This is a genomic window from Streptomyces sp. NPDC001868, assembly GCF_040297125.1.
Taxonomy (GTDB): Bacteria; Actinomycetota; Actinomycetes; order Streptomycetales; family Streptomycetaceae; genus Streptomyces.
In genome coordinates this window covers 1-115343 of record NZ_JBEOYO010000011.1, presented here as the reverse complement: position 1 = coordinate 115343, position 115343 = coordinate 1, and the positions used below count along the sequence as shown (strand labels likewise).

General features: G+C 72.2%; 91 protein-coding genes and 4 pseudogenes (1 of these 95 running past the window's edge). 49 read left to right on the top strand and 46 right to left on the bottom strand.

Annotation, left to right across the window (positions count from 1 at the left end; genetic code table 11):
• The 5 genes from ABT147_RS16040 to ABT147_RS16020 all read left to right on the top strand — a co-directional run.
• Positions 1 to 518 carry the 3' portion of an NAD(P)/FAD-dependent oxidoreductase gene (locus ABT147_RS16040; protein WP_351406195.1) on the top strand. The gene continues 1159 nt to the left of window position 1, outside the view, so 518 of the gene's 1677 nt are visible here — the last part of the coding sequence; its start codon lies off the left edge, out of view; its stop codon occupies positions 516 to 518.
• A gap of 19 nt (positions 519 to 537) precedes the next feature.
• On the top strand, positions 538 to 2034 hold the full coding sequence (locus tag ABT147_RS16035; protein ID WP_351406193.1) for an ATP-binding protein: 1497 nt from the start codon (positions 538 to 540) through the stop codon (positions 2032 to 2034).
• Complete coding sequence (locus ABT147_RS16030) at positions 2031 to 2381, top strand: UBP-type zinc finger domain-containing protein (protein ID WP_351406190.1); 351 nt, start codon at positions 2031 to 2033, stop codon at positions 2379 to 2381. Before ABT147_RS16035 ends, ABT147_RS16030 begins: the two co-directional genes overlap by 4 nt.
• A gap of 218 nt (positions 2382 to 2599) precedes the next feature.
• Positions 2600 to 3595, top strand: a complete 996-nt coding sequence (locus tag ABT147_RS16025; protein ID WP_351406369.1) for a threonine/serine dehydratase family protein — start codon at positions 2600 to 2602, stop codon at positions 3593 to 3595.
• A 76-nt stretch (positions 3596 to 3671) separates the two neighbouring features.
• A complete protein-coding gene (locus ABT147_RS16020; protein ID WP_351406188.1) occupies positions 3672 to 4895 on the top strand; it encodes a 4-hydroxybenzoate 3-monooxygenase in 1224 nt (407 codons plus the stop codon).
• Positions 4896 to 4936: 41 nt separating this feature from the next.
• Here ABT147_RS16020 and ABT147_RS16015 read toward each other — a convergent pair whose 3' ends face one another.
• Both ABT147_RS16015 and ABT147_RS16010 read right to left on the bottom strand, forming a co-directional pair.
• A complete protein-coding gene (locus ABT147_RS16015; protein WP_351406186.1) occupies positions 4937 to 8173 on the bottom strand; it encodes an amidohydrolase family protein in 3237 nt (1078 codons plus the stop codon).
• 150 nt (positions 8174 to 8323) lie between these two features.
• Positions 8324 to 8815 (bottom strand): DUF6328 family protein, encoded by a 492-nt coding sequence (locus ABT147_RS16010; protein WP_351406184.1) that lies wholly within the window; start codon positions 8813 to 8815, stop codon positions 8324 to 8326.
• A 147-nt stretch (positions 8816 to 8962) separates the two neighbouring features.
• On the opposite strand from ABT147_RS16010, the gene ABT147_RS16005 reads away from it, so the two are divergent.
• Positions 8963 to 10675, top strand: a complete 1713-nt coding sequence (locus ABT147_RS16005) for a cholesterol oxidase substrate-binding domain-containing protein (RefSeq protein WP_351406182.1) — start codon at positions 8963 to 8965, stop codon at positions 10673 to 10675.
• Positions 10676 to 10730: 55 nt separating this feature from the next.
• Here ABT147_RS16005 and ABT147_RS16000 read toward each other — a convergent pair whose 3' ends face one another.
• Both ABT147_RS16000 and ABT147_RS15995 read right to left on the bottom strand, forming a co-directional pair.
• Positions 10731 to 11552 (bottom strand): DUF1206 domain-containing protein, encoded by an 822-nt coding sequence (locus ABT147_RS16000; protein ID WP_351406180.1) that lies wholly within the window; start codon positions 11550 to 11552, stop codon positions 10731 to 10733.
• Positions 11552 to 11938, bottom strand: a complete 387-nt coding sequence (locus tag ABT147_RS15995) for a hypothetical protein (protein WP_351406177.1) — start codon at positions 11936 to 11938, stop codon at positions 11552 to 11554. Before ABT147_RS15995 ends, ABT147_RS16000 begins: the two co-directional genes overlap by 1 nt.
• 220 nt (positions 11939 to 12158) lie before the next feature.
• Between ABT147_RS15995 and ABT147_RS15990 the strand changes: the two genes are divergently transcribed.
• The 5 genes from ABT147_RS15990 (at position 12159) to ABT147_RS15970 (ending at position 16871) form a co-directional block, all read left to right on the top strand.
• Positions 12159 to 13082 (top strand): MurR/RpiR family transcriptional regulator, encoded by a 924-nt coding sequence (locus ABT147_RS15990; RefSeq protein WP_351406175.1) that lies wholly within the window; start codon positions 12159 to 12161, stop codon positions 13080 to 13082.
• A gap of 289 nt (positions 13083 to 13371) precedes the next feature.
• Positions 13372 to 13755, top strand: coding sequence for a hypothetical protein (locus ABT147_RS15985; RefSeq protein ID WP_351406173.1), 384 nt, complete (start codon positions 13372 to 13374; stop codon positions 13753 to 13755).
• A 106-nt stretch (positions 13756 to 13861) separates the two neighbouring features.
• On the top strand, positions 13862 to 14179 hold the full coding sequence (locus tag ABT147_RS15980; RefSeq protein WP_351406171.1) for a YkvA family protein: 318 nt from the start codon (positions 13862 to 13864) through the stop codon (positions 14177 to 14179).
• 40 nt (positions 14180 to 14219) lie between these two features.
• Positions 14220 to 15608 (top strand): CAP domain-containing protein, encoded by a 1389-nt coding sequence (locus tag ABT147_RS15975; RefSeq protein WP_351406168.1) that lies wholly within the window; start codon positions 14220 to 14222, stop codon positions 15606 to 15608.
• 138 nt (positions 15609 to 15746) lie between these two features.
• Entirely contained in the window at positions 15747 to 16871 is a 1125-nt protein-coding gene (locus ABT147_RS15970) for a serine hydrolase domain-containing protein (RefSeq protein WP_351406166.1), read from the top strand.
• A 37-nt stretch (positions 16872 to 16908) separates the two neighbouring features.
• Here the strand turns inward: ABT147_RS15970 and ABT147_RS15965 are convergent, their stop codons facing one another.
• The 3 genes from ABT147_RS15965 to ABT147_RS15955 form a co-directional block, all read right to left on the bottom strand.
• Entirely contained in the window at positions 16909 to 19269 is a 2361-nt protein-coding gene (locus ABT147_RS15965) for a glycoside hydrolase family 65 protein (protein WP_351406164.1), read from the bottom strand.
• A complete protein-coding gene (locus tag ABT147_RS15960) occupies positions 19266 to 20006 on the bottom strand; it encodes an HAD family hydrolase (protein WP_351406367.1) in 741 nt (246 codons plus the stop codon). The genes ABT147_RS15965 and ABT147_RS15960 overlap by 4 nt, the downstream gene beginning before the upstream one ends.
• Before the next feature lie 100 nt (positions 20007 to 20106).
• Positions 20107 to 20985: an ANTAR domain-containing protein gene (locus ABT147_RS15955; protein ID WP_351406162.1), complete on the bottom strand. Its 879-nt coding sequence runs from the start codon at positions 20983 to 20985 to the stop codon at positions 20107 to 20109.
• 97 nt (positions 20986 to 21082) lie between these two features.
• On the opposite strand from ABT147_RS15955, the gene ABT147_RS15950 reads away from it, so the two are divergent.
• A complete protein-coding gene (locus ABT147_RS15950) occupies positions 21083 to 21766 on the top strand; it encodes a nucleoside/nucleotide kinase family protein (RefSeq protein WP_351406159.1) in 684 nt (227 codons plus the stop codon).
• A gap of 143 nt (positions 21767 to 21909) precedes the next feature.
• Here ABT147_RS15950 and ABT147_RS15945 read toward each other — a convergent pair whose 3' ends face one another.
• The 6 genes from ABT147_RS15945 to ABT147_RS15920 form a co-directional block, all read right to left on the bottom strand.
• Positions 21910 to 23742: a hypothetical protein gene (locus ABT147_RS15945; protein WP_351406157.1), complete on the bottom strand. Its 1833-nt coding sequence runs from the start codon at positions 23740 to 23742 to the stop codon at positions 21910 to 21912.
• A 49-nt stretch (positions 23743 to 23791) separates the two neighbouring features.
• A complete protein-coding gene (locus tag ABT147_RS15940; RefSeq protein ID WP_351406155.1) occupies positions 23792 to 25510 on the bottom strand; it encodes a hypothetical protein in 1719 nt (572 codons plus the stop codon).
• A gap of 2 nt (positions 25511 to 25512) precedes the next feature.
• Positions 25513 to 26415, bottom strand: a complete 903-nt coding sequence (locus ABT147_RS15935; RefSeq protein ID WP_351406153.1) for a carbohydrate ABC transporter permease — start codon at positions 26413 to 26415, stop codon at positions 25513 to 25515.
• Complete coding sequence (locus ABT147_RS15930; RefSeq protein ID WP_351406150.1) at positions 26412 to 27332, bottom strand: carbohydrate ABC transporter permease; 921 nt, start codon at positions 27330 to 27332, stop codon at positions 26412 to 26414. Before ABT147_RS15930 ends, ABT147_RS15935 begins: the two co-directional genes overlap by 4 nt.
• 128 nt (positions 27333 to 27460) lie before the next feature.
• Complete coding sequence (locus ABT147_RS15925; RefSeq protein ID WP_351406148.1) at positions 27461 to 28783, bottom strand: extracellular solute-binding protein; 1323 nt, start codon at positions 28781 to 28783, stop codon at positions 27461 to 27463.
• 276 nt (positions 28784 to 29059) lie between these two features.
• Positions 29060 to 30181 (bottom strand): ROK family protein, encoded by a 1122-nt coding sequence (locus tag ABT147_RS15920; RefSeq protein WP_351406146.1) that lies wholly within the window; start codon positions 30179 to 30181, stop codon positions 29060 to 29062.
• Between the two features lie 242 nt (positions 30182 to 30423).
• Here ABT147_RS15920 and ABT147_RS15915 point away from each other — a divergent pair, with 242 nt between their 5' ends.
• Together ABT147_RS15915 and ABT147_RS15910 are read left to right on the top strand one after the other, a co-directional pair.
• Positions 30424 to 31338: a BadF/BadG/BcrA/BcrD ATPase family protein gene (locus tag ABT147_RS15915; protein WP_351406144.1), complete on the top strand. Its 915-nt coding sequence runs from the start codon at positions 30424 to 30426 to the stop codon at positions 31336 to 31338.
• 96 nt (positions 31339 to 31434) lie between these two features.
• Positions 31435 to 33345 (top strand): phosphatase PAP2 family protein, encoded by a 1911-nt coding sequence (locus tag ABT147_RS15910; RefSeq protein ID WP_351406141.1) that lies wholly within the window; start codon positions 31435 to 31437, stop codon positions 33343 to 33345.
• Positions 33346 to 33398: 53 nt separating this feature from the next.
• On the opposite strand, the gene ABT147_RS15905 is transcribed toward ABT147_RS15910, so the two are convergent.
• From ABT147_RS15905 to ABT147_RS15895, 3 genes are all read right to left on the bottom strand, one after another.
• Positions 33399 to 35789 (bottom strand): SpoIIE family protein phosphatase, encoded by a 2391-nt coding sequence (locus ABT147_RS15905; RefSeq protein ID WP_351406139.1) that lies wholly within the window; start codon positions 35787 to 35789, stop codon positions 33399 to 33401.
• An 81-nt stretch (positions 35790 to 35870) separates the two neighbouring features.
• On the bottom strand, positions 35871 to 36653 hold the full coding sequence (locus ABT147_RS15900) for a peptidoglycan-binding domain-containing protein (RefSeq protein WP_351406136.1): 783 nt from the start codon (positions 36651 to 36653) through the stop codon (positions 35871 to 35873).
• Between the two features lie 76 nt (positions 36654 to 36729).
• Entirely contained in the window at positions 36730 to 38028 is a 1299-nt protein-coding gene (locus ABT147_RS15895) for a sensor histidine kinase (RefSeq protein WP_351406134.1), read from the bottom strand.
• 170 nt (positions 38029 to 38198) lie between these two features.
• On the opposite strand from ABT147_RS15895, the gene ABT147_RS15890 reads away from it, so the two are divergent.
• From ABT147_RS15890 to ABT147_RS15875, 4 genes are all read left to right on the top strand, one after another.
• Positions 38199 to 38567: a hypothetical protein gene (locus tag ABT147_RS15890; RefSeq protein WP_351406132.1), complete on the top strand. Its 369-nt coding sequence runs from the start codon at positions 38199 to 38201 to the stop codon at positions 38565 to 38567.
• 27 nt (positions 38568 to 38594) lie between these two features.
• Entirely contained in the window at positions 38595 to 39278 is a 684-nt protein-coding gene (locus ABT147_RS15885) for an ABC transporter ATP-binding protein (protein WP_351406129.1), read from the top strand.
• Between the two features lie 154 nt (positions 39279 to 39432).
• Positions 39433 to 41436, top strand: coding sequence for an FtsX-like permease family protein (locus tag ABT147_RS15880; RefSeq protein ID WP_351406127.1), 2004 nt, complete (start codon positions 39433 to 39435; stop codon positions 41434 to 41436).
• Between the two features lie 106 nt (positions 41437 to 41542).
• Complete coding sequence (locus ABT147_RS15875) at positions 41543 to 42226, top strand: response regulator (protein ID WP_351406125.1); 684 nt, start codon at positions 41543 to 41545, stop codon at positions 42224 to 42226.
• A 25-nt stretch (positions 42227 to 42251) separates the two neighbouring features.
• Here the strand turns inward: ABT147_RS15875 and ABT147_RS15870 are convergent, their stop codons facing one another.
• Together ABT147_RS15870 and ABT147_RS15865 are read right to left on the bottom strand one after the other, a co-directional pair.
• On the bottom strand, positions 42252 to 42641 hold the full coding sequence (locus ABT147_RS15870) for a PPOX class F420-dependent oxidoreductase (protein ID WP_351406123.1): 390 nt from the start codon (positions 42639 to 42641) through the stop codon (positions 42252 to 42254).
• A gap of 79 nt (positions 42642 to 42720) precedes the next feature.
• Positions 42721 to 43356 carry an HAD family acid phosphatase gene (locus tag ABT147_RS15865; RefSeq protein ID WP_351406121.1) on the bottom strand — a complete coding sequence of 212 codons (636 nt, stop codon included), beginning with the start codon at positions 43354 to 43356 and terminating at the stop codon, positions 42721 to 42723.
• Positions 43357 to 43657: 301 nt separating this feature from the next.
• Between ABT147_RS15865 and ABT147_RS15860 the strand changes: the two genes are divergently transcribed.
• The 3 genes from ABT147_RS15860 (at position 43658) to ABT147_RS15850 (ending at position 46497) form a co-directional block, all read left to right on the top strand.
• Positions 43658 to 44497 (top strand): SAM-dependent methyltransferase, encoded by an 840-nt coding sequence (locus ABT147_RS15860; RefSeq protein WP_351406119.1) that lies wholly within the window; start codon positions 43658 to 43660, stop codon positions 44495 to 44497.
• Positions 44494 to 45018, top strand: coding sequence for a GNAT family N-acetyltransferase (locus ABT147_RS15855; protein ID WP_351406117.1), 525 nt, complete (start codon positions 44494 to 44496; stop codon positions 45016 to 45018). The genes ABT147_RS15860 and ABT147_RS15855 overlap by 4 nt, the downstream gene beginning before the upstream one ends.
• Before the next feature lie 99 nt (positions 45019 to 45117).
• On the top strand, positions 45118 to 46497 hold the full coding sequence (locus ABT147_RS15850) for a S1 family peptidase (RefSeq protein WP_351406115.1): 1380 nt from the start codon (positions 45118 to 45120) through the stop codon (positions 46495 to 46497).
• 87 nt (positions 46498 to 46584) lie between these two features.
• Here the strand turns inward: ABT147_RS15850 and ABT147_RS15845 are convergent, their stop codons facing one another.
• On the bottom strand, positions 46585 to 46767 hold the full coding sequence (locus tag ABT147_RS15845; RefSeq protein WP_020115084.1) for a hypothetical protein: 183 nt from the start codon (positions 46765 to 46767) through the stop codon (positions 46585 to 46587).
• A gap of 78 nt (positions 46768 to 46845) precedes the next feature.
• Positions 46846 to 48006 carry an ROK family protein gene (locus tag ABT147_RS15840; RefSeq protein WP_351406113.1) on the bottom strand — a complete coding sequence of 387 codons (1161 nt, stop codon included), beginning with the start codon at positions 48004 to 48006 and terminating at the stop codon, positions 46846 to 46848.
• Between the two features lie 160 nt (positions 48007 to 48166).
• On the opposite strand from ABT147_RS15840, the pseudogene ABT147_RS15835 reads away from it, so the two are divergent.
• The 3 genes and pseudogenes from ABT147_RS15835 to ABT147_RS15825 form a co-directional block, all read left to right on the top strand.
• Positions 48167 to 48730, top strand: a pseudogene (locus ABT147_RS15835) (carbohydrate ABC transporter permease); the annotation flags it as partial.
• Positions 48729 to 49478: pseudogene (locus tag ABT147_RS15830) on the top strand (extracellular solute-binding protein); the annotation flags it as partial. The pseudogenes ABT147_RS15835 and ABT147_RS15830, both read left to right, overlap by 2 nt.
• A 29-nt stretch (positions 49479 to 49507) precedes the next feature.
• Positions 49508 to 50710: a Gfo/Idh/MocA family protein gene (locus tag ABT147_RS15825; protein WP_351406365.1), complete on the top strand. Its 1203-nt coding sequence runs from the start codon at positions 49508 to 49510 to the stop codon at positions 50708 to 50710.
• 40 nt (positions 50711 to 50750) lie between these two features.
• Here ABT147_RS15825 and ABT147_RS15820 read toward each other — a convergent pair whose 3' ends face one another.
• On the bottom strand, positions 50751 to 51446 hold the full coding sequence (locus tag ABT147_RS15820; RefSeq protein WP_351406111.1) for a L,D-transpeptidase family protein: 696 nt from the start codon (positions 51444 to 51446) through the stop codon (positions 50751 to 50753).
• 153 nt (positions 51447 to 51599) lie between these two features.
• Between ABT147_RS15820 and ABT147_RS15815 the strand changes: the two genes are divergently transcribed.
• Entirely contained in the window at positions 51600 to 52085 is a 486-nt protein-coding gene (locus ABT147_RS15815) for a carboxymuconolactone decarboxylase family protein (RefSeq protein ID WP_351406109.1), read from the top strand.
• 129 nt (positions 52086 to 52214) lie between these two features.
• On the opposite strand, the gene ABT147_RS15810 is transcribed toward ABT147_RS15815, so the two are convergent.
• The 6 genes from ABT147_RS15810 to ABT147_RS15785 all read right to left on the bottom strand — a co-directional run bounded on the left by ABT147_RS15810 (position 52215) and on the right by ABT147_RS15785 (position 60355).
• Positions 52215 to 53009: an aminotransferase class IV gene (locus ABT147_RS15810; RefSeq protein ID WP_351406107.1), complete on the bottom strand. Its 795-nt coding sequence runs from the start codon at positions 53007 to 53009 to the stop codon at positions 52215 to 52217.
• Between the two features lie 97 nt (positions 53010 to 53106).
• On the bottom strand, positions 53107 to 54294 hold the full coding sequence (locus ABT147_RS15805; protein WP_351406105.1) for an FAD-dependent monooxygenase: 1188 nt from the start codon (positions 54292 to 54294) through the stop codon (positions 53107 to 53109).
• On the bottom strand, positions 54291 to 55880 hold the full coding sequence (locus tag ABT147_RS15800) for a class I adenylate-forming enzyme family protein (protein WP_351406103.1): 1590 nt from the start codon (positions 55878 to 55880) through the stop codon (positions 54291 to 54293). Before ABT147_RS15800 ends, ABT147_RS15805 begins: the two co-directional genes overlap by 4 nt.
• 42 nt (positions 55881 to 55922) lie before the next feature.
• On the bottom strand, positions 55923 to 57527 hold the full coding sequence (locus ABT147_RS15795; RefSeq protein WP_351406101.1) for a benzoate-CoA ligase family protein: 1605 nt from the start codon (positions 57525 to 57527) through the stop codon (positions 55923 to 55925).
• A complete protein-coding gene (gene pabB, locus ABT147_RS15790; RefSeq protein WP_351406099.1) occupies positions 57524 to 59677 on the bottom strand; it encodes an aminodeoxychorismate synthase component I in 2154 nt (717 codons plus the stop codon). The genes ABT147_RS15795 and pabB overlap by 4 nt, the downstream gene beginning before the upstream one ends.
• Before the next feature lie 30 nt (positions 59678 to 59707).
• Positions 59708 to 60355, bottom strand: coding sequence for an antibiotic biosynthesis monooxygenase (locus tag ABT147_RS15785; protein ID WP_502983094.1), 648 nt, complete (start codon positions 60353 to 60355; stop codon positions 59708 to 59710).
• Positions 60356 to 60526: 171 nt separating this feature from the next.
• On the opposite strand from ABT147_RS15785, the gene ABT147_RS15780 reads away from it, so the two are divergent.
• The gene (locus tag ABT147_RS15780; protein WP_351406097.1) at positions 60527 to 61306 is read left to right on the top strand and encodes a DUF3050 domain-containing protein; all 780 of its coding nucleotides are present in this window, start codon (positions 60527 to 60529) and stop codon (positions 61304 to 61306) included.
• 133 nt (positions 61307 to 61439) lie between these two features.
• Here the strand turns inward: ABT147_RS15780 and ABT147_RS15775 are convergent, their stop codons facing one another.
• The 4 genes from ABT147_RS15775 to ABT147_RS15760 form a co-directional block, all read right to left on the bottom strand.
• Positions 61440 to 62246 carry an SDR family NAD(P)-dependent oxidoreductase gene (locus ABT147_RS15775; RefSeq protein WP_351406095.1) on the bottom strand — a complete coding sequence of 269 codons (807 nt, stop codon included), beginning with the start codon at positions 62244 to 62246 and terminating at the stop codon, positions 61440 to 61442.
• Between the two features lie 105 nt (positions 62247 to 62351).
• Entirely contained in the window at positions 62352 to 63281 is a 930-nt protein-coding gene (locus tag ABT147_RS15770) for an SDR family oxidoreductase (protein WP_351406093.1), read from the bottom strand.
• 220 nt (positions 63282 to 63501) lie between these two features.
• Positions 63502 to 64131 carry an MBL fold metallo-hydrolase gene (locus tag ABT147_RS15765; protein ID WP_351406091.1) on the bottom strand — a complete coding sequence of 210 codons (630 nt, stop codon included), beginning with the start codon at positions 64129 to 64131 and terminating at the stop codon, positions 63502 to 63504.
• The gene (locus ABT147_RS15760) at positions 64131 to 65219 is read right to left on the bottom strand and encodes an S-(hydroxymethyl)mycothiol dehydrogenase (RefSeq protein ID WP_351406089.1); all 1089 of its coding nucleotides are present in this window, start codon (positions 65217 to 65219) and stop codon (positions 64131 to 64133) included. The genes ABT147_RS15765 and ABT147_RS15760 overlap by 1 nt, the downstream gene beginning before the upstream one ends.
• A 259-nt stretch (positions 65220 to 65478) precedes the next feature.
• On the opposite strand from ABT147_RS15760, the gene ABT147_RS15755 reads away from it, so the two are divergent.
• Positions 65479 to 66996, top strand: a complete 1518-nt coding sequence (locus ABT147_RS15755) for a rhodanese-like domain-containing protein (protein ID WP_351406087.1) — start codon at positions 65479 to 65481, stop codon at positions 66994 to 66996.
• A pseudogene (locus ABT147_RS15750) lies at positions 66993 to 67749 on the top strand (sulfite exporter TauE/SafE family protein). Before ABT147_RS15755 ends, ABT147_RS15750 begins: the two are co-directional and overlap by 4 nt.
• Positions 67750 to 67809: 60 nt before the next feature.
• Here the strand turns inward: ABT147_RS15750 and ABT147_RS15745 are convergent.
• Positions 67810 to 68097 (bottom strand): metal-sensitive transcriptional regulator, encoded by a 288-nt coding sequence (locus ABT147_RS15745; RefSeq protein WP_351406085.1) that lies wholly within the window; start codon positions 68095 to 68097, stop codon positions 67810 to 67812.
• 71 nt (positions 68098 to 68168) lie between these two features.
• Here ABT147_RS15745 and ABT147_RS15740 point away from each other — a divergent pair, with 71 nt between their 5' ends.
• Positions 68169 to 68744, top strand: coding sequence for a rhodanese-like domain-containing protein (locus ABT147_RS15740; protein ID WP_351406083.1), 576 nt, complete (start codon positions 68169 to 68171; stop codon positions 68742 to 68744).
• Between the two features lie 51 nt (positions 68745 to 68795).
• Here the strand turns inward: ABT147_RS15740 and ABT147_RS15735 are convergent, their stop codons facing one another.
• Positions 68796 to 69215 carry a hypothetical protein gene (locus ABT147_RS15735; protein ID WP_351406081.1) on the bottom strand — a complete coding sequence of 140 codons (420 nt, stop codon included), beginning with the start codon at positions 69213 to 69215 and terminating at the stop codon, positions 68796 to 68798.
• A gap of 148 nt (positions 69216 to 69363) precedes the next feature.
• On the opposite strand from ABT147_RS15735, the gene ABT147_RS15730 reads away from it, so the two are divergent.
• On the top strand, positions 69364 to 71124 hold the full coding sequence (locus ABT147_RS15730; protein WP_351406079.1) for an ABC transporter ATP-binding protein: 1761 nt from the start codon (positions 69364 to 69366) through the stop codon (positions 71122 to 71124).
• Between the two features lie 28 nt (positions 71125 to 71152).
• Here ABT147_RS15730 and ABT147_RS15725 read toward each other — a convergent pair whose 3' ends face one another.
• On the bottom strand, positions 71153 to 72613 hold the full coding sequence (locus tag ABT147_RS15725; RefSeq protein ID WP_351406077.1) for an aldehyde dehydrogenase family protein: 1461 nt from the start codon (positions 72611 to 72613) through the stop codon (positions 71153 to 71155).
• Between the two features lie 186 nt (positions 72614 to 72799).
• Positions 72800 to 73096, bottom strand: coding sequence for a hypothetical protein (locus ABT147_RS15720; protein ID WP_351406075.1), 297 nt, complete (start codon positions 73094 to 73096; stop codon positions 72800 to 72802).
• A gap of 166 nt (positions 73097 to 73262) precedes the next feature.
• On the opposite strand from ABT147_RS15720, the gene ABT147_RS15715 reads away from it, so the two are divergent.
• Together ABT147_RS15715 and ABT147_RS15710 are read left to right on the top strand one after the other, a co-directional pair.
• Positions 73263 to 73628 (top strand): nuclear transport factor 2 family protein, encoded by a 366-nt coding sequence (locus ABT147_RS15715; RefSeq protein ID WP_351406073.1) that lies wholly within the window; start codon positions 73263 to 73265, stop codon positions 73626 to 73628.
• A gap of 291 nt (positions 73629 to 73919) precedes the next feature.
• Entirely contained in the window at positions 73920 to 75152 is a 1233-nt protein-coding gene (locus ABT147_RS15710) for a glycosyltransferase (RefSeq protein ID WP_351406360.1), read from the top strand.
• A gap of 394 nt (positions 75153 to 75546) precedes the next feature.
• Here the strand turns inward: ABT147_RS15710 and ABT147_RS15705 are convergent, their stop codons facing one another.
• Complete coding sequence (locus ABT147_RS15705) at positions 75547 to 76209, bottom strand: TetR/AcrR family transcriptional regulator (RefSeq protein ID WP_351406071.1); 663 nt, start codon at positions 76207 to 76209, stop codon at positions 75547 to 75549.
• A gap of 234 nt (positions 76210 to 76443) precedes the next feature.
• Between ABT147_RS15705 and ABT147_RS15700 the strand changes: the two genes are divergently transcribed.
• The gene (locus tag ABT147_RS15700) at positions 76444 to 77709 is read left to right on the top strand and encodes a YncE family protein (RefSeq protein ID WP_351406069.1); all 1266 of its coding nucleotides are present in this window, start codon (positions 76444 to 76446) and stop codon (positions 77707 to 77709) included.
• Here ABT147_RS15700 and ABT147_RS15695 read toward each other — a convergent pair.
• On the bottom strand, positions 77702 to 79585 hold the full coding sequence (locus ABT147_RS15695; protein ID WP_502983093.1) for a cellulase family glycosylhydrolase: 1884 nt from the start codon (positions 79583 to 79585) through the stop codon (positions 77702 to 77704). The genes ABT147_RS15700 and ABT147_RS15695 overlap by 8 nt on opposite strands.
• A 302-nt stretch (positions 79586 to 79887) precedes the next feature.
• On the opposite strand from ABT147_RS15695, the gene ABT147_RS15690 reads away from it, so the two are divergent.
• Complete coding sequence (locus ABT147_RS15690) at positions 79888 to 80997, top strand: XdhC family protein (protein ID WP_351406065.1); 1110 nt, start codon at positions 79888 to 79890, stop codon at positions 80995 to 80997.
• Between the two features lie 21 nt (positions 80998 to 81018).
• Here the strand turns inward: ABT147_RS15690 and ABT147_RS15685 are convergent, their stop codons facing one another.
• Positions 81019 to 81522 (bottom strand): metallophosphoesterase family protein, encoded by a 504-nt coding sequence (locus ABT147_RS15685; RefSeq protein WP_351406063.1) that lies wholly within the window; start codon positions 81520 to 81522, stop codon positions 81019 to 81021.
• A gap of 12 nt (positions 81523 to 81534) precedes the next feature.
• Positions 81535 to 83955, bottom strand: coding sequence for a SpoIIE family protein phosphatase (locus ABT147_RS15680; protein WP_351406061.1), 2421 nt, complete (start codon positions 83953 to 83955; stop codon positions 81535 to 81537).
• Positions 83956 to 84219: 264 nt separating this feature from the next.
• On the opposite strand from ABT147_RS15680, the gene lanKC reads away from it, so the two are divergent.
• From lanKC to ABT147_RS15660, 4 genes are all read left to right on the top strand, one after another.
• Positions 84220 to 86916, top strand: a complete 2697-nt coding sequence (lanKC, locus tag ABT147_RS15675; RefSeq protein ID WP_351406358.1) for a class III lanthionine synthetase LanKC — start codon at positions 84220 to 84222, stop codon at positions 86914 to 86916.
• Positions 86917 to 87002: 86 nt separating this feature from the next.
• The gene (locus ABT147_RS15670) at positions 87003 to 87119 is read left to right on the top strand and encodes a SapB/AmfS family lanthipeptide (RefSeq protein ID WP_005483995.1); all 117 of its coding nucleotides are present in this window, start codon (positions 87003 to 87005) and stop codon (positions 87117 to 87119) included.
• Between the two features lie 121 nt (positions 87120 to 87240).
• Positions 87241 to 89298 (top strand): ATP-binding cassette domain-containing protein, encoded by a 2058-nt coding sequence (locus ABT147_RS15665; RefSeq protein WP_351406058.1) that lies wholly within the window; start codon positions 87241 to 87243, stop codon positions 89296 to 89298.
• Positions 89295 to 91301 (top strand): ATP-binding cassette domain-containing protein, encoded by a 2007-nt coding sequence (locus tag ABT147_RS15660; RefSeq protein ID WP_351406056.1) that lies wholly within the window; start codon positions 89295 to 89297, stop codon positions 91299 to 91301. The genes ABT147_RS15665 and ABT147_RS15660 overlap by 4 nt, the downstream gene beginning before the upstream one ends.
• Here ABT147_RS15660 and ABT147_RS15655 read toward each other — a convergent pair.
• Positions 91224 to 91724 (bottom strand): annotated as a pseudogene (locus ABT147_RS15655) (LuxR C-terminal-related transcriptional regulator); the annotation flags it as partial. The gene ABT147_RS15660 and the pseudogene ABT147_RS15655 sit on opposite strands and share 78 nt — an antisense overlap.
• A 314-nt stretch (positions 91725 to 92038) precedes the next feature.
• On the opposite strand from ABT147_RS15655, the gene ABT147_RS15650 reads away from it, so the two are divergent.
• Positions 92039 to 94186, top strand: a complete 2148-nt coding sequence (locus tag ABT147_RS15650) for a SpoIIE family protein phosphatase (protein ID WP_351406054.1) — start codon at positions 92039 to 92041, stop codon at positions 94184 to 94186.
• 295 nt (positions 94187 to 94481) lie between these two features.
• Here ABT147_RS15650 and ABT147_RS15645 read toward each other — a convergent pair whose 3' ends face one another.
• Positions 94482 to 95918: a S1 family peptidase gene (locus ABT147_RS15645; protein ID WP_351406052.1), complete on the bottom strand. Its 1437-nt coding sequence runs from the start codon at positions 95916 to 95918 to the stop codon at positions 94482 to 94484.
• Between the two features lie 685 nt (positions 95919 to 96603).
• Here ABT147_RS15645 and ABT147_RS15640 point away from each other — a divergent pair.
• The 5 genes from ABT147_RS15640 (at position 96604) to ABT147_RS15620 (ending at position 103582) form a co-directional block, all read left to right on the top strand.
• The gene (locus tag ABT147_RS15640) at positions 96604 to 96819 is read left to right on the top strand and encodes a hypothetical protein (RefSeq protein WP_033528587.1); all 216 of its coding nucleotides are present in this window, start codon (positions 96604 to 96606) and stop codon (positions 96817 to 96819) included.
• 163 nt (positions 96820 to 96982) lie between these two features.
• Entirely contained in the window at positions 96983 to 97789 is an 807-nt protein-coding gene (locus tag ABT147_RS15635; RefSeq protein WP_351406050.1) for an HlyD family efflux transporter periplasmic adaptor subunit, read from the top strand.
• Positions 97790 to 97857: 68 nt separating this feature from the next.
• A complete protein-coding gene (locus ABT147_RS15630; RefSeq protein WP_351406356.1) occupies positions 97858 to 100023 on the top strand; it encodes an NHLP family bacteriocin export ABC transporter peptidase/permease/ATPase subunit in 2166 nt (721 codons plus the stop codon).
• Position 100024: 1 nt separating this feature from the next.
• Positions 100025 to 102847 (top strand): NHLP bacteriocin export ABC transporter permease/ATPase subunit, encoded by a 2823-nt coding sequence (locus ABT147_RS15625; protein WP_351406048.1) that lies wholly within the window; start codon positions 100025 to 100027, stop codon positions 102845 to 102847.
• A gap of 231 nt (positions 102848 to 103078) precedes the next feature.
• A complete protein-coding gene (locus ABT147_RS15620; RefSeq protein WP_351406046.1) occupies positions 103079 to 103582 on the top strand; it encodes a methyltransferase family protein in 504 nt (167 codons plus the stop codon).
• Here the strand turns inward: ABT147_RS15620 and ABT147_RS15615 are convergent.
• The 4 genes from ABT147_RS15615 to ABT147_RS15600 form a co-directional block, all read right to left on the bottom strand.
• Complete coding sequence (locus ABT147_RS15615) at positions 103516 to 104847, bottom strand: MDR family MFS transporter (RefSeq protein WP_351406353.1); 1332 nt, start codon at positions 104845 to 104847, stop codon at positions 103516 to 103518. The genes ABT147_RS15620 and ABT147_RS15615 overlap by 67 nt on opposite strands.
• A gap of 118 nt (positions 104848 to 104965) precedes the next feature.
• Positions 104966 to 106738, bottom strand: a complete 1773-nt coding sequence (locus tag ABT147_RS15610; protein ID WP_351406351.1) for an ABC transporter permease subunit — start codon at positions 106736 to 106738, stop codon at positions 104966 to 104968.
• Positions 106735 to 108228, bottom strand: coding sequence for an ABC transporter substrate-binding protein (locus ABT147_RS15605; RefSeq protein ID WP_351406044.1), 1494 nt, complete (start codon positions 108226 to 108228; stop codon positions 106735 to 106737). The genes ABT147_RS15610 and ABT147_RS15605 overlap by 4 nt, the downstream gene beginning before the upstream one ends.
• A 74-nt stretch (positions 108229 to 108302) precedes the next feature.
• Entirely contained in the window at positions 108303 to 108890 is a 588-nt protein-coding gene (locus tag ABT147_RS15600) for a GNAT family N-acetyltransferase (RefSeq protein WP_351406042.1), read from the bottom strand.
• Between the two features lie 215 nt (positions 108891 to 109105).
• On the opposite strand from ABT147_RS15600, the gene ABT147_RS15595 reads away from it, so the two are divergent.
• The 3 genes from ABT147_RS15595 (at position 109106) to ABT147_RS15585 (ending at position 111085) form a co-directional block, all read left to right on the top strand.
• Complete coding sequence (locus ABT147_RS15595) at positions 109106 to 110128, top strand: Ppx/GppA family phosphatase (protein ID WP_351406040.1); 1023 nt, start codon at positions 109106 to 109108, stop codon at positions 110126 to 110128.
• Positions 110129 to 110309: 181 nt separating this feature from the next.
• Positions 110310 to 110795 carry an anti-sigma factor antagonist gene (locus tag ABT147_RS15590; protein WP_351406039.1) on the top strand — a complete coding sequence of 162 codons (486 nt, stop codon included), beginning with the start codon at positions 110310 to 110312 and terminating at the stop codon, positions 110793 to 110795.
• A 98-nt stretch (positions 110796 to 110893) separates the two neighbouring features.
• The gene (locus ABT147_RS15585) at positions 110894 to 111085 is read left to right on the top strand and encodes a hypothetical protein (protein ID WP_351406037.1); all 192 of its coding nucleotides are present in this window, start codon (positions 110894 to 110896) and stop codon (positions 111083 to 111085) included.
• A 210-nt stretch (positions 111086 to 111295) separates the two neighbouring features.
• Here ABT147_RS15585 and ABT147_RS15580 read toward each other — a convergent pair whose 3' ends face one another.
• Positions 111296 to 111730, bottom strand: coding sequence for a protease inhibitor (locus ABT147_RS15580; RefSeq protein WP_351406035.1), 435 nt, complete (start codon positions 111728 to 111730; stop codon positions 111296 to 111298).
• Positions 111731 to 112253: 523 nt separating this feature from the next.
• On the opposite strand from ABT147_RS15580, the gene ABT147_RS15575 reads away from it, so the two are divergent.
• Together ABT147_RS15575 and ABT147_RS15570 are read left to right on the top strand one after the other, a co-directional pair.
• Positions 112254 to 113861, top strand: coding sequence for a purine-cytosine permease family protein (locus ABT147_RS15575; protein WP_351406033.1), 1608 nt, complete (start codon positions 112254 to 112256; stop codon positions 113859 to 113861).
• A gap of 128 nt (positions 113862 to 113989) precedes the next feature.
• Positions 113990 to 115159: an alpha-hydroxy-acid oxidizing protein gene (locus ABT147_RS15570; protein ID WP_351406031.1), complete on the top strand. Its 1170-nt coding sequence runs from the start codon at positions 113990 to 113992 to the stop codon at positions 115157 to 115159.
• Positions 115160 to 115343 lie beyond the last annotated feature (184 nt).

Genomic DNA, 115343 nt, shown 5'->3' with positions numbered 1-115343 from the left:
CCGGGCAGGCGGCGATGTACCTGTCCCGGGGCGCCAAGTCGGTCACCCTCCTGGTACGCGGCGACTCGCTGACCGCGTCCATGTCGCACTATCTGATCCAGCAGCTCGCCGAGGCCCCCAACATCTTCGTGCGCACCGGCACGGTCGTGGAGGCCGCGCACGGCACGAACCAGTTGGAGCAGCTGACGCTGAAGGACGTGGCGAGCGGGCGTGAGGAACTCGTCGACGCGCAGTGGCTGTTCGTGTTCATCGGCGCCGAGCCGCACACCGACTGGCTGGAGGGCACCGTGCTCCGCGACGAGCGCGGGTTCATCGTGGCCGGGCCCGACATGACCCCGGACGGGGGTCCCCCGGCGGGCTGGGAGCTGGACCGGCCGCCGTACCACCTGGAGACCAATGTGCCCGGTGTGTTCGTCGCCGGGGACGCGCGGTCGGAGTCCGCGAAGCGGGTCGCGTCCGCGGTGGGAGAGGGAGCGATGGCCGTGATGCTGGTGCACAGGTATCTGGAGCAGTCATGACAACCACCGGGGCCCGGTCATGAGCGGGCAGCCTTCGCCGTGCGACCGGGCGGAGCTGGGCCGTCTGTTCCTGTTCGAGAAGCTGGCCGACGAGCAGTTGGACCGGCTGTGCCGGGAGGGCCGGGTGGAGCGGTTCGAGCCCGGTCCTGTCTACCGGGAGGGCGAGCCGGCCACCTGCTTCTTCGTGCTCCTGGAGGGCACGGTGGTGCTGTCCAGGCAGGTCGGCGACGACGACGTGGAGGTCAGCCGCAGCTCCCAGGTCGGGGTGTACGCGGGCGCCTTCCAGGCGTATCTGGGGGACCAGGCGGACCAGGCCCGCTACAAGGGGTCCATGCGGGTCACGGTCCCGTCCCGATTCTTCGTCCTCCCCGCGGACTCCTTCGCCCGGATCATGCGCGAGTGGTTCCCCATGGCCGTCCATCTGCTGGAGGGCCTGTTCTTCGGCAGCCAGAACACCCAGCGGACCATCAACCAGCGTGAACGTCTGCTGGCGCTGGGCTCGTTGTCGGCCGGACTCACCCACGAGCTGAACAACCCCGCCGCGGCGGCGGTCCGGGCCACCTCGGCACTGCGGGAGCGCGTCGCCGGGATGCGGCACAAGCTCGGGGTGATCGCCGCCGGGCCGTACAAGCGGGCCACGCTGGAGTCGCTGGTCGATCTTCAGGAGCGGACGGCGGAGCAGGTCGCCAAGGCGAGTCCGCTCAGTCCGCTGGAGGCCTCCGACCGGGAGGACGAGCTGACGGACTGGCTCGACGACCACGGCATCGCGGGCGGCTGGGAGCTCGCGCCGAACTTCGTGCAGGCCGGGCTCGACACCGCCTGGCTCGACCAGGTCGCGGCGGCGGTGGACGAGCACACCCTCGAAGGGGCGGTGCGCTGGCTCAACTACACCGTCGAGACCGAGCTGTTGATGAACGAGATCGAGGACTCCACCACGCGTATCACCCAGCTCGTCGACGCGGCGAAGCAGTACTCGCAGCTGGACCGCGCGCCCTACCAGAACGCCGACGTCCACGAACTCCTCGACAGCACCCTGCTGATGCTCTCCGGGAAGATCGGCGACCGGATCGAGGTGGTGAAGGACTACGACCGCACACTGCCACGCATCCCCGCCTATCCGGGTGAGCTGAACCAGGTGTGGACGAACCTGATCGACAACGCGGTCGCGGCGATCGGCAACGCGGGCGGGGCGGGCACGCTGACGGTACGGACGGCACTGGACCACCGGGATCAGGTGCTCGTGGAGTTCCGCGACACGGGGCCCGGAATCCCGGCGGACATCCGGGGCCGGATCTTCGACCCGTTCTTCACCACCAAGCCGGTCGGGCAGGGCACCGGGCTCGGCCTCGACATCTCCTGGCGCATCGTCGTCAACAAGCACCACGGGCACATCGAGGTCCACTCCCGGCCCGGCGACACCCGCTTCCAGGTCTTCCTGCCGCTCACCGCGCCGGCGGCCGACCTGGACCTGACACTCGCCGACGAACCCGACCACGCCCCCGAGGAGGCCTCATGACCCTGCCCGCCGGAATCGATCCCGCCGTCCCGCCGAGCGGTGACGGATGCGTGGAGTGCGACGAGGCCGGGGGGTGGTGGTTCCATCTGCGGCGCTGCGCCCAGTGCGGGCACGTCGGGTGCTGTGACTCCTCCCCCTCCCAGCACGCGACCGCGCACGCGGGGGCCACGGGGCATCCGCTCGTGCGGAGCTACGAACCGGGTGAGTCCTGGTTCTGGAACTACGACACGTCCGAGATGTACGAGTCCGGTCCCGACCTCGCCCCGCCCCTCAGCCATCCCGCCGACCAGCCGACACCGGGCCCTGCGGGGCGCGTCCCGCGGGACTGGGCCCAGGGGCTGCGGTGAGGTGAGGCCGGATCGTCGGGTGCGGGTGCGTGGGGCTTCTCGCGCAGTTCCTCGCGCCCCTGAAAAAGCAGGGGCTGCGCCCCGTGCTTTTTCAGGCCCGCAGGCCCCGTCGCCTTTCAGGCCCGCGGAACCTGAAGCTTTCAGGGGCGCGGGGAACTGCGCGACCAGCCCCCACCGGGCCCGCAGCCGAACGCGAAGAACTTGACGAGGTGGATGTGTTGATCGGGATCTCCGAGATCCAGGACGCTGCCGCGAGGATCGCGGGGCATGTCGTGCGGACGCCGACCGTCCCGAGCCCAGGGCTGGAGGCCCTCCTCGGCACCCAGGTCACCACGAAACTGGAACTGCTCCAGCGCACCGGCTCCTTCAAGGCCCGCGGCGCCACGGCGAAGCTCCTGACGCTGACGGCCGCCGAGCGGGCGGCCGGTGTCGTCGCGGTCAGCGGCGGCAACCACGGGATCGCGCTGGCGCACATGGCCGCCGCGCTGCACATCAAGGCGACCGTGGTGATGTCGAGGACCGCTCCCCGACGCGCCCAGGACCTCGTCGAGGCCGCCGGCGCGTCGCTCAGGCTCACCGACGGCATGGCGGAGGCGTTCGCGCTGACCGAGCGGCTGCGGTCGGAGGGGCTCACTCTCGTCCACCCCTTCGACGACCCGTTGGTGATCGCCGGTCAGGGCACGGTCGGCCTGGAGTTCATCGAGGACATGGAGCAGCTTCGGGACGTCGAGGAGCCGGACGGCCCCGGCGCCCTCACCGACGTGCTCGTCAGCATCGGCGGTGGCGGCCTCATCGCCGGTGTCGCGACGGCGTTCAGGGCCCTGCGCCCGGAGGTCCGGGTCTGGGGCGTGGAGACCGTCGGCGCCACGGCCATGACCGAGGCGTTGGCGGCGGCCGGCCCCGTGACGGTCCCCCTCTCGTCCATCGTCACCACGCTCAGCGCCCCCTCCGCCTCGCAGCTCACCTACGACCATGTGGCCGCCCTGGTCGAGGACGTCCTCGTGGTCTCCGACGCCGAGGCGGTCCAGGGCGTCCTGGACTTCGCCGAGCACGCCAAGGTGTGGACGGAACCCGCCGCGGGCTGCCTGCTGCCGGCGGCCCGGCAGGTCCTGGACCGCGTCGGCGACGGCGCCCGCCTGGGCCTCGTGGTCTGCGGCGGCAACGCGACGACGGCCGACGTCGAGGAGTGGGCGCGGCGGTTCGGGCTGAGGTGACCCGGACGGTCACCCCAACACCCGTGCCCTGCACGTCACTTGAAGCGGCTCACAGGTCACCCGGCATAATGCTCGGGTGACCGCCCCCACTCCCCTCTCGGGTCCCTCCCCGGCCGAGCACACCCCCGTCGTCATCGTCGGCGCCGGACCCGCCGGACTGACCGTCGGCAACCTCCTGCGGGCCGCCTCCGTGGACTGTGTGGTGCTGGAGACGGAGAGCCGGGAGTTCATCGAGCGGCGGCCCAGGGCCGGGTTCCTGGAGGAGTGGGCGGTGCGGGCGCTGGAGCGGCGCGGGCTGGCCGGCCGGCTCGTGGAACGGGCGCCGACGCACACGGAGTTCGAGTTCCGTTTCGCCGGTGAGCGCCGGCGGTTCCCGTACACGGAGCTGACCGGGCACCACCACTACGTCTATCCGCAGCCGCTGCTCGTGACGGATCTGGTCAGGGAGTACGCGGACGTCCGGGGCGGCGACATCCGTTTCGGCGTGCGGGAGGTCGAGCTGCACGACATCGACGGCGAGCGGCCGTCCGTGTCGTACGTGGATCCGGCGACCGGCGAACGACGGCTGCTGCGCTGCGAGTTCGTCGCCGGGTGCGACGGCGCGCGCGGTGTCACGCGGACCGCGCTGCCGCCGGAGCACACGACGGTCGCCCGGCACGACCATGGGGTGGGGTGGCTGGCGCTGCTCGCCGAGGCGCCGCCGTCGTCCGACTGCGTCGTCCTCGGTGTGCATCCCCGGGGCTTCGCCGGGCACATGGCGCGCAGCCCCGAGGTCACCCGCTACTACCTGGAGGTCCCGGCCGGCGACGACCCGGCGAACTGGCCGGACGAGCGGGTCTGGTCCGAGCTGCACGCCCGGCTGGCCGTGCCCGGCGCCCGGCCGCTCACGGAGGGCCCGTTGGTCGAGAAGCGGGTGCTCGACATGCACAACTACGTCACCGAGCCGATGACGTACGGCCGCCTCCACCTCGCGGGCGACGCCGCCCACCTCGTCGCGCCCATCGCCGCGAAAGGCATGAACCTCGCGCTGCACGACGCCCTGCTCCTCGCGGACGCGCTGATCGCCTGTCTGGGAAAGGGCGACGACAGCGGGCTGCGCGGCTACTCGGAGGCCTGTCTGCGCCGGGTCTGGCACTACCAGGAGTTCTCGCAGTGGCTGGCCGAGCTGCTGCACGGGCCGTCGTCCGGCGACGCGTTCCGGGCGGGCGCCGCCACCGCCCGGCTCCGTCGTCTCCTCGGCTCCCCGACCGCCGCGTCGACCTTCGCGGAGCTGTTCATCGGCAAGGACACCGACCACTAGCGGGCCCGGAAGAACCCTTCCCGGGCCCGCCTTCCCTTCCCTCAGTGCGCGTAGTGGCAGCACCCGTCCTGTCGCATCAGCCGGGCGACCTCCAGCCACTCCTCCTCGCTCCCGGCGGCCTTCGCACGCCGGGCGGTGGGCCGGTACGCGGCCACCAACTCCTCGGTGGTGTAAGGGTTTCCGCCCTTGAGGACCGACACCGTACGGATGAGGTCGGCGAAGTCCGTGAAGGGGTCGCCGTCGACGACGGTCAGGTCGGCGAGCTTGCCCGTCTCGACGGTGCCGAGGTCGTCGTCGAGGCCGAAGAGCCGGGCCGGGAGCGCGGTCGCGGTGCGCAGGGTCTCGGCCGGGGTGAGTCCGCCGTCGTGCAGGGCGCGCAGGGCGAGGTGGAGGAAGAGTCCGACGGGGCCGAGCGGCTGGTCGGTGCCGAGGGCGATGATGCCGCCGGCGGCCAGGATCCGCCGGTAGACGTCGGTCTCGGTGCGCAGCGCGGCGAGTTGGGCGGGGGTCGGCGGAATCCCGGCGCCCTGCCGGACGAGGGCGGCGTCCCAGGGCGGCATCACGACCGTGACCCGGGGGTCGTCGGCCAGGGAGGGATCGGCGCCCATGAGGGGTGCGGCCGTGAAGGGGGTGGCGATGAGGGAGAAGTCCACGCCCTCCTTGGCGTAGATCTCGACCACGTCCTCGTACGCCCGGCCGCTCGCGGTGATGGCGTGGCCGAACTCCGCGCGCTGGGTGGCCTGCAGATGGGTCGTCAGGTCCTGGCCGAGCTGGACGCCCGGGGAGAGCAGATGGCCTCCCGTGCGCACGCCGAGGCGTTCGTGGGCGAAGTGGGCGGCCTCGCTCATGACCCAACCGGGCGCCCGCACATAGGTCTTGACGAAGTCCCAGTCGAGCGCCGCGCCGCGTTCCAGGGTGCGGCGCAGTCCCGCCTTCGTACGGTGGGCGCGTCCCATGCTGTACGCGACCCGGGCGCCGTCGAGGAGTTCGCCGGTGGTGAGCAGCCGGGGTCCGGCGAGCCGGCCGGCGTTGACCTCCTCGCGGATGCGGACCTGTTCGTAGGCGAAGCCGCCGAGGGAGACGGCGGTGGTGACGCCGTAGGTGAGCTGGCCGGTGGCCTGGCGGCTGCCGTAGGTGCTGTGCCAGGGGTGGGTGTGGGTGTCCCACAGGCCGGGGATGACGGTCCGCGCGGAGGCGTCGATCCGGCGCAGGGCGGCCCGGCGGTTGCCCCGGTGGGGTTCTACGGCGGTGATGCGTCCGCCGCGTACGACGATGTCGACGTCGTCGCGGACGGTCTCGCCGGTGCCGTCCCACAGGCGTCCGGCGTGGACGACGGTGTCGGCGGGCGCGGGCCGGGTGCGGTCGAGCGGCACCCGGACGGTGCGGGCGTGGTCGCCGGAACCGCCGGAAACATCTACGAGACGGAGCCTGGTGCCGGACTGGTGGAGGAGCGTCTTGGAGTCGCCGGACCAGGTGGGGTGGTCGGCGGGTTCGGTGGTGAGGGTGCGGAGCTCTCCGCGTGGGGTGCCGTCGGGGGTGACGGGCAGCAGGCAGAGGGCGGACTCGACGATCACGGCCATCCAGCGGCCGTCGGGCGACCAGACGGGGCCGGAGTCGTACCGATCGGCGATCGAGGTGTGGGGCGCGACCGCGTGCAGCCGGTCGGCGCCGGTCGTGGTGTCGACGATCCGGATCAGGTTGTAGCCCTCGCGGAAACGGGCGCCGAGCCGGTTGCGATCGCACAGTGCGAGGTATCTGCCGTCGGGCGACCAGCTCGGCCTGCCGGGGAGCCCGCCCCCGCCGAGCGGTGCCACGAGGACACGCTCCTCGCCGCTCGCCAGGTCCCGTACGACGAGCCGTCCGGCCATGTCGAGGCAGGCGAGCCGCTTCCCGTCGGGCGAGAGCGCGGGCATGACCCGGCCGCCGGTGGCGAGGGCGGTCTCCTCGCCGGTGGCCAGATCGTGCCGGTACACACCGAGGAGTCCGTCGCGGTCGTCGGCGTAGACGAGCGACCTCCCGTCATGTGCCCAGCTGGGTGCGAGCAGGGTCCGGGTGGGCGGCGACTTCCGCAGCCTCTTCGGCCTGCGTCCGCCCGAAGTACCGGCCAGCCACAGCGAGTTGAGGGCGGCGAAGGCGATGCTCCGGCCGTCCGGCGAGAGCGCGGGCAGATGGATGCCCCGCACGGGCCGTACGCGCGCCTCCCCGAGGTCGTACTCCTTGATCCGGTAGCGCGGCCGGTCCACCGGGAGCGCGGCCTCGAAGGGGATCGCCTCCGGCCGGGCGGGTTCCTCGGGGCGTACGAGGGTGAACCGGCCGTCCAGGGTGACCAGCAGTTCGCCCGCCGCCGTCCAGCGGGGCGGTACGGGGGCGAGGTCGCCGTCGACCGGGACGGGCCGTCCGGCGACGACGAGGGTGCAGGAGCCGTTCGGGGACGCGGTGGTGCGCAGATACGCGAGGCGGCCGTCGGGGGCGAGGGCCGGGGTCATGACCTGGGCGGCCTCGGTCTCGGTGTGCTCGACGGTCACCGGTCCCGTGCCGTCGGCGGCCACGGCGGCGACGGTGCGGGACTCGACGGTCGGGGTGGTGCCCGTGGTCACGACCTTGGCGCGGACGAACAGCAGCCGGGTGCTGTCCGGGGACCAGGTCGGGTCGAAGTCCTCCCAGCCGCCGTCCTGGAGGGGGCCGTCCTGGTCCGGGAGGCCGGTGACGGGGGTGATGTCGCCGGTGCCGAGGTCCAGGACGTGGATGCGGTAGGGGCTTGCGTGGGAGGCACCGCCGGGGTCGCCGCCGCGTTCGGAGCCGAAGGCGAGCCGGGTGCCGTCGGGCGACCAGGCCGGGGCCCGGTCGTCCCAGGGGCCGTCGGTGCGCTGCTTCAGGTCGGAGCCGTCGGGGCGCACGGTCCAGAGGTGGAAGCCGCCGCCCTGGTAGGCGCAGAACGCGACGAGGGTGCCGTCCGGGGAGTACGTGGGCCGGTTGGGTTCGAGGCCGGCCGGGGTGAGGGGGACGGCCGTGCCGCCGGTGCGCGGCAGGGACCACAGGCCGCTCTGGATCTCGGCGATGAGCCTGTCGCCGGCGGGCGCGAGGGTCGCCGAGCCGTTGGTGGCCCGGGTGAAGGTGAGGGAGAGGCCGGTGCCGGGGGCGCGGGGCCCGGCCATGGCGGGTGCGGCGGCGCCGACGGCGACGGTGCCGAGGACCGCGGCGGCCCCGGTGGCACCGGTGGCGGCGAGGAGTTGACGGCGGCTCAGGGGCGGGATGCGGCGACTCTGATCACGGTCCATGACACCGCACGCTCGCGCACCACACGGCCCACCGGCAACACCGCCATTCACGCCATCGGGGGCTGTCACCCGCCGGTGGGACGGCGGCCGGGATCACGCGCCGGCGTGACGGGCGCCCGGGGTCGCCGCGGGGTGTGACGGCGCCCGGGGTCACTCCCCGGCGCGGCGGCCGCGGATCCACGCGGGCAGCGCGAACCAGCACAGCAGGTACCACAGGAGCACACAGCCCACCAGCCACGGCACGTACTCGTCGTGGGTGGCCACGCGCAGGATGAGCAGCAGTGCCGCCGTCATCGTGGCGAGGAGCAGGATCAGGCCCGCGACGGTCAGCCGGCCCGCCCAGCGCACGGCGGCCGGTTTGATGCGGCGGCCGGCGACGATGCGGTGGAAGGAGACGGGCCCGATGAGGGCGCCGGTGGCGGCGGCGCCGAGCATGACGGTCACGATGTAGATGGTCTTGTCGGCCTGCGCCAACTCTTCGTAGCGCGGGGTGAACACGACGGTCAGCAGGAATCCGAAGAGGATCTGCACCCCGGTCTGCGCGACCCGCACCTCCTGGATGAGTTCGTTCCAGCGGCGGTCGGCGCGTTCGTCCTCCGTCTCGTCGCGGCCTCGGTCCTGGTTGCCGTGCGCCTGGGTCACGGGTCCTCCCGGTCGGGTCGATGTCCCCTTCCCTGGATGGCGCCGCGTCGCCGACGACCAACCACGCACCCCCACCCCTTCACTCACACGAGTGAATCCAGTTGGCGCATCGGTCACTTGTGCCAATTCCGGCCTAGCGTGACCGCCGTGACCGACTCCTCAGAAACGTCCCGCCGGGGCTTCCTCATCGGCGCCGCCGCGCTCGCCCTCACCCCGCAGTTCGTCCGCCAGGACCCGGCCGCCGCCGCGGCCGAACTGCCCGGCTTCCCGGCGGATGTCGAGCTGTACAGGTCGGCGTACCGCAACTGGGGCGGGGAGATCACCGCGTCCGGGCTGTGGGCGTGCGCGCCCGCCGACGCGGACCAGGTGGTGGCGGTGGTCAACTGGGCCCGGCGGCAGGGCTGGACGGTCCGGCCGCGCGGCCTCTCCCACGGCTGGTCCCCGCTCACCGTCACCGCCGGCACCGACTCCGGCGCCCCGCTGCTGCTCGTCGACACGACCGCGCACCTCACCGCCATGACGCTGGAGTCCACCGGCCCCGCCGCCGTCCGGGTGGGCTCCGGCGCCACGCTGGAGGGGCTGCTGACCTTCCTGGAGGGCCACGGCCTCGGGGTGACGGCCTGCCCGGCGCCCGGTGACCTCTCGATCGGCGGCGCCCTCGCCGTCGACGCGCACGGCACGGCCGTACCGGCGGACGGGGAGACACGGCTGCCCGGTCACACGTACGGCTCGCTCAGCAATCTCGTGCTGTCGCTGACGGCGGTGGTGTGGGACGAAGGCAGCGACGCGTATGTGCTGCGGACCTTCACCCGGGACGACGCGGACGGTGCCGCGCTGCTCACCCACGTCGGACGCGCGCTGGTCACCGAGGTCGTGCTGCGGGTGGGGGCGAACAGCAATCTGCGCTGTCTGAGCCGGACCGACATCTCCGCCGGGGAGCTGTTCGCCGCGCCGGGTGGTGACGGGCGTACCTTCGCGAGCTTCCTGGACGAGGCGGGGCGGCTGGAGGCGATCTGGTTCGCGTTCACCGAGTTCCCCTGGTTCAAGGTGTGGAGCGTCCGGCCGACCCGCCCGCTGACCTCCCGGCGCGTGACCTCGCCGTACAACTACCCCTTCTCCGACAATGTGCCGACCGTCGTCGCCGACCTCGCCGGGCGGATGGTGTCCGACGCCGCCTGGTATCTGGCGCCGGTGCTGGGGAACGCGCAGCTGACCACGGCGTCGCTGGGGCTGACGACCACCCTGTCGGCGGACATCTGGGGGCCGTCGAAGAACACGCTGCTGTATCTGAAGCCGACGACGCTGCGGGTCACGGCGAACGGGTACGCGGTGCTCACCTCGCGGGACCAAGTACAGCGCGTGGTCTCCGAGTTCGCCGCGTTCTACCGCGCGCGGCTCACCGCGTACGCGGCCGAGGGGCGCTTCCCCGTCAACGGCTCGGTGGAGATCCGGGTGACGGGCCTCGACGACCCGGCGGACGTCGGTGTGGCCGAGGCGCGGGCCCCGCTGCTGTCGGCGCTGCGGCCCCGCGCCGACCGGCCCGACTGGGACACGGCCGTGTGGCTGGACGTACTGACACTGCCGGGGACACCGGACGCCGAGGCGTTCTTCCGGGAGCTGGAGCGGTTCCTGCTCACGACGTACGACGGCGGGCACGCCCTCACCCGGGTCGAGTGGTCCAAGGGCTGGGCCTACACGGACGAGGCCGCCTGGAGCGACGAGGAGGTCATCGGCACCGTCGTACCCGAGTCCTTCGACGACGGCGCGGGACCCGACTGGGACGGCGCGGCGGAGATCCTCGACCGGCTCGATCCACATCGGGTGTACGGCAACGCCTTCCTCGACCGACTGTTCCCGTGAGCGAATCCAGTGCCCGGCCGGAGGCGGCACGCCTCGTCCTCCGGCCGGCCCGGCGTCACACCTTGCGCCAGCGGGCCATGGCGAAGGAGAACAGCCCGAACAGCACGAGCCCGACCGCGACGCACGCGAGGAGCGCCGGGCCGACGGGGGACTCGGCGAAGGAGCGGAGGGTGTCGTCGAGGCCCTTGGCCCGGTCCGGTTCGTACGCGATGGCGGCGCGGACGGCGAAGACGCCGGCGGTCGCGAACACCAGGCCACGCGCGAACCCGCCCGCCACCCCGGTCACATCGACGGCGCGACGGGTCCGCCGGGACATCTCGCCGAGTCGGAGGTGCTTGTGGTACGAGCGCATCAGGGCCCGTACGCCGATCCACACGCCCGCCGCGATCACACCGACGCCCGCCGCGCCCACGAGCCACTGGCCGCCGGGGAGTTCGAGGGCCCGGGCCGTCACGTCCCGGGACTGCTCGTCGCTGGAGCCGCCGCCCCCGCTCGACTCCCCCGCCGCGAAGGCCAGCACGGAGTAGGCGACGAAGCCGTAGAACACGAAGCGCGCGGCGGACGCGAGGCGCTTGGTCGCCTTGCCGCCGTCCGGGCCCGCCGCGCCGAACACGGCCTCCGACAGCCGCCACAGCGCCATGCCCACGAGGCCGACGCCGAGGGCCCACAGCATCACGGAGCCCAGCGGCTTCTCGGCGATCTCCTCCAGCGCGCCCTGCCGGTCCGCCTGCTCCGAGCTGCCGCCGAAGGCGATCTGCAGGGCCAGCGCCCCGACCAGCAGATAGATGACACCGCGCGCGGTCAGCCCGGCCCGGGCCGCGCCCTCCGTCACCGAACTCCGCGCGGCATGTCCGCTCCCCACCCCGAGAGTCGTCATCAGGCGCGTCCCTCCCGCCCCTCGACCCGCAGCTGGAGCTGAACCTCCTGGTCACCGGCGTCCACGCCGACCTGGCTGACGGCGTACGTCTCCTCCAGGGCCTCCCGGAGCAGCCGTACTGCGGGCGGGCTGCCCTGGACGTCGACGGTGACGGGCGCGGACAGGGGCTCGGGGGTTTCCCCGGCCCCGGTGGGGACGACGGCCGTGTCGTACATGCCGGTCCACATCGTCGGCCGGTCGGTGCCGGTCTCGTGCGGCGGGTCGTCGGGGCGCCGGTCCGACTCGAAGTGGGCGCGCAGACAGGCGAAGACACGTTCGGCGTCCTGGGCCGAGCAGTCGCAGACCACGACCTCGACCTGGGACACGGGCAGACTGGGCAGGGTCACGAGCCTTCTCCCTCGGGTGGACGATCAGCGTGCGGGCACCCCGAGTACCCCCATGGTGTGCCCGAAACGGGGTTCTCGCAGGTCGCGCGAGACGGCACCCCGCCGGCGAAGGGACCCACCGGGCCCCACCAGGCCTCCCCGGAGCCTGGCCCGATCCGCCCGGTGGCACACGGGCCGTGGGCTATGTTGAGTGCTCGTGGGAGACGAAGGAGGCACGCGGGTGCCATCGCCGCAGCAGGCACGTGCGCAGGCATCAGCGATCACGTCCGGGCGGACCGCCCCGGAGACCGAGCAGTCGCCCACGTCCCGGCTCAGGGAACTGTTCGACGGCCCCCGGCTCTCCCCCGGGCAGCGGCGGATCGCCCAGTACCTGATCGAGCACATCACCGAGGCCGCGTTCCTGTCGATCACGGACCTCGCGGAGCGGGTCGGCGTGAGCCAGCCCTCGGTGACCCGGTTCGCCGCGGCCGTCGGCTTCAGCGGCTACCCGGCGCTGCGCGAGCGGCTCCAGGCCATCGCGCTCGCCACCCTCGGCAGCGCCCCGGGCATCACGGCGGCGGACCGCAGCAACGAGCTCCAGGCCGCCGTGGACGCCGAGATCGAGAACCTGGAGAACCTGCGGCGCGACTTCGCCGACCCCGACCAGGTCATCGAGGTCGGCCGCGCCCTGTCCCGCTCGGCCCCGCTGACCGTCCTCGGCCTCAGGATCTCCGGCGCGCTCGCCGAGTACTTCGCCTACGCCGCCCGCCGTATCCACCCCGACGTCCGGCTGGTGACGAAGGGCGGCACGGTCGCGTACGACGCCCTGCTGCAGTCCCGGGAGGCGGGCGGCACCTGGGTGCTGGCGTTCTCCATGCCCCGGCACGCCCAGGAGACGCTGACCGCGCTGCGGGTCGCCCACGGGGCCGGGCTGAAGGTGGCCCTGGTCACCGACCTGGCGCTCGGCCCCCTCGCGGCCGAGGCCGACGCCGTCTTCGCCACCGGCACCGGCTCACGCCTGGTCTTCGACTCCTACGCCGCCCCCGTGATGATGTCCTCCGCCCTGCTCCAGGCCATGACCGACGCCGACCCCGAGCGCACACAGGCCCGGCTGGAGGCGTACGAGCAGGTCTCCGAGCAGCATCAGTTCTTCCTCAGGGACTGATCCCATGTGACCGTTCCCGTTCTCCCCACATGGCAGGACAGCGGCGGATTCTTCCCATCTTTCCCGGCATGAATTTTTACATGTTCTTGCAAACTCATCGGTATATATAAATACTGCTCGCGGATCGTGACCCGGGGGACTCCGGGTCACGACGTCCACCCGGGTCCGTCCGCTCCTACCCGCCACGGCGCCCCGGGTGAGGCGGCCCCGGTCATCCCCTATGCCGGGGCCGCCCAGACTCTCCACCCGCTGCACCCAATGGCGTCGATGCAAGACCGGAGCGTTGAACATGGCCCTCACCTCCTCGCCCATCCGCACGGACTGGCCGTGTCAGGTCAAGACACCCGGCAGTTACGACTGGGAGAGGTCCGCGGCCAAGTGGCTGCGCGAACTGGTGCCGGCCCGTTACGGCAGCTACCCGGCGATGATGCGCCACCCCGTGCTGCTCGCCCGGCACGCCCAGATCCAGGTCCAGCACGAGATCCGGGTCGCCCGCACCGCCCTGCAGACCGCCCGCTCCGAGCTGCCCAGCCTCGGTATGTCCGAGTCGGTCATCGAGCACACCATCAAGATGTACGCCGCCGAGGTCATGCAGCTGAACCACATGGCCCGCTCCATCCGGGCCGTCAGCCAGGCCCTCGTGGACCACAACCTCGCCCGCGCCTCCCACTGACCCGGCCGCGCCCCCGCGCGGCGCGGTACACGGCGCCCGCGGAGGGAAGACGATGGGCAGGACACCGGCCGGGCACACCGCCCGGCCCTACTGAGGGGCGGGACCGATGGACTGGACATGGGGTGTGATCCTCGCGATCGCGCTGATCGCGGCCGCCGTCCTGGGAGTGGCCGTCTGGCTGCTCCTCCGACTCGTCCGCACCCGGCGCGAACTGAACCGGGCCGGCCTCCCCACCGGCCCCAAGTGGGTCTTCTGGGGCGCCGTCCTCTATCTCGTCCTCCCGACCGACCTGGTACCGGACCCGGTCTACCTGGACGACATCGGCGTCCTCCTGCTCGCTCTCAAGACGATGCGCTCCGGGCGTCAGGACGCCCTGGCCGCCGCCGAGCGACAGGAGGGCTCGGGAACCGCCCTGCGGGGGTGAGACGTTGTCGGGCTGACGGTCACTGCGACGGACGGCACCGATGAACGAGTTGGTACCTGGGGGCAACCTCCCCCTGCCGGGCGGCACCCTGACGATCAGGGTGCCGGGCCCCTTCGACGTCTCCGCCCTCGTCACCGACGACACCGGCAAGGTCCGCGGCGACGCGGACTTCGTCTTCTACAACCAGCCGACGGCCCCCGGCGCCCGCCTCACCGGCGGGACACTGACAGTGACCCCGACCGCCCTCCGCCCGGGCGCCACCCGCCTCACCCTCGCGATCAGCCCGGCCGCCCCCGACACACCGTTGGGCCACCTGCCCGGCCCGACCCTGCTCGTCACCGGCTCCGACGGCCGCCCGATCGCCCGCTTCACCCCACCGAGGCCCACACGCGAGACCGTACTGCTATTGGCGGAGCTGTACCGCAAGGGCACCGCCTGGAAGCTACGGGCACTGGGCCAGGGCTACGCGGACGGCCTGGCGGGGGTGGCGAGGGACTTCGGAGTGGACGTACTGGAGGACACGCCGACGAGCCCGCCCACGCAGGCGCCCGCGCCAGGACCCCGGCCCCCATCAGCGCCCAATCAGGGGCGCGGGGAACTGCGCGACCAGCCCCCACCGACCCGCACCCCCCACACAACCCCAGCCGCCCCCACCCCGAACGGCTTCCTCGGCCTGGTCAACGCCGCCCGAGCCACCGCAGGCTCCCCACCCGTATCACTGAACCCCCGACTCACGGCGGCAGCCCAGTCCCACGCCACCGCGATGGCCGCCCAGGGCCGACTCGCCGCCGAGGGCAAGGACGGCGTCTCCGTCTACCAACGCGTCACCACCGGCGGCTACGCCTACCTCACCATCGGCGAACACCTGGTCTCCGGCCCCCGCACCCCCGCCGAGTTCGTGGACTACTGCCGCTCCGACGAGCAGGCCGGACGCACCCTCCGCGAGCCCACGTGGAGCGAGACGGGTCTCGGCCACACCACCGACCCCCGCTCGGGCACCGTCTTCTGGGCAGCACTCTGGGCGCGCCCCTTCTCCCCGGCCGGCCTCCACGCGACCGCCACCGAAGTCATCGCCCTCACCAACACCGAACGAGCCGGGGCCGGTCTCCCGCCGCTCTCCCCCGACCCCCATCTCACCGTCGCCGCCCAGGCGCACAGCGCCGACATGGTGGCGCGGGCCTTCTACGCGCACACCTCCCCCGACGGCGGCGAACCCTGGCACCGCGCGGCGGCGGCCGGCTCCACCCGGCGGTCCATCGGGGAGAACATCGCGTGCGGGCAGCGTTCCGCCGCCGAGGTGGTGCGGGGCTGGATGAACAGCCCCGGGCACCGGGCGAACATCCTCAAACCCGGCTTCACCCATATAGGTATCGGCTTCGTCGGCGGCGGCGCGGCCGGCACGTACTGGACCCAGCTCTTCGGCGGCTGAAACCGACCCACCACGACTGTCCCTCTTTCGAGTCGCTCAACTCGCCCCCACACCTGGCTACTTGACTCTCCGTGACCACTCGACTCCAATGCACCTGTCGATGACGGCAGGCAACGGGAGACGAATCGGATGGTTCAGATGGTTTCGAGAACGGTGGGCACGGGTGTGGCGACGCTGGGCGCGGTCGTGCTGTCGCTCCTGACGGTCCCCGCCCAGGCGGCTCCGGCGGCCCCGGCGGCGGGGCCCGACACGACGGGTCTGCGAAAAGTGCTGCGCACGGCGCTGACCCAGGGGGCGCCGGGCGCGTTCGCGAGGATCGACGACAACGGCAAGGTGCACCATCTGGCGGAGGGCGTCGCCGACCGGTCCACCAAGCGGGCCCTCGGCACCGGGGACCGCATCCGCGTCGGCAGTGTCACCAAGACGTTCACGGCGGTGGTCCTGCTGCAGCTGGTCGACGAGGGCAAGCTCAAGCTCGACACGTCGGTCGACACGTATCTGCCGGGGCTGCTGCCCGACAAGAAGATCACCGTGCGTCATGTGCTCAGCCACCGCAGCGGGCTGTACGACTACGCCAACACCCTCTTCTCCCCCAGCGTGTCGGGCTTCGAGAAGGTCCGCAACAAGGTCTACACGTACCGCCAGCTGATGGACCTGTCGCTCGCCAAGCCCCTCACCAACAAGCCGGGGGCGTCCTACGCGTACTCGAACGCCAACTTCGTGGTCGCGGGCATGCTGATCGAGAAGCTCACCAAGAAGCCGGTGGCGACGGAGTACCAGAACCGGATCATCAAGCCGCTGAAGCTGGCCGACACGTTCTACGTCCACCCGAAGAACACGATCCCCGGCAAGTTCTCCCGCGGCTACATGACCGTCGACTCGACCGGGAAGAAGCTCGACTCGACGCTGCAGACGACCTCGTGGGCGCAGAGCGCGGGGGGCCTGGTGTCCGGCGCCAAGGACCTGAACAAGTTCATGTCCGCGCTGGTGCAAGGGAAGCTCACCTCGGCCGCCCAGTTGAAGGAGATGCTGAAGTGGACGCCGGTGAACAGCACCCAGGCGTACGGGCTGGGGCTGCGCCGGCGTGATCTGTCGTGCGGTGCCACGGTGTACGGGCACACGGGGACCGTGCAGGGCTACTACACCTGGGCGTTCACCTCGAAGACCGGCAAGCGCAGTGTGACGTCGTTCGCCAACACCTCCAACAACGGCACGGTGTACGCGACCGTCAACCGCACGCTGGAGAACACGTTCTGCGGCTGACGGAAGCGCGGCGTACGACCTCGACCCGCCCGGCGTCTCAGCCCCTCCGCCTGCGGTGACGGCCGGGGCGCCGGTGCGGGGGCTGTTCCGGCGCCGGGCCGGGCGGTTTCGGTGCCGGGATGTCCAGGCGGCGGGGTTTGTCGCCGTCGAGGGTGACCGGCGCGCCGTGGTGGCGGATCGTCAGGGAGTCGCCGGAGAGCAGTTCGTAGGTGGCGTACCGGGGTTTGATCTCCACCCGCAGACAGGTGCCGAGGAGCCCGACGCGGAAGGCGAGCCTGCTCAGGCGCTCGGGCAGGCGGGGTGCGAAGCCGACGGTCGTGCCGTGGTGGCGCATCCCGCCGAAGCCCGCGACCAGCGCGGTCCAGGTGCCGGCGAGGGAGGCGATGTGGAGGCCGTCGCGGGTGTTGTGCTCCAGGTCCGCGAGGTCCATCAGCGCCGACTCGGTCAGATAGTCGTGGGCGAGGTCGAGATGGCCGACCTGGGCGGCGATGACGGCCTGGCAGCAGGCGGAGAGTGAGGAGTCGCGGACGGTGAGCGGCTCGTAGTAGGCGAAGTTGCGGGCCACCTGGTCGGCGTCGAAGTGGTCGCCGCACTTGTACATCGCGAGGACCAGGTCCGCCTGTTTGACGACCTGTTTGCGGTAGAGGTCGAAGTAGGGGAAGTGCAGCATCAGCGGGTACCGGTCGGGCCCGGTGTTCTCGAAGTCCCAGCGCTGGTGGCGGGTGAACCCGGCGTGCTGTTCGTGGACGCCCCGTTCGTGGTCGTAGGGGATGTGCATGGCCTGGGCGGCGTCCCGCCAGGCGGCGCTCTCCTCCGCGTCGACACCGAGGTGCTCGGCGCGGTCGGGGTGGCGTTCGACGGCGTCGGCGGCGGCCAGGAGGTTTCCGCGGGCCATGAGGTTGGTGTACGTGTTGTCGTCGACGACGGCGCTGTACTCGTCGGGGCCGGTCACCCCGTCGATGTGGAAGGCGCCGTGGTGGTCGTGGTGGCCGAGGGAGCGCCAGAGCCGGGCGGTCTCCACCAGGAGTTCGACGCCGGTGTCGCGTTCGAAGGCGGTGTCGCCGGTGGCGGTGGTGTGACGGACCACGGCGTCGGCGACGGCGGCGTTGACGTGGAAGGCGGCCGTGCCGGCGGGCCAGTACGCGGAGCGCTCCGAGCCGTCGATGGTGCGCCAGGGGAACGCGGCGCCCTTCAGGCCGAGTTGGGCCGCGCGGGCGCGGGCGGCGGGCAGGGTGTTCTGGCGCCAGCGGAGCGCTTCGGTGACCGCGCCGGGCGCGGTGTGGGTGAGCAGCGGCAGGACGAAGGCCTCGGTGTCCCAGAAGGCGTGGCCGTCGTAGCCGGAGCCGGTGAGGCCCTTGGCGGGGATGGCGCGCTGTTCGGCGCGGGCGCCCGCCTGGAGGACGTGGAACAGGGCGAACCGTACGGCCTGCTGGATCTCCTCGTCGCCGTCGACCTCGACGTCGGCGCGGGCCCAGAAGTCGTCGAGGTAGGCGCGCTGTTCGTCGACGAGCCCCTGTCGGCCGCCGTACAGGGCGGCGGAGAGCGCGGCGTCGACCTGGTCGGCGACGGCGGGCAGCGAGCGGGTGCCGGACCAGCCGTAGGCGACGGTCTTCTCCACCCGCAGCCGCTCGCCGGGCTTCAGGACGGTGGTGGCGGTGAGGCGGGCGACGTCGTCCCTGCTCTCCGCGCCGGTGGTGATCTCGCCGGGCCCGGTGAGGACATGGTCGGCGGCGGCGCCGACGCGCAGTCCGCTGCGCCGGGTGCGGTGGACGAGCCGGAGCCGTGTCCCGTCCGCGAAGTGTTCCTCCGGTTCCAGTGGTGCCTTCAGGGCGATGGCGGCCCGTGGGTCGCCGTTCCGTTCGGGCAGTTGCTCGTTGGCCACCAGCTCCGACTGCACGACGATCCGGGCCTCGCCGTCGACGGCCTCGACCTCGTAGGCGACGGCGGCGATCGCCCGCTGGGTGAACGACACCAGACGGGTGGAGCGCACCCGGACGGTCGTCCCGGTCGGGGAGGTCCACTCGCAGCTGCGGCGCAGCACGCCCGCGCGCAGGTCGAGGACGCGTTCGTGGGAGTGGAGGCGGCCGTAGCGCAGGTCGAAGGGCTCGTCGTCGACGAGCAGACGGAGGATCTTGCCGTTGGTGACGTCGATGACCGTCTGCCCGGACTCGGGGTAGCCGTAGCCGGCCTCCGCGTACGGCAGCGGGTGGAGTTCGTGGACGCCGCCCAGGTAGCTGCCGGGCAGGCCGTGCGGCTCGCCTTCGTCGAGGTTGCCGCGCCAGCCGATGTGCCCGTTGGCCAGGGCGAACACCGATTCGCTCTGTGGCAGGACGTCGAGCTGGAGGCCCTGTTCGCGCAGGGCCCAGGGGTCGACTCCGTACGAACGGTGGGTGATCACGCCCAGTCCCCCAGGTCGGTCAGGTCCGGTACGACGATGTCGGCGCCGTGGGCGCGCAGGGCGTCCGCCCGGCCGACGCGGTCGAGGCCGACGACGTGTCCGAAGCGGCCCGCGCGGCCGGCGTCCATGCCGGCGAGGGCGTCCTCGAAGACGGCGGCCTCGGCGGGTTCGACGCCGAGGTCGTGGGCGGCGGCGAGGAAGGTGTCGGGGCGGGGTTTGCCCGGCAGCCGGCGTTCGGCGGCGACCACGCCGTCGATCCGTACCTCGAAGAGGTGCTCGGCGTCGATGGAGCGCAGGACGTCGCGGCAGTTGGCGCTGGAGGAGACGACGGCGGTGCGCAGGCCGTGGGCGCGGACCTGTTCGAGATAGCGCAGGGTGCCGTCGTAGGCCTCGACGCCGTCGGTGCGGATCAGGTCCAGCAGGATGTCGTTCTTGCGGTTGCCGAGGCCGTGCACGGTGGGGGCGTCGGGCGGGTCGTCGGGGGTGCCCTCGGGGAGGTGGATGTTCCGGGAGGCGAGGAAGGTGCGGACGCCGTCGGCGCGGGGGCGGCCGTCGACGTACTCGTCGTAGTCGGCGGCCGGGTCGAAGGGCCGGAAGGCGTCGCCGTCGCGGCGGCGCAGGAACTCGTCGAACGCCCGCCGCCACGCGGCGGCGTGCACGACGGCCGTCTTCGTGATGACCCCGTCGAGGTCGAAGAGGCAGGCGCGGATGCGGTCGGGCAGGCCCAGTTCGGTCACCTCGGGCCCGTTGGCCGTGTCGGTCGTGTCGGTCATGGGGGCGGGGTTCCCCGCGCGGCGGGAGTCAGTGGGCCGGGCGGGTGAGAATCCGGTCAGCGGCTCATCGGCGGCTGATGCTGTCGCCGCCGTGGGCGCGGCCCAGGGTGTGGAGGTGTTCCAGGGCGTCGAGGACGACCGTCCGGTCGTACCAGGCCAGCCACTCGCCGGTCTCCGCGGCGGCGACGGTCAGCGCCTTGAGCTGGGCGCGTGTCAGGCCCCGCAGCGGACGTTCGAAATGGGCGGAGACCATGCCCACGCACCGTCCGGAGGCGGTGGTGAGCGGCACGCTGTGGCAGGCGCGGCTGCCCGCGCGGAGGATCGTCGAGCGGGCGTCCTCGGCGAACACCGGGTCCGTCGCCACGTCCTGGACGGTGACCTGGGCGACCTCCCGGGCGGCCTTGGCGCAGGAGGTGCCCTCCTCGCCGACGTACGCGAAGAAGTCCACGAACTCCGCCGGGTGTCCCGTGTGGCGTTCGATGCGCAGTCCGCCCTCGGTCCGGTCGGCTGTCTGGACGTTGCCCATGCCGGTGCCGACGACGGCGAGGGTCTGGCTGAGGACGGCGGTCAGGACCGCGCTCCGGTTACCGCGTCCGACGTGGCGCCGGCGTGCCTCCTCGAAGCTGAGGGGCGGTTCCGCCTGCCGGGCCCGGCCGGGGAACCACAGGGTGCTCCGGCCGTCCGGGCGGGGTACGCTCACCGCCGCCTCGGCCAGGGTGCGCAGCTTGACGTTGTACTGCTGCGAGGCCCGCTGGAGCAGCGCGAACGCGGTCTCGGCGTCCGGCAGCGCGTAGCGCTCCCGCAGCATGCCCTGGGCCTGGGCGACCAGCGGGCGGCCCTTCATCCGGGTGCGCAACTGGTGGATCTCCGCGCGCAGCCGTGCCAGTTCCTCCCGCACCGCCTCGCCGTCGCCGTCCGGCTCCGACCAGGGTCCCTCCGCCATCCCGCACCTTCCGCTTCGCTCGCTCCGATCGACAGCAGGGCTCGTCTGCCCGGTCCGGGCCCGAGTACGCCGGATCGGGTGGTCTACCGTCGTCCGCATGTCCCTGACCTTCGACGACCTGCTGCGGCGGGCCGCCTCCCTGGCCCGCCCCGGCCGCCGGGCCCTCCTCGGCATCGCCGGTGGCCCCGGTGCGGGGAAGACCACCCTGGCCGAACGGCTGACCCGGGAACTCAACGGCGACGGCGAGCCCTGGGTCGCCCATGTCCCCATGGACGGCTTCCACCTCGCCGACGCCGAACTCGACCGGCTCGGGCGCCGCGACCGCAAGGGGGCGCCGGACACCTTCGACGCGGCGGGGTACGCGGCCCTGTTGGAGCGGCTGCGCGGTGACGAGGAGGGCGTCGTGTACGCGCCGGGGTTCGAACGTGTGCTGGAGCAGCCCGTCGCGGGGGCGATCCCGGTGCCGCCCTCCGCCCGGCTGGTCGTCACCGAGGGGAACTATCTGCTGGTGGACGAGGGGCCCTGGCGGCGTGTCCGGTCCCGTCTCGACGAGGTCTGGTTCTGCGACCTCGGCGAGACGGAGCGTGTACGTCGCCTGGTCGCCCGCCACGAGGAGTTCGGCAAGGGGCATGACGAGGCGGTCGCCTGGGTGCGGGGGACGGATCAGCGCAACGCGGAGCTGGTGGCGGCGACTCGGGGGTTCGCGGATCTGGTGGTGCCACCTGTGGCGATGCCTCGGCTTCAGGGCTGGGCCGGCGGTTCCCAGGCACCCGGCGGCTGAGGCCGGCCGAGGCGGGTTTAGCTCACCGGCGCTCGCCGGGTGCCGCCGCGCCCACCTTCCCCCATCGCCCCAGCGGTACGACTGCCCGCAGCTGGGTGGACGGCACGACAGCTGCGCGGCTGCACGCAGCCACGCCGCTTCCGTCATCCCCTCAGCGTCAGGATCGGTTCGCCGTGTTCGTCGCCCGCGGGAGCGCCGAGCACCGCCGTGAACGACTCCGTGCGGACGCGTAGGCCCTCCGAGACGCGGGTGAACGTGGGGTCGAAGACCTCGCCGGAGGTGCCGTGACGGACGGCGAAGACATGGAGGTCGTCCGGGGCTCCCGGGGCGGGTGTGGCCTCGATGGCGGTGGAGGCGATCAGGTGGGACCAGCCCTCGTCGGGGTTGCCGTAGCCGCGGGGGTCGGCGGCCAGGGCGAAGGCGGCGAGCTCCTGGGTGGTGTCGGCGCGGGCGTCGAAGAACTCCGGGCCCTCGCCGGCCGGGTGGGTCAGCCACAGGTCGCCCGCGGAGGCCACCTCGGCGTCCGCGATCCGGCGCAGCCGGTCCCCGTCGTCCGCCACGTACGGCAGACCGGCCAGCAGGTACGGCTCGCCCGGGAGGCGTTCGACGGCGACCGTGGTCCACAGGCGGGTGCCGTCGGTGACGTACAGGGACTGCACATGCCGCAGGACGTGGTCGCGGGTGACGACCGGCTTGGTGACCAGCTTGGCCGTGAGGCCGTCGGCCCGGACGTCCCGGACGCGGGTCTCGCCCATGGGGCGGCAGAGCAGGAAGCCGTCGACGACCGGCCCGAAGCCGTGCTGGCGGTTGACGGCGGCCGGAAGGAAGTACGTGCCGTCGGCCTCGACGAGGGACGGGGTCATCTTGGAGTCGAAGGCGACCGAGACGCCGCCGGAGCGGAGTTGGTGGCGGACCGGTTCCGTGGACGGGGTGCGGTGCCAGGGGGTGGTGTCCTGGATCTGCCAGACCAGCATCCACGCGAAGTGGCCGTCGACCCCGCCGTCCGGTTTGACCGCGTACCGGCCCCATCGGGTGTCGCCCCGGTAGCGGCCCAGGTCGGCGCCGATCCGGTGACCGAAGTAGCGCAGGCCGAGCACCGACTCGAAGCCGGAGTGCTGCTCGCTGTAGCGGGGGCCGCCGCAGTCGAAGCCGCCGCTGGTGAGGCGGGCGTCGAGGTAGCGGGCGACCGCCTCCCCGTCCTCGGCGAAGATCTCCTCGCCGCTGATCCGGTGGGCCTGGGCGAGGAAGGACAGGGAGATCGGGCCGTAGTTGTTGTCCCAAGCGCCGCCGTGCTCCGGCGGGAGCAGGGCGCCCCGGTCGCGTACCCGGTGGGCGCGGATCTCCTCGACGTAGAGGGCGATCGCGCGGGAGCGGACCTTCTCCCCCTCCTCCGGCGGGAGGTGGCGGGCCAGCATCAGGCCGCCGACCACACAGCCGATCGCCTGGTTGCCCGCCTCCTGCGGGTTGAAGAAGGTCGCCTCGGTCAGCCAGCGCCAGTAGCCGCGGCTCATCTCCCGCAGGGCGTCGGTCTGTTCGTCGGTGAGGAGGCCGTCTGCGAGGTCGAGGAGGTCGACCGCCTGGAGCAGCGCCCACACCGTGCTCGGCCAGTCGCCGATGGGGTGGGCGCCGGGCGCCAGTGTGTAACGGGCGTACGGGAAGCCGGAGTCGCGCAGCCTCAGGTTGGGGTAGCCGGGGTTGTCGTCCGTGTAGACGCGCTCCCTCAGGTGGAAGTCAGTGCTGCGGGCGACCGCCTCCGGCAGGCGCGGGTCCTTCCCACGCTGCCAGGCGAGCGCCAGCAGCGAGGTGATGCCGAGGGAGGTGTCGCCGATGTCGTCGACGCAGTCGGGGTGTTCGAGGCTGCCCTCGGGCGTGAGGCGAGCGAGGGCCTGCTCGGTGACGTCGGCGAGCACGGCGTCGTACGCCTCCGGAGTGTCCGGCAGGTCGTGCAGCGAACCGAGCTGGCGTGGGAGGTGCACGGGATCAGTCCTTCATGCCTGGGGTGGCCGTGGCGGGGTTCGTCGGAGATCACACGACGGGGGCGGGGCGGCGGGCGCGCAGGGCGAGGGTCAGTGTGTGCGGGCCCTGTCCACCGAGGTAGACGCGGTTCCCGGTCGTCGCGTCGGTGCCGCCCACCACGGTGTAGTCCTGCCCCGGGTCGTACCCCAGGACCTCGCTCCGGTCCGGCCCGGCGAGCGGTTCGCCCGTCTCGACGTCGGCCTCGACCCGGATCTCGTCGTCGCCGACCCGGTAGGTCATCGGCCCGGTCGTCAGGCACCAGCGTCCGTCGCCGAGCGGTACGGCGCCCTGCGGCTCGCCGCCGGGCCGGAAGGTCAGTTCGAGGGCCCAGGGCACCGGTGGTCCGCTGATGTCGATCCGCAGCTCGGCCCCGTCCTCCCGCAGGTCGACCTCGACGCGGGTCGTGTGGGTGACCTCGTCCCGAGGCCGGTCCGGGAAGGCCATCGAGGCCGAGTAGCGTCCGTCGTCCACCAGCCGGTAGACGCCGTCGTCCCGCCTGAGGTCCTTCGGGAGCGGCTGGTAGTAGGCGGCCGTGAGGGTCTGGGTGAGCCGGTACCGGTTGTCGGCGAGCTGTTCCATGTCGGCGGCGCGGAACGGGCCCAGGTCGAAGAAGCCCCGCGAGAGCCGGACCGCGTCGAGGACGGCGTCGCCGGCGAACAGGCGCAGGAAGGTGGGGTTGCAGGCGAGGCCCGAGCGGATGCGCCGGTGCTCGGGCACGTCGGAGCCGCCGTACACCACCGTGTGCGCGGTGGCCGAGGCGCGGGCGGCGAGGCGCGCGGTGGTGAGGTACCGGTCGCGCGGAAGGTTCTCCGCGGTCGGGGCCGGCAGGGCGCGGCACAGGTCCGGGGTGAGGAGGGTCTCGGCGAGCAGGTCGGGGTCGTCGATGCCGCCGGCGGCCGCCAGCCGCGCCACGCGGGCGAAGTCGCCCCGGCCGGTGCGGATCGCGAGGAGCCGGTAGTGCGGCAGGTAGGGCGCCAGCGGGAACGGGTGGTTCTGGTCCTGCCGTCGCGAGTGGACGGTCTCCACCGTGCCGTCCGGCCTGATCAGGTCCAGGGTGGTGGCGAGATTGCGTTCGACGGCGTACAGCAGGTCGGCACGGCCGAGCACCTCGGCCAGGAGCAGCAGCGACGGGTTGGACACATGGGCCGCGTAGTTGGCGCTCCGCTCCGAGTACAGGCCCTCCGCGTCGATGTCGACGCCCTCGGCGAGCCACTGATCGACGCGGTCGAGCAGCCGGTCGTCCGGGAACGACCGGTGCAGCCGGGCCAGCGCCGCGCACAGTTCCCAGCGGTGGTTCGGGGTGTGCACCCCGCCCGTGAGGAGGCTGTCGATGGCGGCGCCGGCGATCTCGGCGAGCGCGGCCGTGACGTCGCGCAGTTCCGGGCCCGCGTCGGCGGCGAGGAGGTGCGCGTCGCACACGTCGTTGACGGTGAAGCCGGAGTCCGGCGGCGACTGCACGTTGTCGCCGCCGGCGAAGAGGCCGGTGGTGGTCTGCGTGGCCCGCAGCGCGCGGAGGTGGGTCAGCGCGGCGGCGACGGCCCGCTCGCTGCCGTGCAGTGCCGAGTCCGGGGAACGGTAGGCCGCGACCAGGGTCTTCACCCGCCGCGCCAGACCACGGTGCGGCACACCGGCGGGTTCCTCGTCGGGGCGGGCCGCCAGGGGGACGGCCGTCCGGTCGGCGGCGCGGGCCGCCGACCGGACGAACTCGTGGTCGAGCGGGGTGGGCAAGGTCAGTCCTTCAGTCCGGCGTTGATGTCGGCGTTCATGACGTACTTCTGGAACACCAGGAAGACGACGATCAGCGGAACCATGGAGATGACCGATCCGCCGAGCAGCACCGACCAGTTGATGTTCTGCGCGCCGACGAGGCTCTGGATGCCGATCTGCACCGTGAACTTCTCGGGGTCGTTCAGCATCAGCAGCGGCCAGATGTAGTCGTTCCACCTCCACTGGAACGACAGGATGGCGAGCGTCAGCATGATGGGCCGGGAGAGCGGCACCATGATCCGCATGAAGATCGACAGCTCTTTCGCGCCGTCGATGCGGGCGGCCTCGATGAGTTCGTCGGGGACCGTCAGGAAGAACTGCCGGAACATGAAGCACCCGGTCGCCGTGAGCAGGGCCGGGAGGATGATGCCGGAGAGCGAGTTGTAGAGGCCGAGGTCGCGGACCACCAGGAACAGCGGGGCGAGCATGACCTCGGCCGGCAGCATCGTGGTGGCCAGGATGCAGACGAAGAAGGCCTTGAGCCATTTGTTGTCGTACTTGGCCAGCGCGTACCCGGTGCAGCAGCTGACCCCCACCGTGAGGATCGTCGCGATCACACACACGATGATCGTGTTGATGAAGTACCCGGAGAAGTTGGCGCTCGCCCACGCTTCCTTGTAACCCGACACGGTGGGGTCGTCCGGGAACAGCGTCAGCGGAAGGGAGAACAGGTCTCCCGCCGGCTTCAGGGAGCTGAGGACGAACCACAGCACCGGCAGCCCGTAGAGGCCCGCCAGGACCCACAGCAGAGTCGTCGGGGCGATCGCGCGCCGAAGCCCTCCGGTTGCCGAGCCACGGGGCCTCTTCTTGGAGACGGCCCGTACGGAGTCGGCGTCGACCTTGCGCGGCATGTCTGTGGTTGTCATCGGTTCTCCACCCGCCGGTTGACCATCATCTGGATGATCGCGACGGCCATCAGGATGAGCATGAGCACGAACGACGCGGCGCTCGCGTAGCCGATCTGGCCCGACTTGAACCCGGTCTGGTAGATGTACTGGACAAGCAGGTTGTTCGACGTTCCGGGTCCACCGTTGTTGAGGGAGGCGAACACCGCGTACTCCTTCATCGCGTGGATCGTGTTGAGCAGGATGACGATGAAGGACGTGGGAGCGATGCTCGGCAGGGTGATGCTGATGAACTGGCGCCACGGGCCGGCGCCGTCGAGCGCGGCCGCCTCGTAGTACGACGTCGGTACGTTCTTGATCGCCGCGATGAACAGCAGCATGGAGAAGCCCGTCCAGGCCCACGCCGCCGCCACCACGACCACGAGCAGTGACAGGTCCGCGTTCGACTGCCAGGGAACGGCGCTTCCGCCGACCTTCTCTATGAAGTAGTTGACCAGTCCGAAGTTCTCACCGAACAGCCACCGCCACAGGACACCCACGATGATGGGCGACAGCAGCCACGGGATGAAGAAGAAGATGCGGGCGACCGACGCGCCCTTGGCGTGCTTGCTCACCAGCACGTTGGCGATGAGCAGCGACAACACGAAGTTCAGCGGGACGAAGAGCACGGTGTACAGCAGCGTGCGGGTCGTCGCGGAGTAGAAGGTCGAGTCCCCGAGCAGCTTCTGGTAGTTGTCCAGTCCGACGAACTGGAACGACCCCACACCCGTGTAGTTCGTGAAGGAGTAGACGAGCCCGATCACCGCCGGCCAGACGAAGAACAGCGCGAAGAGCACGACATTGCCCGTGATGAGGACGAGCGGTGCGAGGGTGTACTTGCTTCGTCTCCTGGGCGGGCTCACGGACACGTCCGAAGCGTCCGGGGCGCGTTTTGTCATCTTCCTGACTCCGTGCTGGTGGATTGGATCCGGGGGGCTCAGGCCATGAGCCCGGCATCACGTGGGTGGGGTCCGCGGGCCCGGGCGGCGGTGTCTCGACCCCGCCGCCCGGGACTGTCGGCCTGTGATCAGCCGCCGACCTGCTGGTTGTAGCCGTCCACGATGTTCTGCAGGGCCTTGTCGGCCGACTGCTCGCCGTTGATCGCCTTGCCGAGCTCCGCCTTGGTCGGGTCGTCGGCGAGGCTCTTGCCCTTCAGCACCCAGTTCGTCTGCGCGCTGTTGAAGTAGCCGGAGATGGGGTCGTACAGCGGGATCGACTCGTTGTAGAGCTTGAACGCCGCCTGCGCCGCCTCGGACTTGAAGGGGTACTTCGGGGTCAGACCGGTCTCGACCGGCAGGAAGCCGGAGGCCTCGCACAGCGCCTGGTAGTGGTCGGGCTCGTACAGCCAGGACAGGAACTTCTTCGCGGCGCCGGCCGCGTCGGCGTTGTTGTTGAAGCCGACCGTCATGCCGCCACTGTTGACGTCACTGGCCTGCACCGGCTGGGCGGGGGTCGGGACGCTCGCCCACTCGAACTTCGTGATGCTCTCCGCGTAGGCGGCGACCTGCCACACGCCGGACCAGTAGGCGACGACGTCACCGCTCTGGAACATGGCCGACGGGTCGGCGCCGCTGGTCCACACCGACTTCGGCATGGTCTTGTCGTCGTTCCATCCGACGAAGGTGTTCACGGCCTTCTTGGTCGCCGCGTCCACCGAGAACTTGCCGGAGTCGTCGGCGTGGACGTACTTCCCGCCCATCTCGTACACCATGGCGCGCAGCCGGGACGGGGACTGGTCGAAGGTCAGGGAGTACTTCGCCTTGGTCTTCTCCCGGACCTCGTTCGCCGCCTTGATGAACTCGTCCCAGGTCCAGGTCTTGTCGGGCGAGGTCGGGTAGTCGACGCCGGCCTTCTCGAAGAGCGACTTGTTGATGAACATGCCGGACGCGGTGACGTCCGAGGGGATGGACAGCACCTTCCCGGACGAGTCCTTGGCGACGAAGTTGGCGTTGATCTTGTTCGTCTTGTTGTTGGCGATGTCGCTGAGGTCGATCAGCTTGTTCGACCAGATCGGGTCCAGCGCCGGCACGGCCGCCACGTCGGGCAGCGAGTTCGCCTGCGCGGAGTTGCGCAGCTTCGTCGCGTAGCCGTCGTAGGGGATGTTGACGAGCTTGACCTTGACGCCGGTCTCCTTCTCGTACTGCGCCACCATCTTCTTCCAGCCCGCGTCCTGCCCCGGAACCGTGGAGATCCAGAACGTCAGCGACTTGGAGGTACCGCCCGAGTCGGAGCCGCCTCCGCAGGCGGAGAGCAGCAGGGCGGCCGCCGAGACACCGGCAGCGAGGGGAGCCAGGCGGCGCATACCGCCGCGGCCGAGTCGGCGGGAGCGCCGCACACCCACAGTGGTCATCTTCGATCCCTTTTTTTCGGTAGGGGACGGAGCACGGCGCCGACCGAGGCGGCACGGGTGCATTTTGCAGGAAAGCTGCTTTCCGGGGGGCACGGCCTCGCCCGGCCGCGTCGTCCACGCGGGGCGGGATCCCCGGCCGTTCTGGCCGTCACCGCACGGGCACGCCCTCGTGCGGTTGCCGTACGTCGAGTACGGGCGGGAGGCTCGCCCCAAGCCGGCGTCCCGGCCGACTTAGAAAGCGCTTGTCCGGACATTGGCAGATGCCGGTGGAGTCCGTCAATGCTTCACCACCGCCCCTCCGGTCACGGTTTGGATTCCCCGGGCCACGGCCAGACGGCTGGCCCCCACGACGGTGCCGCTGTCGCCGAGCGCGCTGCTCACGACCTCGGTGGGCCAGCTCAGCCGGGCCAGTTCCGCGCGTACGCCGGGCAGCAGCCGGGGCTTGGAGCCGACGGCGCCGCCCAGCACGATCAGGCCCGGGTCCAGGACGGCGGTGGCCGCGGCGGCGAGTCTGCCCACGTCGGCGGCGTGCCGGCCGACGACCGCGGCGGCCGTGGTGTGTCCGGCGTCGGCCAGCGCGAACAGCCCGTCGACGGTGTCGGGGCACGGGTCGTCCAGGCCCCGCCAGGCACCCTCGGCCCGGCGCAGCAGGGAGCCCGCTCCTATGTGCGCCTCCAGGCCCTCGTGGCGCGGTTCCCGGTCGGCGTCCCACGGGTAGGGCAGCCGGGCCACCTCACCGGCGGCGCCGTTCGCGCCGCGCAGCACCTGGCCGCCGATGACGACACCGAGGCCGATACCGACGCCGATCCGCAGATAGCCGAAGGTGTCCCGGCCCCGGGCGGCGCCCTCGTGCAGTTCGGCCAGGGCGGCGCAGTTCACGTTGTTCTCGACGTGGACGGGCACTCCGGGCGGGAGCGCCACGGTCAGGGCGTCGAAGATGGGGCCCGCCTTGGCGGTGGCGGGGCGCACGGCCGTGCCCTCCCGGCTCTGGGTGGTGACGTCGCCGACGGCCACGACGATGGCGCGCAGCGGCGCGCCGGCCGACAGCCCCGCGAGGGCGTCCGCGACCACGTCGACGGTGTCCGCCCGCAGTCCGGTGCCCTCGGCGAGCAGGGTGCCGTCCAGGGCGCAGACCCGGACCCGGGTGACGCTGGGGCCGAGGTCGACGGCGAGGACGGCGCCGGCGGCGGGTCCCAGATCGTATACGGCCGCTGACCTGCCGGTTCCGCCGTTGAGGGTGCCGGAGCGGGCGGCGAGACCGGCGGCCTCCAGCTCCGCCACGGCGGTGGAGACCGTCGGCTTGGAAAGGCGTGCCCCGGTGGCCAGTTGGGGGCGAGTGGCGGTGCTCGACGCGGCCAGTACGGCGAAGACAGCGCGGGCGCTCTCGCTCAGTTGCATGCTCTCCCCAGTCGTGCCGTGATCATCCAGCCGCACGGTCGTGCGGTATCCGGGTCCGAACCCTTGACGCACCCTTATTCGTTAGTTAATTTCCTAACGAAGTCAAGCGGTACTCGCCTGCCGCTCCCGCAGAGGCCCGTCCCGGGGCTTCCCTAGCACCCCCCACAGACTCTGTGTGTCCAGGCACGGTTTCGCCCAGCCGTCGCTGCGCCCTCGCAACGCAACGACGAAAGAAGCCTCACGTGCAGGACTCACGGCCCGTCGCGGTCGGTATCGACGTGGGCGGCACCAAGACCCATCTCCGCGCTGTCGCGGGGACGGACTCCGTCGCCGATCACATCCGTACGAGCCGCGGCTGGCGGCCGCACGACCCCGCGGCCGCGACCGCATGGCTGGCCACGCTGGTCGGGGAGGTGCTGCCCGCGCACATCCGCCCGTCCGCCGTGGCTGTCGGCGCCCATGCCTGCGAGACGCCCCGGCAGTGCGAGGGGATACGTCTCGCTCTCCAGGAACGGCTTCAGGTGCCGTGCCTGGTGGTGGGGGACGCCGAGCTGCTGGCGCCCGCCGCCGGTTTCGACCGCGGGGTGGGCCTGGTCGCGGGCACCGGTTCGGTGGCCGTCGGCCGGTCCGCCGACGGTGCCCCGGTGCAGGTCGGCGGCTGGGGCGCGGTCCTCGGTGACGAGGGCGGTGCCGCCGGTCTGGTCCGTGAGGCGGCCCGTGCCGTGTGGGCGGCGCACGACCGGGGCGAGGCCCCCGACGCGCTCGCCGACCGGCTCACCGCCGCCTTCCGGGTGAGCGAAGTCCCGGCTCTCGGCGGGGCGTTGGAGTCCGCCACGGATGTGTCCGCCGACTGGGGCCGGCACGCGCCCGCGGTGTTCGAGGCGGCCGAGGAAGGCTCTCTTCTCGCCCAGCGGGTGATCGCCGAGGGGGGTCGCGCCCTCGGCGCGCTCGTGGCACGGCTCGCCGCCCGCGGAGTTCCCGTCGACGACGTGGTGGTGGCCGGCGGCACGATCCTCTCCCGACCCGCCCTGTACTCGGCATTCGCCGAAGCACTCCTCGACGCTGTACCGTCCGCGCGACCGCATGTGCTCCAAGTGCCGCCGGTCGAAGGGGCGTTGGCACTCTCACGAACTCTCCTCCGACCGGTCACCCGCTGATCACCCTCCGGTCGCCGACCGGACACCGACCGGTCATTCGTCAACCCCACGCTCACCCCGCAACCGCTGATCACACCGCGAAAGGAGCGGCGCTCCATGCCGTCATCTGCCGGGCACCACAGACTCAACCGCCGTGTCTTCCTCAAGAGCTCCCTCGGCGTCTCGGCCGGCCTGATCGCCGCTCCGACCCTCGCGACCATGTGGCAGGCCTCCGCGGCCGAGGAGAAGGCGGCGACCGCCTTCACCCCGTTCGTGGACGACTACACCACCAACATCACGGCGAACCAGACCCCCGAGACCAACGCCGTGGTCCGCGCGCTCGGCGGCTTCGCCGAGATCTGGAAGACCGGCGGCGCCTGGAACACCGGCACCCCGCTGCTCCCGGAGATCCTGCGCGCCAACATGCGCTACTGCGCCCGCCTCACCGGCCGCCGTACGGAGGCGCAGGCCCGCGAGGCGTTCGTCTACGACCGGCAGCACCAGAGCTACGCCATGATCAACGCGCTCGGCCCGCTGGCCGAGCTGTACCGCTCGGGCGCCAAGGCGGTCACCTCGATCACCGCCGCCCCCGACGGCATCCCGGCCGCCAAGATCAACGACGCCGTGCCCGCCGACGCGCCCGCCGGCTCCGCGCTGGGCGCCGGCTCGTACGACTCGGACCTCGGCCAGGTGGCCAGGCTCGTCGACACCGTGCGCGGCCCGTTCGCCTCGGGCAACCCCGCCAAGTTCACGTTCCAGTACCCGCGCCCCTGGCGGATGAACGAGGACAGCGAGGTCGTCGACACCGGTAAGAAGGACGAACTCGGGTTCCCGGTCTACGAGTCCGACGTCATCGTCGTGAAGCAGCTGCTGCGGCAGCGCGGCGAGAACCCGGCCGAGGACGGCGGTTTCCCCAGCGGCCACACCAACGCCTTCCACCTGGCGGCACTCGCGTTCGCGTACGCGGTCCCGGAGCGCTTCCAGGAGATCGTGACCCGCGCCTTCGAGCTGAGCCACACCCGGATCATGTCCGGTATGCACTCCACGGTCGACGTCCTCGGCGGCCGGGTCATGGCCACCGCGCTGGCCGCCGCCGCGCTCGCCGACCCGAAGAACGCCGCGCTCAAGGCCGCCGCGCGCAAGCAGGCCGCCGAGTACTTCCAGGCGAAGACGGGCACCACCGCCGACACGCTGTTCGCCCACGCGCACTCGGACGCCGACGACCCGTACGGCGACCGCAGGGCCAACCTGCGCGTGGTCGAGCCGAAGCTGACGTACGTGCTGACCCGGCGCGGCAGGTCCACGGACCTGACCGTGCCGAAGGGCGCCGAGGTCCTGCTGGAGACCCGGCTGCCGTACCTGGACGCGGAGCAGCGGCGCGAGGTGCTGCGCACGACCGCGCTGCCCTCCGGCTATGTCCTGCTGGACGGCTGGGAGCAGTGGGGCCGCCTCAACCTGTTCGCGGCGGCGGACGGCTACGGCGCCCTCGACACGGATGTCACCGTCACCCTGGACGCCGCGCTCGGCGGTTTCCACGCGGCCGACACCTGGCGCAACGACCTCGACGGCGCGGGCCGCCTCGTCAAGAAGGGCAGCGGCACGCTGACGCTGGCCGGCGCCAACGCGTACACGGGCGGCACCGTCGTCGAGGCCGGTGTCCTCGCGGCGGGCTCCAAGGAGGCCTTCGGCCGGGGTGACGTCCGGGTCGAGGGCGGCACGCTCGCCACGGGCGACCACACCGTCCGGATCCGCGGCGGCTACGTCCAGGCCGGTGCGCTCGATGTGACGCTGGACCGGGGCGACGCCCCGGCCCTCGTGGTGGACGGCCGCGCGGTCCTGGAGCGGGGCAGCGAGCTGGTGGTCCGCTTCGACGCCGACCAGGCGCCGCGTCCCGGCAGCACGGTCGCGGTCATCGGGGCCCGGTCCCTGCAGGGCCGGTTCGCCGAGGTCTCGGTGGCCGTCGAGGGCTGGACGGCCGAGCAGGTCTTCACCTCGCGCGGTGTCTCGGTGCGCCTGCGCAAGAAGTGACGTCGTAGTTCGCGGGGCTGTCGGGGGTGGCGCGAGCCGCCCCCGACAGCCGTTCACAGACTCGGCGGCAGGGCCTGTTCGGCCCAGATGGTCTTGCCCGCGCCGCTCGGGCGGCTGCCCCAGCGGTCGGTGAGCTGGGCGACCAGGAGCAGGCCGCGGCCTCCCTCGTCGAACTGGCGGGCCCGGCGCAGATGGGGTGAGGTGCTGCTGGCGTCGGAGACCTCGCAGATGAGGGTGCGGTCGCGGATCAGGCGCAGTTGGATGGGGGCGCCGCCGTAGCGGATGGCGTTGGTGACGAGTTCGCTGACGACGAGTTCGGTGACGAAGGCGGCCTCCTCCAGGCCCCAGCGGGTGAGCTGGTCCGTGGCGAGCTTGCGGGCGTTGGCGACCAGCGCCGGGTCGTCGGTGAGGTTCCAGACGGCCACCTGTTCGGCGTCGAGGGCGCGGGTGCGGGCGAGCAGCAGGGCCACGTCGTCGGCCGGGGTCTCGGGCAGCAGTGCCTTCAGTACGGCGTCGCAGGCGCTCTCCAGATCGCCCACCGGCCCGCCCAGCGCGGCGCACAGGGCGGCGGTGCCGGTGTCGACGTCACGGTCGCGGGCCTCGACCAGACCGTCGGTGTAGAGGGCGAGGACCGAGCCCTCGGGCAGGGCCAGCTCCGTCGCCTCGAACGGGAGTCCGCCGACACCGAGCATCGGCCCCGCCACCACCTCGACGACCTCCACACCGCCGTCGGGCCGCACCACCACGGGCGGCACATGCCCGGCCGAGGCGATCGAGCAGCTGCGGTCCACCGGGTCGTACACCGCGTACAGACAGGTCGCGCCGATCTCGCCGTCACCCGTGCCGTCACCGGCCGCGAGATGCTCGACGAGGTCGTCCAGATGGGTGAGGAGCTCGTCCGGCGGCAGGTCGACGTCGGCGAGCGCCCACACCGCCGTGCGCAGCCGGCCCATGGTGACGGAGGCGTGGATGCCGTGGCCGACGACGTCCCCGACGACCAGGGCCACCCGGGTCCCGGACAGCGGGATCACGTCGAACCAGTCGCCGCCCACCCCGGCCTGCGACAGCGCGGGCAGATACCGGGAGGCGAACTCGACGGCCGCCTGTCCGGCGACCGTCTTCGGCAGCAGGCTGCGCTGGAGCGCCAGCGCGGTGGTGCGTTCCTTGGTGTAGCGGCGGGCGTTGTCCACGCAGACCGCCGCCCGGCTGGAGAGCTCCTCCGCGAGCGCCACGTCGTCCTGGTCGAAGGCGTCGGGGTGCTCGGGCGTCAGGACACGGACGAAGACGGCCACGCCGAGGGTGGTGCCGCGCGCGACCAGCGGTACGGCCATCAGGGACAGGTCGTGCTGCTCGGCCTCCCGGAGCTTGGCGGAGCGGGCGCCGTGCCCCGCGAACCACGAGTCGAGGGAGTGGTCGCCGGTGCGGGTGAGGACGGGCTCGCCGGTGAGCAGGGCGCGGGCGGGCGGCGAGGCGGGCGGGTACACATCGGCGGCGCCCAGGGCGATCGCCGCCTCCGGGACACCGGGCGTACCGGAGTGGTGGGCGGCCCGGCGCAGTTCCACACCGCCGTCCCCGGGCACCGTCTCGGGTTCCTCGCCCCGCAGGACCGACTCCAGGAGGTCGACGCTGACGAAGTCGGCGAGCCGGGGGACGACCAGTTCGGCGAGTTCGCGGGCGGTCTGGGCGACGTCGAGTCGGGTGCCGATGGACCCGGCGGCCTCGTTCAGCAGGGCGAGGCGCTGGCGGGCCCAGAACTGCTCGCTGCTGTCGAACCCGGCGAGCGCGGTGCCGATCAGTCCGCCGGAGCGGTCCCGCAGGGGCCACATCTCGAAGCTCCAGGCGTGCATCCGGCGGCCGGACGGCGACCTGGTCCAGCTCTCGTAGTGGACCGGCCGCCCGGTCTCGGCCACGATCTCCAGATGGCGCAGGAAGCCCCGGCTGTGCTCGGCGTCCTCCACGGTGTCGGGGAAGTACTGGTGCCGGAACTCCTCCTCGGGCTGGCCCATGACCTGGCACGCCCAGTCGTTCATCCGCAGATAGCGCTGCCCGGTGTCGAAGATCGACATGGACATCGACGCCTGCTTGAAGGCCAGCTCGCCGAGGCCCCGCTCGCTCTGGTCGGGGGTCGCCTGGACGACGAACCGCCGTCCCTCGCCCGCCCCGCCCCGCAGCGGGCAGATCCGCAGCGCCACCTTCTGCCGCCGGCCGTCCCGGTAGCGCAGGTCCACGACCGCGTCCCCGTACGTCAGCAGCGTCCGCCACACCGCCGCCGCGTCCCCGTCGACGAGGTCCGCCGCCGGCCGCCCGGTGACGTCCCCGGCGGTGTACCCGGTGAGCCGCCGGGCCCCCTCGCTCCACCCCGCGACGAGGCCGCGCGCGTCGACCACCGCCATCGCCTCACCGGCCGTGGCGGCCCGCGACGCTCCGGACGCCTTCGTCACCATATGGCCAGGATGGTCCGTCCCAGGCGGGGCAACAACCCGGATACACCGGTGACGTACCGGGGGTGGAGCCCCGCCACGGGACTAGAGCGGGGTGCGGGATTCGAGGTCCTGGCGGGTGTCGTTGCCGTAGACGCCCGTTTCGTCGCCCCGGATTCCGTACCAGAGCTGGAAGCGCGCCACCGCCTCCTTCAGTACGGCGTCGTACTCGCCCGAGGTGGAGCCGTTGTCGTACACGTTCGGGATACGGAGCAGCCGTTGCTGGAGTTCGGAGACCTCGGCGCCGCTGTCGCCCTCGCGCAGGGTGCCGGCGCCGTCCGGGTCGACGGCGTCGTTCTGGGCGGGGGCGGGGGCGGAGGCCGCGGGTGCCGACGGGGTCGGGGGCGGGGTGACGGTGCGCGCCTCCTTCTCCGTGTCGCCGCCGGGCAGCAGGAGCGCGGCGCCGAAGCCGAGAAGGGCCGCCGCGCCGACACCCACGACGACCGCCGCGCGCTTCAGGCCCGAGCCGCCGCCGGGCACCGCGCGCCGCCGCTGCCGCCGCTCACCGCGCGGGACCGTGTCGGAGCCGAAGTCCTCGCCGACCATGACCGGCGGCAGTTCCTCGGTCTCGTACTCCGTCCGGGGCAGGATCCGCTCGGGGGCGGGCTTCGGTTCCGGCGCGGGCGGCGGAGGCGGGGCCGGCCTCGGCGTGGGCGTCGGTGGGACGGCGACGGTCTCGTACTCGTCGTTCGTTGTGTCCGTCCCCTTGTACTGCTCGAACTCACGCAGCAGCTCGGCCAGGGCCTCGGTCCTGCGCCGGCGCATGACGTAGGTCGGCTCGATCGTGGGACGCTTCGCCGTCCGGCCCGGTTCGGGCGGTTTCGACACGCTGTTCTCCTTCCGTGCACGCGGTCTCCCGCCATCCCCGAGAGGAGATACGGGAAGCCGGGCCGGGAGGTTCAGCTCACCGGGCGGCCGGCGGCGCGGCCGGGAGCACGGCGACGACCTCCCAGCCGGGTCCGTCCTCGCGCGGCCTGGCCAGGATCCGGCCGCCGAGCGCGGTGACGCGTTCGGTGAGACCGACAAGACCGAAGCCGCCGCCCCGGGCCGCCTCCGGCAGCCGGACGCCGCCGCGCCCGTCGTCGCGCACCGAGACCTCCAGGTCACCGCGGGCGTAGCGGAGGGCGACGGTGACCTCAGTGGCGTCGGCGGCGTGCCGGCGGACGTTCGTCAGGGCCTCCTGCACCACCCGGAACGCGGCGGCCTGCACCTCGTGCGGCAGGGCGTCGGGGACGGAGGGGTCGCGGCGGAGCACGGCCGCGCGTCCGTCGACGCCGCCGACCCCGTCGAAACCGCGCACCAGTTCGTCGATGCCCGCCAGATCGCCGACCGGGCGCCGGTCGGCGGCCCCGGCCCCGGCCGCGTCGTCGTCGTGATCGCGCAGTACGCCGACCGTGCGGCGCATCGACGCCAGCGCCTCGGTCGCGGCCCGCTCGATGGCCGCGAGGACGGGGTCGAGCCTCCCCCAGACTTCGTCCGGGGGTACCCCCATCTCGCTTCGCTCGGGTTCGGTGGTCGCCATCATCCGCGCGACCTGCGTCTGGACCAGGATCCCGGTGACATGGTGGGCGACGAAGTCGTGCAGGTCGGCGGCCATGGCGAGGCGTTCCGACCGGCGGGTCTCGGTGACGACCTGGGTGCGGCGGTGGTCCAGGGTGCGCAGGTAGGCGGCGATGGCGGCCGTGACCCCCGCGATCAGTGTCTGTACCGCCGCGACGCCGAGGATGCTGGAGTCCGGCTCGACGGCGTAGTACGGCAGCGGCAGCGCGAGCAGCACGAGACCGTCGAGGAGTCCGCAGGCCAGGGCCCAGCCGGGCGGGCAGGTACGGACGGCGATCACCAGCAGGCACAGCAGCACGACCGCCTGGCCGGGGCCGAAGCCGCCCTTGTGGTGGGTCACCAGCAGGGTCACCACATTGGCCAGGGCGGCGAGGGCGGGGGCTGCGGTCCGCACCTGCGGGGTGAGCCACGCGGGCCGGCGGTGCTCGGGCCACAGCAGCGCCGCGAGGCCGACGGCCAGGGCGAGCAGGTGCAGCCACAGATGGGCCGTGTCCTCCTCCGTCCCGAGGACGAGGAAGTCGGCCACGCAGGCCAGGAGCAGGACCACGATCCCGCCGACGCGTACACAGCCCGGCCTGGCGGGACGCACCGGCCGTCCGGGGGCACCGCCCGCGGGTTCCTTGGTGTCGAGCACGAGGTTCACCCGGATCACAGTAGGCAGCCCCGCCGTCCCCGGTATCGGCCGTACGGCTGAGGCGGCGGATCCGGCGGGCCGTGAACCCTGGCCGTTCGGCCGAGGCGGGCGCCTCCGCCGCCGGGAGAGGTTGGGTGCCGCAACACCATCCCTCTTCCTCTCTCCACCAGGAGCACCTCATGGAACGCAAGCCCCTCCTCATCACCGGCGCCGCGGTGGCGGCCGTGGCCGTCGGCGGCGGAGCCCTCACCTACGCGATGAGCGGTACGGAGTCGACCACCGGGCTCGACAAGTTCAACACCGTGACCGTGGACGGCCGGAAGGCGCTCAGCGGGAACATCGTCGCGGGTCGCACCGAGTCGAAGTACAGCCCGCTGCCCTGGATCGGCGGCGAGACGTCCGACCTCAAGTGCCCCGACCTCAAGGCCGTGGCCGGCGCGAAGGTGACGTGCACCGCGAAGGACGGCGACGGCAAGGACCTCTCCATCCCCGTCACCGTCGTCAAGGCCGACGCCTCCAGCGTCACCTGGACGTTCGAGCGCGCCTAGTCCGACCGGAAAGGACCCGTCATCCTCATGAGCACCGTCCTGGCCGGCAACGGCCTCGTCAAGAAGTACGGCCCCACCGCCGCCCTGGCCGGCGTGGACGTGGCGGTCGCCGAGCGCGAGTCCCTCGCCATCATGGGCCCCTCCGGCTCGGGCAAGTCGACCCTGCTGCACACCCTCGCCGGGATCATCCGCCCCGACGACGGCCAGGTGCTGCTGCGCGGCGAACGCGTCGACCACTGGGGGGAGAACAGGCTCAGCGCCCTGCGCCGCAAGCGCTTCGGATTCGTCTTCCAGTTCGGCCAGCTGCTGCCCGAGCTGCCCGCCGAGGAGAACGTCGCCCTCCCCCTGATGCTGGAGGGCGTGCCCCGCCGCGAGGCGGTGAAGCGGGCCCGCCGCTGGTTCGCCCCGCTGGGCCTCGCAGGCCTGGAGCACCGCCGCCCCGGCCAGCTCTCGGGCGGCCAGGCCCAGCGCGTCGCCATCGCCCGCGCCCTCGCCGTGGAACCCGACGTCGTCTTCGCCGACGAGCCCACCGGCGCCCTCGACCAGTCCACCGGCGAGGAGGTCATCCGCCTCCTCACCTCGGTCACCCGCGAACAGGGCGCCTCCCTGGTCATGGTCACCCACGACGCGGAGGTCGCCGCCCACTGCGACCGCGTCGTGCAGGTGAGGGACGGCCGCATAGCCGGCTACAGCCAGTACACGGTGGCCTGACCGAAGACCCCCGGCCCGCCCATCCAGGGGCGCGGGGCCGTGTCGATATGCGGCTCCGCCGCGTGGGCGCGACAAGCCACGACCGACGCGCACCAGCCGTCCAACCGATCCGACCGAGCTCTCAGGCACCCGAAAACCCCCGGAGACAAAGAGAATGCGCTCCCCCGTCCTCCCCCTCACCTGGCACCTGGCCCGCGCCTCCGGCAGGCGCGGCCTGCAGAGCCACCTCCTCTCCGCCGCGGCCGCCGCGGCCGGCGCCCTCGTCCTCCTGACCCTCCTCGCCGCCTACCTCGGCGCCGGCACCCGAGCCGACCGCACGGCCTGGCGCACCCCCGACGCCGTGGCGGCGGAACAGGCCACCGCCGTCCAGACCCTCGGCACGACCTACGTGGACCACCGCCCCGTCACCGTCGTCTCCCTGGCCCAACTCCCCAACCGCCCCGCGACCCCCGCCCCACCCGGTCTGGACCGCTTCCCGGCCCCCGGCCGCACCTACCTCTCCCCGGCCCTGGCGAAGCTGATGCGCGAGCTGCCCGCCGGGCAACTCGCGAACCGTTTCCCCACCGGCACCGACCACGGCACGGTCACCGAGGCCGGTCTCGCCGCCCCCGAGGAACTCGTCGCCGTCATCGGCCGCACCCCCACCGACCCCGCGATCACCCGGGCCGCCGAGGGCAGCGCGCTGGACACCCTCGCCGCCCGCGCCCGCGTGAACGGCTTCACCGGGACCCGACCCAGCATGTTCACCTCGTTCGACCAGCAGGCCGCGGTGCTCGGCGGCGGCCTCCTCGTCGTCCCCGTGGTCGTGCTGGCCTCGGCCGCCGGACGTCTCGGTGCCGCCCGCCGTGAGCAGCGGCTCGCGGCGCTGCGTCTGGCGGGAGCGACACCTCGGCAGATCCTGGCGATGACCGGCGCCGAGTCGGCGGCGGTGGGTCTGGCCGGCGGTTTCCTCGGCGCGGTCGCGTACACCCTGCTGCTGCCGGTCCTCGCGCGGGTGCCGTACGGCATCGGCACCTGGTACACCGGGCAGTTGTGGGTCGGTGTGGCCTGGCTGCTCACGGTGGTGGCGGTCGTTGCCGTGCTCACCTCGGTCAGCGCCATGACGACACTGCGCGGGGTGGCCCGCTCCCCGCTGGGCGTCGCCCAGCAGGCCGATCCGCGCCGGACGAAGCTGATCCGCCTGGTGCTGTTCGTCGCCGTCGGGCTGTATGTGACGGTGACCGCCCACGGCGGCGGGCTGGACACGGGCCAGTCACTGGCGCTGATCGTGCTGGTGTACGGGGCGTTCTGGACCCTCGGCCCCTGGGTCGTCGACATGCTGGGCCGGCTGCTGAGCCGCTTCGCGCGCCGCCCGGCGACACTGCTCGCCGCGCGCCGGCTCAGCGACGATCCGCGCGGTGCCTGGCGCACGGTCAGCGGTCTGGTGCTCGCGGGGCTCGTCGCCGGGTTCTTCACCGTGGGGCAGGTCGGCATCGTGGGCTACGACTATCCGGGCCAGGTGGCGGTCCGCGCCGAGCACGGCGACCCGCGCGAACTCGCCGTACGCGCAAGGGAGTTGCTCGCCGAGGCGAAGGTGAGAGCGACCGTGGAGACGGTGGACACCGAGGTGTGGGACGGGATCCTGAGCGGCGACAAGGGTGTCGTGGTCCATGTGCGCGGCGGCCAGGAGCAGGTGGACACCGCGTCGACCGCGCTGTCGGACCTCTCCCCCGGCAACCTGCCCTTCACCCAGGACTACGTCAACGCCGATGGCGACATCACGACCCGGCTCATCGGTGAGATGGGGCTCGCGGTGCTGGGTCTGGGCTTCCTGGTCGCCGCCGCCTCCGCCGGGCTCACCGCGGCGGCCACGGTGCTCGACCGGCGCCGGGTGTACGGGCTGCTGCGGCTGGCCGGTACGCCGCTGAAGGTGCTGGACCGGGCGCGGACGCGGGAGACCGCGCTGCCGCTGGTGGTCCTCGCCGGCGGTACGACGGCGACCGGGATCTACGCCGGGATGAAGGTCAACGAGATGTTCCACCTGGAGCCGGACGCGTCGGGCGCCGTACGCCTCGCCCTCTGCGTCGGCCTCGGCGCCGTCACCATGTTCGCGGCGCTCGCCGGGAGCAGGCCGCTGCTGCGGAAGGTGACGGCGGAGCGCACCCAGGACCCCGACTGACACACCGCGACTGGCACCCCCGCACACCGCGACGGACGCACCCCCGTCGCTCCCTCCCCCTCCTCCCTTCCTCATATCTCCCGTCTCCCTCAGGCATGATGCGCCCATGAACGACCGCAGCCCGATCCGGGTCCTGATCGCCGACGACCAGGACATGGTCCGCACCGGCTTCCGTTTCTTCCTCGACGCGCAGCCCGACATCACGGTGGTCGCCGAGGCGGCCGACGGCGAGAGCGCCGTGCGGCTGGCCCGGGAGGTGCGGCCCGATGTGTGTCTGCTGGACATCCGGATGCCCAAGCTGGACGGCCTGGAGGCGACCCGGCTGCTGGCCGGTCCGGGGGTGGCCGATCCGCTGCGGGTGGTCGTGGTGACGACGTTCGACCTCGACGAGTACGTCTACGGGGCGTTGCGCGGCGGCGCCTGCGGGTTCCTGCTCAAGGACTCCGGGCCGACCCTGCTGGCCGAGGCCGTACGGGCGGCGGCGGTGGGCGACTCGCTGGTGTCGCCGTCGGTGACGGTCCGGCTCCTCAAGCACGTCACGGCGGAGAAGGAGGCCGCTCCCGGGCCCGAAGTACCGCGCCCCCAGGAGCCGTTGACCGACCGTGAGCTCGATGTCGTACGGCTGGTCGCGCTGGGGCACACGAACGCCGAGATCGCCGCGTCGATGTTCGTGTCCCTGTCCACGGTGAAGACCCACCTCGGGAGCATCCAGCTCAAGCTCGCCGCCCGGAACCGGGTGGAGATCGCGGCGTGGGCCTGGCGGACGGGGCACGCGGGCGACCGTTCGTGACGGTCCGCGCGCGCCCGACGGAGGCTCAGTCGGTCAGGGTGACGCGGATGCCGACCGTGCCGTCGGCGCCCCGGCGCAGCCGACTGCCGAGGAGGGTGAGGCGGCCCATGACGCCGTACTTGCGGGCGATGAGCCCGCGGTAGGCGGCGGAGCCGGCCGCGTCGAGGATCTCGGCGCGGGCGGGGACGGAGTCGCCGGTGGGCCTGCCGCGCACGTCGCAGGGGCCGACGAGGACGTCGGCGCGGTTCCGGATGCGCTTGACCTTCCAGGAGTCCGCGACCGTCCAGATGCCGAGCGCGTCCCCGTCCCGGACCACCCACACGGGCGTCGGGACGGCGGTGCCGTTCTTGCGGTAGGTGGTGATCAGCAGGTAGCTGCCCGCGCCGAGCGCGTCGAGCGTGGTGTCGTCGGCCATGGCGGGAGTCTAGGTCCAGGTGTACGGCCGCCGGCGGGAACCGGCCGCCGTACCCCCGGGAACGAACGGTGGAGCGGCGTCAGTCGAGGAGCCCGTCGTAGTCGGGCAGCTTGTACGTCCGCTCGGCGTGGCCGCCGACGAGGTCGGTGGTGTTGTTGCCGACATTGGCGATGATCTTGTAGCCGTCGGACTCGATGTCCGCGCGCGAGGCGGTCTTGTACGCGGAGACCTCGGCGAACAGATCGGGCAGGTCACGCACGTAGAGGCCGTCGACGGGGTAGCCGACGCTCTCCAGGTTCCACTCGGTGACGCTCTCGATGATGCCGGGGCGGGCGGTGACGAAGAAGACGGCCACCCCACGGGACTTGGCGTACTTGGCCAGTGCCAGGGAGGGCTTCAGCGCCGGGGTGGGGAGCTTGTACCAGGGCGTGTAGTGCGTCTCCAGCGTCGTGTTGTCGATGTCGAAGACGATGGCGAGCTTCTGCCCCGAGGAGTTCGCGGTGCGCTGCTGTATGTAGGGAGTGGCCGTGTCGATGACGGCCTTCACGTCCGTCTGCCAGGTCGCGTAGTCCACCTCGGCGGCAGCGGCCGCGCCGACCGCGGCCTCGCTCGGCGCGGCGACGGCCGGAACCGCGGCGGTCATCGAAGCGCCCAGACCCAGGACGGCCACCGCGGCGACCGTCGTGACGCGGCGTCCCACACCGCTTGCTGTCATGTTCGTCCCCTTTTTTCTCATGTGAAAGCGGCGAGGTCGTCATGACCTTCGCCGCGCTCGTCATGGTCATGCCCATTGGTGGCCGGGAGACTACCTAAAAGTTACTGATTAGTAGAGGGGTCTCGACGAACGTTGTTCGGCGGCTTCGCGGGGGCTCTCGCGCACGGCCGGACGGCGCTCGGGACCACCGGACGAACCCGGCTCCTGTGAAGATCGCCGAAGTGGAGGCGAACACCGACCGACGGGTCTACATTGCCCGTTGGATGAAGCACCTTCACAGAAGAGCGCAGGAGTTGACGCCGTGACGGACAACCCGGCAGCCTCGGACTTCCCCTCGTCGTCGCTGAACAGCCGCATCGTCACCACGCGGCCGGCCGCGGCGCGGATCTGGAACTACTGGCTCGGCGGCGGGGACTACTACGAGGTCGACCGGAAGGCCGGGGACGAGATACGCCGGCTGCATCCGCGCATCGAGGACTACGCCCGCGCGGACCGGCAGTTCCTGAGGCGGGCCGTGCGCCATCTGACCGCCGACGTGGGGATCCGGCAGTTCCTGGACATCGGCGCCGGGCTGCCGACCGCGGAGAACACCCACGAGGTCGCCCAGGACATCGCCCCGGACGCCCGGATCGTCTACGTCGACAACGACCCGCTGGTCCTGGTGCACGCCCGCGCCCTGCTGACGAGCTCGCCCGAGGGGTGCACGGACCACGTCGACGAGGATCTGCGCAACGTCGAATCGATCCTCGAACACGCGGCGCACACCCTGGACCTGACCCGGCCCGTCGCGCTGCTGCTGCTCGACGTGCTGGCCTTCATCCGGGACGACGAGGACCCGAACGGCATCGTGCGCCGCCTGATGGACGCCCTGCCCAGCGGCAGTCATCTGGTGCTGTCGCACACCATCACCGGCCCGGAGTGGCCGGACGTGGACATCGCGGCCGCCTGGTGGAACGAGCACGGCATCCCGTCGCTGACCCAGCGCACACCGGAGGTCATCGCCGGGTTCTTCGACGGCCTCGACGTCCTCGAACCGGGCATCGTCTCGTGCACCCGCTGGCGGCCGGAGACCACCGGCGACCCCGCTTCCGGGGAACCGGCGGAAGTCCCCATGTACTGCGGAGTGGGAGGCAAGCGTTGACGACGATCGAGTGGGTCCGGCTCCAACTGGACGTCACCGACTTCGACCTGGCACGTTTCCAGCCGTACGTCGACAAGTGCCGTACCTCCGGCATCCGGCTGACGACCCTCTCCGAGCTCGGCGACACCCCGGAACACCGCCGGGAGTTGTATGAACTCAACAAGGAGTGCTCGGCGGACATCCCGGGGCGCGGCGCCTTCTTCGCGTACGACGAGTACCACCGGCTCCGCTTCGAGGTGCCCGCCTACGATCCGCGCGGGGTCGTGCTGGCCCTCGACGGCGACCGGTGGATCGGCATGGCGGCCACCTCGGACCGCCGGAGGTCCGGATTCGTGTTCAACGAGATGACCGGCGTACGGGCCCACCACCGGGGCCGGGGCATCTCGGTGGCCATGAAGACCTTCGGCATCGGGTTCGCCGGGATCTGCGGCGTGAGCACCGTCCGTACGGTGCACCATCCGGCCAACACCCGCGCGATCGCCATGAACCGGACGTTGGGATACGTCGACGCCGACCGGTGAACACGTGCCGTCCACGGCACGTATGAAAGGAAGGGCGCTCAAGGACCGGACGCCCTCGCGGTGTTGACACCGTGTCGGACGGGGTTCGGGAGCCAGGCAATGAGGCACGCACGACGGCGCGTCGTGAAGCGGGTGGCGCGGCTGACGGCCGCCGGTGGACTGATCTGCGGGGCCCTGATGGTCACGCAGGCGGCGATGGCGACCGAACCCGCCGTCACCCCGCCCGCGGACCGAAGCGCGGTGTTCGCCGCGTCCGACACCGGAACCGGGCTGGTGACCGAGCTCGGTTCCGAGCGTACGGCGGGCTCCTGGATCGCCGAGGACGGCGAGCCGGTCGTCGCGGTCACCGACGAGAAGACCGCCGCCGAGGTCAAGCGGGCGGGTGCCCGGCCCAAGATGGTCGAGTACAGCGGCGACGACCTCAAGTCCGCGACGGAGGCGCTGCGTTCGGCGCCCCGGGTGCCGGGCACCTCGTGGGCCATCGACCCCTCGTCCAACGAGGTCGTGGTGCGCGCCGACAGCACGGTCTCCAAGAAGGACTGGGCGAGCCTGACCGACCTCGCCGAGGAGATCGGCGGGTCCGTGCGGATGGAGCGCACCGAGGGCGCGTACACGATGCGACTCAACGGCGCCCAGCCCATCTTCGGCACGGGCGGCCGCTGTTCGATCGGCTTCAACGTGACCGACGGCGAGAACGACTTCATGCTGACCGCCGGGCACTGCGGTCCCTCCGGTTCCGTCTGGTTCGCCGACAACCAGGGCCAGCAGGAGATCGGCCGGACGACCGAGACGAACTTCCCCGGCGCCGACTACTCGCTCGTCCAGTACCTCCAGGACGCGCCGAGCAACAAGACCAACGTCGTCTCGGTCGGCGACGGCCGAGGCGTGCGCATCACCTCCGTCGGCGAGGCGACGGTCGGCCAGCGGGTCTTCCGCAGCGGCAGCACCAGCGGCTTCCGCAACGGCGAGGTGACCGGCCTGGACGCCACGGTCAACTACCCCGAGGGCACGGTCAGCGGTCTCATCGAGACCACGGTCTGCGCCGAGCCGGGCGACAGCGGCGGCCCGATGTTCTCCGAGGGTGTGGCCCTGGGGGTGACCTCGGGCGGCAACGGCGACTGCGAGCAGGGCGGTACGACGTTCTTCCAGCCGCTGTCCGACACCCTCGACGAGCTCGGTGTCCGGCTCAACGGCCTGCCCCAGTCCGCCGCCCAGCCCACCGCCGCGGCCGACGGTTCCTCGGACGACGACTCCCAGGGCGCCGCCGCCCCCGGCGCGGCCGAACCGGGCTCCGTGGAACCCGTCGAGTCCATCGGCGCCGCCTCCGACCTCATCGACCGCCTCGCCGACCCCCGCAACGTCGGCCCCGGCCTCCTGGTCATCGCCGGCAGCATGGTCGCCCTAGCGGCAACCCGCTTCATCCGCACGGAACAGGACAGGCAGGCATACCGCCGCCAGTACTCACAGAGTTGGAGTTAGGGGTTCGCTCCACGCCCGGTGATCCGCGCCCCGTCAAGGGGCGCGGGGAACCGTGCGCTCAGCCCCCACGGGCCCGCGGCCGACGAACTACGAGGCGGCGGCCCACTCAAGAACAAGCCGCTCGTACTCGCTCCGCTGCTCCCTGTTCAACGTCCCACCACTCCGGAACCAGAGCGCCCGGATCTCCTCGTTGACCTCGGCGGCCGTTCGCGCCGGTACTTCCGCTCTTTCCAGGACGACATCAGGGGTAGTGGACATGGTGTAAACCATATGTCCTCGAACGTGAAGCCGATGTGAGTAAAGGTCCCACTTCAGACATTACGGACCGTGAAGCTGATCACTCTGCGTTTATGGCTCCATGGTCCCGAGCACGAGCACCTGAATGGCCAGCACGGCGGCCCCGCGCGCCCAGTCATGGAAGTCGGAGACCTTCGTCTCCAGCGGGACGGGCGCGGCCAGCGGATGCCGGTTGGCACGGACGGCCCTCTCCACCGACTCCCCCGCCACCTCCATCAGCCCGACGCCTTCGCCGGCGAGCAGGATCTTCTGCGGCATGACGAAGTTGGAGATCTGGGCCACGAGCGTGCCCAGGGCGCGCCCGGCCTCGCCGATGACGCGCGCGCGCATCGGATCGCCCGCCGCCGCGCCCGCGAGGATCTCCTCGTACGTCACCGCGCGCCCGGTCGCCGCCTGGACCTGGTGGCGGATGCTGGGGATGCTCAGCATCGAGACGGCGCTGCCGCGTTCGCCGTCGGGGGTGAGCGGGCCGGTGGGGTCCACGATCCAGTGGCGGCCGAAGCCCCGGTCCTCCTCGGCGCAGGACACCCGCCGGCCACCCAGGACGAGCCCGTAGCCGACGCCCGCGCCGATGGTGAGGACGACGAACCGGTCCAGGCCACGTCCCGCGCCGAACCAGGTCTCGGCCTCGACGAGCGCGGCGACGTCGTTCTCGACGACCACCGGCAGTCCGGTGCGCTCCTCGACGAGCTCGGCCAGGGGCACGTCGCGCCAGGACAGGAAGGGTGATTCCCCGACCACCGCCCGGTGCTCGACGAGGCCGCCGACCCCGATGCCGATACCGGCGAGGGAGGGATGGGCACGGGCCAGCTCGCCGGCCATCTCCGCGAGCAGGTCGGCGACCCGCTCCGGCTCGTGCGTGGTGAGCGGGCGGTCGTGGCGGGTGACGATCTCGCTCCGGAGCGTGGTGACCACGCCGTAGACCATGTCGTCGGTGATCTTGAAGCCGACGAAGGTGCTGGACTCGGCGACGATGTCCAGCGGCTGCGACGGGCGCCCCTGACGCGCTTCGGGCAGTGCGGTGCCCTCGGCGGCCTCGATCAGCAGCCCCGCCTCGATCAGCGGTTTGGTCAGCCGGGTGAGGCTGCCCGCGGACAGGCCGAGGCGCCGGGCGAGTTCCGTGCGCGAGAGCGGGCCGTGCACGAGCACCTCGATCGCCACCGCGCGTTCCCCGGGACTGAGCGGCAGCCAGCTGGCAGCGAGTGCGGTCATGAGGGTCAGACTCCCACACCGTGTTTCTTCCGTCATGGAAACAATAGACCCGCTCCAGATCCGTCTTCACCCTCCCCAAAGGATGTCCGCACGCCTCTTGACGCCATAATTCTTTTGCGGCAAAAGTAAGTGCGGCACTGTCGCCGACGAGGGAGCCCCCATGACCGTCGCCTCCAGCAGCCAACCGTCCCGGGGTGGCGACGGCGTCCTGGCCGCCGTGTTCATCGCTCCCGCGATGCTGGGCTTCCTGGCGTTCCTGCTCTGGCCGACCCTGCGGGGCATCTATCTGAGCTTCACCCGCTTCAACCTGCTCACCCCGGCGGAGTGGGTGGGCCTCGACAACTACGTCCGCATGGTCAACGACCCCATCTTCTGGAGCTCGTTGGGGGTCACGGTCGAGTACGTGGTCATCAACATCGGTGTGCAGACGGTCGCGGCGCTCGCCGTCGCCGTACTCCTGCAACGGCTCACGCAGTCCGCCGTGCTGCGCGGGATCGTGCTCACGCCGTATCTGATGTCCAATGTCGTCGCCGGTCTGGTGTGGCTGTGGATCCTCGACACCCAGCTCGGCATCGGCAACGAGATCATCGGGGCCCTGGGCGCCGACCGCATCCCCTTCCTCGCCGACGAGACCTGGGCCGTCCCGACCATCGCCCTGATCAACGTGTGGCGGCACGTCGGCTACACCGCGCTGCTGATCTTCGCCGGTCTCCAGGCGATCCCGGGACAACGTGAAGGTGTACGGCCTGGCCGGCAACGGCGGCGGTTACGCCGACGGGCAGACCCAGTGGAGCCCCTTCACCGGCTCGGCCGGGTGGAGCTACACGGACAAGGCGCGCTGGGGCACGAAGTACCAGTACGACAGCGAGACCTTCCAGTCCGTGGTCAAGTGGTACTTCGGCCTGGCGGAGAAGGGCTACATGGTCCCGTTCTCCGACTACAACGTGCAGTCCAACCAGGCCAACACCCAGGTCGCCGCGGGCAAGGCCGCCGCCACCTTCGACGGCGCCTGGATGATCTCCACCTACGACGGCTTCAAGGGCATGGACATCGCCGCCGCCGTCACCCCGGCCGGCCCGACCGGCAAGCGCGCCACCATGATGAACGGCCTCGCCGACTCCATCACCAGGGCCTCCAAGAACAAGGCGGGCGCCCGGAAGTGGGTGGCGTATCTCGCCTCGGACAAGTGCCAGACCGTCGTCGGCCGGTACGGGGTCGTCTTCCCCGCCACTCCGGCCGGCACCGACGCCGCCGTCGCCGCGTACGAGAAGAAGGGCATCGACGTGTCGGCGTTCACCGAACCGGTCGCCGACAAGCAGGGCTTCCGGACCTTCTCCTACCCGATCACCAACTACGCGGCGGACGTCACCGCGCTCATGCAGCCCGCGATGGAGGACATCTACGGCAACGGGGCGCCGGTGAGCGGCCTCGACGAGACCAACGACCAGATCAACCTCATCCTCTCGCAGTGATATCCCGATCCATGAAGGGCATCCCTTACATGACGTTCTCCCTCGGCATCGTCGGCGCCGGCCAGTTCTCCGGCCAGTTCGCCACGCTGTTCCAGGCCCACCCCGGCGTCAGCGACGTCTACGTCACCGATCTGCTGCCCGAGCGGGCCGAACAGCTCGTGGCCGCCCAAGGGCTGGCCGGCACCTTCCCTTCGTACGAGGCGATGCTGGAGTCGCCCGCGGTCGACGCGGTCGCGATCTTCACCCAGCGCTGGACGCACGGGCCGCTGGTGCTCCAGGGCCTGGGCGCCGGCAAGCACGTGTACTCCGCGGTGCCCATGGCCATCACCGCCGACGAGATCGCGGCGATCATCGACGCGGTCAGGGCGACCGGGCTGACATACATGATGGGTGAGACGAGTCAGTACAACCCGGCGACCGTGCACGCCCGGAACCAGATAGCCGAAGGCGCGTTCGGGCGGCTCTTCTACGCCGAGGGCGACTACGTCCACGACATGGATCTGGGGTTCTACGAGGCCTACCAGTACAGCGGCGGCGAGGAGTGGAAGCGGACGGCGAGCTATCCGCCGCTGCTGTACCCGACGCACTCGGTGGGCGGGGTGCTGGGGGCATGGCAGACGCACGCGGTGAGTGTGTCCGCGATCGGGGTCGTGGACGAGCGCGGGGACGGGGTGTTCGACAAGGAGGTCAGCCAGTTCGGCAACGACTTCTCCAACGCGACCGCGCTGTTCGAGGTGGCCGGCGGCGGTTCGTTCCGTACGAACGAGTTCCGGCGGGTCGGCTACCCCTCGCAGATCCGGGAGTCGCGTTTCCGGTTCTTCGGCACGGACGCCAGCATGGAGCAGCTCGCCACGGTGGCGTTCTGGCAGGACAAGAAGGGGGTGAAGGACATCAGCGAGCTCCTTGAGCCGAAGCCCACCCTGTCCCCCGACGATCCCTCGCTCCAGCACATCGCGCCGGATCTGCGGGCCGCCTTCACCTCCGGGTCGGCGCCGGTGCACGACCGGGCGCGGCTGCCGCGGGAGTTCGACCACCTGCACAACGGCCACGAGGGCAGCCATCACTTCCTGGTGGACGACTTCGTGACCGCCGTCAACACCCGGACGCTGCCGTCGGTGAACGCCTGGGTGGCGGCTCGCTACACCCTGCCGGGCATCGTCGCGCACGAGTCCGCGCGGCAGGGTGGGGTACGGCTGGAGATCCCGGACTTCGGGGACGCGCCCGAGGCGTGACGTTTCGTCACGGTCGTCGAGCCGGGCTCCTGGCCGTCTGTCAGGTGCCCGGCTTGCGGCCGTACACGTAGACGTCGTCGCCCTTCTTCAGCAGCGACCAGTACTTCTTGGCGTCGGTCTTGGTCATGTTGGTGCAGCCGTGGGAGCCGGGCGGGTTCCACATGCTGACGCCGACGGAGTGGAAGGCCTGGCCGCCGTCGAAGAACTGGGCGTAGGGCATAGGCACGTGGTAGATCGACGAGACGTGGTCGATGTTCCGCCAGTAGATCTTCTTCAGGCCGGTGCGGGTCTCGTAGCCGTCGCGGCCGGTGCGGACCGGCACGGGCCCGTAGACGAGCTTGCCGCCGTCCTGGATCCAGCTCAGCTGGAGGGTGAGGTTCACACAGGCGATACGGCCCTTGTCGGTCGGGCACTTGCCGGCCTTGTTGGGGTTCTTGCCGACGGCCTTCTGCTTGTTCATCAGGTCCATCACACCCCAGGTGACGGAGCCCGCGTAGCCGATGTTCGGCGTGATGCCGTGCTTGGTCTGGAAGGCCCTGATCGCCTTGCAGTCGGCGTCGGACTGCTTGCCGTCGACCGGACGGCCGAGGAACTTCTCGACCTGCTTCTGGTACGGCCCCGCCGATGTCGAACAACCCGCCGCCTGCGCGGGCGCGGTGCCCAGCGCGAGCGCGAGCGGTGCCAGCAGTCCGGTGACCGCGAGCGCGACAGCGCCTCTTCTGCCTATGTCCCCCATGGCGAACCTTTCCCCTTCATGCGTTTCGCTGGATCCCTGCGTTTCGCTGGTCCTGCCTGCCTAGACAGCCGACCGGGGGCAACGGTTGTGGGACGGCCCACGTCGAGACGAAACAGTTACACAGCCCGGGAATTCGGATATAGAGTTCTCCCCATGAGCAACAGCGATTCCCCCTCTCGTGTGGCCCTCAAGAAAATAACCCCCGATGTGTCCGGAGCGATGGGCGCCCTGCACGGCGCCGCCGTTTCCGCGGCCCGGGACGCGAAGGTCGAGCCCGAGATCCTCGAACTGATCAGAATTCGCGCCTCACAGATCAACGGCTGCGCGTTCTGCCTGGACATGCACACCAAGGACGCCCGCGCCCAGGGCGAGACCGAGCAGCGGATCTACGCGCTCAGCGCCTGGCGCGAGACCCCCTTCTTCACCGAACGCGAGCGCGCCGCCCTGGCGTTGACCGAGGCCGTGACCCTGGTCGCCGACGGTCAGGTGCCCGACGACGTCTACGCCGAGGCGGCGGAGGTGTTCGACGAGGGGCAGGTCGCGGCGCTGATCTGGGCGGCCACCGTGATCAACGCGTACAACCGGATCGCCATCGCGACCCGGATGGTTCCGGGGGCTTATCAGCCCGCTCAGAAGTAACCCGAAACCCCCGAATCCTCGGCCGAATCCCTCGGCAACAGATTTCCAGAGAATTCAGAAACGACTTTCAGCGCCGGGCCGGATTTCCTTCGGCCCGGCGCTTCGGCGCGCCCGTATATCGTGGTGAATTCAGTGGTCCGGCAGCGGCTCCATGAGACCGTCCAGCCATGTCCGCCATTCCGGGGCATGGACGGCCGGGCCCGGGGTCATCGGGCGCCCGGTCCAGGCGGCGACGGGGCGGATGCCGTGGAGGGCGTTGACGAGCCACACCTCGCGGCCGTCCAGCTCGGCCAGGGAGCGTTCGCGGTGGGAGACCCGGACGCCGGTGCGGGCGGCCCGCTCCTGGACGAGGGCCATGGTGACACCCGCGAGGAGCGGCAGCCGGGGCGGCGGCAGACAGAGGGTGTCGTCCTCCCACCAGAAGAGACTGGAGTTGGCGGCCTCCAGCACCAGACCGGAGGGCGCGATGAGCACGGCCTCGTCGGCGTCGGCGCCGGCCGCCCGTCGGCGCACCCGGGCCAGGGCGTCCAGGTCCGGCCCCTTGCGGCGGGGCACGGTACGCGGGTCGGGCTGGCCGGCCGCCCACACCCGGACCTCGGCCGTCAGGGGCGGGGCGTGCCGCAGCAGGAGCCGCAACTCCAGTGATCCTGCAGCGAGTTCGACCCGGGGGAACCACTCCCCCGTACGCGGCAGGGCGCGGGTCATGTCGTGCCAGAAGTCGACGACCCGGCCCAGGGGCGGTGCGCCGCACTCGCCGCAGGACCGCAGGAACCGCTCGCGGTGCCGGTCGAAACCGCGCACCCGTCCCTCGCGCAGCAGCCATGAGTCCGCGACGAGGAGGCGTCCGCCCTGTGCCTGGCCGGGGACGAGGCCGTGTTCGGGTGACCAGGTCAGCAGACCTTCCGCGATGGCGGGTTGTGTCACTCGGTGCTCCTGTCGGTCTTTCGGTTCCATACGTGCGCGGCTCACTCCTCGCGGCCGTCCCGTACGTGCTGCCAGTTCAGTATTTGCGGCCGGTTGTTCAGTACTTGCGGCCCGCGACGGCCGGGGCGCCGTGCCGGGGGCCGTAGGGCGCGTGCTCCAGCCAGGCGCCGCAGCGGGGCATCACGGGGGCGAGGGCCGCCGCCGCCCGCTGTTTGACGCGGACGATACGGCGCCGGGGCCGCAGATGGTCCAGGGCCGTGCCGGCGGCGGCGCTGTTGAACAGGCCCGCCGAGCGCCGGACTTCGGCGAAGGAGGCGACCGCCTCGGGGGTGCCGGCGGCGATGGCGCGGGCCGCGGCGACGGCGTCCGCGATCCCGCTGTTCATGCCGCGCGCCCCGAACGGCGGGAAGAGATGGGCGGCCTCACCCGCCAGCAGCACCCGGCGGTGCGGGTCGGTGAAGGCGGCGGCGACCTTGCGCAGGAAGCGGTACGTCGACACCCACAGCACGCGTTCGCCGTAGCCGTCGCCGACGACCTCCGGAAGCCAGCGCCGTACGGCCTCCTGGGTGCCGAACTCCTCCGTCGCGTCGTCGTCGCGGCACTGGAGGTCGAGCTGGAATCCGCCGGTGAACGGGACCCGCATGACACTGCGGCCGCCGAGCGCCGGGTGCTCGTAGTGGAAGACCCGTTCCAGGGGCAGTTCGGCGCCGGGGATGTCGGCGATGTCCGCGACGACATGGAAGCCCTCGCCGTGGGTGCCCTCCATCGGGATGCCCAGTTCCCGCCGTACGGCCGAGCGGGCGCCGTCGGCGGCCACCGCGTGGGTGCCTGTCCAGGTGCGGCCGTCCTCGCCGGTGAGCGTCACCCCGTCCGGGTCGGTCCGTACGCCGGTGATCCGGGCGTCCCACACGAACTCCACGCCGGCGTCCCGGCAGGCGGTGAGCAGGAAGCGCTCGGTGTCGACCTGGCGGAGGCTGGTGAAGGGCGGGGTGCCGGTGGGCGGCGGGAAGGTGCGGGCGTACACCTCGCGGCCCCGGTAGAGGGTGCGCTTGGTGTGCCAGGTCTGACCGAACGCGGCGATCTCGACGGCGAGACCCCGATGTATTCCCTCCAGCAGTTCCAGGGTCTCGCGGTGGACGAACAGCGCGCGGCTGCCGGGGCGTTCGCGGCCCTCGGGGTCGGCTTCGAGCAGGGTGACGGGGAGGTCGTGGGCGCGCAGGGCGAGGGCGGCGGAGAGGCCCACGGGGCCGGCGCCCACGACGAGAACGGGGACGGGGGTGGTCATGCGCGGGTGCTTTCGGTGAGCATGCGGGTGATCTCGACGCGCTTGACCTTCCAGGTGGAGGTCATCGGCAGTTCCTCGAACCGCCACTGCCGGGGCTCCGCCATGGTCGGCAGGTCGGCCGTCGCCTCGCGCCAGCGGCCCGGGTCCAGGGGGCGTTCGCCGCGTACGCAGACCACGGGGACGGGTTCACGGTCGACGCCGGGGACGATGACGACCTCGCGCAGTTCCTCCAGCCGGGACATCAGGGTGTCCTCGACCTCCAGGTTGCTGTGCACGGAGTCGATCTGGTCGATCTCGCGGTCGATGAGGTAGAGGGCGCCCCAGCGGCTCTGGTAGCCCATGTCGCCCATCTGCCACCAGCCGGCGTCGAGTTGGCGCAGGTAGCGGTCCCGGGCGCCGAGGTAGGTGAGGATGCGGCCCCGGGTGCGGGCCTCGATCCGGCCGGCGGTGCCGGGGGCGACCTTCCGCCCGGCGTCGTCGGCGACCCGGACGCGGGTGAAGCCGGGGATGCCGATGCCGACCCGGCGGCCGTCGGCGCGGGCGGCGCTGCGGCGGGTGAACCACTGGAAGGCCACCGGGCCCGTCTCGCTCTGCCCGTACAGCTGGATGAGCCACGGCGAGCGCCGCTTGGACGCGTCCAGCAGCCGCTGCACGGTGCGCGGGTGGATGGCGTCGAAGGTGGAGCCGTACGAGCGGACGCGGGACAGCGGTGCGCCGGGCGCGTCGGCCAACTCCTCCCACAGGACGAAGGTGTTGGGGTGGGTCTCGACGATGCCGGGGCGGTGGCGGGCCAGCAGCGGGCCCACGTTCGAGGGTTCCGGGTCGATGATCAGGACCAGCGGGCTGCCGAAGTGCAGCAGGACACCGAGGAGATGGTAGAAGCGCGAGTGCACGAACGACATGTGCAGGGCGGCGGTCTCACCGCGCGTGGGCCAGCCCATGGCCTTCTGCGGGACGAGCCGGTTCCACATGGTGTTCGGGCAGTGCACGGCCAGCTTGGGCAGGCCGGTGGTGCCGGAGCTGTGGGTGATCAGGGAGGGATCACGGGGGTGGAGGCGGACCGCTGCCGGGGTCGGGGCGCCCGCGTACTTCTGGAGCGGTTCCGCGCCGGGGGCGTCGTCGACGGAGAGCGTGGTCCGTACGAGGCCGGTGAGTTCGACGTCGCTCAGGGCGCCTTCGAGCTTGGCGCGGTCGGTGATCAGCCAGGGCCTGTGCAGGCGTTCGAGGAGCTGTCCGACCACCGGGCCCGCGAGGCCGGGCGACAGCAGTACGGGGACGGCGCCGATACGGGAGAGCGCGCAGGTCAGCAGCACGATGTCGACGTTGTCCGTCTTGTGGACGACGACTTCCTCGGAGGGGCGTACGCCCGCTTCCCAGAGGCGGCCGGAGAGTTCGTCGACGAGGTCGGCGAGGGCTGTGTAGGAGAGGTCGGTCCCGATCTCGGGGTTGACGTCCAGGGGCCGGTCCAGGGTGACGAAGACGTGGCCGTGGCGGTCGGCGGCCTCTCTGAACATCGAGCCCAGGTAGAAGCCACGGCCGGCGAGCGGGTTGACGGGCTGCCGGTCGGCCTGGAGCTGGTCGCGCATGGGACCGGACCTTTCTGCGGGGATGAGGGTGTCGGCCACGGTTCACCACGCCCCTTGGCGGACGAGATGCCGGCGGAGCTTGCCGGTCGCGGTGCGGGGCAGCGTGGGGACGAAGCTGACGCTGCGGGGGACCTTGAAGGCGGCGAGCCTGCCGCGGGCCATACAGATCAGCTCGGCCTCCAGGCCCACCCCGATGGGCGGGACGGGGACGACGAAGGCCCGTAGCCTGCTGGCGCCGCGCTCGTCGGTGACGGCCGCGACGGCGACGTCCCGGACCCCGGGGTGGGTGCGCAGCAGGGCCTCCACCTCCAGCGGGGAGACGGTGATGCCGCCGACCATCTCCATGTCGTCGGCCCGGCCCAGATGCCGGTAGCTGCCGTCGGGTTCGCGGACGGCCCGGTCCCGGGTGTTGAGCCAGCCGCCGACGAGGGCGCGCTCGGTCTCCTCGGGCCGGTTGAGATAGCCGGGTGTCACCGTCGGGCCGCGCACCCAGAGTTCACCGGTCTCGCCGTCCGCGACCTGTGCGCCGGCGCGGTCGCGGAGTTCGACCTCGAAGCCGGGGACCGGGCGGCCGACCGTGCCGGGGTGGTTGTGGTCGAAGCTGTTGGCGCAGAACGCGTGTCCGGCCTCGGTGGAGCCGATCTGTTCGAGGACGGGGGCGCCGAGCAGTTCGGTGACCTGCTTGCCGAGTCCGGCGGGCATGCCCTCGCCGGCCGACACCGCCGCGCGCACCGAGGCGAAGCAGTCCTCGTGGCCGTTGGCCCGGTCCGCCACCAGGGCGGCGTACGCCGACGGCACCGAGTAGAGGAGGGTCACGCGGTGGCGGGCGACGAGTTCGTCGACCGCCGCGGGGGTGGGACGGCGGTCGGAGAGGACGGCGGAGGAGCCGGAGAACAGCGGGAAGACGAGGGCGTTGCCGAAGCCGTAGGCGAAGTACAGCCGGGAGACGGACAGGGTGACGTCGTCCGCGGTGATGCGGAGCAGTCGGCGGCCGATGAGGTCGTGGTACGTCTTGGGGTCGCCGTGGACGTGGACGACACCCTTGGGGTGGCCTGTGGTACCGGAGGTGTACTGGATGTAGAGGGGGGTGTGGGCGTCGACGGGATGAGCGTGCGGCATGGGGTTCGCTGTCGTGCTCAGGGCCATCAGTTGGTCGGAGCCGAGGCGTGGCGCTGCGACGGCGGTCTTCACAGTGCGGGCCGTATGTGGCTGGTCGCGCAGTTCCCCGCGCCCCTTACGGGGCGAGGGGATCAAGCCGTCCAGCCCCGGTCCCGTCACCCACAGAACAGCCTCGGTGTCCTGTGCCATGAACTGGAGTTCCGGCGGGGTGAGTTCGGGGTTGACCAACACCGCTACCGCGCCCAGGCGGGCCAGGGCCAGGAAGGTGGTGACCCAGGTGACGGAGTCGGGGAGGGCGAGCAGGACGCGGTCGCCGGGGCGGACTCCGTGGTCGGTGAGGACGGTGGCGGCGCGGGCCGCGAGGTCGTGGATCTCGCCGTGGGAGTAGGCCCGGTGGCCCTGGTGGAAGGCGGGGCGGTCGGTCCAGCCGCGGCGTTCGGCGAGGGCGGCGAGATGGGCCGCGACGTTGCCGGGGGCGCCGGCGTCGGCCGGGAGCCGGGTGGGCCGGCCCGTGGTCGTGATCGTCATCGCGTCGGCTCCTCGGTGACGGCCGGGGCGGAGGCGTGCTCCCGGTGGGCCCGCATGAGTGCCGCCGTCTTCAGCAGCATCTCGTCGTACTCGGCGGCCGGATCGGAGTCGAGGACGATCGCGCCGCCCGCGCCCAGATGCATACGGCCGCCCTGGAACACGGCGGTACGGATGACGATGTTGAGGTCCGCGCCGCCGCTGCACCCGAGATAGCCGAGGGCTCCCGAGTACACGCCTCTCGCCTCGGTCTCCAGCGAGTCGATGATCTCCATGGTGCGCAGCTTGGGCGCCCCGGTCATCGAGCCGCCGGGGAAGCAGGCCCGGACGCAGTCGACCGCGTCGGTGCCCTCGCGCAGTCTGCCCTCGACGGTGGAGACCAGCTGGTGCACGGTGGCGTACGTCTCGGTGGCCATGAGGCGGGTGACCTTCACCGTGCCGGTCCGGGAGACCCGGCCGAGGTCGTTGCGGAGCAGGTCGACGATCATCAGGTTCTCGGCGCGGGTCTTGGCGTCGGCGGCGAGTTCGTCCCGTAGCCGGTCGTCCTCCTCCGGAGTCGCGCCCCGGGGCGCGGTGCCCTTGATGGGCTTGGCCTCGGCGACGCCGTCCCGGGTGATCCGCAGGAAGCGCTCGGGGGACGAGCCCGCGATGTCGAGGTCACCGAACCTGAGGAAGGCGGCGTACGGGGCCGGGTTGATGCGGCGCAGCACCCGGTAGAAGTCGTACGGGTCGTACGGTGCCGGTAACCGGACCGCGTTGGTGAGACATACCTCGTAGCTCGTGCCCGCGTTCAGCTCCGCCTTGCAGGACTCGATGTCGGCGAGGTAGGTGGCGCGGTCGCGGACGAGCCAGGGCTCGGCGGCGCGCGGGTAGGGCGGGGTGCCCGGCCGTAGCGGGACCGTGGCGTCCGAGGAGACGAAGGTCAGCTGGGCCAGCGCGGTGTCGAGCCAGTCGCCGGCCTCGCGGGACGCCGCCGGGGTGTCCTCGGACAGACAGACGGCGTAGGTGAAGCCCTCCTCGTGGTCCACGGCGATCAGCCGGTCCGCGAACAGCCAGGAGGCGTCCGGGGTTTCGGCCTTGTGGCGGTTCGCGGAGCCCGTGTCGGCCTTGAGTTCGTAGCCGAAGTAGCCGACGTAGCCGCCGGTGAAGTCGAAGGGCAGGCCCGTCGCGTCGACCTTGCGGCTGGCCAGCTGCCGCTTCAGATAGTCGAAGACGCTCGCCTGGACGCGGCGGGTGGGCCGTCCCTCCCGCTCGATCTCGCACAGGCCGCTGTCGACGTCGTAGCGGACGATCTCGGCGAGCGGACCGCTGCCGTCACCGAAGAACGAGAACCGTGACAGGCCGGGCTCGACGCGGGAGCTGTCCAGCCAGAACGCGTGGGGGGCGTCGGCGTACATGCGGGTGAAGGCGGCCTCGGCGTCGATCGCGCCGGCGATACGGCGGGTGTGCAGCCGGTACGCGGGCCCGGGGGCTCGCCGGGGGCGGGGGATCGCGGCGGTGAGCGGGGCCGCCGCGGTCTGGCGCGTACCGGCGACGGGGGCGACCGCGGTGTTCTTGCTGCGCGGGCTGCCGGCGCGTTCCGCCGTGAGGTTACGGAAGTTGACCAGCAGACGGTGGCCGTGGTCGGTGAGGATCGACTCGGGGTGGAACTGCACGCCCCACAGCGGCCGTTCACGGTGGCGCAGGCCCATGAGGACGCCGTCCTCGGACCAGGCGGTGGCCTCCAGGGTCGGCGGCAGCGGCTCGCGCACGGACAACGAGTGGTAGCGGACGACCGTGAAGTTCTGCGGCAGGCCGTGGAACAGGTCACGCCCGTCGTGCCGGACCGTGGAAAGGTGCCCGTGGCGGGGCCACGGCGCGGGCTCGACATCGGCCCGCTCCCCCACCGCGATGCCCTGATGGCCCAGGCAGACGCCCAGTACGGGGATCCTGGCCTCGGCGATCACCTGGGCGGCGATGCCGAAGTCACGGGTTTCCGAGGGGTGGCCGGGGCCCGGCGACACCACCACATTGTCGAATTCCCGCAGCTCCGGAATGCCGTCGGCCGGGGCGTCGTTGAGCACGACCACCGGTTCCTCGCCGTTGACCTCGGCGATCAGCTGGAACAGGTTGTACGTGTACGAATCATAATTGTCGATGAGCAGAGTTTTCACCCGCCCACCCCCCTCTGATCGTTCTCGGACCTACGCGGTCCGTCGTTTGTGCCGGCCGCGCAGCGCCTGCAGCGGCGGGTACAGCCATTTCTTCAGGAAACGCTGGAGTCTCGGCATGAGAATCCAGGTGACGATGGCTGTCACGGACAGACACAGCAGAAGTGTACGGAAAAGCGGATTCAGGTCGTTGAGATAGGGAAGTATCGCCAGGTTGAATAAGAGCACGGGCGGGAAGACCGCGCTCATGTTCACCAACCACAGTTTCCATTTCGGGGGTGGCCCCGGGGGAGCGGCCGGTGCCGGGGCCCGGGTGGTCTGGGAGTCGAACCAGGCCCTGGACCCCACGATGCTCCGGCGGCCGGTCTCCTGGGCCAGTCCATCGACACGGGCCGACCACTGGGCCCAGACCACCGAGTTCTCCCAGGTCCGGACCGAATCCTCGCTGTCGAAGCGGTAGACCACATGCCACTCCGCCTCTCCGTCGACGAGTACGCCACCCCCCAGAAAGCCCGGTTGCTGCGCACTCGTACGCAGCGCGGCCCACCCCCACGAGTGGAAGTCGGCCTCGCGCCCCGGCACCACGTGGTACGCGACGGTGACGGTAACGGGATTCCTGCTCACGCCGTCGAATACGCGAAGCACACAGACCCCGTTCAAATCTTCAACGAACTTTTTCAAGCTGTCCGGATCGTGCGTTTATGACGGTCTTTCAGCTGCCTTGACGCCTTTCGTCGAGTATTACGGTCGGGTAACTTCCGGCAATTCCCGGAAGCGGTTGCCGGGGCGAGCGGAACAGGCGCACCATCGCCAAGAGGAGCGGGGGGAATTGCACGAAAGTGAAGGAGAGTCATGTCCAGGTACGACTGGGATATGAACCACGAGGGAATCGACCGGGCGCGCGCCGCGATCGAACCCGTACGGAAAGAAGTCACCACGCATCCGATCTATCAGCGCATCGAAAGCCGCTCCGATATGGCGGTGTTCATGGAGCACCATGTCTTCGCGGTGTGGGACTTCATGTCCCTCCTCAAGTCCCTTCAGCGGGACCTGACATGTGTGGACGTTCCCTGGGTGCCGCGCGGGTCCGAGGTCAGCCGGCGGCTCATCAACGACATCGTGCTGGTCGAGGAGAGCGACGAACTGAACGGCGGATTCACCAGTCACTTCGAGCTGTACCGGTCGGGCATGGGCGAGGCCGGGGCGGACACCTCCCGCCTCGACACGTTCCTCGGGCTCATCGGTGAGGGCCACGAGGTGCCGGCGGCGCTGCGGGTCGCCCAAGTGCCCGGTCCCGCCGCCGAGTTCGTCCGGACGACCTTCGAGATCATCGGGGAGCGGCCGCTGCACTGCCGGGCCGCCGCGTTCGCGTTCTCCCGGGAGGATCTGATCCCGGACATGTTCGACCAGGTCATCAAGAAGGAGGGGACGGAGCGGTTCCCGTTGTTCTGCGACTATCTCGCGCGGCACATCGAGGTGGACGGGGAGGAGCACACGCCGATGGCGATGGCGATGGTGGCGGATCTGTGCGGTGGGGTGGAGGGGCGGTGGGAGGAGGCCGTGGAGACGGCCGTGCTGGCGTTGGAGGCGCGTTCTCGTTTCTGGGACGGGATTGTGGCTGCGATGGGGTGAGTTCACAGCGCCATCGGGGTGGGGGACGGTGGTGTGCTGACGGTCGTCCGTGGCCGGTCGCGCCCACGCGGCGGCAGACGCATGTCAAGCACAGCCCCGCGCCCCTGTCGGGGCGCTGCGGGGGGACTGGGTTCTATGCCTCTGTCTCCTCCCGCCAGGCTCGTGCCGCCCTGTCGAACGATGTGTTGACGGCCAGCAGGCCGCCGTCCACGCGCAGGGTCGTGCCGGTGATCCAGGACGCGTCCCGGGAAGCCAGGAAAGCCACGGCCGCCGCGATGTCGGTCGGTTCGCCCACGCGGCCCAGGGGGTAGATCTCGGCGAGGTCGTCGAGGTGGGACTCGCGGCCCGCCCAGCCGGGGGTGCGGATCGTGCCGGGGGCCACCAGGTTGACGCGGACGCCCCGGGGCGCGGCATCGCCGGCGAGGGTGCGGGTGAGGGAGACGAGGCCGGCCTTGCCGGCGCTGTAGGCGTGGTTGCCGAAGTCCTGGAGGCCGTTGACGGAGCCGATGTTGACGATGGCGCCGCGTCCCGATGCCACCAGGTGCGGCAGGGCGGCGCGGGAGCAGCGGAACGCGCTGGTCAGGGTGAGGTCGAGGTCGCGGGCCCAGGTCTCGTCCAGGGTGTCCTCGAAGAGCGGCACGTCCGGGGTGCAGCCGAAGGCGTTGTTGACCAGGACGTCGAGGGAGCCGAGGGCCGTCACCGCGTGCGCGACCGCCGCCTCGACGGACTCCCGGTCCCCGACGTCGCACCGGTACGCCTCGGCGGCCAGCCCGTCGCCCCGCAGCTCCGTCACGGTCCGCTCGGCGGCCGGCAGGTCCACGTCGGTGACGAGCACCCGGGCCCCCTCCTCGGCCAGCCGCCGGGCCGTCGCCGCACCGATCCCACGCGCCGCGCCCGTGATGAGAACCCCGTACCCGTCGAAGCGTCCCGTCGCATCCATACGGCAGAACGTACTGCGGGGCCGATCACCGGGACAGATGCGACGCGATCTCTACGGCTACGGCTACGACGCCCGCGTCCCCGTCGAGTGGCTCATGAGGACGGTTCAGCGGTAGCCGGTCGTGTCCGCCGGCTTGCCCGTGTCCTGGACCTCGACGACATAGCGCCAGGCGTCCGGCCGACTGCCGTCGAGGTCGGTGAAGCCGTACGTCCGGGCGAGGGAGCCGCTGGAGAGGGACTCGCCGTTGAAGCGGGCCACGTCGGGGTCGGCGGCGAGGGCGGCGACGGCCCGGCCGACGTAGCGGGGTGTCTCGGAGATGGCGAAGTGGGGGACGCGGTCGAGGGCGTCGCGCCAGTTCTCCTCGGTGACACCGTACCCGTCGAGCATCATCTCCGAGCGGAGCCAGCCAGGGGTGAGGGCGACGGCGGTGGCGCCGCGCGGGCCCAGTTCATGGCCGAGGGCGAACGCCATGCGCAGGACGGAGGACTTGGCGAGGTCGTAGAAGAAGGTGGCCCGGTAGTTGGCCGCGTTGTACTCGGCCGTGCCGTCCGTCATCTCCACGACCAGGCCGCCGGGGTGGCGCAGCAGCAGGGGCAGAGCGAGGTGGTTGGTGATGGCGTGGGTCTCGACGGCGAGGCGCAGCAGCCGCAGGCCGTTGTCGAGGTCGTGCTCCCAGACCGGGCTCTCCCACTCGAAGAGCTTCTCGCCGCCCCAGATGTCGTTGACGAGGACGTCGAGCCGGCCCTGTTCTTCCGCGATCCGGTCCACGAGGGTCTTGACCTGGGCCGGTTCGAGGTGGTCGGTGGGTACGGCGATGCCGTGGCCGCCCGCTTCGGTGACCAGGTCGGCGGTGTCCTCCAGGGTCTCCGGGCGGTCGTACTCCGAGCGTCGCTCGCGGGTGGAGCGGCCGGTGACGTAGACCGTCGCGCCGGCCGCGCCCAGTTCCACGGCGATGCCGCGTCCTGCTCCGCGGGTTGCTCCGGCGACGAGTGCGACCTTGTTCTTGAGCGGCTTGTTGTTGGGCGGTGTCGACATGTCCGGCCTCCTGGGTGTACGGGTCACCTTGGCGGGCGTCGGGATGTGTTCCGGCGTCCTTGAGATGAGGGTGTCTTGGAAGCCGGACATCTTCTGTCGGGTTTTCGGCGGGGCGCCGAATAGCTCGGTCGTTTGGGTGAATGGGCGGCCGCGGGTTCGTTCGGGCTGCTCGCGCGGTTCCCCGCGCCCCTTGAGGGCGCGGGGTGCTGGGCTCTGCTGATCAGTGGCCGCGGTTGATCCAGTCCTCCAGGTGCGGGGCCTCCGCTCCGATGGTCGTGCTGTCGCCGTGGCCGGTGCGGACGGAGGTGTCGGGTGGGAGGGTCAGGAGGCGGTCGCGGATGGAGTCGATGATCGTCGGGAAGTGGGAGTACGAGCGGCCGGTGGCGCCGGGGCCGCCGGCGAACAGGGTGTCGCCGGTGAAGACCGTGCCGAGGCCCGGGTCGTACAGACAGACCGCGCCCGGTGCGTGGCCGGGGGTGTGCAGGACGGTCAGATCGGCGCCGGCGGCCTCGATGACCTGGCCGTCGGCCAGCCAGTGGTCGGGCAGCCGGTCGGGGTGGGTCTGCTTCCACAGCGGCAGGTCGTCCGGGTGGAGCCAGATCGGCGCGCCCGTGCGCTCGGCGAGCGCCGGGGCGGCGTCGATGTGGTCGTTGTGGGCGTGGGTGCACACGATGGCCCGCAGGGTGCGGTCGCCCACGGCCTCGGCGATGGCGTCGGCGTCGTGGGCGGCGTCGATGACGACGACCTCGTGGTCGTCGCCGACGAGCCACACGTTGTTGTCGACGTCCCAGGTGCCGCCGTCGAGGCTGAACTGCCCGGAGGTGACGAGGTGTTCGATGCGGGCGGCCATCAGAGCGTCACCACCGAGCGCAGGACGTCGCCGCCGTGCATCCGCTCGAAGGCCTTCTCCACGTCGTCCAGGGCGATGGTCTCCGTGACGAACGCCTCCAGGTCCAGCCGGCCCTGGAGATAGAGGTTGATCAGCATGGGGAAGTCGCGGTCGGGCAGGCAGTCGCCGTACCAGGAGGACTTCAGGGCGCCGCCGCGGCCGAAGACGTCGAGGAGGGGGAGTTCGAGCTTCATCTCCGGGGTGGGAACGCCGACGAGGACCACCGTGCCGGCCAGGTCACGGGCGTAGAAGGCCTGCTTGTACGTCTCCGGGCGACCCACCGCCTCGATGACTACGTCGGCGCCGAAGCCGCCGGTCAGCTCACGGATCGCCTCGACGGGGTCGGTGTCCTTGGAGTTGACCGTGTGGGTGGCGCCGATGCCCTTGGCGGTGGTCAGTTTCCGGTCGTCGATGTCGACCGCGATGATCTTCTCGGCGCCGGCCAGCCGGGACCCGGCGATGGCCGCGTCCCCGACGCCGCCGCAGCCGATGACGGCGACCGTGTCGCCCCGGCCCACGTTGCCCGTGTTGATCGCGGCACCGATGCCGGCCATCACCCCGCAGCCCAGCAGTCCGGCGACCGCCGGGGCGGCGGCCGGGTCGACCTTGGTGCACTGCCCGGCGGCGACGAGCGTCTTGTCCGCGAAGGCGCCGATACCGAGCGCCGGGGACAGCTCCTGGCCGGTCGAGGCGACGGTCATCTTCTGGGTGGCGTTGTGGGTGTTGAAGCAGTACCAGGGGCGCCCACGCCGACAGGCGCGGCAATTGCCGCACACCGCACGCCAGTTGAGGATCACGAAGTCGCCGGGGGCCACGTCGGTGACGCCCGCGCCGACCGACTCCACCACACCGGCGGCCTCATGGCCGAGCAGGAAGGGGAAGTCGTCGTTGATGCCGCCCTGCTTGTAGTGCAGATCGGTGTGGCACACCCCGCACGCCTGCACCTTCACCACGGCCTCCCCCGGCCCCGGGTCGGGTACGACGATCGTCTCGATCCGCACCGGCTCGTTCTTGCCCGGTGCGATCACGCCGCGTACTTCCTGCGCCATGGTGAACCCTTCCGTCGATCCGAGATCGGGCGGTCTCCCGCCCATGGTCACCCTACGGAGTGACCAGCGAGTAGGGCCTCCTGGGCGGGCGGAGCCGTGGCCGAAAAGGTCGCCCACACCCCCTGTACGCGGGCCGTTCCCGCCCGCCGACCCGAAGCTCATGGATACCCCCCTGGGTATCTCTGCTACGGTGACCCATATACCCCCGGGGGTAATTTCGAACGGCCGAGGAGAAACGACCGAGGAGAGGAGTGCCGCCATGTACTTCGTCGACACCATCGAGGTGCCGGGGCTGGGCAACCGCAGCTATCTGGCGGGCGGTCCGCGCGGTGCCGTGGCGGTCGATCCGCCGCGCGACATCGACCGGGTGATCGCGGCCGCGGCCCGGCGGGGCGTGCGGATCGCGTACGTCGTCGAGACGCACGTCCACAACGACTACGTCACCGGCGGGCTGGAGCTGGCCCGGCTGACCGGCGCCGCCTATCTGGTGCCCGCCGGGGCGCGAGTCGCCTACGAGCGGGTGCCGGTGCGCGACGGCGACACGGTGGAGATCGACGCGGGTCTGACGCTGCGGGCGGTCGCCACGCCCGGGCACACCCCGCACCACACCGCGTACGTGCTGGAGGAGGCCGGCGGGGCGGTGGCCGTGTTCACCGGCGGCTCCCTGCTGATCGGTACGGTCGGGCGCCCGGATCTCGTCGAGCCCCGACTGACCGGTGAGCTGGCCCGCGCCCAGTACGCGTCGGCGCACCGGCTGGCCGAGGAGCTGCCGGACGAGACGGCCGTCCTGCCCACGCACGGCTTCGGCAGCTTCTGTTCCGCCGGGCCGCCGGCGGGCGACACGACGACCGTCGCGCGGGAGCGGGCCGGCAACGAGGCCCTGGTCAAGGACGCGGACACGTTCGTCGCCGACCTGCTGGCCGGCCTCGACGACGTACCGGCGTACTACGCGCACATGGGCCCCGCCAACGCGCGGGGGCCCGCGCCGGTGGATCTGACGCCGCCCAACCCGGCCGGCGCCGAGGAGATCGCCGCGCGGCTGGCGGCGGGCGAGTGGGTGGTGGATCTGCGCCACCGGGTCGCGTTCGCCGAGGGGCATGTCGCCGGGGCGGTGAACTTCGAGGCGGAGGGGCAGCTCGCCACGTATCTGGCCTGGCTGCTGCCGTGGGGCAGGCCGGTGACCCTGCTCGCCGACTCGCCGGACCAACTCGCCCATGCCCAGCGGGAGTTGGTGCGCGTCGGCATCGACCGTCCGGCCGCCGCGGCCACCGGCTCACCCGCCGACTGGCTGCGCGAGGGCGAGCGTCCGCGCTCCTTCCCGCGCGGCATGTTCACCGACCTGGCCCGGGCCACGGCTCAGGACGACGGCCGGATCGTGATCCTCGACGTCCGCCGCACCTCCGAACGCGCGGCCACCGGCCACATCGACGGGTCGGTGCACATCCCGCTGCACCACCTGCGCGACCGGCTCACCGAAATACCCGACGGCACGGTCTGGATCCACTGCGCCGGAGGCATGCGCGCCGCCATCGCCGCGTCCCTGCTGGACGCGGCAGGCCGCCAGGTGGTGGCCGTGGACGACGGCTTCGGGGCGGCGGCGACCGCCGGCCTGCCCATGACGAGGACGGCACCGGTTGCCGGGCCGCGCGCGACCGGAGCCGGCCCGGTGGGAGCACCCTCGACCGGCACCGCCCCGGCGGCACCCGCGTCCGCTGCCACCCCGGCACCGGATGCCCCCCTCGCTGCCGCCGCTTCGACCGGTGTCCCCGTCGGATGAGCGCTCTCGTTCTCGCCCTGTTCGCCGGGGGCGTGATCGGGGTCTCGTTGGGGGCGCTGGGTGGGGGTGGGAGTGTGCTCGCGGTGCCCGCGTTGGTCTATCTGCTGGGGTTCAGCCCGGACTCGGCGGCCACCGCGAGTCTGGTGATCGTCGCAGTCACCTCGGCGACCGCGCTGGCCGCACACCTCCGGGCGGGCACGGTCCGGCTGCGCGGCGGAGCCCTGTTCGCGGCGGCGGGACTGGTGCCCGCGGCGCTGGGCGGGGCACTGTCGGCGGGACTGCCGCCCACCCTGCTGACCGGGGCGTTCGCCCTGGTCGCGAGTGTGGCCGCGTACCGGATGCTGCGCCCCTCGGGCACCCGGCGGGAGGCGTCGACCGTACGGCCGGGCCGGGTCGCCCTGTCCGGCGCGGGACTCGGCGGGGTCACCGGCCTCCTCGGGGTGGGCGGCGGCTTCCTCGCCGTGCCCGCCCTGGTGAACGTGGTGGGCCTGCGCATGCGCGACGCCGTCGGCACGAGCCTGCTCGTCATCACCGTGAACTCGTTCGCCGCGCTTGCGGCCCGGACCGGCGCCGCCGAGGGACTCGACTGGACGGTCGTCGCCCCCTTCGCCGGGGCCGCCATCCCTCGGCGCCTGGGACGGGCGACGGCTGGCCGACAAGGTCTCCGGGGACACCCTCCGGCGGGTCTTCGCCTGGGTACTGCTGGCCGTCGCCGCGTTCATGCTGATCGACGCGATCACGTCACTCAGCTGAGGCAGGGCCTGGCCCACCCCGCGAGCCCGGGGCCAGCCTCACCCCCTCCCCGCACACCCCTCACGCCAGCGACAGGAACAGCTTCTCCAGTCGCGCCCGCATCTGCTCGTTCGTCTCCCCGTTCCGCCCGTCCTTCTCGGCGTCGGTGAGGCACTGCTGCAGTCCGGTGGCGATGATGGCGAAGCCCGCCCGGTCCAGGGCTCGGGAAGCCGCGGCGAGCTGGGTGACGACGTCCTCGCAGTCGCGCCCCTCCTCGATCATCTTGACCACCCCGGAGATCTGCCCCTGGGCCCTCCGCAGCCGGTTCAGCACCGACTTGAGCTCATCGCCTTCGAACCGCAGCTCCACGACCACTCCACTCCTCTACATACCCTTGGGGGTATTTTACCGCCCCCCGCAGGAAAGGATCGCAAGCCACCATGTCCGCTCCCCTCGCTCCCCCTTCCCTCAGCGTCGACCAGGCCCGCGCACGGCTGGCCGAGCTGACCGTCGTCGATGTCCGCACCCCCGGCGAGTACGCCTCGGGACATGTTCCCGGCGCTTTGAACGTCCCGCTCGACCGGCTGGAGCGCGCACTGCCCGTCCTCAAGGAGTCCGCCGCCGAACTGGTGGTGGTCTGCAGGTCGGGCAACCGGTCCGCGCGGGCCTGCGCGCTGCTCGCCGAGCACGGCGTCACGGCGGCCGACCTCACCGGCGGTACGAACGCCTGGGCGGCCGGCGGTCATGAGCTGCACCGGCCGTCCGGCGGCGCGCGGGTCGGCTGGGCCATGGAGCGTCAGGTCCGGTTCACCGCCGGCGCCCTCGTGCTCGTCGGGCTGGGCCTCGGCCTGCTGCACCCGGCCTGGCAGGTGCTGTCGGCCGGGATCGCGGGCGGCCTCGTGTTCTCGGCGCTCACCGACACCTGCGGCATGGCGGCGATCCTGAGCAGACTGCCGCACAACCGCCCACGCGCGACGGACCTCGACGCCACACTCGCCGCGCTGGGGGCGCGGTAGCCGACCGGCAGGGGCGCGGGCCACCACGGCTCGCGCCTCCCACCGCTCCCGTCAGCGCACGAAGTCCCGTACGGCCTGGGCGATCCCGTGCTTGTCCAGGCCGTCCGCGTCTCCCAGGGCCAGCAGGCGGTGCGGTACGTGGACGAGCGTCTCGGCGACGTGACCGGCCGAGGCGCCGGGCAGACAGGGCTCGACGAGAACGACGTCGGCGTGGTCGGCGGCGAGGACGGCCGTGCGCAGGCCGATCTCGTCGAAGGGGCGGAGGGTGGCGGTCTCCGCGCGGGCGAAGCCGGTCGAGGCGGAGGCGGCCGAACCGGAGTTCTGGGTACGGGAGTTGCGTGATCCCGTGCGCTTCTCGGACGCGGTCGACCTGTTGCGCCGGGAGGGCGTGGAGACGTACCTCGAACTGGGTCCGGGCGAGGTGCTGGCGCGGATGCTCGACGCGTATCCGCCGCCCGCCGACGGCGGCACGGACCGCACCCCGGCCGTGCTCGCCGTCGCCCGGGACCGGGGGGTGCTGCTGGGCGGTTGAAACCCGCTCCCGGTGGCGTGCGCCCCCGACGTAGGCTGAGGCTCCGCGCCCGGTCCCCACTCCCCGACCGACCTGCCGAGGAGCCTCGTGAGCACCCCTGAGACCACGGCCGAGCGGCAGCCGCCCACCTGGCGGCTGCTGCTCGGTTATGTAAGGCCCCATCGTTGGACGCTGCTGCTGGGCGCACTGCTGTCCCTCGTCACCGGCGCCACCGGGCTCGCCCTGCCGCTGGTGGCCCGGGAGCTGATCGACGACCTCTCGCACGACCGGACGATCACCTGGGCGCTGGTCCTGATGTCCGTGCTGGTCGTCACCAACGCGGCCGTGGGCGCGGTGGGTTCGTACGTGCTGCAGCGCACGGCCGAGTCGGTGGTGCTCGGCGCGCGGCGCGCCCTGTCCTCGTATCTGCTGCGGCTGCGGATCACGGCGGTGGACCGCAGTGAGCCGGGCGATCTGATGGCGCGGATCACCTCCGACACCACCCTGCTGCGCGAGGTCACCACCGACACCCTGGTGGGTCTCGGCACCGGCGGACTGACGCTGGTGGCGACGGTGGCGCTGATGGGTCTGGTGGACCCGGTGCTGCTGGCGGTGACGCTGGGCGTGATCGTGGGCGCGGGCCTGGTGTTCGGGGTGATCGTGCCGCGTATCAACAAGGCCAGCCGGGCGGCGCAGGACGCGGTCGGCGCGATGGGCGCCTCCCTGGAGCGGATCCTCGGCGCGCTGCGCACGGTGAAGGCGTCCGGTGCCGAGCATCGCGAGGAGGAGACGATCCACGCGGCGGCCGAGGAGTCCTGGCGGCAGAGCGTCCGGGCCGCCAAGTGGTCGGCGGCGGCGGGCAACACGGCCGGGCTCGCCATGCAGATCGCCTTCATCACCGTGCTGGCGGTGGGCGGCGCCCGGGTCGCGACCGGCGCGATCGACGTGGGCACGCTGGTGGCGTTCCTGCTGTACGTCTTCTATCTGATGTCGCCGATACAGCAGGTCGTGGGCGCGATCACCCAGTACCAGACCGGTGCCGCCGCGCTCTCCCGCATCCAGGAGGCGATGCGGCTGCCCGCCGAACCGGCCTCGCGGCCCGCACCACTGCCGTCCCCGGACACGGCACCCGCGGCGCTCGCCTTCGACGAGGTCCGCTTCCGGTACGCCGACGATCTGCCGTACGTCCACCACGGCGTGACCTTCGAGGTCCCGGCCCGGGGCATGACGGCGTTCGTGGGACCGTCGGGCGCGGGCAAGACGACGGTGTTCTCGCTCATCGAGCGGTTCTACGACCCGGAGGCGGGCCTCATCACGGTCGACGGCCGTGATGTCGCCGAGTGGGAGCTGTCCCGGCTGCGGTCCGCGATCGGCTATGTCGAGCAGGACGCGCCCGTGCTGTCCGGGACCCTGCGCGACAACCTGCTCCTCGGCAACCCGAGCGCCGACGAGGGCGACCTCGGGCGGGTGCTGAAGACGACCCGCCTGGACGGTCTGATCGCCAAGCTCCCCCAGGGCCTGGAGACCCTGGTCGGCCACCGGGGCACCAAGCTCTCCGGCGGTGAGCGCCAGCGCGTCGCCATCGCGCGGGCCCTGCTGCGCCGACCGCGTCTGCTGCTGCTCGACGAGGCGACGAGCCAACTGGACGCGGTGAACGAGGCGGCGCTGCGTGACACGGTCGCCGATGTGGCCCGTACGACGACGGTGCTGGTCGTGGCCCACCGGCTGTCGACGGTGACGATGGCCGACCGCATCGTGGTCATGGACGCGGGCCGCGTTCGCGCGGTCGGCACCCACCGGGAACTCGTGGCCGCCGACCCGCTGTACGCGGAGTTGGCGGCCACCCAGTTCCTCGCGACGGCCGGATAGCCGGGACCTCGTTGAGTCCCCGGAGGCGTCAGAAGGGGAAGTGCGCCTGCTGGCCGGCGATGGTCACCCAGCGGGTGTTGGAGAACGCCTCGATGCCCCAGCGACCGCCGAAGCGCCCGTAGCCGGAGGCCTTCACACCGCCGAAGGGGGCCATCGGCTCGTCGGCCACGGACTGGTCGTTGATGTGCACGATGCCCGTGCGGATCCGGCGGGCGACGGCGAGTCCGTGGGTGGCGTTCTCGGTGATGATGCCGCAACTCAGGCCGTTGTCGGTGTCGTTGGCGACGGCCACGGCCGTCTCGTCGGCGGTGAAGGTCTCCAGGACGCAGAGCGGACCGAAGGACTCCTGGTAGTACAGGTCGGCGTCCTTGGGCACGTCGGTGAGCACGGTCGCCGGGTGCACCGCGCCCTCCGGCTGCCCGCCGCCGGTGAGCACCGTGGCGCCCTTGGCGACGGCGTCCTTCACCAGCGCCGCGATCCGCTGGGCGGCGTCGGCGCTGACCAGCGGGCCGACCACCGTGTGCGGGTGGTTCGGGTCGCCTGCCTGGAGGGTGCCGACCTTGGCGGTGAACTTCTGCGCGAACTCCTCGGCCAGCGACTCGTGGACGAGGATCCGGTCGCCGGACATGCAGATCTGCCCGGCGTTCATGAACACACTGAAGGTGACGGCGTCGACCGCGTAGTCCACGTCGGCGTCGTCGAGCACGATGACGGCGTTCTTGCCGCCCAACTCCAGTACGGCGGGCTTGAGATGACGGGCCGCGTGCTCGCCGATGATGCGGCCGACGCCGGTGGAGCCGGTGAAGTTCACCGCGCGCACCCGCTCGTCGGAGATCAGCGCCTCGGCGATCTCCGCCGCGTCCTCGGGGGCGTTGGTGACCACGTTGAGCACGCCGTCGGGCAGTCCGGCCTCCCGGAACACGTCCGCGACCAGCAGTCCGCAGGCGATCGGCGCGTCCTCACTGGGCTTGACGACGACGGTGTTGCCGGCGGCCAGCGGTGCCGCCACGGCCCGTACACCGAGGATGACCGGCGCGTTCCACGGCGCGAACGCGGCCACCACGCCCAGGGGTTCACGCACCGCGAGGCCGAGCGCGCCCTCCTTCTGGCTGCTGAGGACCTCGCCGCGCGGCGCGGTGATCGCGGCCGCCGCCTCGCGCAGGATGTTCGCCGCGAGCGCCACGTTGAAGTACGCCCACGGCCGGGTGCCGCCCGCCTCGCGGGCCATGATGTCGGCGACCTGGTCGCCACGGCCCTCCAGCAGTTCGGCGGCCTTGAAGAAGATCGCCCGCCGGGCGAAGGGGGTGAGCGCGGCCCACTCCTCGAACGCGGCGTCGGCGGCGTCCACGGCCCGCCGGACGTCCTCCGGACCGGCCGCCGCGACCGTCGCGTACACCTCCCCCGTGTACGGGTCGAGGTCCTCGGCGGTGCGGCCGGACGTGGCGGGCACGTCCTTGCCGCCGATCAGAAGGTCACGGGTGATGGCCATGATGCGGCTTCCTCGGGGTACGTATCGACGACAGTACGCGATCGAGCATGATCGCTCTTGAGCGTTCTTAGTGCGAAATTCAATTACGTTACTGTTCCGTGATGCTCTGCCCGGCCTCCGGGAATGTCAAGAGCCCCACCGCGGTGTCCGCGCGGCGGGGCTCCCGGCCTTGTCCGACCGTTTTCGCTACTCGATGGCGCCCAGCAGACCGAGGGCGGGCGCGGCCATGTCGGTGACCTGGTGCAGCTCGTTCAGCCGGTTCAGCTCGTGGACCTGGTTGAGGCTCTTGAGCTGCTGCGAGGGGCGCGGCAGGGCCGCCTTGTGCTCCTCCGGGAGGTCGCTGACGGCGAGCGAGTCCAGCGTGGTCATCGGGTTGAGCTGGGTCGCGTCCGCCGTGGCGTCCGCGTTCGCCATCGGTGCGGCCAGGCCCGTGACACCGATGGCGAGACCCACGGCGGCGACGATGCGTCGAGTTGAGATCATGCCCTCAGCAACGGTCCCCGGCCCCGGACGGTCACGGCCGCTCACCCGGGAGGCGCACGGCTCCCGCTGCGCTTGCCGGGCCCCGCGCGGCGGAGGAGCCTCGTAGGAAAAGGCCTTTCACGGCCCGCTCCCCTTGCCGGGCCACGGCCTTCGAAGGAGGTCACCCATGGGCACCTCGACGAGCCCCGCCTTCGATGTCGAAGCGCTGCGCCGGGGCACGGAGGAAGCGAACGCGGCGACACTGACGTCGCTCTACGCCGACGACGCCGAGCTGCGCGTCGTCGACCGCAACACCCAGCCCAGCCACCCCAAGGTCATGCACGGCCGGGACCAGATCGCCGCCATGTACGACGACGTCTGCAGCCGGGACATGACCCACAAGGTCGAGCAGTGCGTCGTCCAGGGCGACCAGGTCGCCTTCACCGAGTCCTGCCTGTACCCCGACGGGGTACGGGTCCTGGCCAGCTCGATGATCTCGCTGCGCGACGGCAAGATCATCGACCACACCATGATCCAGGCCTGGGACGAGTAGCCGGTCCGCCGGCGAACAGGCGGAGCCGCCAGGGCCCAAGAGGCACCTCGACACGGCACCCGGGCCGGTCACGGCGGCGGGACGACGGCTGTCGGCCGCGCTGGTCCGGGCGGCGCTGCGAACGAGGGGCGCCGTCACGGAGTTGTCGCCGACCGGGGGTATGCCCGGCCCTCAGTGACGGGGGGCCGCGCAGGCGGTTTCGGACAGGGGCTCTTTCGGGTCATCACGGTCCGGTCCCCCTGCCTCCGCGCGTCCGGCGCCGCCATACTGACGGGCGTGCGCGTAGCGATCATGACGGCGGGTTCCCGGGGTGACGTGGCCCCGTACACCGGACTGGGACACGGACTGGTGCGGGCCGGGCACGAGGTCACGCTGGTGACGCATGCCCGGTTCGAACCGCTGGTGGCGGACTCGGGGGTCGCGTTCCACTCCATGGCCGTGGATCCGCGGGAGGAACTGGAGTCGGAGCGCGGGCAGGGACTGCACCGTAGTTCCACCGGGGCCGGGAAGCTGTACCGGGCGGTGGAGATGGCCCGGAGCCTGGTGGGGCGGATGGCCGGCGATCTGGTGGCCGCCGCGCGTGCCAGTGATGCCCTGCTCCTGGCCGGCACCCTGGCGCCCATCGGCCACACCATCGGCCAGGGACTGTCGATCCCGAGCCTGGGGGTGAACCTCCAACCCCTGGCGCCCACACGGGAGTTCGCGCCGCCGATGACCGGGGTCCGCTCCTGGGGGCCGGTCGGCAACCGGGCGGCCGGGCACGCGGTGAACGCGGCCGTCGAGTGGATCTTCACCGAGGAGGTGCGCAGGCTGCGTGCCGAGTACGGGCTTCCACGCACCGGCCGGGTGGCCGCGCGCCGCACCCGGGAGAGGCTGGCCTGGCCGGTGTTCCACGGCTTCAGCCCCCGGGTGGTCCCCCGCCCCGGTGACTGGCGGGCCGGGCTGGACATCACCGGCTACTGGTGGCCGTACGACCGCGAGGACCGGCTGCCCGGCCCGCTGCTGGACTTCCTCGACGCCGGGCCGCCCCCGGTCTTCGTGGGCCTGGGCAGCGCGACGGTGCCCGATCCCGGGCGGATGAGCGGCGAGGTCGTACGGGCCCTGCGGGCGGCCGGGCTGCGCGGGGTGATCCAGCGGGGCTGGGGTGAACTGCGCGGCGAGGGCGAGGACATGTTCACCGTGGGCGAGGTGCCGCACTCCCTGCTCTTCCCGAGGATGGCCGCCGTCGTCCACCACGCGGGCGCGGGCACCACGGCGGCCGGTCTGCGCGCCGGCGTCCCGGCCGTGCCGATCCCCGTCCAGTTCGACGAGGGCTTCTGGGCCGCCCGCCTCGCCGCCCTCGGGGTATCCCCCGGCGCCGTACCACTGCGCGGCTTCACACCCACCGCACTGGAGACCGCCCTCCGACAGGCGACCGGCGACCCGTCATACGGCCATCGCGCCCGAGCCCTGGCCGAGCACCTGCGCACCGAGGACGGGGTACAGCCGGTCCTGACCGCGGTGAACCGACTGGCGGACCGATAACGCGGGGCGGAGCCAGCAGCCGGCGAAGTCGACAGCCGGAGCCTGCCCGCCGCTGAACCGGCCCTCGGCAGCACCAGCCCCGACGCGGTGCAGCCGCTCCCAGCCGCGGTGAACCGGCTGGCGGGCCGACAACGCGACGGAAGTCCGCAACCAACGGCCTGCTCGCCGGTGAACCGGCCCTCGGCACTTCGACGCGAGCACATCGCCCGCCCCGATGCGATACCACTCCTCGGCCCGCCGACGCCCCCACCCCGACCCATCGCGGCGCACCCGGGCCGCCCCCCTCCGACAGCACCGCCCCCGCGCCGGGCCGCCTCGCACACCGACGACCGCGCGGCGCCGCCTCGCGCGCCCGTCGTCGTGGCGACGGCCGCCGTCCGCCCCGAGCCGCTCCTCACTGCCCTTCCGGTCGCCACCCCGCCGGCCGCAGGATTCCCAGCAGCAGTCCGACGAGTTCGTCGACGACCTCGTCGAGAGGGGCGTCGACCCAGCCGGCCTGCCAGTCGTGGAGGAGGCCGTTGACGCTGCCGATGAAGGCCGTGGCGGCGATGCGGTAGTCGCGGTGGACGGCTTCGCCGCGCTCGGCGGCGGCGGTGGCCTCGGCGCAGATGAAGTCGATCCAGCGGGAGCGGCGTTCGAGGCGCTGGCGCTCCAGGCGGGGGCTGACGCCGACGATCTCGGTGAAGGTGATGCGCAGTCGGCGCGGGTCGCCGGTGACGTTCGCGGCGTAGGCGCGGAACGCGGCGGTGGCACGCGCGGCGATCGGCTGTCCGTCCATCGTGGCGAGGCCGGTGAGCGCGGCCTCCTCCGCCCAGTCGTTGACCTGGAGGTGGAGGGCGGCCAGCACCTCCTCCAGACTGCTGAACTCCTCGTAGAACTGCCGGGTCGACAGTCCGGCGGCCTCGCTCAGCCCGGCGATCGTGGTTGCCCGGAATCCGGGGCTGTCGCCGAAGAGCTGGAGGGCCGCGTCGAGGAAACGGCCTCGGCGCTCGGCCCGGCGGTCCGCCGCGGACCTGCCCCCGTACCGGCCGGTGGGCTGTTTGAGCCTGCCCGCCACGCTGCTCCTCCCGACAGAACCTGCCCCTGTGCGACGACCGGTTCGGGGCCGTCGGTTGATTTTGTCGTATCCCCGGTCTTGTGGTGAAGCACGACCGTTCCTTACTTTCCAGTAAGTCAATTCTGAACGCCGACCTGTTCAGACTTGACGCACCCTTTCTCCACCCTCGCTTTCGTGATTCCTCGTTGTCCCGAGCCGCCTTGTCATGCCCCAAGCAAGCAGGAGGAACCGACCATGACCGTCTCCCCCGGCGCCCGCCGTCGTAGAACCCGGAACCTGGGTGCCGTCGTCGCCGCTCTCGCGCTGACCGCCTCCGCGGCCGCGACCGCCACCCCGGCGACCGCCGCGGCCGATCTGCGGGAGGTGATGTTCGTGGGCAACAACTGGGAGGGCACCGCCGACGTCATCAAGGCCTCCGGCGACTTCGCGAAGATCGGCCGGATCAACGTCATCCCGGACAAGGACGCGCGGATGGCGGAGATCAACGCCGATCCCATCCGGTGGATCGCCTTCATGACGATCCGGAACAGCGTGGGCGAGGGCCACGACCAGTTCGTGGACGACATGTACGCCACCCCGGACGGCTCGTCGATGGTCGTCTCCCGCCCCAGCTTCGCCGACGTGGTCTCCATCGACGTCAGGACCGGCGACATCAAGTGGCGCTTCCCCGTGTCGGGTTACCGCTCCGACCACATGGCGGTCTCCCCCGACGGCAAGCGGGTCGCGGTGTCCGCGTCGACCGGCAACACCGTGCACGTCCTGGACATCGTCACCGGCCGGCAGCTCGGTTCGTTCAAGACCGGCGACAAGCCGCACGAGAACATCTTCACCAGCGACGGCAAGTACGTCTGGAACATGGCGATCGGCGATGTGAACACCCAGACCGACGCGCCCTGGCTGGACTGGACGAAGGGCGACCGGAAGATCACGGTCGCCGACGCGAACACCTTCCAGCAGGTCAAGGTGATCGACATGCGGGAGCGGCTCAACGCCATCGGGCTGAGCGACTACTCGGACGCGGTCCGCCCCGCCGCGTTCTCGCCCGACGAGACCAAGCTGTACTTCCAGGTGTCGTTCTTCAACGGCTTCTTCGAGTACGACATCGCCACCGACAGGATCACCCGCACCAAGACCCTGCCGAAGTCCCCCGGGGTCAGCGACGACCGCACCACCTTCGTCAACGACTCCCGCCACCACGGTCTGACGATGAAGCCGGACGGCACCAAGCTGTGCATCGCGGGCACGATGGACGACTACGCGACCGTCGTGGACCGCGCGACCCTCCAGGAGGGCCCGCTCGTCCCCGTCTCCAAGCCGTACTGGTCGACCGTCAGCGGTGACGGCAAGTCCTGTGTGGTCTCCGAGAGCGGCGCCGACCAGGTGACGGTGATCGACTTCGCCACCGGGCGGAAGACCGTGTCCGTGCCAGTCGGCGACCACCCCCAGCGGGTGCGGCTGGCGAAGGTGCCCGCCGACTGGACCGGACCTTCCGCTAACTGAACCTGGCGGTCAGCCAGTTCGACAGCTCCGTCCGTGCCGCGCTCAGCTGCGTCGCGGACGGGGCTGTCGCGCCGTTGGTGACCAGGGCGTAGTGGAGCTTGCCCGTGTCGGCGGCGGTGAGGAGGAGACGGCGGCTGCCGGTGCCGCCCGGTTCCTTGGCGGCGGCGATCGGGGTGGACGTGGTGTACGCCGGCGGCGTGGCGGTCACCCCGAGGTCGGACACCACCGTGGTGGACGCGGTGGGGAAGGACGCCGGGAGGTGCAGCTCGGTCGGTTCGGTGCTGCCGTCCGAGCGCCAGACCAGCAGGGAGTACTGGCCGGAGCCGACGAGCGAGGAGACGTTCGGCAGGGAGCTGGGCACCGGGTTCCACGTCAGCGTCGTGGAGCCGTCGCGCGAGCGGTCCTCGTAGGTGAAGGCGACCGCGCTGCCCGCCGTGGCGCTCGGGTAGATCCGGTCGAGCATCCGGGCGTCCTGGCGGAGCACGGCCGTACCGGAGTCGTCGAGGCGTACGGCGGAGAGGTCCTCACCGTTCCAGGCGTCGCCCTCGACCTGCACCTTGTCGGGGTTGTCGTTCATCAGTTCGCGGTGGCGGCCCCAGTAGATGTCCCACTGCCACTGGGAGCCGGAGAGGACCGGGCCGGAGGAGGCCGGGTTCGCCCACCAGTTCGCGCCCTTCACCCGGGAGTCGAGCGCCTGGTACATGGCCTTGTAGACCGTGGGCGCCTTGTCGGAGACCGAGCCGGCGAGCGGGTGTCCGAACTCGCTGATGATCGCCGCGGTGCCGCCGGCGGTGGCCCGGTCGCGCACGGTCCCGAAGTCGTTCACGTACTGGCCGTCCTCCGCCTTGCCCCACATGAAGACGCCGGAGATCGCCTTCTGGTCGTAGAAGTGGGTGTTGAAGACGAAGCGCGGTCCGATCGTGCCCGCGTCGAGGAGGCCGCCCTCCTGCTTCTGGAAGTCGATGTTGGCGTTCCAGAAGAGGTTCGGTTCGACCATCGCCGGCTTGGACTGCCAGCCCGCCGCGTCCATCCGGGCGCGGAACTTGACGTAGAACGGCCACAGGACGTCCTTCTCCCACGTCCGGCTGGTCTGCCCCGAGTCGAGGACGCCGGGGTGCGGCTCGTTCCACGGGTCGAAGCCGACGACGCCCTGGAACTGGGCGGACGTGAGGTTGGACTTCACGTACGTCATCGTCTTCTGCGCGGTGTCCAGGAAGGAGTCCTGGAGCCCGTAGGTGTTGTGCCAGAAGTCGTACGTCGACTCCGTCACCGCCGCGTTGGAGGTGATGTTCTGGCCCCAGAACGGGCAGATGCCGCAGTACTCGTCGGGGTAGTCGCCGAGGTCGACGGCCCACTTGGGGGCGCCGTCGCCGGTGTACCAGCTGTCGGAGTCGAACAGCCAGCGGGAGTACAGGTCCTGGTGGAAGTCGGGATAGACCTTGATCCCGGCGTCCAGGAAGGCGCCCATCTGCGCGGTGGCCGCCGCCAGGTAGGAGGTGCTCACCTGCCCGCGCACCGGTTCCGCGTACGCCCAGGACAGCAGGAAACGGACGGAGTTGCCGCCGCCGAGCGCCCTGAGCGCGGTCGCCGACTTCTTCGCGTCGGCGACCGAGGCGAAGGGCAGACCGTTGTTCTCCTTGAGCTTCGTCTCACCCGAGACGTTGTAGCCGCGCAGGACGACCTCGCGGCCGAGGCCGTCCTTGAACCTGCCGCCGTCGACCGTGAGCGTGGCCGCGGCCTGGGCGTCGAACCAGAGTTCGTCAGTGAGAGCGGAGGCGGGCTGGGTGGGGCCCGCCGTGGTCAGGAAGCCGGTGACGAGGATCAGGACACCGAGCAGACGAGTGCGCAATCTTGACATGTCCGCCACATTCGACATGTGCACTACCGTCCCAATGGGCAGGCGGGCCGTCAATAGCAACTGACGCACGAGTAAGTACCCTTTTTCGCAAGACAGTTCACCTCTCACAGCTGATTCTTTGCCCTGTACGCCCCCGGAAGACCTTGAGGGGCCTTGTGCGCTCGCGCGGGGACCGGGTAAAGGGCCGCCGCGCGCGCCCACCCGCCGGGTCAGGGCTGAGGTCGCTCCGGGCAGCCACCGAACTCCGGGGGGATGGGACGGGCAGGGGCGGCGGGGGCGCGAAAACTGTTGGAGGGTGGAGTGAGAGGAGGTGGATGCCCGTGCGGGAGATCCTTTCGGCGCTCGGCGAGTGGTACGCGGACGGTTCCCCCTTCGGACTCGCCACCGTCGTCACGGTCACCCGGAGCGCACCCCGCGGCCCGGGCGCGGCCATGGCGGTCGGCCCCGCCGACGAGGCCGTGGGCAGCGTGTCCGGCGGCTGTGTGGAGGGCGCGGTGTTCGAGCTGGCCCAGGAGGTCGTGGCGTCCGGCGAGCCCCGCCTCGCGACCTTCGGGTACAGCGACGAGGACGCGTTCGCCGTGGGCCTGACCTGCGGCGGGGAGATCACACTCCTGGTCCGGCGGGTGACACCGGCCGAGGACCCGTCGTTCGGCCGGGTCGTGGAGTCGGTGGGCGCCGGGCACCCGGTGACCGTGGCGACCGTGATCGACGGCCCCGCCCCGCAGGGCGCCACCCTGGCCGTGTGGCCGGACAGGACCTCCGGCACCCTCGGCTCGGCGGGGCTGGACGCGGCGGTCGCCGCCGACGCGCGGGGCGAGCTGGCCCAGGGTGCCACGGGGCAGCGGCACTACGGTCCCGGCGGCGAGCGGCGCGAGGACGCGGTCACCGTCTTCCTGCACTCCTTCGCGCCCCCGCCCCGCATGCTGGTCTTCGGCGCGATCGACTACGCGGCGGCGGTCGCCCGGATCGGGGACTTCCTCGGCTACCGCGTCACGGTGTGCGACGCCCGCCCGGTCTTCGCCACCGCGAAACGCTTCCCCGCCGCCGTGGAGGTCGTCGTCGACTGGCCGCACCGCTATCTGCGCGGCACCGCCACCGACGACCGCACGGTGATCTGCGTCGTCACCCACGACCCCAAGTTCGACGTGCCGCTCCTGGAGGAGGCGCTGCGCCGCCCGGCCGCGTACATCGGGGCGATGGGCAGCCGCCGTACGCACGAGGACCGGATGCGGCGGCTGCGGGAGGCCGGGCTCGACGCGTCGGAGCTGTCCCGGCTGCGCTCCCCGGCCGGCCTGGACCTCGGCGCCCGGACGCCGGAGGAGGTGGCCGTGTCCGTCGCGGCGGAGATCGTCGCGCTCCGGTGGGGCGGCAGCGGGGTGCCGTTGACGGCGACGACCGGGGTGATCCATCCGCCGGACCCGACCGGTTGAGCACGGCGGCGGGCGCTCGGCTCAGGTGCGGGGCGGCAGTCGGTGCAGATGTACGTCCGCCAGCCCGCCGTCCGTCACCGTCGCCGTCATGTACGTGCGGTGGGGCTGACGGCGGCGGTCGGTCGGGGAACCGGGGTTGAGGAGCCGCAGTCCGGTGGCCGTGGTCGTGTCCCAGGGGATGTGGCTGTGGCCGAAGACGAGAAGGTCGGTGTCGGGGAACCGGGCGGCGCAGCGGGGCTCGCGGCCCTGGGCGGGTCCGGTCTCGTGGACGACGGCGAGCCGCAGCCCGGCCAGGTCGGCGCGGGCCACCTCCGGGAGGCGGGCCCGTAGGCCGGGGCCGTCGTTGTTGCCGTACACGGCGATCAGCCGGCGGGAGCGGGCTTCGAGGAGATCGAGGGTGTCCTCGTCGACCCAGTCACCGGCGTGGACGACCACGTCGGCCTGCGGGAGTTCGGCGAGAAGCTGCCCGGGCAGCTCCTTCGCGCGCTTGGGCAGGTGGGTGTCGGACATGAGCAGCAGGCGCACCCGGCCAGGGTGTCACTCGATGGGGATCTCCGCCCACACCTGCTTCCCGCCACTGACCGGGACGGTGCCCCATGCCGAGGACATGGCCTCGACGAGGAGGATGCCCCGGCCGCCGGTGGCCTCCCAGCCGATGATCGTGGGTTTCATCGGGGTGCGGGGGGAGGAGTCGGCCACGGCGACACGGAGGCGGTCGCCCAGGAGGGTGAGGTCGAGGCGGACACGGCCGTCGGTGTGGACGAGGGCGTTGGTGACGAGTTCGGAGACGATGAGGAGCACGGTGTCGGCCGCGGACTCGACGTCCCAGCGGCGCAGGACGCGCCGGGTGTAGCGACGGGCCTGGCCCACGGCCTGGGGGACGCGCCACACGCTCCAGTTCTCGCGCTGGGGGCGCAGTGCCATGCCGTCGTAGCGGATGAGGAGGAGGGCCACGTCGTCGTCGCGGTTGGCGCCGCCCAGCAGGGTGTCGGCGACCACGCCGAGGTGGGCGGGCTCGGCGGCGGACAGTTCGGCGGCGAGGTGGGCGAGGCCGTCCTCGATGTCGACGTCGGCGGACTCGACGAGGCCGTCCGTGGTGAGGGCCAGCAGGGTGCCGGGGGCCAGGCGCAGCGGGCTCATCGGGAAGTCGGCCTGCATGACGACGCCGAGCGGCGGTCCGCCCTCCGTCTCGCTGATCTCGGTGGTGCCGTCCGGGTGACGCAGCACCGGCGGGATGTGCCCGGCGCGGACGTACCAGGCGGAGCCTTCCTCCATGTCGATGTCGACATAGCAGCAGGTGGCGAAGAGGTCGGTCTCCATGTCCATGAGGAGCCGGTTGGCGTGCGAGACGACGACGTCCGGGGGGTGTCCCTCGACGGCGTAGGCGCGCAGGGCGGTGCGCATCTGGCCCATGAGGGTGGCGGCGCCCGCGTTGTGGCCCTGGACGTCGCCGATGACGAGGGCGACGTGGTTGTCGGGCAGCGGGATGACGTCGTACCAGTCGCCGCCGACCTCCAGACCGGCGGTGGTGGGCAGATAGCGGGCGACGGCGACCGCGCCGGGGAGCTGGGGCAGCCGGCGTGGGAGGAGGGTGCGCTGGAGCATGCCGACGAGTTCGTGCTCGGCGTCGAAGGCGTGGGCGCGCATCAGGGCCTGTCCGGCGAGGCCCGAGGCGGCGGTGAGCAGGGCCCGCTCCTCGGGGCCGAAGTCGTGGGGGTTGTCCCAGCCGATCAGACAGGCCCCGGCCATCCGGCCCCCGGCGGGCAGCGGGAGGACGGCGAGACCGCCGGGGCCGACGTCGGCGAGCGCGGGCTCCAGATCGGCTCCGGCGGGCCAGATCCCGGCGCGTCCCTCGCGGAGCGCGGTGGCGAGGGTCGGCATGGTGCGCACGGGCGCGTCCGGCCATTCGGAACGCCATTCGGAACGCCACACCTCGGGCCAGACCTCCGGCTGCGGCGGGTCGAGGACGGTGACGACGAGACGGTCGCCCTCCAGCTCGGCGAGGGCGATCCGGTCGGCCTGGAGCGGTTCGCGCAGGGCGGTCACCACGGCCTGGCTGACGTCCCGGACGGTGCCGGCGGTGGCCAGGGCGGCGGCGAGGCGCTGGATGCGGGCCACGTCGCCGCGGCCGGTGCGCAGGGTGGAGGCGTCGGCGACGGTGCCGACGAGCCGGGCGGGCCGGTCCTCGCCACCGGGCAGGATCCGGCCGCGCAGCCTGAGCCAGCGCTGCTCGCCGGAGGGCTGCAGGATGCGGAACTCCAGCTCCCGGTCGCCGATGGACATGTGGTCCGCCTCCACGACGGACATCAGCGCGGGCAGGTCCTCGGGCACGGTCAGCGCGATGAGGGTCTCGACCCGGCCGTCGAAGTCGTCCGGGCCCATGCCGAACAGTTCCAGCAGCCCGTCGTCGACCTCGACCCGTCCGGTGTCCATGGCCAGGTCGAACGAGGCGCCGGGCCCGGCGGGCCGGGCGGGCGCGGCGCTGGTGACCGCCTCCGCGAGCAGGTCGAGGCAGTGCCGGTCCTCGGCGTCGAAGGCGTCCGTGCCGTCGCCGACGGCGACCAGGCAGCCGCGCTCGCGCAGCGGCAGCACGCCCAGCGTGAAGTCCTCGGTGTGGGCGCGGCGGACGTCGGCGTCCCGGTCGAGGTCGGCGGAGGCGAACCAGTGTGGCCGTCCGGAACGGCAGGCCTCGGCGACCGGGGCGCTGCCCGCCGCCGGATAGCTGTCGAGGAGCCCGTACAGGCTCCTCGGTACGCCGGCCGCGCCGATCAGGGACAGCGCGTCGCCCTCGCCGTCGGGGACGTACACGACGGCGACGGTCGCACCTGCGAAGACGAGCACCTGTTCGAGGATGGCGTGCAGCCGCTCGTGCGCGTCGAGATCGCCGCGGAGCGTCTTGAGCGCGAGTTCGGCACGCAGAGTCCTCGTTCCGGGTTCCGCCGCGCCCTCACTGACCACGTCCGTAATTACAGCGCTTCCGGCACGGTCGCGCAGCCCCTGGGACCGTTCCGCGAGGCCGGGGCCCTGCTCCGCGAACCCGTCCGGGTTCGAACGACGCCGAACAGATCTTTACGTATGCGTTCCGCACGGTGGGCGCGTGACAGGCGTGACGGGTTTCTGGTGACAGCCGTGACTGTCGGGCTCTCCGGCGGGCTGGAAGGCTCGTCCTCACCCGGCCCAGGGGGCGACGGCGGCGACGAGCACACGACTCGGGGGGACTGCATGGACAAGCGGTACGAGGCGTACGCGCTCGCCGACCGACACTTCTACGAGACACCGGACCGGCTCTCGGCCGGTGACGGCGCCGGCTCGGCGGCGACCGGCTACGAGACCGCCGGACGGGCGGTCCCGGAGGGCTGGCGGGCCGCCCGGATCGGGGACTGGCTGACGCTGACCCCGGTCGACGACGGCGGGCGGCCCCGTCCCGGACCCACCCAGGGATGGAAGGTGCACGCCTCCGCCACCCGGGGGAACGCGGACCGGATCGCGGCGATCGTGTGGGACTACTGCGTGCCCCGGAACATCCCGTTCAAGTTCGTCCCCGGCCCGTATCTGCTGCATCTGCGCAACGCCAAGTACGCGGCCCGCGACACCAGCGGCAAGTTCGTCACCGTCTACCCGGTCGACGAGGAGCAGCTGCACCTCGTCCTGCGCGAGCTGGGCGCCCTCCTGGAGGGCTTCGACGGGCCGTACATCCTCACCGACCTGCGCTGGGACGAAGGGCCCCTGTACGTCCGGTACGGCGCCTTCGCCCGGGCCTTCGTCGTCGACGAGCGCGGCACGCTCGTCCCGGCCGTCCGCGACGGCGAGGGCACCCTGGTGCCGGACCAGCGGAAACCGACCTTCCATGTCCCCGACTGGGTGACGCTGCCCGCGTTCCTGGAACCGCAGCTGGCGGCGCGCAACACGACCACGGTCGGCGAGCTGCCGTACCGCATCGAGAAGGCGCTGCACTTCTCCAACGGCGGCGGGGTGTACGTCGGCACCGACACCCGTGACGGCCGCCGGGTGGTCCTCAAGGAGGGGCGCCCGCACGCCGGGCTGGCCGCCGACGGGGCCGACGCGGTGACCCGGCTGGAGCGGGAGAAGGACGCGCTGGAGCGGCTGGCCGGGCTCGGGGTCGTGCCCGAGGTGCGCGACTGGTTCACCCTCGGCGACCACCGCTTCCTCGTCATGGACTTCGTCGAGGGCCGCCCGCTCAACTCCTACGTCGCCGAACGGCACCCCCTGCTGGCCGCGGATCCCGAGCCGGGCGCGGTCGCCGCGTACACGGCCTGGGCGTTGCACGTCCACCGGGCCGTCGAGGAGGCCGTCGAGGCGGTGCACGCCCGCGGGATCGTCTTCAACGACCTGCACGTCTTCAACATCATGGTCGCGCCCGACGAGCACTCGGTCTCCCTCCTGGACTTCGAGGCGGCGGCCCCGGCCGAGGAGAACGGCCGCCAGATCGTCGCCCACCCCGGCTTCCTGGCACCCCCGGACCGCACGGGCCCGGACGTCGACCGCTACGCCCTCGCGTGTCTGCGCCTCGCGCTGTTCCTGCCGGTCACGTCCCTGTTCGTGGTGGAGCGGGAGAAGGCCGCGCATCTGGCGTCGGTGATCGCGGAGCAGTTCCCGGACGTGCCGCGCGCGTTCCTCGACGAGGCGGTCGCGGAGATCGGCCGTGGGAGCGGTACCGCAGCGCCCGCACGGGTGGCGGGACCGGCCACCCCGGGGAGCGGCTGGTCCCTCGCCGAGCCCGGCGACTGGCCGTACAGCCGGGACTCGATGGTCAAGGCGATCCTGGCCTCGGCCACCCCGGAGCGCGACGACCGGCTCTTCCCCGGGGACGTCGCCCAGTTCTCCGACGGCGGCGGACTCGGCCTCGCGCACGGCGCGGCGGGCGTCCTGTACGCGCTCGCGGAGGTCGGCGCGGAGCGTTACGAGGAGGGCGAGCGCTGGCTGCTCGACCACTGCGCCCCGGTGCCGATCGGGACCCCGCTCGGCCTGTACGACGGTCTCGCGGGCGTCGCCCACACCCTGGACCGGCTGGGCCATCGGCAACGGGCCCTGGACCTGGTCGAGCAGATCCTCGGCGAGAAGTGGCACAAGCTCTCCTCCGACCTGCGCGGCGGGCTGGCCGGGCTCGGCCTGGTCCTCGACGAGCTGGCGCGGACCACAGGCGAGTCCGGGCTGCGCGAGCACGCGGCGGAGGCCGCGCGACTCCTCGTACGCCGCCTCGCCGAGCCCCGCCCGGCACCGCCCCGCCGGCGCGCCGGCCTGCTGCGCGGCGCGAGCGGGCCCGCGCTGTTCCTGCTGCGCCGGTACGAGGCGACGGGCGACCGCGCGCTGCTCGACGCGGCCGGCGAGGCGCTGCGGCAGGACCTGGAGTGCCTGGTCGAGCAGAAGAACGGCGGGCTGGCCGTCGACGAGGGATGGCGGACGATGCCGTATCTCGGGGACGGGAGCGTGGGCGTCGGCTTGGTGCTCGACGACTACCTGGCCGCGACCGGGGTCGGAGCCAGTACTGGCCCTGACGCCAGTACTGGCCGTGCCCCTGGCACCGACACCGACACCGACGGGTTCGCGCGGATCTCGGACGAGTTCACGCGGATCCGTGCGGGTGTCCTGACCGCCGCGGCCTATCGCTTCTACGCGCAGCCGGGGCTCTTCGAGGGCCGGGCCGGGATGGTCCTCCACCTCGCCCGGACGGGTGCCCCGCGCGAGCGGCTGACGGAACAGATCGCCGCGCTCGGCTGGCACTCGATGCCGTACCAGGGGCAACTGTCCTTCCCCGGCAACCACTTGATGCGGCTCTCCATGGACCTCGGTACCGGAACGGCCGGCTGCCTGCTGGCGCTCGGCGCGGCGCACGCCGGCGCCGACGACGCCACGCCGCACCTTCCGTTCCTGCCGCCGTTGCGACGGCGGCCCCAATGACGCGGTTCCGCCGCCCGGTGGAGTCGTGACGCAACACCCCCGTCCCCAACGGCCCCTCGACGGGCCGACGATCGAAAGGAATCGACATGGCACTTCTCGACCTGCAGACGATGGAAGCCGACGAGACGACCGGCACCGGCGGCCCCAGCTCCCTGAGCGTGCTGTCCTGTGTGAGCGCGGCCAGCATCACGCTCTGCCTCTGATCCGAGGCCGGCGGCTCCGGACGGTTCCTCCCCCTCGGGGGGAGGGGCCGTCCGGGGCCCACTCGTCCAAGCGTTCGCCCAAGACCAGTGATCCACCCGGTCATCCCATGTCAGGACGGGTATGACGACCCTCACCGAAGCCGGTGCCTCCGGCCCGGCAGCCGCGTCCGTCCCCCTGCTGCGCTCCACCGTCCGGTACTCCGGCCCCCGCTGTACGGCCCTGGCGCTCGTGGCCGTGGCCGCGACGGGGGCGAATCTGCTGCTGCCGGTCACGCTGGGGCGGGCCCTGGATCTGCTGCTGGCCGGTGACCCGGCCGGCTCGCGCTGGGTGCTGTGGTGCACGGGGCTGGTGCTCGCCGTGGCCGTCCTGGACGCGGTGGAGACCGTGCTCGGCGGGACCACCAACGCCCGGGCCACCGCCTGGCTGCGGCACCGTCTGGTCGGGCATGTGCTGGCCGTGGGGCCACGGGCCGTCGGCCGGTTCGGGCCGGGGGATCTGGTGGCCCGGCTCGTCGGGAACGCGGCCCAGGCGGGCACGGCTCCCGCCACGGTCGCCGCGCTGCTCGCCGCGCTCGCCGGGCCGCTGGGCGCGGTGGTGGCGCTGGGGCTGATCGACCTGTGGCTCGTGGTGGTGTTCCTGGTCGGGGCCCCGCTGCTCGCCCTGGTGCTGCGCGCGCTGGCCCGGGACTCCTCCGCGTGTGTGACGCGCTACCAGCGGGCCCAGGGCCGTATCGCGGGCGGGCTCGCCGAGGCCGTCGCCGGGGCCCGCACGATCGCCGCCGCCGGAATCGCCGACCGTACGGTCGCCCGTGTTCTGCGCCCCCTGCCCGAACTCTCCCGCGAGGGGCACCGCATGTGGCGCGTCCAGGGCCGGGCCGCCGCGCGGGCAGCCGCCGTGGCCCCGCTGTCACAGCTCGCCGTCGTGGCCGGCGCCGGTGTCCTCCTCACCCAACAGCGCCTCTCCGTAGGCGAGTTGCTCGCCGCGTCCCGCTACGCCGTACTGGCCGCCGGCATCGGCGTCCTGGTCGGCCACCTCTCGTCCCTGATCCGCGCCCGGGCAGGCGCCGCCCGCCTCACCGAGATCCTGACCGAGCCCGCACCCACGTACGGCGACCGGCTGCTCCCCGGTACAGGCCAGGGGTTGCCGGAGCCGGGGCGCCCGTCCGGGCAGGGGCGATCCGAGCGGGGTGCCTGGGGACTGAAGGGGGACGGCACCCCTCACCGGGGAGGGCGGGAGCCGGGGGGCGCCTCCGGACGGGGCGCGCCGGAGCCGGACAACACCGCAGGGCCGGGCGCGCCGGAGGCGGACGACATGTCCGGACCGGGGCCTCTGGAGCCGGAGAGTCTCTCCCCGCGCAGGCGGCGAACGCCGGACACCCCTGCCGGGCAAGGGCGGTTGGAGCTCTGTTCCGTGACCGTCCGGCGTGGTGGGCGTGCTCTGCTGGACGGGGTCGATCTGGTCGTGCCGGGTGGGAGCACGCTGGCTGTCGTCGGGCGTTCGGGGGCGGGCAAGTCGCTGCTCGCGGCCGTCGCCGGGCGGCTCGTGGACCCGGACGAGGGGGAGGTACGGCTCGACGGGGTGCCGCTGTGTGAGCTGGACCGCCGGGAGCTGCGCCGGGCGATCGTCCACGCCTTCGCCCGCCCGGCCCTGCTGGGCGACTCCGTGGAGGACACCATCGCCTTCGGCGCGCCCCGCCCCTCCCCGGCCCGGGTACGGGAGGCCGCCCGTGCCGCGCACGCCGACGCCTTCGTCCGCCGCCTTCCCGACGGCTACGCCACCCCCTGCGCCGACGCACCCTTGTCGGGCGGCGAGGCCCAACGCCTGGGCCTCGCCCGGGCGTTCGCCCGTGACAGCCGTCTGCTCGTCCTCGACGACGCCCTTTCCAGCCTCGACACCGTCACCGAGCACCGCATCACCGACGCCCTCCTCCGCCCCGCCACCGGCGGCACCCGCCTGCTCATCGCCCATCGCGCCACGACGGCCGCCCGCGCGGACGCGGTGGCGTGGCTGGACGGGGGGAGGGTGCGGGCGGTCGGGCCGCACGCGGAGCTGTGGCGGACGGCGGGGTACCGGGAGCTGTTCGGCGGGGCGGCGGCCGCCGCTCGTGTGCCGGAGCCGGACGCCGCGGACCCCGGCTGCACCGCGCCGTACGGCGCTCCGGGCGGAGGGGGCCGATGAAGGGGAGCCAGGGACAGCACTCGCCCGGCCTCCCGCGTCGCGGGCTCCGGTTTCTGCGGGGGCGCGCCCGTGTCGTCGTACGGCTGGTCCTGTGGTCCGTGCTGGAGACGGCGCAGACGTTCGTGATGGGGTACGCCCTCGCGCGGGCCCTCGACGACGGGTTCCTGGCCGGGCGCGCGGGCGTCGGGCTGGGGTGGCTCGGGGTCGCGGCCGGGGCGGTGGTCGTGGGGGCGTTCGGGACCGGGCGGGTGTACGGGTGTGTGGCGGGGCTGGTGGAGCCGTTGCGGGACCGGCTGGTGCGGGGCGTGGTCGGACGGGGGGTGCGGGAGGCGGACGGCGGGGCCCTGTCCGGGCTGACCCAGCAGGTGGAGATCGCCCGGGACACCTTCGCCGGGCTGGTGATGGTGTCACGGTCGTTCCTGTTCACGGCTGCCGGGGCGCTGGTCGGGCTCTTCTCGCTGGCCCCGCCCCTGCTGCTGGTCGTGGGCCCCCCGCTGGCCGTCGGTGTGGCCCTCTTCCTGGCGACGCTCGGTCCGCTGGCCCGCAGGCAGGAGACCTTCCTGGTCGCCGACGAGGTCCTCGCGGGCCGGCTGGGCGCCGTCTGCCCGGGGCTGCGGGACATCACGGCGGCCGGGGCGGAGGACCTGGTCGCCGCCGACGCCGGCCGGTGCGTCGACGCCGAGTACCGGGCCGCGCGCTCACTGGCCCGCTGGGGTGTCGTACGGGTCGCCGCCCTCGCGATCGGCGGCCAGCTGCCCGTCGTGCTCCTCCTGGCCACCACGCCCTGGCTGCTGGACCGCGGGGTCACGGCGGGCGCGCTGATCGGCGCCCTCGCCTATGTCACCCAGTCCCTGCTGCCCGCCCTCCAGAACCTGGTCCACGGCCTGGGCACCAGCGGCTCCCGGCTCGCGGTGGTGCTGCGCAGGCTGGCCCCGCCGCACGCGCCGACACCCGCCCCGCAGCCGGGACCGCCGCTGGCGGCCGCACGTGGGAGCGGCCGATCCCCCGACGCCACGCCCCCGCCCCACCCCGCCACGTCCGACGCGCTCGCCCTCTCCTCCGTCACCTTCGCCTACGGCGACTCCGGCACCCCCGTCATCGACGGCCTCAGCCTCCGTGTCCCGCACGGCACACACCTGGCCGTCGTCGGCCCCAGCGGCATCGGCAAGTCCACCCTCACCGGGCTCGTCGCGGGTCTCCTGCGCCCCCGGCACGGCACCGTCCACTTGTGTGGGCGGCCGGCATCCCGGGCCACATCCCGCGCACACCGGGTGCTCATTCCGCAGGAGGCGTACGTCTTCGGGGGATCCCTCGCGGAAAACCTCGGCGAACTACGGCCGAAACCCGTGCCCGAGGAGGAGCTGTGGGCCGCCGCGGAGGCGGTGGGGCTCACCGGAGTGATGGTGCGGCTGGGCGGTCCGGCCGCCGAGGTCGACCCGGGCGCGCTGTCCGCCGGGGAGCGGCAGCTCGTCGCACTGGCCCGGGCGTATCTGTCGTACGCGCCGGTGGTGATCCTCGACGAGGCGACCTGTCATCTGGACGCGGAGGCGGAGGAACGCGCGGAGCTGGCCTTCGCCCGGCGGCCGGGCACGACCCTTGTGGTGGTCGCCCATCGCGTCAGCTCGGCCCGCCGCGCGGACCGGGTGCTGGTCATGGACGGGCGGTGCGTCGCGTACGGGGAGCACGACGAGCTGCTGGGCCGCTCGTCGCTCTACCGGGACCTGGTCGGCGCCTGGTCGCCCCGGCCCCCGGAATCGGCCCCGCCGACACCGTCGACACCGCCGCCCCGGTCCCCCGTATCGGCCACGCCGGTCGCGCCGTCCCGGGCCGGCGGGCGTTCCTCAGAGCCAGCCCTCTCCCTGCGAGATCCGGATGGCGTCGATCCTGTTGCGCGCCCCCGTCTTGCGGGTGATGGCGGCCATGTAGTTGCGCACGGTCCCATGGGAAAGGTGCAGGCTGCCGGCGATCTCGGCGACGGAGGCGCCCTCGGCGGCCAGGGATAACACGCTCAGCTCACGGCGTGTCAGCGGCATCTCGGCGGCCTTGAGGAAGCCGAAGCCGAGGGAGTCATCGACGAAACGTTTCCCTTGAGCGACCTCGCGGATCGCGGACACCAGCCGCTGCGGCGAGCCCTCCTTGTCCACGTAGCCGAGGGCCCCGGCCTCCGCCGCGCGTTTCAGGAGGCCGGGTCTGCCGGCGTGGGCGAGGACCAGGAGGCCGGGGGCGGGGCCGCCCGTGCCGCGCAGGTCGGCGAGGGGCGGGATGCCGACCGCGTCCGCGCAGTCCAGGTCCGCCGCGCAGACGTCGGGCCGCAGGGACCGTACGCGCCCCGGCGCCGCGCGCCAGGACGCGTCGTACACCGTCAGGCCGGGTTCCCCGCGGAGCCACTCCGCCAGGACCGACCTGACCAGACATTCGTCGTGCACGAGCAGTACCCCGATCACGTGTGTCCTCCGCCTCCCCGTCACCGGTGTCCGCCACCGATGTCCTCCGCCTCAGCGCGTGCCCATTGTTGGCGTCTCCGACCACGCCCGGGCGCGAAGAACCAGCCATCGGGGTGCGAGGGGGCGCACTCACGGCGCCCGTGCGCGATGCCGCGCATCATCAGGAGGGCATGGCCCGTACGAGAGGGGGTACAGCGGTTCGTCCGCAGCACCGCGCTCGCCGTGCGCGGGCGGCCCCCACGGGGGAGCCTTGACCCTGGGGCCCGTAGCGGGGTCGTGCGAGGAGGTGGTCGGCGATGTCCGACGTCCACGCGTCCGGAGGGCGGACGACCGTCGAGACGGCCCGCGTCGGTCATCCGCTGCTGTCCCTGGCGCTGGCCGCGATGATGGACGACGTCGAGGCCCACTCCGGCGCGGTGTATCTGCTGACGCCCGACGAACCGGTCCTGGAGATGGCGGTCATGGCGGGGCTGCCGAGGTCGTTCGCCGCGCCGTGGGAGCGGGTGGGGCTGAGCGCGCCGGTGCCGGTCTCCGAGGCCGTCCGGGCGCGGCGGCTGGTGTGGGTCAGCGGCGAGGAGCAGATGGCCCGCCGCTATCCCCGGATCGCCATGGTCCTGCCCTATCCCTTCGCGCTCGCCGCCCTGCCGGTGGCGACCCGCGACACCGTCTACGGCGCCGTCTACCTGACCTGGCCCGGCTCGCACCCGCCGGAGCTCAGCGACCGCGAGCGTGACCATCTCACCGCGGCCTGCGACCGGCTCGCGAAGCGGCTGCGGCGCGCGGAGGAGGAGGGCCGGCCGGTGCTGCCGGAGCCGGACCTGTCGGCGCCGTCGGCGACCATGGTCGCCGGGACGCTCGGCACGGTGGAGGCGGCGCGGATGGTGGCGCGGCTGCCGTACGGGATGTGCGCGCTCGATCTGCACGGGCGGATCACCTTCGCCAACGCGGCCACGGCCGAGCTGCTCGGCATCCCGGTGAGCGGGCTGCTGGGCACCCAGCTGTGGGCGTCGGTGCCCTGGCTCAACGATCCGGCGTACGAGGACCGCTACCGGGCGGCGCTGATGAGCCAGCACGTGACGTCGTTCGTGGCGCTGCGACCGCCGAGCGACTGGCTGTCGTTCCGGCTGTACCCGGGGTCGAACGGGCTGAGCGTACGGATCTCCCGGGCCCGCGCGGTCGCCGAGGCCGAGCACGCCGCGCGGCTGGAGGGCGAGGGGCCGGGCCGGCTGGTGACGATCAACCATGTGCTGGCGCTGGCGAGCGCGCTCACCGAGGCGGTGGGGGTGCAGGACGTGGTGGAACTGGTCGCCGACGAGATCGCCCCGGCCATCGGCAGCCAGGCCCTCGTGATGTTCGGCTCCCGCGCGGGGCGCCTGCATGTGCTCGGGCACCGCGGCTACACCGATCCGCACCTCGTGGAACGCTTTGACGGCATGCCGCTGACGGCACCGATGCCCGGGGCGCACGCCCTGACCACCGGGGTGCCCGCCTTCTTCGAGTCCCGGCAGCAGCTGGAGCACCTCTATCCGATGCGGCAGGACAGCCCGGACGGGATGGGCGCCTGGGCGTACCTCCCGCTGATCGCGTCGGGGCGGCCGGTGGGCACCTGGGTGCTCGGGTACGCGGACCCGCATCCGTTCCCGGCCGACGAACGCGCGGTGCTGACCAGCCTCAGCGGTCTCATCGCCCAGGCGCTGGAGCGGGCACTGCTGTACGACGCCAAGCACCAGCTCGCGCACGGGCTGCAGCAGGCGCTGCTGCCGCACTCGCTGCCGTCGATCCCGGGGATCGAGGCGGCCTCCCGGTATCTGCCCGCCACCCGGGGCATGGAGATCGGCGGCGACTTCTTCGACCTCGTCCTCTCGCACGGGCGGGCCTCGGCCGTGATCGGCGACGTACAGGGGCACAACGTGACGGCGGCGGGCCTGATGGGGCAGATCCGTACGGCGGTCCGCGCGTACACGACGGTCGGGCAGGCGCCGGAGGAGGTGATGAGCAGCACCAACCGGCTGCTGATCGACCTGGGTTCGGAGCTGTTCGCCAGTTGTCTGTATCTGCGGCTCGACCCGGAGCACGGGACGGCCGTCATGGCGCGGGCGGGGCATCCGCCGCCGTTGCTGCGCCGGCCGGACGGGAAGGTGCGGGTGCTCGACCTCGCGGGTGGGCCGCTGCTCGGCATCGACGCGGGGGCGACGTATCCGACGACCGAGGTGGCGCTGACCGAGGGGTCGGTGCTGGCGCTGTACACCGACGGGCTGATCGAGTCGCCGGGGGTCGACATCGAGGACGCGTTGGCGGATCTCGGGGAGCGGTTGTCGGCGGCCGGGGAGAGGCCGTTGGACGCGCTGGCCGACAGTCTGGTGCGGGAGATCGAGGCGGCGGAGGAGCGGGCGGATGACGTGGCGTTGCTGTTGCTGCGGGCCACCGGCTCCGCCGGCGGGTGACTGACGTTGCGGTGTTGAGGGTTGTTCGTCGGGTGCGGGTGCGTCGTGGCTGGTCGCGCCCACGCGGCGGAGCCGCACATCGATACAGCCCCGCGCCCCTGGAAGGAGGGGCTTCGCCCCCTTCCATAGGCGTCTCTCGACGCGAATCGGTCCGACCCTCCCGCCGGAGGGCCGGACCGTTTCCACCTGTGTGCCGGAACCGCTGTGGTGTGGCCTACGGGTGGGTCGTGGGGCGACGGCCCGGGTCAGTGGCCGCTGATCCCGGGGCCGTCGTCCACGTACTCGGGGCGTTCGCCTACTGCTCGACGCCCTGCTCGTCGACACCCTGGTCGCCGATGCCCTGCTCCTGCTCCTGGCCGGCGCCTGCGGCGGCACCGCCGTCGGCCGCGTCGCCCGCACCGGCGTCCCCGGCGTCACCGGCACCGGCCACGGCGCCCTCTTCCTGGCCCGCACCGGCCGCGCCGGCGCCTTCTTCCTGGCCCGCGCCCGCTGCCGCGGCGCCCTCTTCCTGACCGGCACCGGCGGCGGCACCGCCGTCGGCCTCCTCGCCCGCACCGGCGGCGGCGCCGCCCGCGGCTTCCTCACCGGCGCCCGCGCCGGCGTCGCCGAGGGTCGCGCCGACCGCCGCGAGGGCGGTGGTGACCGGCTGGAAGAAGGTCTCGCCGCCGACCGTGCAGTCGCCGCTGCCGCCGGAGGTCAGACCGATGGCCTGGCCGTCCTCGGTGAACAGCGAGCCGCCGCTGTCGCCGGGCTCGGCGCAGACGTTGGTCTGGATGAGACCGGTGACCGTGCCCTCGGGGTAGTTCACCGTGGCTTCGAGGCCGGTGACCTGACCGTCGGCGAGACCGGTGGTGCTGCCCATGCGGAAGACCTGGAGGCCGACCGCGGCCTCGCCGGCCGCGTTGATGTTGACCGTCTGGCCGTTGCCGAGGTCGACCGTGCTGGCCGCCTGCGTCGCCGGGTCGTTGTAGTTGACCAGGGCGAAGTCACCGGTGCCGGGGAACGTGGCGGTCGCCGCGTCGACGGTACCGATCGGGGCGCCGCCCTCCTCCTCGGACCACTCGGCCTCGGCGACACCGCAGTGACCGGCGGTCAGGAAGGCCGGGGCGCCTTCGGCGTTGACGACGTTGAAGCCGGCCGAGCAGCGCGCGCCCCCGCCGAAGATGGCGTCGCCGCCCTCCAGGAAGGGCTTGAACGTGCCGGCGGACTTCTTGATGGTCGCCATGCCCGAGCCGAGCGACTTGACGGCCGTCTCGATGGTGTCCCAGTTCTCGCCCGTGACCGTGGAGTCGGCGGTGACCTGGAGCTTGTTGGTGCGGGGGTCGATCGCCCAGGCGGTGCCCGGGACACTGGCCTGCTCCTTGAGCGTCGCCGCGCCCTTCTGGAGCTCGGACCAGCTGTTGTCGACCTCGCGGACCTCCGCGCCCGCCGACTGGGCCTGGACGATCACGTTGTTGTCGTCGCCGTCGATCTCGAGACCGTCGATGACGTTGATGATGAGCTGCTGCTCGCCCGAGTCGTAGTACGCGCCTGCGAACGCATCACCGAGCAACTCCTGCAGCTGGGAGGCGAGATCCGAGGCGTCGCCCGCGGCGAGCGTCTTCGGGGCTGCGTCCTTCGACTCCGTCTGCGACGCCATGGCGTTGGGAAGGATGAGGGCTGCTGCGCCGAGCGCCGCCACGCCGCCTGCGGCTATGAACGCCTTGCGCTTGGTGGCTCGTTTGTGACTCAACTCTTGACCTCCTGGGGACGGGGTCCGTACCGCCGTCCGGCGGATGAACTGGGGGCGCCTGGTTGCCAGTTGGTACGGATGGTTCCGAGGGGGTGTTCAACGCTCCGCAAAAAGATTTCGATCTTCCATTTCGCAAAGCGCGCTACGCCCCCAGTTCGGGCGCCATTTCACGACTTCCCGCCCGCACCCCCGACGAGGCACCCCGTCACGTCGGCGACCGGCCCCCGCGGCGACACCCTCAGCGACCGGCCGGTAGCGGTCCGTCCCCCTCGACGGCCGGGAAACCGGCTTCAGGGAATCTCCACACCGAATGCTCAGCGGAGTCACGGCCGGTGGGAGTTCTGCACAGGAGCGACGGGCGCGCTGTGCCTTTGAGGGGGGACTGTCCAGTTCGTTTTCCCGCCGGCAATGAACCGGGTATGACGATGCCGCGATCCGTGTGAAGAAGTGACCCCCAAGGCGTGCGCAAGTCTGCACGGATGAACCGTCATGGTCACCAAGTGCGCTGGTGGGAGGCCATGTTGATTGGATGTGTGCGGCGGCGATCTGCTTTGATCCATCGCACCGCGGGGGCCGCCAAGCTCTCGGAAACGAGAAGTGGGTACCCACGTGTGCGGCCGTCGTTCTGTCCCCAGAAGGGGGCCGCTCCCCCCTTATGAATAGCTATACGAAGGGAAGTTCCATCATGAACTCCACCCCCCAGGTTGAGACCGCCGAGATCTCGGACGCCGCCCTCGACGCCGTCTCCGGTGGCCTGTCCGTCAACGCCGTCGGCACCGTCACCGGCCTGGTGGACGGCATCGCCCCGGTCTCCGGCCTGGTCAACACGGCCGTCGGCACGGTCGAGGGTGTCACCGGTCTGAACACCGCCCCGGTCACGAGCCTGGTCGCCGGTCTCTGATCGACCCCTGGTGCCGCTGAGTCCCGGAACCACCTGACAGGTTCCGGGACTCTCGGGGTGCCCTGAAGGTCCGCACGACCTCTGTCGTCTCCGTTCTTCTGTCACCCCGTCTTCAGTCATCCCGTCTTCTGTCGTCCCCTGTCCCGCAGGTGAGGGAAGTCCCGTGCAGTTCCGCCAACAGGCCCTCGCCAAGCTCCAGTCACCGGAGGAACTCGACCTCCCGGTGCGCTTCGCGCGCCCGCAGGGCTGGCTGGTGCTGTCCGTGACCGTGGTCGCCATGGCCGCCGCGTCCGTCTGGGCCGTCACGGGTTCCGTCGCGTCCACGGTCAGCGCGCCCGCCGTGCTCACCCATGGGCAGGGCAGCTACGTACTGCAGAGCCCGGTGGCCGGCCAGGTCACCGCCGTGCTCGCGAAACAGGGCGAGCGGCTGCCCGCCAGGGCCCCCGTCCTCAAGGTCGCCACCGCCGACGGCGAGGCGGTCGTACGGTCCGTCGCGGCCGGCCGGGTCTCCGCGCTTGCCGCCACGATCGGCCAGATCATCCAGACCGGCGCGAATGTCGCGGCCGTCGAGAAGGTCGCCGACGCCGACGACCCGCTCTACGCCACGGTGTACGTCCCCGCCGAGAACGCGGCCTCGATCCCCGCGGACGCCGCCGTGGACCTGACCGTCCAGTCGGCCCCCACCCAGCGGTACGGCGTGCTGCGCGGCCATGTGAAGAAGGTCGACCGCACCGCGCAGACCCCGCAGTCGATCGGCGCGTTCCTCGGTGACCGGCAGCTCGGCGAGCAGTTCACCAAGAAGGGCCGGCCGGTGGCCGTCACCGTCCGGCTGGACCGGAAGGCGTCGACCGAGTCCGGCTACAAGTGGTCCTCGCAGGACGGGCCGCCGTTCGAGCTGACCTCCATGACCATGGCCACGGGTTCAATCCGGATGGCCGACGAGCGTCCGATCGATTGGCTGCTCCCGTGACCGCGTCCCAGGACACCACGCGGCCGCCGACACGCGGCAGACGCAAGGCCACCCCGCCGAAGCGCCCGGTGCCCAAGGGCCGGCAGAAGACCGTGCGCACACCGACCGTCCTGCAGATGGAGGCCGTGGAGTGCGGCGCCGCCTCCCTCGCCATGGTCCTCGGCCACTACGGACGGCACATCCCGCTGGAGGAGCTGCGCATCGCCTGCGGTGTCTCCCGGGACGGCTCGCGGGCCAGCAACCTCCTGAAGGCGGCCCGCAGTTACGGCTTCACCGCCAAGGGCATGCAGATGGACGTGGCCGCCCTCGCCGAGGTGAAGGCGCCGGCCATCCTGTTCTGGGAGTTCAACCACTATGTCGTCTACGACGGCATGGGGCGCCGCTTCGGCCGGCGCGGTGTCCACATCAACGACCCGGGCAAGGGCCGCCGGTTCGTGCCGATGGAGGACTTCGACTCCAGCTTCACCGGGGTCGTCCTCGTCATGGAGCCCGGCGAGGGCTTCGAGAAGGGCGGCCGCAGGCCCGGCGTCCTCGGCGCCATGCCCGCCCGGATGCGCGGCACCGCCGGCACCCTGCCCGCCGCCGTCCTCGCCAGCCTCCTCCTGGTGGCGGTCGGCGCGGCCGTGCCCGCGCTGAGCCGTACCTATATCGACATGTTCCTGATCGGCGGCCAGACCTCGCTGCTGGGCGTGCTGTTCGCGTCGATGGGCGCGTGCGTGCTGCTGACGGTCCTGCTGACCTGGCTGCAACAGGCCAACCTGCTGCGCGGACGCCTGATCTCCTCCACCCTGTCCAGCGCCCGCTTCCTCCGCCACCTCCTCCGCCTGCCCGTCACCTTCTTCTCCCAGCGCAGCCCCGCCGACCTGGTCCAGCGGCTGCAGTCCAACGACGCGGTCGCCGAGACCCTGGCCCGCGATCTCGCCGCCGCCGGGGTGGACGCGGTCGTGGTCGTCCTCTACGCCGTACTCCTCTATACGTACGACCCGCAGCTCACCTTCGTAGGCATCGGGGTGGCCCTGCTGAACGTGGTGGCGATGCGGGTGGTGATCCGGCTGCGCGCGACCCGTACGGCGAAACTGCGCGCCGACAACGCGCGGCTCACCAACACGGCGTACACCGGGCTCCAGCTGATCGAGACGATGAAGGCGACCGGCGGCGAGGAGGGCTACTTCCGCAAGTGGGCCGGGCAGCACGCCACCACCCTGGAGGAGCAGCAGCGGCTCGGGGTGCCGAGCGCCTGGCTGGGGGTCGTCGCCCCGACGCTCGCCACGGTCAACAGCGCGCTGATCCTCTGGATCGGCGGGATGCGCGCGGTCGAGGGCCATATCTCCGTGGGTCTGCTGGTCGCGTTCCAGGCGCTGGTCGTCCGGTTCACCGCGCCGATCACCCGCCTCAACGGCGTCGCGGGCCGTATCCAGGACTTCGCGGCGGACGTGGCCCGTCTCAAGGACGTGGAGAACTTCCAGGCGGACCCGCTGTACGCCCGCCCGGACGCCGGCGAGTCCACCCGCCGGCTGCAGGGCCATGTCGAGCTGGAGAACATCACCTTCGGCTACAGCCCCCTCGACAAGCCCCTGCTCACCGGCTTCGACCTGACCGTGGGGCCGGGCCGGCAGGTGGCGCTGGTCGGCGGCTCCGGCAGCGGCAAGTCGACGGTGTCCCGGCTGATCTCGGGCCTGTACACGCCCTGGGAGGGCGTGATCCGTATCGACGGCCGGCGCCTGGAGGACATCCCCCGGGGGGCGCTCGCCGCCTCGGTCTCCTTCGTCGACCAGGAGGTCTTCCTCTTCGAGGGCACGGTCCGCGACAACGTGGCGCTGTGGGACCCGTCGATCCCGGACGAGGCCGTGGTGGAGGCGCTGCGGGACGCGGCCCTGTACGACGTGGTGACCCGCCGGCCGGGCGGGATCAACAGCAGGGTCGAGCAGGACGGCCGTAACTTCTCCGGCGGTCAGCGTCAACGCCTGGAGATCGCTCGGGCGTTGGTCCGCAGGCCCAGCATCCTGGTCCTCGACGAGGTGACCAGCGCGCTCGACGCGGAGACCGAGCTGACCGTCATGGACAACCTGCGCAAGCGCGGCTGTGCCTGTGTGGTGATCGCCCACCGGCTCTCCACGGTCCGCGACAGCGACGAGATCGTCGTCCTGCAGCACGGCACGATCGTGGAGCGCGGCCGGCACGAGGAGCTGGTGGCACGCGGCGGCGCGTACGCCCAGCTGGTCAGGGAGCGATGAGATGACCTCCGTGCACGAGGAGGGCGACCTCGTCCTCGGTGCGCTCGGCGCCATGGGCACACCCCTGGACTGCGCCGGCCATACCCGCCTGGACCTCGAAGGTCCGCAGACCCTGTGGCTGGTGGCCTCCGGCGCCCTGGACCTGTTCGCGGTCGACGCCGTCGAGCAGGGCCACTGGCACCATCTGGGCCGCCTCGAAGCGGGCGCGCTGCTGCTCGGCCCGGTCGCCGGGCCCCAGCACACCCTGGTCGCCCGCCCGCTCCGCGACTGCGTGGTCCGGCGCATCGGCCTGCGCGAGCTGTACCAGCAGGCGGGCACCGAGACCTGGTCGTACGACGAATGGGGCAACCCCCAGCTCGTCCCCCCGCAGACCAGCCCCCTCGAATACGCGCTCGCCCTGGGCGTCGGCCGTGGCCTGTCGATCCTCTTCCAGGCGCCGATGGCCACCGAGCAGGCCGCCGCGCCCACCGACGACGACGTGTTCTGGATGCGGGTGCCGCCCGGCAGCGTGCAGTACGGCTCGCTGTACGGGGCGGAGGCGGCGGCCGATCTGCTGATGGACCCGGGGGTCTGGCAGAGCATGGTCGACCAGCAGTTCCGGCTGCTGGCGACGCTGGACCGCTGGATCGAGCAGCTGGAGCGCACCCACGAGGACCGTACGGCCGCCGGTATCAAGGCCGGTGAGGCGGTACGCGCCCAGGCTGACCGCACGCTGCTCGCGTCCATCGGCAAGTCCTCCGCGAACCGGCGTACGACGGCCGCCGACGCCGACGCCACGTACGCGGCCTGCAAGCTCGTCGCCCAGGCGGCCGGGATCGTCCTCTCCGAGCCCGCGCAGAGCGGCACCGAGAGCGACCGGCTCGACCCGGTGGAACGCGTCGCGCTGGCCTCCCGGGTACGGGTCCGCGCCGTACGCCTCGCCGGAAACTGGTGGCGGGAGAACGTGGGCCCGCTGGTCGGGCACCGGGCCCTGTCCGGCGCGCCGGTGGCGTTGCTGTGGCGGCGCGGCGGCTATGTGGCCGTACAGCCGTCGTCCGGCCGGGAGACGCCGATCGAGAAGGCGAACGCGGCGGAGTTCGAGCCGCGGGCGGTGATGTTCTACCGTCCGCTGCCCGAACGGGTGCTGACCCCGCTGCGGCTGATGCGGTTCAGCCTCCACGGTACCGGCGCTGACATGACCGGCCTGCTGCTCAGCGGACTGGTGACGGTCGCGCTCGGCTCGCTGGTGCCGATCGCGACGGGCCGGATCCTCGGCGAGTACGTGCCGAAGGCCCAGGAGGACCTGATCGTGGGGCTCTGCCTGGCGATCATGCTGACGAGCGTGGTGTCGGCCGCGTTCCTGCTCCTGCAGAACCTGACGATCCTCCGTATGGAGGGCCGTATCGAGGCCACCCTCCAACCGGCGGTCTGGGACCGTCTGTTGCGCCTCCCCACGAAGTTCTTCGCGTCGCGCTCCACGGGTGAACTGGCGAGCGCGGCCATGGGCATCAGCGCGATCCGCCGCACCCTGGCCGGGGTCGGTCCCGTGGTCGCCCAGTCGGTGACCGTCGGTGCCGTGAACCTCGGTCTGCTGCTCTGGTACAGCGTGCCGATGGCGCTGGCGGCGATCGGCATGCTGGTGATCGTGGCTGCGGTGTTCCTGGGCCTCGGCCTCTGGCAGGTCCGCTGGCAGCGCCGCCTGGTGGTGCTGAGCAACAAGCTCAACAACCAGGCCTTCCAGACCCTGCGGGGCCTGCCGAAGCTCCGCGTGGCCGCCGCCGAGAACTACGCCTACGCGGCCTGGGCGGGCGAGTTCGCGCGCAGCCGGGAGCTCCAGCAGAAGGTCGGCGGCATCAAGAACCTCAACACGGTGCTGGGCGCGGTGTATCTCCCGCTGTGCACCCTGCTGATGTTCATGCTGCTGGCGGGTCCGGCGCGGGGTTCGATGTCGGCGGCGGAGTTCCTCACCTTCAACACCTCGGTGACGATGCTGCTGACCTCGGTCACGCAGCTGACGGGGGCGTTCGTGTCGGCGGTGGCGGTGCTGCCGTTGTTCGAGGAGATCAAGCCGGTGCTGGAGGCGACACCGGAGGTGCGTACGGCGAGTACGCGCCCGGGGGTCCTCTCCGGCGCGCTGGAGGCCCGCCGGCTCTCCTTCCGCTACGCGGACGACGGCCCACTGGTGCTGGACGACGTGTCCTTCGCCATCGAGCCGGGCGAGTTCGTGGCGATCGTGGGCCCGAGCGGCTGCGGGAAATCGACCCTGCTGCGCCTGCTCATCGGCTTCGACAAGCCGGTCTCCGGGAGTGTGCTCTACGACGGCCAGGACCTCGGCGCCCTCGACCAGTCCGCCGTGCGCCGACAGTGCGGTGTCGTCCTCCAGCACGCGCAGCCGTTCACCGGTTCGATCCTGGACGTCATCTGCGGCACCGAGCCGTTCACGCCGGAGGAGGCGATGGCGGCGGCGGAGATGGCGGGGCTCGCCGAGGACATCAAGCGGATGCCGATGGGGCTGCACACGATCGTGCAGGGCAACGGGGCGATCTCCGGTGGCCAGCGCCAGCGGCTGATGATCGCCCAGGCTCTCATCCGCCGGCCGCGCATTCTCTTCTTCGACGAGGCCACGAGTGCGCTCGACAACGAGACGCAGCGCACCGTGATCGAGAGCACGCGGGCGTTGAACGCCACGCGGATCGTGATCGCCCATCGCCTGTCCACGGTCATGGACGCGGATCGGGTGGTGGTCATGGAGGACGGCAAGGTGGCGGAGGTGGGGGCGCCAGGGCGGTTGTTGGCGAACGCCGGGGGGCGGCTACACGAACTGGTGCGGCGGCAGATGGCCTGACGGTTCCTCGCCCCCGCCGCCCCTACCCATCCCATCCCCCAGGGGCTGCGCCCCTTCGACCCCCCGGCGCGGGTCCGTCGTGGTTGCTCGCGCAGTTCCCCGCGCCCCTAAGAAATCGGCCCTGCGGGCCGATATTAAACAAGCAGGGGCGCGGGGAACTGTGCGACCAGCCCCCACCCACCCGCACCCGACCACTTCCCCTCAACGGCCCCCTCCCCCCACCGTGGGCGTATGCGCAAATCCGCAGCCGCCGCAGGCAGTTCGGTCTTCTTCGCGCTGGCCCCGGGTACGGTCGCCGTGCTGCTGCCGTGGTGGCTCACGGCCTGGGCCAGCGGCAGTTGGTGGCTGCCGTTGCGGCTGGTCGGTCTCCTCCCCCTGGTCGTGGGGGCCGTCGTGCTGCTGTCGGCGTTCGCCCGGTTCGTGGCCGACGGCCTCGGGACCCCGGCGCCGGTCGCGCCCACCGAGCATCTGGTGGTGTCGGGCTTCTATCAGTACGTGCGCAACCCGATGTACGTGGCGGTCGTCGCCGCGATCGTCGGGCAGGGGCTGCTGCTGGCCCGGCCCGTGCTGTTCGTGTACGGCGGGTTCGCGTGGCTCACGATGTGGGCGTTCGCCCGGTGGTACGAGGAGCCGGTTCTGCGCGAGCGGTTCGGCGCCGAGTACGAGCGCTACCGGCGGGCGGTGCCCGGCTGGTGGCCCAGGCTCACACCCTGGCGCGACTCCGCCGCCGGCTGACGCGGGATCAGCAGGATCGAGGCGACCGGGATCGCGGCGAGCACCAGCCAGGGCACGGCGCCGGGCAGCCCGGTGCCCATGAGGGAGCCGGTGCCCGCGCTGCCGACGAGGACGATCAGGCCGGAGACGGAGGACATCGCCCCGGTGTAGAGGCCGAGCCGTCCGTCGGCGGCGAGGTCGGGGACCCACGCGCGGGCGCCCGGAGCCACGAGCATCTGTCCCAGGGTCAGCAGCACCACGAACCCGGCGGCGGGCAGCAGCCCGGCGTTCCCGGTCCATGCGGCGGGCCGGGCCGCGGCCACCACCGCGAACCCGGCCGAGATCAGCAGCAGCCCGGCCGTCATCGACCGCCGCAGGTCCAGCCGGTCCGCCGCCCAGCGGGTGACCGGCAGCTGCGCGGTCACCACGAGCAGCGAGGACAGCCCGAACAGCCAGGCCAGCGCGGACTGCGAGCCCGTGGCCCGCTCGACCTCGTCGGGGAGGAGGAGGTACAGCTGGTTGTACGCCAGGAGGTAGGCGCCATACGCGCAGCACAGCGCCAGGAACCGGCGGTTGCGCAGCAGCCCGCCGAGGCCGCCCTTCACCTCGACCCGCTCCCGGCCCGGGATGTGCTGCGGCAGCAGCCGGAAGTGCCCGGCGAGGACGAGGACGAAGACCCCGGCGCCCGCGAGGCACACCACGCGGAAGTCCACGGCCAGCAACAGCGCCCCGATCAGCGGCCCGAGGAACGCCCCGGCCTGCCCCGCCACCGTGAACAGCGCGAGGACGCTGGTGCGGGGTCCCCCGCCCGACTCCTCCCACACCACCGCCTGCCGGGCCACCTCGGACTCGACGGCCGGGGAGAACAGCGCGGCGGCGAAGCCGATCAGCAGGACCGACCCGATGACCGACCAGTCCTCGTCCGCGTAGCCGAGCCACGCGAACCCGGCGATGCGCAGCACGCATCCGGCCAGCACCACGGGCCGTACGCCGTACCGGTCGGCGAGCGCGCCGCCCACCACGAACAGCCCCTGCTGGCTGAAGGTCCGCAGTCCGAGGACGAAACCGACCATCCAGCCGGCCATGCCGATGGCCGTGCCGAGGTGCTCGGCGAGGAACGGCAGCACGGCGAAGAAGCCGATGTTGAAGGCGAGTTGGGTGAGGATCAGCAGCCGGAGAAGGGGATTGAGCTTCGCCCAGGTGCCCCGACGGGAGGGCTTGGCCGTGCCTTCTCCGGCCACCCCGTCCGCCGTCCGCCGGCCGGGCCCCGTGTTCTTCGTCTGCATCTCGGACACGTCGTCCACCGCTCGCCTCTCCCGGCCCTCGCTCGTCATGTGTCTGTCGGCCGCATCCCCGGCACAGGTCGCCGCCGGAGCGTCCTCCTCGGTTCCTCGGCGGAGCCGGTCATCCGGTCTCTCCGAGGGTCGTGGCGACGGCGGGCTTCGGCTGTCGTGCGCCCCGGGCGAACCGCAGGCTCGGCCACCGCACCCCTCCCGCCGCCGTGACCGCGAGCGCGCCGAGGAGGGCGAGGGCGGCGGCGGGGGCGAGGACGGCCCAGGGAGCGCGTTCGGCGTAGGGCTGGTTCTCGGCGAGGAGGAGGCCCCACTCCGGGTCCGGCGGCTGTGCGCCGAGGCCGAGGAAGCCGAGGGAGGTCAGGGCGAGGGCCACGGCGGGCAGCCGGAGCAGGGCGTGGCGGACGACGGGGGGCAGGACGGCGGGCAGCAACTCGCGGCGGAGCAGGTACGCGTCGTCCGCGCCCAGTCCCTTGGTGGCCGTGATGTGTGTCGTGGCCCGCTCCTGTTCGAGCAGGGCCGTGGTGTGCGCGGCGAGCGGCACCCAGGCGACGGCGGCCACGGCCAGCGCGGGTGTCGCCGCTCCGCTGCCGGCGACGCCGGCGACGAGCAGGCCCGCGAGGACCGCGGGGATGGCGTTGACGGTGTCGACGAGGGGCCCGGAGAGCCGGGGCAGCAGGCCGAGCAGGACGCCCGTCAGCAGTGCCGCCGCGCTGATGGTGACGGCCAGGGCGAGGGTGGTGAAGGCCCCGTGGCCGATCCGGGCGAGGAGGTCGCGGCCGAGCGCGTCGGTGCCCAACGGGTGGGCCCAGGAAGGGGGTTGGAGCCGGGCGCCGGTGTCGAGGGCGAGCGGGTCGCGGGTCAGGCCGAGCGCGACGACCGACAGCAGGACAGCGCCGTAGAGCAAGGGCGTACGGCGTGGCGCGGGGGGCTTCGGGCGGTGCAGGGAGTGCAGCGCGCCGTCGCGGAGGGCGGGGCCGATGAGAAGGCGGGCGGCGAGGCGGACGAGGGCTCCGGCGACGGCGGCCAGCAGGACGAGGGCGAGGGTGCCGGCCTGGAGGACGGGGAGGTCCTGGGCGATGGCGGCCTGGAGGGTGGTGCGGCCGAGGCCCGGTATGTCGAAGATCTGCTCGACGGTGACGGCACCGCCGGTGAGGCCCACCACGAACAGACCGAAGTTGGGCAGCAGTCCGGGTACGCAACGGCGTACGGCCTGGCGGGCGGTGGCCCGCCCGGGTATGCCGCGTGCGGCGGCGGCCAGTGCCCAGGGCTCGGCGAAGGCGCCGGGCAGCAGGTCGTCGAGCATCCGGCCGAGCAGCGCGCCGGCGGGCAGGCCGAGGGCGAGGGCGGGCAGCACCATCCACTGCGGCCCGTACCAGCCGAGCGCGGGCAGCCAGCCGAGGTGCACCCCGACGACGACGGCGAGCACGGACGCGGTGAGGAACTCGGGGAGCGCGGCGACCATCGCGGCGACGCTGCCGCCGCCGCGCCGGTCGTCGAGGCGGCGGTGCGCGCCGAGCCACAGGGTGCGGGCGCAGACCGCCGCGGCCGTGGGGGCCCCGGGCCCGCGCGGCGGGGGCGCGGAGCGCAGGGGGGCGCCGAGGGCCTGGACGACGGAGGGGGTGACCTCGGCGCCGGAGATCCACGAGCGGCCCGCGTCACCGCGCGCCAGCCCGCCGAACCACTCCCCCAGCAGCTTCAACGGGCCCGCGTCGAGGCCGAGTTCGTCCCGTACGGCCGCCAGGACCTCAGGTGTGGGGTCGCGTTCGGCCGAGCGCGCCTTGAGGACGGTGAGCGCCGGGTCGGTGCGGGACAGCCAGGGCAGCAGGCCGATGGCGCACAGCAGCGTGGCGGCGAGCAGGGCCCGCCAGAGTGCCCGTCTCAGCGCCGGGTCCCCGTTCCGACCAGGGTGCGCTCGTACGGGTCGAGGATCACGCCCTGGACCGAGTCGCCGACGCCGGTGATGAGCTGCTGGTGGACGAGCGGGACGGTGGCGTCCGTGCCGAGGATCGCCGCCTCGGCGTTCATGGCCGCCTGCTGGCGCTTGGCGATGTCGGACTCCTTCCCGGCGGCGGCGACGGCCTGGTCGACCTTCTTGTCGCAGAGCAGGGCGAGGTTGTAAATGCCGTCGCAGGTGAAGTCGCTGGCCATGATGGAGACGGGGTCGCCGGTGTCGAGCAAGGAGTTGCGGGCGCCGACGATCGCGTCGAACTTGCCGGCGAGGGCGTCGCTCTCCAGCCGCGAGTACTCGCGGACCTCCAGCTTCACCTTGAACCCGGCCTTCTGGAGCTGCTGTTGCAGCACCTGGGCGACCTCGGGCAGCTCGGGCCGGTTGTCGTACGTGGCGATGGTGACGGAGGTGCCGTCGGGCTTCGCGGCCTTCGCCCGGCCTGCCGGTTCGACGCGCTTGCCGGCGGCCCAGGTCACGGCGGGTCCGAAGATGCCCACGCCGGCGTCGGCGTAGCCCTCGTACACGTCCTTGGCGAGGACGGAGCCGTCGACGGCCTCACGAGCGGCGGCCCGGAGCTTCGGGTCCTTGAACGCGCCCCTCTTGGTGTTGAGGAGGAGGCTGGCGGTGCGGGTGGTGGCCGTCTCGCGTCGGGCGCCCTGGTCGAGGGTGGACGCCTGCGACACGGGCACGGACTCGGCGATGTCGACCTGGTCGGTGCGCAGCGCGTTGGTGCGGGCGGAGCCGTCGGCTATGAACTTGGCGTCGATGCCGCTCGCCTGGGCGCGCCCGCCCCAGTACGCGTCGAAGCGGTCCAGGGTGGCCGCGGTGGTGCCGGTGACCTTGGTGACCTCGAACGGGCCGGTGCCCGTGCCGACCGGGTTCACGCGCTTGCCGCCGTAGGCCTTGGCGGACAGGATCGCGAGGCCGGGGCTGGTGAGCCTCAGCGGCAGGGCGGGGTCCGGGTCCTCGGTGGTGACGCGCACCTGACGGCCGCCGCTCGCCTTCGCGGTGAGCTTGATGCCGGAGAGCGCGGCGGTGACCGGCTCGGCCTCGGTGGCCGCGGTGAGGGCGGCGGCGACAGTGGCGGGGGTGACCTCGGTGCCGTCCTGGAACGTGGCCTCGCGCAAGGTGAAAAGCCAGTTCCGGTCGTTCTCGCGCGTCCAGGACTCGGCGAGCGCCGGGGCCGCGACGCCGTTGGCGTCCAGCTTGGTGAGGCCCTCGGTGACGCCGAGCCGGCTGAGGAGGGTGGCGTCGGCGCCGTACGGGGAGAAGTTCTCGGCGGGCGGGAAGGCGAGGGCGACGCGCAGCCGGGCGCCGTCGGCGGAGTTGTCGTCGGACGTGTCACCGCCCGAGGCGAAGCAGCCGGTCAGCACGGGGGCGAGGAGCAGGCCGGCGACGACGCGACGGCGGCGGGGAGGGCGCATGGTCCTTGGTTCTCTGTGAGACAGGGGGGTGGGTGGGTGGCGCGCGACACACCCTACATGAGAATGATTATCATCTAACCGACGAGGGGGCGGCCCGCCTGCGGCGCCACCTGCGGCGCTGACTGGGACACCGGCCGGGGCACCGGAATCTCGAAGTGCACGACCCGCTCTCCCGTCACCTCACGCTCGTCACACACGGCCACACCCTGCGAGCGCCAGAAGTCCTCGGCGCCGGGTACCCCGGGATCGGTGTGCAGATAGACGGAGCGGTAACCGCCGTCGGCCGCCGCGAACTCCAGCAGCGCCGCGACCAGCCGCCGGGCCAGCCCGCGCCGCCGGTGCTCGGCGCGCACGTACACCCGGCGCAGCTGGGCGGTCTCGCCGGACGGGTAACGCTCGGCCAGCCAGCGGGGGTTGGGCGGATGGGCGGGACCCCGGGAGTCCAGTGCGGCGGTGCCGACGACCGCGCCGTCCCGCTGGTCGACCGCCACCAGGAGCACATGCCGGTCGGGTGCCACGTACGCGGCGTGCGGATCGATGATGTCCCCGTGCCAGCGCGGCACATAGCCGGTGCCGAAGTCGCGGTAGACGGTGTCGAGCATCACCGTACGGGCGCTGTCGAGGTCGTCGGGTCCCGCCACCCTGATGTCGTAGTTCTGCACCTGCACATCATATGCAATAAGTCTGATCATTCCGATCATGGGTGCGAACGGCCTGCCCCCGACGGACGTGAACAGCCGGCCCTCCGACGGCTGCGAGCGGCCGGCCCTCCGACGGGCGTGAGCGGCAGCGCCCGATCGGCCTGTATACGACTGTGCGCAACCGACCGCCGTACGGGACACGCGTGTTGGGGCGCTCACCGGGTACTCCGTCGGTCATGCGGATGAGTGTGGTCGATGTGGGGTCGAAAACCGTGCGGCTCGTGGTGGCGGACGCCGAGGGCGGTGTGCCGCTGCCGGTGCACACCGCCAAGTGGCGTCTGCGGCTGTCCGAACAGGTGCCACCCGGGGGTGAGGTGCCCGAAGAGGCCGTACGGCAGTTGTGCGACGCGGTCGCGGCCGCGTCGCGCACGGCGGAGAGATGGGGGGCGTCGACGCCGCTGGCGTTCGCGACCGCCGTGGTGCGCTCCGCGCCGAACGGCCGGGAGGTCCTGCGGGCCGTGCGCACCGAGACCGGGGTACCGATCTGTACCCTGCCCGGCGAGGTGGAGGCCGAGCTGAGCTTCCTCGGTGCGCGGCGGTGGATGGGCTGGCGGTCGGGGCCGCTCGCGCTGCTGGACATCGGGGGCGGTTCGCTGGAGGTGGCCTTCGGGCGGGGCCGGCTGCCGGACTTCGTGGCCTCGCTGCCGCTGGGCGCGAACCGGCTGACCCAGGAGTTCTTCCACGGGCAGGACCCGCCGTCGCCGGACAGCGTCAAGGCGCTGCGGCGCAAGGTCCGCCATCAGCTCCGGGACGTCGCCGCGCGCATCCGCTGGGAGGGACCGCGCACCGCCGTCGCCACCTCGCGCACCTTCCAGCAGCTGGCCCGGCTGTGCGGATCGGCGCCGGGCCGCCACGGGCCTTTCGTGGAGCGGGAGTTGCGGTGCGCGGACCTGGGAGACGCCGTCTCCCGCCTGGCCTCCCTCCCGGCGGCCGAGCGGTCCGCCCTCCCGGGTATCTCCGCGCCGCGGTCGGCACAGAGCCTCGCCGGGGCGCTGGTCGGGCACACCACGATGAAGCTCACCGGTCTGAAGTCCGTGACGATCTGCCCCTGGGCGATCCGCGAAGGTGTGCTGTTGCGGCACATCGAGGACGGTCCGGCGTGGTGGTCGGAGGTGACACGGGACATCGAGGACACCGGGCCGGCCGGTGCGAGCGCGTCGGGCCCCGCGCCCCTGCGCATCGCCGCACCGGTCGGCTGACTCCACCCCGCCCTCCGCCCTACGCCCCCCGCCCCACTCCTTCAAATGTCAATACACAAAACGGGAATTCACCTTTTCGAGTGCTGTAGATCTTGCGCGGGGCGCGAAAGGGATGGCCGGCTCTGCGCCGGGGTAGCTAACGGGATCGAATGCGCCCTACCCCTGACATGGTGGAGCCGCCATGACTCCGGATGCCCATGACCGTGCCGTCCCTCGGCCCGGGGACGCGGCCACCGGGCCCGGCCCCGGGCCGACGGCGGAGGCGAACCCGTACGCCCGCACCCGCCGGATCGGCCCGTTCACCGTGATCGAGGTCTCCGGTGAGATCGACGTGGCGTCGGCGGGCTTCGTGGCCGAGCATCTGACGGCCGCCACCACCGGGGCCGCCGAACCGGATGTGCTCGTCGATCTGCGCTCTGTCGCGTTCTTCGACTGCTCGGGCCTGCGGGTGCTGTGCCGGGCGGAGGCCGCGGCCAGGGCGGGCGGCGGCCGGCTCCGTCTCGTCTCCGACCAGCCCCGGATGCACCGACTGCTGCGCGCCGCCGGACTGCTGGGCCGCTTTCCGCCGCTCCCGGATCTGCCACCCCCGCCATCCCCGCCGCCCTCGCCGCCTCCGCCCGCCTCGCCTCCGCCGGGCCCGCCTCCGCAACGGCCAAGTCTCAAGTAGCAGTTCAATGAAACGATTGAAGGACCTGCGGCAGGCACGCTCCGTTCCGGTGGACGCCGGCACGGAATCCGAGCGATAGAGAAGTGGAGACGCGCGAAGTGAAGTTTCTTCTCGAAGTCGACCTGGACAGCACGGACTGGGACGAGGGCACCACCGTCCAGGAGTTGGAGCGCATCCTGCGCTACTGGGGCGGCAACCTCCGGCACTGCGAGATCGAACCCGGGGACGGCCAGCCCCTGTACGACACCGGCCACCAGCAGGTCGGGCGCTGGACCGTCACCTCCGAGTGACCCTCCGGGCGAACCGCTGAGAGTTCCCGGCGGATGATGCCGGGGGCCGGCCGCGGCCCCACTCCGCTTCGGCCGGCCCCCGGACGGGGATCGCGTGACACTCCGCGACAGGGCTCGCGCTCCCCAGCCACGAACCCTCGCTCATCACTCACGGAGCCACGCGACCCCGGTCTGTCGGCCGCCTCGCGGCGGCCCGGTCACGGGGGACGCTCAGAAGGCGTACAGGACGCTCGCGCCGGAGTTCTTCAGACACTCGTTGCCGAAGAGGCGCTCGTACGCGACGCGCTTGCCCTGCCAGACACCGTGCACGGTGACGACCACCGGGTCGTACCGCTTGTCGCACATCACCCCGGCCCTGCTGCTCAGGGCGTCGAAGTCGCCGCCGCTGTCGCGGAGTTCGGCGCAGGCGTCGACAGGCGCCGGGTGCGTGCCGGAGGGCTTCGGCGCACAGTTCAGGGTGACCGCGCGCTCGGGGGCGACGGTGGCCGCGGCCTCGCCGTGGCCCACGGTCAGGACCAGGGCCGAGGGGGCGTAGAGCCCGGACGCGGCGGGCTCGGGGGCGGCGAGCGCGGAGCCCGTGAGGGGACCGCAGACGGCGGTGGCCGTCAGGGTGAGGGTCGCTGCCCATCGCGCGGTCTTCGGCATGGTGTGCATCCTTCCGCTCTGTAGGAGTGCCCGGACGGCCCCGCCACATCGGTCGCGTGGACGAAGCCTGCCCGGACGGTGCCGGATCGGCGAGCGCGAGTCTGCCGGGTCCCGGGCCGGAACACACATCGACCCCACAGGTTTCAGTAACTTTGAGTATTGAATCAGTGGCTCGAAGTCACAGAGTCCGACCATGCGAACCCCGATTCTGAGCGGTTTCCGATCGACCCGTGATCATGAATGGCCGGATCTCCACGGCTGAGCAATAGGCCTGAAACATTCCGCTTCAGCGCGCCACAACCACCCGAACGGCCCCCGCACGACCGGAAAGTGGTGGACGATTCATCCACCCGGGCTCCGGAAAATGGATGAAGCGCCCTCTGGTTCCCGCCGCCCCGCACCCGTAGCGTCACCTCACCCCTCGAGGACGGCTTCCGCTCCTGTCGCCCACCCGGCGGCGCCCCGGCCCTCCTGCCCACCGCGCCACGAAACGCGCCGCCGCCGGTCCCCCGCTGGAGTCCTCATGCCCGAGACGTCCCCGACCCCCGATCACTCCCCCGCCGCCCCGCCCGCGCCGCCGTCCCTCACGGAGGTCGAGTCGCACGGTGTCGAGCGCATCCCCGACGCGGACCGCACCGCGACACCGCTCGACCTGTTCCGGCTCGCGTTCGGCGGCGCCAACACCTTCTCCACCTGTGTGCTGGGCGCCTTCCCGATCCTGTTCGGCCTCTCCTTCTGGCAGGGCCTCGCGGCCACCCTTCTCGGGGTCGTCGCCGGCGCGCTGATCCTGTGCCCGATGGCGGTGTTCGGCCCGGTCAACGGCACCAACAACGCCGTCTCCTCCTCCGCCCACCTGGGCGTCCACGGCCGGGTGGTCGGCTCCTTCCTCTCCCTCCTCACGGCCGTCGCCTTCTTCTCCATCTCGGTGTGGAGCTCCGGCGACGCCCTGGTCGGCGGCGCGCACCGGCTCTTCGGCCTGGAGCGCTCGACACCGTCGTACGTCGTCGCCTACGCCCTCTTCGCGGTCCTCGTCCTCGCGGTGTGCGTGTACGGCTTCCGGTTCATGCTCTTCGTCAACAAGGTCGCGGTGACCTCGGCGAGCCTGCTGTTCCTGCTCGGCGCGATCGCCTTCGCCGGTGACTTCGACCCGTCGTACGCGGGCGTCTTCACGGACTCCGCGGACGCGGCGACCCAGTCGCTGTTCTGGCCGTCCTTCATCGGCGCGGCCCTGATCGTGCTCTCCAACCCGGTGTCGTTCGGCGCGTTCCTGGGCGACTGGTCGCGCTACATCCCGGCGAGCACCCCGCGCCGCAAGGTGATCGGGGCCGCGTTCCTCTCCCAGATCGCCACGCTCCTGCCGTTCCTCTTCGGCCTGTCCACGGCGAGCATCATCGCGGCCAAGGCCCCGGAGTACGTCGATCCGGCGGCCCCCGACTTCGTGGGCGGGCTGCTGGCAATCTCACCGAGCTGGTTCTTCCTGCCGGTGTGTCTGCTCGCCCTGATCGGCGGCCTGTCGACGGGCACGACCTCGCTGTACGGCACCGGCCTGGACTTCTCCTCCGTCTTCCCCCGGCTGTCGCGCGTCCAGGCGACCGTGCTGGTCGGTGTGGTGTCCATCGGGTTCATCTTCGTCGGCCGGTTCGGGCTGGACCTCGTCCGGTCCATCTCCACCTTCGCCACGATGATCATCACCTGCACCACCCCGTGGATGGTCGTGATGATCCTGGGCTTCTGGACCCGGCGCGGCTGGTACGACCCCGAGGCCCTCCAGGTCTTCAACCGCCGTCAGCGCGGCGGCCGTTACTGGTTCGCCCACGGCTGGAACTGGCGCGGAATGACCGCGTGGTGGGTCTCGGCGGTGCTCGGCGTGCTGTTCACCAACATCCCGGGCCAGTTCGTCGGCCCGCTCGGCGACCTCGCGGGCGGCGTCGACATCAGTCTCCCGCTGTCCCTGGCCGTGTCGGCGGTCCTCTTCCTCACCCTGCTCCGCCTGTTTCCCGAACCACGCGCGGTGTACGGCCCCGAGGGCGCCCGGCTGGTCCGTACGGCCGATGTGCCGGTGCCGCCGATCACCGGGCCGGGGGCGCCGACGGACACGCCGGAGCCGGTGCTCGCCGCCGAAGGAAGCTGAAGGGAAGGGGCCCTGTAGGTAAGGGTGCCGAAGGGAAGCCCGTGTCGGCGTCTGGACGGCGCCCTCCCGGATCGTCAGGATCGTCGGCGACGCGGGGCGTTGTCGGCGGCGAGGGGCAGGGCGGACGGATGGCGAAGCACTGGGCGGACTTTCAGTACGAGATCTACCTGGGCGGGCTGGGCGGGGCCGTGCCCCGGCTGCCCACCGATCTGGCCCGGCTTGAGGAACTGGCCGAGCACCGGCTCGGCGCGGGTCCCGTCGGCTATGTGGCGGGCGGCGCGGGCGACGGCGGTACGGCGCGCGCCAACCGGGCGGCGTTGGAGCGGCACCGGATCGTGCCCCGGCTGCTGCGGGACGTGAGCGAACGCGATCTGTCCGTCGAGGTGTTGGGCCGTGCGCTGCCGGCGCCGGTGGCGCTCGCGCCGGTGGGCGTGCTGTCGATCGTGCACCCGGAGGCGGAGTCGGCGGCGGCGCGGGCCGCCGCCGCGCAGGGGGTGCCGTACATCCTGTCCTCGGCGTCGAGTACGCCCATGGAGCAGGTCGCGGAGGTACTGGGGGACGCGGAGCGGTGGTTCCAGCTGTACTGGGCGAAGGACCGTGAGGTCACCCGGAGTTTCCTGGCGCGGGCGAAGGCCTCGGGGTACTCCGTGCTCGTCGTCACCCTCGACACGCCGTTGCTCGGGTGGCGTCCGCGTGATCTGGAGCGGGCGTATCTGCCGTTCCTGCACGGTGTCGGCACCGCCAACTACTTCTCCGACCCGGCGTTCCAGGCGGGTCTCGCCAAGCCGGTCCACGAGGATCCGAACGCGGCCGTGCTGCACTTCGCGGGCATGTTCGGGGATCCCGGCAAGACGTGGCCCGACCTGGCGTTCCTGCGCGAGCACTGGGACGGGCCGATCGTGTTGAAGGGCGTCCTGCACCCGGACGACGCGCGGCTCGCCGCGGATGCGGGGATGGACGGGGTGGTCGTGTCCAACCATGGGGGGCGGCAGGTGGGTGGGGGTGTGGGGGCCGCCGACGCGTTGCCGGGAGTGGTTCGGGCGGTGGGGGCGCGGGTGGCCGTGCTCTTCGACAGCGGGGTGCGGAGTGGGGACGATGTCTTCAAGGCGCTGGCGCTCGGGGCTCGGGCCGTTCTTCTCGGGCGGCCGTACGTGTACGGGCTCGCCCTCGACGGTCAGGCGGGCGTCGAGCATGTCATCCGTTGTCTGCTCGCCGAGTTCGATCTCACGTTGGCGTTGTCGGGGCATCGGACGCCGGCCTCGATCGACGGTGGCAGTCTCTTCGACGGTGCCACCTGACGACGAGCCGGTTTCGCCCCCGCCGCCCCTACCCGTCCCATCCCACAGGGGCTGCGCCCCTTCGACCCCCACAGCGCGGCCCCGGTGGGGGCTGGTCGCGCAGTTCCCCGCGCCCCAGAAAAGCCGGGCTGCGCCCGTGCTTCTCAGGCCCGCAGGGGCCTGATCTTTTAGGGGCGCGGGGAAC

Bases quoted from the DNA above. Each gene is read 5' to 3' on its own strand.
- ABT147_RS15865 (WP_351406121.1), bottom strand. From the start codon at position 43,356: ATGACAGCAAGCGGTGTGGGACGCCGCGTCACGACGGTCGCCGCGGTG.
- ABT147_RS15955 (WP_351406162.1), bottom strand. From the start codon at position 20,985: ATGGCGGAGGGACCCTGGTCGGAGCCGGACGGCGACGGCGAGGCGGTG.
- ABT147_RS15625 (WP_351406048.1), top strand. From the start codon at position 100,025: ATGACCTCCGTGCACGAGGAGGGCGACCTCGTCCTCGGTGCGCTCGGC.
- ABT147_RS15805 (WP_351406105.1), bottom strand. From the start codon at position 54,294: ATGACCACCCCCGTCCCCGTTCTCGTCGTGGGCGCCGGCCCCGTGGGC.
- ABT147_RS15930 (WP_351406150.1), bottom strand. From the start codon at position 27,332: ATGACAAAACGCGCCCCGGACGCTTCGGACGTGTCCGTGAGCCCGCCC.
- ABT147_RS15740 (WP_351406083.1), top strand. From the start codon at position 68,169: ATGTCCGCTCCCCTCGCTCCCCCTTCCCTCAGCGTCGACCAGGCCCGC.
- ABT147_RS15845 (WP_020115084.1), bottom strand. From the start codon at position 46,767: ATGGTTTACACCATGTCCACTACCCCTGATGTCGTCCTGGAAAGAGCG.
- lanKC (WP_351406358.1), top strand. From the start codon at position 84,220: ATGGACAAGCGGTACGAGGCGTACGCGCTCGCCGACCGACACTTCTAC.
- ABT147_RS15660 (WP_351406056.1), top strand. From the start codon at position 89,295: ATGAAGGGGAGCCAGGGACAGCACTCGCCCGGCCTCCCGCGTCGCGGG.
- ABT147_RS15715 (WP_351406073.1), top strand. From the start codon at position 73,263: ATGGGCACCTCGACGAGCCCCGCCTTCGATGTCGAAGCGCTGCGCCGG.
- ABT147_RS15880 (WP_351406127.1), top strand. From the start codon at position 39,433: ATGCGCTCCCCCGTCCTCCCCCTCACCTGGCACCTGGCCCGCGCCTCC.
- ABT147_RS15615 (WP_351406353.1), bottom strand. From the start codon at position 104,847: ATGCAGACGAAGAACACGGGGCCCGGCCGGCGGACGGCGGACGGGGTG.
- ABT147_RS15775 (WP_351406095.1), bottom strand. From the start codon at position 62,246: ATGGATGCGACGGGACGCTTCGACGGGTACGGGGTTCTCATCACGGGC.
- ABT147_RS16000 (WP_351406180.1), bottom strand. From the start codon at position 11,552: ATGACGACTCTCGGGGTGGGGAGCGGACATGCCGCGCGGAGTTCGGTG.
- ABT147_RS15650 (WP_351406054.1), top strand. From the start codon at position 92,039: ATGTCCGACGTCCACGCGTCCGGAGGGCGGACGACCGTCGAGACGGCC.
- ABT147_RS15920 (WP_351406146.1), bottom strand. From the start codon at position 30,181: ATGCAACTGAGCGAGAGCGCCCGCGCTGTCTTCGCCGTACTGGCCGCG.
- ABT147_RS15935 (WP_351406153.1), bottom strand. From the start codon at position 26,415: ATGACAACCACAGACATGCCGCGCAAGGTCGACGCCGACTCCGTACGG.
- ABT147_RS15620 (WP_351406046.1), top strand. From the start codon at position 103,079: ATGCGCAAATCCGCAGCCGCCGCAGGCAGTTCGGTCTTCTTCGCGCTG.
- ABT147_RS15725 (WP_351406077.1), bottom strand. From the start codon at position 72,613: ATGGCCATCACCCGTGACCTTCTGATCGGCGGCAAGGACGTGCCCGCC.
- ABT147_RS15590 (WP_351406039.1), top strand. From the start codon at position 110,310: ATGACTCCGGATGCCCATGACCGTGCCGTCCCTCGGCCCGGGGACGCG.
- ABT147_RS15760 (WP_351406089.1), bottom strand. From the start codon at position 65,219: ATGGCGCAGGAAGTACGCGGCGTGATCGCACCGGGCAAGAACGAGCCG.
- ABT147_RS15665 (WP_351406058.1), top strand. From the start codon at position 87,241: ATGACGACCCTCACCGAAGCCGGTGCCTCCGGCCCGGCAGCCGCGTCC.
- ABT147_RS15875 (WP_351406125.1), top strand. From the start codon at position 41,543: ATGAACGACCGCAGCCCGATCCGGGTCCTGATCGCCGACGACCAGGAC.
- ABT147_RS15800 (WP_351406103.1), bottom strand. From the start codon at position 55,880: ATGCGCGACCAGCTCCAGGCCGACCGGCAGCCCGTCAACCCGCTCGCC.
- ABT147_RS15570 (WP_351406031.1), top strand. From the start codon at position 113,990: ATGGCGAAGCACTGGGCGGACTTTCAGTACGAGATCTACCTGGGCGGG.
- ABT147_RS15925 (WP_351406148.1), bottom strand. From the start codon at position 28,783: ATGACCACTGTGGGTGTGCGGCGCTCCCGCCGACTCGGCCGCGGCGGT.
- ABT147_RS15575 (WP_351406033.1), top strand. From the start codon at position 112,254: ATGCCCGAGACGTCCCCGACCCCCGATCACTCCCCCGCCGCCCCGCCC.
- ABT147_RS15770 (WP_351406093.1), bottom strand. From the start codon at position 63,281: ATGTCGACACCGCCCAACAACAAGCCGCTCAAGAACAAGGTCGCACTC.
- ABT147_RS16015 (WP_351406186.1), bottom strand. From the start codon at position 8,173: ATGGACCGTGATCAGAGTCGCCGCATCCCGCCCCTGAGCCGCCGTCAA.
- ABT147_RS15720 (WP_351406075.1), bottom strand. From the start codon at position 73,096: ATGATCTCAACTCGACGCATCGTCGCCGCCGTGGGTCTCGCCATCGGT.
- ABT147_RS15970 (WP_351406166.1), top strand. From the start codon at position 15,747: ATGGTTTCGAGAACGGTGGGCACGGGTGTGGCGACGCTGGGCGCGGTC.
- ABT147_RS15840 (WP_351406113.1), bottom strand. From the start codon at position 48,006: ATGACCGCACTCGCTGCCAGCTGGCTGCCGCTCAGTCCCGGGGAACGC.
- ABT147_RS15710 (WP_351406360.1), top strand. From the start codon at position 73,920: ATGACGGCGGGTTCCCGGGGTGACGTGGCCCCGTACACCGGACTGGGA.
- ABT147_RS15795 (WP_351406101.1), bottom strand. From the start codon at position 57,527: ATGACGATCACGACCACGGGCCGGCCCACCCGGCTCCCGGCCGACGCC.
- ABT147_RS15670 (WP_005483995.1), top strand. From the start codon at position 87,003: ATGGCACTTCTCGACCTGCAGACGATGGAAGCCGACGAGACGACCGGC.
- ABT147_RS15815 (WP_351406109.1), top strand. From the start codon at position 51,600: ATGAGCAACAGCGATTCCCCCTCTCGTGTGGCCCTCAAGAAAATAACC.
- ABT147_RS15825 (WP_351406365.1), top strand. From the start codon at position 49,508: ATGACGTTCTCCCTCGGCATCGTCGGCGCCGGCCAGTTCTCCGGCCAG.
- ABT147_RS15780 (WP_351406097.1), top strand. From the start codon at position 60,527: ATGTCCAGGTACGACTGGGATATGAACCACGAGGGAATCGACCGGGCG.
- ABT147_RS16030 (WP_351406190.1), top strand. From the start codon at position 2,031: ATGACCCTGCCCGCCGGAATCGATCCCGCCGTCCCGCCGAGCGGTGAC.
- ABT147_RS15850 (WP_351406115.1), top strand. From the start codon at position 45,118: ATGAGGCACGCACGACGGCGCGTCGTGAAGCGGGTGGCGCGGCTGACG.
- ABT147_RS15885 (WP_351406129.1), top strand. From the start codon at position 38,595: ATGAGCACCGTCCTGGCCGGCAACGGCCTCGTCAAGAAGTACGGCCCC.
- ABT147_RS15595 (WP_351406040.1), top strand. From the start codon at position 109,106: ATGCGGATGAGTGTGGTCGATGTGGGGTCGAAAACCGTGCGGCTCGTG.
- ABT147_RS15980 (WP_351406171.1), top strand. From the start codon at position 13,862: ATGGACTGGACATGGGGTGTGATCCTCGCGATCGCGCTGATCGCGGCC.
- ABT147_RS15765 (WP_351406091.1), bottom strand. From the start codon at position 64,131: ATGGCCGCCCGCATCGAACACCTCGTCACCTCCGGGCAGTTCAGCCTC.
- ABT147_RS15580 (WP_351406035.1), bottom strand. From the start codon at position 111,730: ATGCCGAAGACCGCGCGATGGGCAGCGACCCTCACCCTGACGGCCACC.
- ABT147_RS16035 (WP_351406193.1), top strand. From the start codon at position 538: ATGAGCGGGCAGCCTTCGCCGTGCGACCGGGCGGAGCTGGGCCGTCTG.
- ABT147_RS15950 (WP_351406159.1), top strand. From the start codon at position 21,083: ATGTCCCTGACCTTCGACGACCTGCTGCGGCGGGCCGCCTCCCTGGCC.
- ABT147_RS15975 (WP_351406168.1), top strand. From the start codon at position 14,220: ATGAACGAGTTGGTACCTGGGGGCAACCTCCCCCTGCCGGGCGGCACC.
- ABT147_RS15905 (WP_351406139.1), bottom strand. From the start codon at position 35,789: ATGGTGACGAAGGCGTCCGGAGCGTCGCGGGCCGCCACGGCCGGTGAG.
- ABT147_RS15890 (WP_351406132.1), top strand. From the start codon at position 38,199: ATGGAACGCAAGCCCCTCCTCATCACCGGCGCCGCGGTGGCGGCCGTG.
- ABT147_RS15700 (WP_351406069.1), top strand. From the start codon at position 76,444: ATGACCGTCTCCCCCGGCGCCCGCCGTCGTAGAACCCGGAACCTGGGT.
- ABT147_RS15640 (WP_033528587.1), top strand. From the start codon at position 96,604: ATGAACTCCACCCCCCAGGTTGAGACCGCCGAGATCTCGGACGCCGCC.
- ABT147_RS15910 (WP_351406141.1), top strand. From the start codon at position 31,435: ATGCCGTCATCTGCCGGGCACCACAGACTCAACCGCCGTGTCTTCCTC.
- ABT147_RS15820 (WP_351406111.1), bottom strand. From the start codon at position 51,446: ATGGGGGACATAGGCAGAAGAGGCGCTGTCGCGCTCGCGGTCACCGGA.
- ABT147_RS15985 (WP_351406173.1), top strand. From the start codon at position 13,372: ATGGCCCTCACCTCCTCGCCCATCCGCACGGACTGGCCGTGTCAGGTC.
- ABT147_RS15695 (WP_502983093.1), bottom strand. From the start codon at position 79,585: ATGTCGAATGTGGCGGACATGTCAAGATTGCGCACTCGTCTGCTCGGT.
- ABT147_RS15755 (WP_351406087.1), top strand. From the start codon at position 65,479: ATGTACTTCGTCGACACCATCGAGGTGCCGGGGCTGGGCAACCGCAGC.
- ABT147_RS15870 (WP_351406123.1), bottom strand. From the start codon at position 42,641: ATGGCCGACGACACCACGCTCGACGCGCTCGGCGCGGGCAGCTACCTG.
- ABT147_RS15605 (WP_351406044.1), bottom strand. From the start codon at position 108,228: ATGCGCCCTCCCCGCCGCCGTCGCGTCGTCGCCGGCCTGCTCCTCGCC.